This window comes from Allobosea sp. P5_A5 (genome assembly GCF_056400625.1).
Genome location: NZ_JBFUKY010000003.1, coordinates 280900 through 391931, shown reverse-complemented (window position 1 = coordinate 391931; position 111032 = coordinate 280900). Strand labels below are relative to the sequence as shown.

At 66.1% G+C, this 111032-nt stretch carries 105 protein-coding genes, 1 tRNA gene and 1 pseudogene (2 of these 107 only partly in view); 44 read left to right on the top strand and 63 right to left on the bottom strand.

Going from position 1 to position 111032, the window contains the following annotated elements; genetic code table 11:
• Together dxs and AC1DR6_RS08710 are read left to right on the top strand one after the other, a co-directional pair.
• Nucleotides 1–1603: the 3' portion of a 1-deoxy-D-xylulose-5-phosphate synthase gene (gene dxs, locus AC1DR6_RS08715; RefSeq protein WP_476828798.1), read on the top strand. It extends 308 nt beyond the left edge of the window; only the last 1603 of its 1911 coding nucleotides appear in the window; its start codon lies off the left edge, out of view; it ends in the stop codon at nucleotides 1601–1603.
• A gap of 10 nt (nucleotides 1604–1613) precedes the next feature.
• On the top strand, nucleotides 1614–2339 hold the full coding sequence (locus tag AC1DR6_RS08710; protein WP_476828797.1) for a TlyA family RNA methyltransferase: 726 nt from the start codon (nucleotides 1614–1616) through the stop codon (nucleotides 2337–2339).
• Here AC1DR6_RS08710 and AC1DR6_RS08705 read toward each other — a convergent pair.
• Nucleotides 2336–2842 carry a hypothetical protein gene (locus AC1DR6_RS08705; protein WP_476828796.1) on the bottom strand — a complete coding sequence of 169 codons (507 nt, stop codon included), beginning with the start codon at nucleotides 2840–2842 and terminating at the stop codon, nucleotides 2336–2338. The two genes, AC1DR6_RS08710 and AC1DR6_RS08705, sit on opposite strands and share 4 nt — an antisense overlap.
• A gap of 87 nt (nucleotides 2843–2929) precedes the next feature.
• Here AC1DR6_RS08705 and AC1DR6_RS08700 point away from each other — a divergent pair, with 87 nt between their 5' ends.
• Entirely contained in the window at nucleotides 2930–3697 is a 768-nt protein-coding gene (locus AC1DR6_RS08700; protein WP_476828795.1) for an SOS response-associated peptidase, read from the top strand.
• A gap of 52 nt (nucleotides 3698–3749) precedes the next feature.
• Nucleotides 3750–5348 (top strand): gamma-glutamyltransferase family protein, encoded by a 1599-nt coding sequence (locus AC1DR6_RS08695; RefSeq protein WP_476828794.1) that lies wholly within the window; start codon nucleotides 3750–3752, stop codon nucleotides 5346–5348.
• Between the two features lie 113 nt (nucleotides 5349–5461).
• On the opposite strand, the gene AC1DR6_RS08690 is transcribed toward AC1DR6_RS08695, so the two are convergent.
• The 5 genes from AC1DR6_RS08690 to AC1DR6_RS08670 all read right to left on the bottom strand — a co-directional run bounded on the left by AC1DR6_RS08690 (nucleotide 5462) and on the right by AC1DR6_RS08670 (nucleotide 11516).
• Complete coding sequence (locus tag AC1DR6_RS08690; protein ID WP_476828793.1) at nucleotides 5462–6238, bottom strand: ABC transporter permease; 777 nt, start codon at nucleotides 6236–6238, stop codon at nucleotides 5462–5464.
• A 151-nt stretch (nucleotides 6239–6389) separates the two neighbouring features.
• On the bottom strand, nucleotides 6390–7115 hold the full coding sequence (locus tag AC1DR6_RS08685; protein ID WP_476829000.1) for an ABC transporter ATP-binding protein: 726 nt from the start codon (nucleotides 7113–7115) through the stop codon (nucleotides 6390–6392).
• A 215-nt stretch (nucleotides 7116–7330) separates the two neighbouring features.
• The gene (locus tag AC1DR6_RS08680) at nucleotides 7331–8398 is read right to left on the bottom strand and encodes an ABC transporter substrate-binding protein (protein ID WP_476828792.1); all 1068 of its coding nucleotides are present in this window, start codon (nucleotides 8396–8398) and stop codon (nucleotides 7331–7333) included.
• A gap of 239 nt (nucleotides 8399–8637) precedes the next feature.
• Entirely contained in the window at nucleotides 8638–10050 is a 1413-nt protein-coding gene (locus AC1DR6_RS08675) for an FAD-binding oxidoreductase (RefSeq protein ID WP_476828791.1), read from the bottom strand.
• Between the two features lie 176 nt (nucleotides 10051–10226).
• The gene (locus tag AC1DR6_RS08670) at nucleotides 10227–11516 is read right to left on the bottom strand and encodes a class I SAM-dependent RNA methyltransferase (protein ID WP_476828790.1); all 1290 of its coding nucleotides are present in this window, start codon (nucleotides 11514–11516) and stop codon (nucleotides 10227–10229) included.
• Nucleotides 11517–11605: 89 nt separating this feature from the next.
• On the opposite strand from AC1DR6_RS08670, the gene AC1DR6_RS08665 reads away from it, so the two are divergent.
• Complete coding sequence (locus AC1DR6_RS08665) at nucleotides 11606–12652, top strand: cysteine synthase A (protein ID WP_476828789.1); 1047 nt, start codon at nucleotides 11606–11608, stop codon at nucleotides 12650–12652.
• A gap of 3 nt (nucleotides 12653–12655) precedes the next feature.
• On the opposite strand, the gene AC1DR6_RS08660 is transcribed toward AC1DR6_RS08665, so the two are convergent.
• The 4 genes from AC1DR6_RS08660 to AC1DR6_RS08645 form a co-directional block, all read right to left on the bottom strand.
• A complete protein-coding gene (locus tag AC1DR6_RS08660; protein WP_476828788.1) occupies nucleotides 12656–14434 on the bottom strand; it encodes an SLC13 family permease in 1779 nt (592 codons plus the stop codon).
• 42 nt (nucleotides 14435–14476) lie between these two features.
• Nucleotides 14477–15466: a magnesium transporter CorA family protein gene (locus tag AC1DR6_RS08655; RefSeq protein ID WP_476828787.1), complete on the bottom strand. Its 990-nt coding sequence runs from the start codon at nucleotides 15464–15466 to the stop codon at nucleotides 14477–14479.
• 207 nt (nucleotides 15467–15673) lie between these two features.
• A complete protein-coding gene (locus AC1DR6_RS08650) occupies nucleotides 15674–16534 on the bottom strand; it encodes an SDR family oxidoreductase (protein WP_476828786.1) in 861 nt (286 codons plus the stop codon).
• Entirely contained in the window at nucleotides 16518–17399 is an 882-nt protein-coding gene (locus tag AC1DR6_RS08645) for an SDR family NAD(P)-dependent oxidoreductase (RefSeq protein WP_476828999.1), read from the bottom strand. The genes AC1DR6_RS08650 and AC1DR6_RS08645 overlap by 17 nt, the downstream gene beginning before the upstream one ends.
• Before the next feature lie 272 nt (nucleotides 17400–17671).
• Between AC1DR6_RS08645 and AC1DR6_RS08640 the strand changes: the two genes are divergently transcribed.
• Nucleotides 17672–18454 (top strand): class I SAM-dependent methyltransferase, encoded by a 783-nt coding sequence (locus AC1DR6_RS08640; RefSeq protein WP_476828785.1) that lies wholly within the window; start codon nucleotides 17672–17674, stop codon nucleotides 18452–18454.
• A gap of 20 nt (nucleotides 18455–18474) precedes the next feature.
• Here the strand turns inward: AC1DR6_RS08640 and AC1DR6_RS08635 are convergent, their stop codons facing one another.
• Nucleotides 18475–20250 (bottom strand): acyl-CoA dehydrogenase, encoded by a 1776-nt coding sequence (locus tag AC1DR6_RS08635; protein ID WP_476828784.1) that lies wholly within the window; start codon nucleotides 20248–20250, stop codon nucleotides 18475–18477.
• A 184-nt stretch (nucleotides 20251–20434) separates the two neighbouring features.
• Between AC1DR6_RS08635 and AC1DR6_RS08630 the strand changes: the two genes are divergently transcribed.
• Nucleotides 20435–21394, top strand: a complete 960-nt coding sequence (locus AC1DR6_RS08630; RefSeq protein ID WP_476828783.1) for an L-threonylcarbamoyladenylate synthase — start codon at nucleotides 20435–20437, stop codon at nucleotides 21392–21394.
• 63 nt (nucleotides 21395–21457) lie between these two features.
• Nucleotides 21458–22363: a LysR family transcriptional regulator gene (locus AC1DR6_RS08625; RefSeq protein ID WP_476828782.1), complete on the top strand. Its 906-nt coding sequence runs from the start codon at nucleotides 21458–21460 to the stop codon at nucleotides 22361–22363.
• Nucleotides 22364–22378: 15 nt separating this feature from the next.
• Here the strand turns inward: AC1DR6_RS08625 and AC1DR6_RS08620 are convergent, their stop codons facing one another.
• The gene (locus AC1DR6_RS08620) at nucleotides 22379–23620 is read right to left on the bottom strand and encodes an MFS transporter (RefSeq protein WP_476828781.1); all 1242 of its coding nucleotides are present in this window, start codon (nucleotides 23618–23620) and stop codon (nucleotides 22379–22381) included.
• Nucleotides 23621–23843: 223 nt separating this feature from the next.
• Between AC1DR6_RS08620 and AC1DR6_RS08615 the strand changes: the two genes are divergently transcribed.
• Nucleotides 23844–25142 (top strand): cell wall hydrolase, encoded by a 1299-nt coding sequence (locus tag AC1DR6_RS08615; RefSeq protein ID WP_476828780.1) that lies wholly within the window; start codon nucleotides 23844–23846, stop codon nucleotides 25140–25142.
• Between the two features lie 179 nt (nucleotides 25143–25321).
• Complete coding sequence (locus tag AC1DR6_RS08610) at nucleotides 25322–25912, top strand: hypothetical protein (protein ID WP_476828779.1); 591 nt, start codon at nucleotides 25322–25324, stop codon at nucleotides 25910–25912.
• Between the two features lie 157 nt (nucleotides 25913–26069).
• Here the strand turns inward: AC1DR6_RS08610 and AC1DR6_RS08605 are convergent, their stop codons facing one another.
• The 4 genes from AC1DR6_RS08605 to AC1DR6_RS08590 form a co-directional block, all read right to left on the bottom strand.
• The gene (locus AC1DR6_RS08605; protein WP_476828778.1) at nucleotides 26070–26336 is read right to left on the bottom strand and encodes a hypothetical protein; all 267 of its coding nucleotides are present in this window, start codon (nucleotides 26334–26336) and stop codon (nucleotides 26070–26072) included.
• 7 nt (nucleotides 26337–26343) lie between these two features.
• Nucleotides 26344–26613, bottom strand: a complete 270-nt coding sequence (gene infA, locus AC1DR6_RS08600) for a translation initiation factor IF-1 (protein WP_476828777.1) — start codon at nucleotides 26611–26613, stop codon at nucleotides 26344–26346.
• Nucleotides 26614–26683: 70 nt separating this feature from the next.
• Nucleotides 26684–28186 carry a DEAD/DEAH box helicase gene (locus AC1DR6_RS08595; protein WP_476828776.1) on the bottom strand — a complete coding sequence of 501 codons (1503 nt, stop codon included), beginning with the start codon at nucleotides 28184–28186 and terminating at the stop codon, nucleotides 26684–26686.
• Nucleotides 28187–28360: 174 nt separating this feature from the next.
• Nucleotides 28361–28570, bottom strand: coding sequence for a cold-shock protein (locus tag AC1DR6_RS08590; RefSeq protein WP_476828775.1), 210 nt, complete (start codon nucleotides 28568–28570; stop codon nucleotides 28361–28363).
• A gap of 353 nt (nucleotides 28571–28923) precedes the next feature.
• Here AC1DR6_RS08590 and AC1DR6_RS08585 point away from each other — a divergent pair, with 353 nt between their 5' ends.
• Nucleotides 28924–29169, top strand: a complete 246-nt coding sequence (locus AC1DR6_RS08585) for a type II toxin-antitoxin system Phd/YefM family antitoxin (RefSeq protein ID WP_476828774.1) — start codon at nucleotides 28924–28926, stop codon at nucleotides 29167–29169.
• Nucleotides 29166–29552, top strand: coding sequence for a type II toxin-antitoxin system VapC family toxin (locus tag AC1DR6_RS08580; RefSeq protein ID WP_476828773.1), 387 nt, complete (start codon nucleotides 29166–29168; stop codon nucleotides 29550–29552). Before AC1DR6_RS08585 ends, AC1DR6_RS08580 begins: the two co-directional genes overlap by 4 nt.
• A 20-nt stretch (nucleotides 29553–29572) precedes the next feature.
• Here the strand turns inward: AC1DR6_RS08580 and ppdK are convergent, their stop codons facing one another.
• Both ppdK and AC1DR6_RS08570 read right to left on the bottom strand, forming a co-directional pair.
• A complete protein-coding gene (gene ppdK, locus AC1DR6_RS08575) occupies nucleotides 29573–32257 on the bottom strand; it encodes a pyruvate, phosphate dikinase (protein WP_476828772.1) in 2685 nt (894 codons plus the stop codon).
• 177 nt (nucleotides 32258–32434) lie between these two features.
• On the bottom strand, nucleotides 32435–32929 hold the full coding sequence (locus AC1DR6_RS08570; protein ID WP_476828771.1) for a YcgN family cysteine cluster protein: 495 nt from the start codon (nucleotides 32927–32929) through the stop codon (nucleotides 32435–32437).
• Nucleotides 32930–33167: 238 nt separating this feature from the next.
• Between AC1DR6_RS08570 and AC1DR6_RS08565 the strand changes: the two genes are divergently transcribed.
• The 3 genes from AC1DR6_RS08565 (at nucleotide 33168) to AC1DR6_RS08555 (ending at nucleotide 36656) form a co-directional block, all read left to right on the top strand.
• Nucleotides 33168–35384 carry a transglycosylase domain-containing protein gene (locus tag AC1DR6_RS08565; RefSeq protein ID WP_476828770.1) on the top strand — a complete coding sequence of 739 codons (2217 nt, stop codon included), beginning with the start codon at nucleotides 33168–33170 and terminating at the stop codon, nucleotides 35382–35384.
• A 70-nt stretch (nucleotides 35385–35454) separates the two neighbouring features.
• Nucleotides 35455–36030 carry a DUF1214 domain-containing protein gene (locus AC1DR6_RS08560; protein ID WP_476828769.1) on the top strand — a complete coding sequence of 192 codons (576 nt, stop codon included), beginning with the start codon at nucleotides 35455–35457 and terminating at the stop codon, nucleotides 36028–36030.
• A gap of 5 nt (nucleotides 36031–36035) precedes the next feature.
• Nucleotides 36036–36656 (top strand): DUF1254 domain-containing protein, encoded by a 621-nt coding sequence (locus tag AC1DR6_RS08555; protein WP_476828768.1) that lies wholly within the window; start codon nucleotides 36036–36038, stop codon nucleotides 36654–36656.
• Between the two features lie 4 nt (nucleotides 36657–36660).
• Here AC1DR6_RS08555 and AC1DR6_RS08550 read toward each other — a convergent pair whose 3' ends face one another.
• Nucleotides 36661–37497, bottom strand: coding sequence for a hypothetical protein (locus tag AC1DR6_RS08550; protein ID WP_476828767.1), 837 nt, complete (start codon nucleotides 37495–37497; stop codon nucleotides 36661–36663).
• Nucleotides 37494–37703, bottom strand: a complete 210-nt coding sequence (locus AC1DR6_RS08545) for a hypothetical protein (protein WP_476828766.1) — start codon at nucleotides 37701–37703, stop codon at nucleotides 37494–37496. The genes AC1DR6_RS08550 and AC1DR6_RS08545 overlap by 4 nt, the downstream gene beginning before the upstream one ends.
• Nucleotides 37704–37876: 173 nt before the next feature.
• Here AC1DR6_RS08545 and AC1DR6_RS08540 point away from each other — a divergent pair, with 173 nt between their 5' ends.
• Entirely contained in the window at nucleotides 37877–39010 is a 1134-nt protein-coding gene (locus AC1DR6_RS08540) for a DUF2336 domain-containing protein (protein WP_476828765.1), read from the top strand.
• 14 nt (nucleotides 39011–39024) lie between these two features.
• Here AC1DR6_RS08540 and AC1DR6_RS08535 read toward each other — a convergent pair whose 3' ends face one another.
• The 3 genes from AC1DR6_RS08535 to AC1DR6_RS08525 are packed head-to-tail and all read right to left on the bottom strand — an operon-like array spanning nucleotide 39025 to nucleotide 41776.
• The gene (locus AC1DR6_RS08535; RefSeq protein WP_476828764.1) at nucleotides 39025–39360 is read right to left on the bottom strand and encodes a DUF1491 family protein; all 336 of its coding nucleotides are present in this window, start codon (nucleotides 39358–39360) and stop codon (nucleotides 39025–39027) included.
• A gap of 13 nt (nucleotides 39361–39373) precedes the next feature.
• A complete protein-coding gene (locus tag AC1DR6_RS08530) occupies nucleotides 39374–39955 on the bottom strand; it encodes a hypothetical protein (RefSeq protein WP_476828763.1) in 582 nt (193 codons plus the stop codon).
• Nucleotides 39956–39970: 15 nt separating this feature from the next.
• Nucleotides 39971–41776: a sensor histidine kinase gene (locus tag AC1DR6_RS08525; RefSeq protein ID WP_476828762.1), complete on the bottom strand. Its 1806-nt coding sequence runs from the start codon at nucleotides 41774–41776 to the stop codon at nucleotides 39971–39973.
• A gap of 327 nt (nucleotides 41777–42103) precedes the next feature.
• Between AC1DR6_RS08525 and AC1DR6_RS08520 the strand changes: the two genes are divergently transcribed.
• Both AC1DR6_RS08520 and AC1DR6_RS08515 read left to right on the top strand, forming a co-directional pair.
• A complete protein-coding gene (locus AC1DR6_RS08520; RefSeq protein WP_476828761.1) occupies nucleotides 42104–42367 on the top strand; it encodes a hypothetical protein in 264 nt (87 codons plus the stop codon).
• 87 nt (nucleotides 42368–42454) lie between these two features.
• The gene (locus AC1DR6_RS08515; protein WP_476828760.1) at nucleotides 42455–42880 is read left to right on the top strand and encodes a SufE family protein; all 426 of its coding nucleotides are present in this window, start codon (nucleotides 42455–42457) and stop codon (nucleotides 42878–42880) included.
• 20 nt (nucleotides 42881–42900) lie between these two features.
• On the opposite strand, the gene AC1DR6_RS08510 is transcribed toward AC1DR6_RS08515, so the two are convergent.
• From AC1DR6_RS08510 to AC1DR6_RS08500, 3 genes are all read right to left on the bottom strand, one after another.
• Entirely contained in the window at nucleotides 42901–43674 is a 774-nt protein-coding gene (locus AC1DR6_RS08510; RefSeq protein WP_476828759.1) for a DUF6456 domain-containing protein, read from the bottom strand.
• Complete coding sequence (locus tag AC1DR6_RS08505) at nucleotides 43671–44036, bottom strand: helix-turn-helix domain-containing protein (RefSeq protein ID WP_476828758.1); 366 nt, start codon at nucleotides 44034–44036, stop codon at nucleotides 43671–43673. Before AC1DR6_RS08505 ends, AC1DR6_RS08510 begins: the two co-directional genes overlap by 4 nt.
• 202 nt (nucleotides 44037–44238) lie before the next feature.
• The gene (locus AC1DR6_RS08500) at nucleotides 44239–44655 is read right to left on the bottom strand and encodes a Ros/MucR family transcriptional regulator (protein WP_476828757.1); all 417 of its coding nucleotides are present in this window, start codon (nucleotides 44653–44655) and stop codon (nucleotides 44239–44241) included.
• A 329-nt stretch (nucleotides 44656–44984) separates the two neighbouring features.
• On the opposite strand from AC1DR6_RS08500, the gene AC1DR6_RS08495 reads away from it, so the two are divergent.
• Entirely contained in the window at nucleotides 44985–47150 is a 2166-nt protein-coding gene (locus AC1DR6_RS08495) for a S9 family peptidase (protein ID WP_476828756.1), read from the top strand.
• Here AC1DR6_RS08495 and AC1DR6_RS08490 read toward each other — a convergent pair whose 3' ends face one another.
• Entirely contained in the window at nucleotides 47151–48596 is a 1446-nt protein-coding gene (locus AC1DR6_RS08490; protein WP_476828755.1) for a hypothetical protein, read from the bottom strand.
• 258 nt (nucleotides 48597–48854) lie between these two features.
• Between AC1DR6_RS08490 and AC1DR6_RS08485 the strand changes: the two genes are divergently transcribed.
• Nucleotides 48855–49454, top strand: coding sequence for a superoxide dismutase (locus tag AC1DR6_RS08485; protein ID WP_476828754.1), 600 nt, complete (start codon nucleotides 48855–48857; stop codon nucleotides 49452–49454).
• Nucleotides 49455–49525: 71 nt separating this feature from the next.
• On the opposite strand, the gene AC1DR6_RS08480 is transcribed toward AC1DR6_RS08485, so the two are convergent.
• Nucleotides 49526–51211: a methyl-accepting chemotaxis protein gene (locus AC1DR6_RS08480; protein WP_476828753.1), complete on the bottom strand. Its 1686-nt coding sequence runs from the start codon at nucleotides 51209–51211 to the stop codon at nucleotides 49526–49528.
• A gap of 143 nt (nucleotides 51212–51354) precedes the next feature.
• Entirely contained in the window at nucleotides 51355–52218 is an 864-nt protein-coding gene (locus AC1DR6_RS08475; protein ID WP_476828752.1) for a ChbG/HpnK family deacetylase, read from the bottom strand.
• Between the two features lie 133 nt (nucleotides 52219–52351).
• Here AC1DR6_RS08475 and AC1DR6_RS08470 point away from each other — a divergent pair, with 133 nt between their 5' ends.
• Entirely contained in the window at nucleotides 52352–53383 is a 1032-nt protein-coding gene (locus AC1DR6_RS08470) for a glycosyltransferase family 2 protein (RefSeq protein ID WP_476828751.1), read from the top strand.
• A 6-nt stretch (nucleotides 53384–53389) separates the two neighbouring features.
• A complete protein-coding gene (gene murJ / locus AC1DR6_RS08465; protein WP_476828750.1) occupies nucleotides 53390–54916 on the top strand; it encodes a murein biosynthesis integral membrane protein MurJ in 1527 nt (508 codons plus the stop codon).
• Nucleotides 54917–55022: 106 nt separating this feature from the next.
• Here murJ and AC1DR6_RS08460 read toward each other — a convergent pair whose 3' ends face one another.
• The 4 genes from AC1DR6_RS08460 to AC1DR6_RS08445 all read right to left on the bottom strand — a co-directional run bounded on the left by AC1DR6_RS08460 (nucleotide 55023) and on the right by AC1DR6_RS08445 (nucleotide 58094).
• Nucleotides 55023–56000: an NAD(P)H-dependent flavin oxidoreductase gene (locus AC1DR6_RS08460; RefSeq protein WP_476828749.1), complete on the bottom strand. Its 978-nt coding sequence runs from the start codon at nucleotides 55998–56000 to the stop codon at nucleotides 55023–55025.
• 6 nt (nucleotides 56001–56006) lie between these two features.
• Nucleotides 56007–56879, bottom strand: coding sequence for a branched-chain amino acid aminotransferase (locus tag AC1DR6_RS08455; protein ID WP_476828748.1), 873 nt, complete (start codon nucleotides 56877–56879; stop codon nucleotides 56007–56009).
• A 182-nt stretch (nucleotides 56880–57061) separates the two neighbouring features.
• Nucleotides 57062–57379: an AzlD family protein gene (locus AC1DR6_RS08450; protein ID WP_476828747.1), complete on the bottom strand. Its 318-nt coding sequence runs from the start codon at nucleotides 57377–57379 to the stop codon at nucleotides 57062–57064.
• Nucleotides 57366–58094 carry an AzlC family ABC transporter permease gene (locus tag AC1DR6_RS08445; protein ID WP_476828746.1) on the bottom strand — a complete coding sequence of 243 codons (729 nt, stop codon included), beginning with the start codon at nucleotides 58092–58094 and terminating at the stop codon, nucleotides 57366–57368. Before AC1DR6_RS08445 ends, AC1DR6_RS08450 begins: the two co-directional genes overlap by 14 nt.
• A 172-nt stretch (nucleotides 58095–58266) precedes the next feature.
• On the opposite strand from AC1DR6_RS08445, the gene AC1DR6_RS08440 reads away from it, so the two are divergent.
• On the top strand, nucleotides 58267–58875 hold the full coding sequence (locus tag AC1DR6_RS08440; protein WP_476828745.1) for a 4'-phosphopantetheinyl transferase family protein: 609 nt from the start codon (nucleotides 58267–58269) through the stop codon (nucleotides 58873–58875).
• A gap of 11 nt (nucleotides 58876–58886) precedes the next feature.
• On the opposite strand, the gene AC1DR6_RS08435 is transcribed toward AC1DR6_RS08440, so the two are convergent.
• The 7 genes from AC1DR6_RS08435 to pheS form a co-directional block, all read right to left on the bottom strand.
• On the bottom strand, nucleotides 58887–59621 hold the full coding sequence (locus AC1DR6_RS08435) for a TerC family protein (RefSeq protein ID WP_476828744.1): 735 nt from the start codon (nucleotides 59619–59621) through the stop codon (nucleotides 58887–58889).
• An 18-nt stretch (nucleotides 59622–59639) separates the two neighbouring features.
• Complete coding sequence (locus AC1DR6_RS08430) at nucleotides 59640–60344, bottom strand: TerC family protein (protein WP_476828743.1); 705 nt, start codon at nucleotides 60342–60344, stop codon at nucleotides 59640–59642.
• 92 nt (nucleotides 60345–60436) lie between these two features.
• Nucleotides 60437–61513: a tartrate dehydrogenase gene (locus AC1DR6_RS08425; RefSeq protein WP_476828742.1), complete on the bottom strand. Its 1077-nt coding sequence runs from the start codon at nucleotides 61511–61513 to the stop codon at nucleotides 60437–60439.
• Nucleotides 61510–62421: an alpha/beta fold hydrolase gene (locus AC1DR6_RS08420; RefSeq protein ID WP_476828741.1), complete on the bottom strand. Its 912-nt coding sequence runs from the start codon at nucleotides 62419–62421 to the stop codon at nucleotides 61510–61512. The genes AC1DR6_RS08425 and AC1DR6_RS08420 overlap by 4 nt, the downstream gene beginning before the upstream one ends.
• A gap of 245 nt (nucleotides 62422–62666) precedes the next feature.
• A complete protein-coding gene (gene pheT / locus AC1DR6_RS08415) occupies nucleotides 62667–65090 on the bottom strand; it encodes a phenylalanine--tRNA ligase subunit beta (protein WP_476828740.1) in 2424 nt (807 codons plus the stop codon).
• Nucleotides 65091–65112: 22 nt separating this feature from the next.
• A complete protein-coding gene (locus AC1DR6_RS08410; RefSeq protein WP_476828739.1) occupies nucleotides 65113–66288 on the bottom strand; it encodes a ceramide glucosyltransferase in 1176 nt (391 codons plus the stop codon).
• 28 nt (nucleotides 66289–66316) lie between these two features.
• Complete coding sequence (gene pheS / locus AC1DR6_RS08405; protein WP_476828738.1) at nucleotides 66317–67399, bottom strand: phenylalanine--tRNA ligase subunit alpha; 1083 nt, start codon at nucleotides 67397–67399, stop codon at nucleotides 66317–66319.
• A 194-nt stretch (nucleotides 67400–67593) separates the two neighbouring features.
• On the opposite strand from pheS, the gene AC1DR6_RS08400 reads away from it, so the two are divergent.
• Nucleotides 67594–68355 carry an LOG family protein gene (locus AC1DR6_RS08400; protein WP_476828737.1) on the top strand — a complete coding sequence of 254 codons (762 nt, stop codon included), beginning with the start codon at nucleotides 67594–67596 and terminating at the stop codon, nucleotides 68353–68355.
• A gap of 170 nt (nucleotides 68356–68525) precedes the next feature.
• Here AC1DR6_RS08400 and rplT read toward each other — a convergent pair whose 3' ends face one another.
• Nucleotides 68526–68900: a 50S ribosomal protein L20 gene (gene rplT, locus AC1DR6_RS08395; RefSeq protein ID WP_476828736.1), complete on the bottom strand. Its 375-nt coding sequence runs from the start codon at nucleotides 68898–68900 to the stop codon at nucleotides 68526–68528.
• A 28-nt stretch (nucleotides 68901–68928) separates the two neighbouring features.
• Nucleotides 68929–69129 (bottom strand): 50S ribosomal protein L35, encoded by a 201-nt coding sequence (gene rpmI / locus AC1DR6_RS08390; protein WP_476828735.1) that lies wholly within the window; start codon nucleotides 69127–69129, stop codon nucleotides 68929–68931.
• A gap of 331 nt (nucleotides 69130–69460) precedes the next feature.
• Here rpmI and AC1DR6_RS08385 point away from each other — a divergent pair, with 331 nt between their 5' ends.
• Nucleotides 69461–70486 carry an amino acid ABC transporter substrate-binding protein gene (locus tag AC1DR6_RS08385; RefSeq protein ID WP_476828734.1) on the top strand — a complete coding sequence of 342 codons (1026 nt, stop codon included), beginning with the start codon at nucleotides 69461–69463 and terminating at the stop codon, nucleotides 70484–70486.
• 170 nt (nucleotides 70487–70656) lie between these two features.
• Here the strand turns inward: AC1DR6_RS08385 and infC are convergent, their stop codons facing one another.
• Together infC and AC1DR6_RS08375 are read right to left on the bottom strand one after the other, a co-directional pair.
• Nucleotides 70657–71199 carry a translation initiation factor IF-3 gene (gene infC, locus AC1DR6_RS08380; protein WP_476828998.1) on the bottom strand — a complete coding sequence of 181 codons (543 nt, stop codon included), beginning with the start codon at nucleotides 71197–71199 and terminating at the stop codon, nucleotides 70657–70659.
• Nucleotides 71200–71333: 134 nt separating this feature from the next.
• The gene (locus AC1DR6_RS08375; protein ID WP_476828733.1) at nucleotides 71334–72551 is read right to left on the bottom strand and encodes a glycosyltransferase family 4 protein; all 1218 of its coding nucleotides are present in this window, start codon (nucleotides 72549–72551) and stop codon (nucleotides 71334–71336) included.
• A 198-nt stretch (nucleotides 72552–72749) separates the two neighbouring features.
• On the opposite strand from AC1DR6_RS08375, the gene AC1DR6_RS08370 reads away from it, so the two are divergent.
• Nucleotides 72750–73433 carry an alpha/beta hydrolase gene (locus AC1DR6_RS08370; RefSeq protein ID WP_476828732.1) on the top strand — a complete coding sequence of 228 codons (684 nt, stop codon included), beginning with the start codon at nucleotides 72750–72752 and terminating at the stop codon, nucleotides 73431–73433.
• 9 nt (nucleotides 73434–73442) lie between these two features.
• Here AC1DR6_RS08370 and AC1DR6_RS08365 read toward each other — a convergent pair whose 3' ends face one another.
• The 5 genes from AC1DR6_RS08365 to AC1DR6_RS08345 form a co-directional block, all read right to left on the bottom strand.
• Nucleotides 73443–73709: a BQ00720 family protein gene (locus tag AC1DR6_RS08365; protein ID WP_476828731.1), complete on the bottom strand. Its 267-nt coding sequence runs from the start codon at nucleotides 73707–73709 to the stop codon at nucleotides 73443–73445.
• Between the two features lie 109 nt (nucleotides 73710–73818).
• Entirely contained in the window at nucleotides 73819–74247 is a 429-nt protein-coding gene (locus AC1DR6_RS08360; protein ID WP_476828997.1) for an Hsp20 family protein, read from the bottom strand.
• A gap of 186 nt (nucleotides 74248–74433) precedes the next feature.
• Nucleotides 74434–74510: transfer RNA gene (locus AC1DR6_RS08355), tRNA-His, on the bottom strand.
• A gap of 133 nt (nucleotides 74511–74643) precedes the next feature.
• Nucleotides 74644–75552 carry a phasin family protein gene (locus AC1DR6_RS08350; protein WP_476828730.1) on the bottom strand — a complete coding sequence of 303 codons (909 nt, stop codon included), beginning with the start codon at nucleotides 75550–75552 and terminating at the stop codon, nucleotides 74644–74646.
• A gap of 120 nt (nucleotides 75553–75672) precedes the next feature.
• Nucleotides 75673–76071 (bottom strand): phasin, encoded by a 399-nt coding sequence (locus AC1DR6_RS08345; RefSeq protein ID WP_476828729.1) that lies wholly within the window; start codon nucleotides 76069–76071, stop codon nucleotides 75673–75675.
• 212 nt (nucleotides 76072–76283) lie between these two features.
• Between AC1DR6_RS08345 and AC1DR6_RS08340 the strand changes: the two genes are divergently transcribed.
• From AC1DR6_RS08340 to AC1DR6_RS08330, 3 genes are all read left to right on the top strand, one after another.
• On the top strand, nucleotides 76284–79337 hold the full coding sequence (locus tag AC1DR6_RS08340) for a sensor histidine kinase (RefSeq protein ID WP_476828728.1): 3054 nt from the start codon (nucleotides 76284–76286) through the stop codon (nucleotides 79335–79337).
• A gap of 122 nt (nucleotides 79338–79459) precedes the next feature.
• Nucleotides 79460–80626 (top strand): hypothetical protein, encoded by a 1167-nt coding sequence (locus AC1DR6_RS08335; RefSeq protein WP_476828727.1) that lies wholly within the window; start codon nucleotides 79460–79462, stop codon nucleotides 80624–80626.
• Nucleotides 80626–81177 carry a GGDEF domain-containing protein gene (locus AC1DR6_RS08330; protein WP_476828726.1) on the top strand — a complete coding sequence of 184 codons (552 nt, stop codon included), beginning with the start codon at nucleotides 80626–80628 and terminating at the stop codon, nucleotides 81175–81177. Before AC1DR6_RS08335 ends, AC1DR6_RS08330 begins: the two co-directional genes overlap by 1 nt.
• 10 nt (nucleotides 81178–81187) lie before the next feature.
• On the opposite strand, the gene mgtE is transcribed toward AC1DR6_RS08330, so the two are convergent.
• Nucleotides 81188–82555 carry a magnesium transporter gene (gene mgtE / locus AC1DR6_RS08325; protein ID WP_476828725.1) on the bottom strand — a complete coding sequence of 456 codons (1368 nt, stop codon included), beginning with the start codon at nucleotides 82553–82555 and terminating at the stop codon, nucleotides 81188–81190.
• A 326-nt stretch (nucleotides 82556–82881) separates the two neighbouring features.
• Here mgtE and AC1DR6_RS08320 point away from each other — a divergent pair, with 326 nt between their 5' ends.
• The 7 genes from AC1DR6_RS08320 (at nucleotide 82882) to AC1DR6_RS08290 (ending at nucleotide 89568) form a co-directional block, all read left to right on the top strand.
• Nucleotides 82882–83544 (top strand): glutathione S-transferase family protein, encoded by a 663-nt coding sequence (locus AC1DR6_RS08320; protein WP_476828724.1) that lies wholly within the window; start codon nucleotides 82882–82884, stop codon nucleotides 83542–83544.
• 242 nt (nucleotides 83545–83786) lie between these two features.
• Nucleotides 83787–84710 (top strand): DMT family transporter, encoded by a 924-nt coding sequence (locus tag AC1DR6_RS08315; protein WP_476828723.1) that lies wholly within the window; start codon nucleotides 83787–83789, stop codon nucleotides 84708–84710.
• Between the two features lie 130 nt (nucleotides 84711–84840).
• Nucleotides 84841–85827: a LysR family transcriptional regulator gene (locus tag AC1DR6_RS08310; protein WP_476828722.1), complete on the top strand. Its 987-nt coding sequence runs from the start codon at nucleotides 84841–84843 to the stop codon at nucleotides 85825–85827.
• Nucleotides 85827–86345 carry a tripartite tricarboxylate transporter TctB family protein gene (locus tag AC1DR6_RS08305; RefSeq protein ID WP_476828721.1) on the top strand — a complete coding sequence of 173 codons (519 nt, stop codon included), beginning with the start codon at nucleotides 85827–85829 and terminating at the stop codon, nucleotides 86343–86345. Before AC1DR6_RS08310 ends, AC1DR6_RS08305 begins: the two co-directional genes overlap by 1 nt.
• A 6-nt stretch (nucleotides 86346–86351) precedes the next feature.
• Nucleotides 86352–87851, top strand: coding sequence for a tripartite tricarboxylate transporter permease (locus AC1DR6_RS08300; RefSeq protein ID WP_476828720.1), 1500 nt, complete (start codon nucleotides 86352–86354; stop codon nucleotides 87849–87851).
• A gap of 67 nt (nucleotides 87852–87918) precedes the next feature.
• Entirely contained in the window at nucleotides 87919–88893 is a 975-nt protein-coding gene (locus tag AC1DR6_RS08295) for a tripartite tricarboxylate transporter substrate-binding protein (protein ID WP_476828719.1), read from the top strand.
• Between the two features lie 243 nt (nucleotides 88894–89136).
• Nucleotides 89137–89568, top strand: a complete 432-nt coding sequence (locus AC1DR6_RS08290; protein ID WP_476828718.1) for a DUF1236 domain-containing protein — start codon at nucleotides 89137–89139, stop codon at nucleotides 89566–89568.
• 94 nt (nucleotides 89569–89662) lie between these two features.
• Here AC1DR6_RS08290 and upp read toward each other — a convergent pair whose 3' ends face one another.
• The 8 genes and pseudogenes from upp to AC1DR6_RS08250 all read right to left on the bottom strand — a co-directional run bounded on the left by upp (nucleotide 89663) and on the right by AC1DR6_RS08250 (nucleotide 98259).
• Entirely contained in the window at nucleotides 89663–90304 is a 642-nt protein-coding gene (upp, locus tag AC1DR6_RS08285) for a uracil phosphoribosyltransferase (RefSeq protein ID WP_476828717.1), read from the bottom strand.
• Nucleotides 90305–90440: 136 nt separating this feature from the next.
• Nucleotides 90441–91658, bottom strand: coding sequence for a URC4/urg3 family protein (locus AC1DR6_RS08280; protein ID WP_476828716.1), 1218 nt, complete (start codon nucleotides 91656–91658; stop codon nucleotides 90441–90443).
• An 8-nt stretch (nucleotides 91659–91666) separates the two neighbouring features.
• Nucleotides 91667–92929 carry a GTP cyclohydrolase II gene (locus AC1DR6_RS08275; protein WP_476828715.1) on the bottom strand — a complete coding sequence of 421 codons (1263 nt, stop codon included), beginning with the start codon at nucleotides 92927–92929 and terminating at the stop codon, nucleotides 91667–91669.
• Between the two features lie 147 nt (nucleotides 92930–93076).
• The gene (locus AC1DR6_RS08270) at nucleotides 93077–93238 is read right to left on the bottom strand and encodes a Thivi_2564 family membrane protein (RefSeq protein WP_476828714.1); all 162 of its coding nucleotides are present in this window, start codon (nucleotides 93236–93238) and stop codon (nucleotides 93077–93079) included.
• Nucleotides 93239–93590: 352 nt separating this feature from the next.
• Nucleotides 93591–93953 carry a DALR anticodon-binding domain-containing protein gene (locus AC1DR6_RS08265; RefSeq protein ID WP_476828996.1) on the bottom strand — a complete coding sequence of 121 codons (363 nt, stop codon included), beginning with the start codon at nucleotides 93951–93953 and terminating at the stop codon, nucleotides 93591–93593.
• A 261-nt stretch (nucleotides 93954–94214) separates the two neighbouring features.
• A pseudogene (gene glyS, locus AC1DR6_RS08260) lies at nucleotides 94215–96089 on the bottom strand (glycine--tRNA ligase subunit beta); the annotation flags it as partial.
• A complete protein-coding gene (locus AC1DR6_RS08255; RefSeq protein WP_476828713.1) occupies nucleotides 96089–97255 on the bottom strand; it encodes a Fic family protein in 1167 nt (388 codons plus the stop codon). The gene AC1DR6_RS08255 and the pseudogene glyS, both read right to left, overlap by 1 nt.
• Nucleotides 97256–97341: 86 nt before the next feature.
• The gene (locus AC1DR6_RS08250; protein WP_476828995.1) at nucleotides 97342–98259 is read right to left on the bottom strand and encodes a glycine--tRNA ligase subunit alpha; all 918 of its coding nucleotides are present in this window, start codon (nucleotides 98257–98259) and stop codon (nucleotides 97342–97344) included.
• Nucleotides 98260–98572: 313 nt separating this feature from the next.
• On the opposite strand from AC1DR6_RS08250, the gene AC1DR6_RS08245 reads away from it, so the two are divergent.
• Nucleotides 98573–98854 carry a hypothetical protein gene (locus AC1DR6_RS08245; protein ID WP_476828712.1) on the top strand — a complete coding sequence of 94 codons (282 nt, stop codon included), beginning with the start codon at nucleotides 98573–98575 and terminating at the stop codon, nucleotides 98852–98854.
• A 145-nt stretch (nucleotides 98855–98999) separates the two neighbouring features.
• Nucleotides 99000–99287, top strand: coding sequence for a hypothetical protein (locus tag AC1DR6_RS08240; protein ID WP_476828711.1), 288 nt, complete (start codon nucleotides 99000–99002; stop codon nucleotides 99285–99287).
• On the opposite strand, the gene AC1DR6_RS08235 is transcribed toward AC1DR6_RS08240, so the two are convergent.
• Both AC1DR6_RS08235 and AC1DR6_RS08230 read right to left on the bottom strand, forming a co-directional pair.
• Entirely contained in the window at nucleotides 99278–100060 is a 783-nt protein-coding gene (locus AC1DR6_RS08235) for a tRNA1(Val) (adenine(37)-N6)-methyltransferase (RefSeq protein WP_476828710.1), read from the bottom strand. The genes AC1DR6_RS08240 and AC1DR6_RS08235 overlap by 10 nt on opposite strands.
• Nucleotides 100053–100277 (bottom strand): putative signal transducing protein, encoded by a 225-nt coding sequence (locus AC1DR6_RS08230; protein ID WP_476828709.1) that lies wholly within the window; start codon nucleotides 100275–100277, stop codon nucleotides 100053–100055. The genes AC1DR6_RS08235 and AC1DR6_RS08230 overlap by 8 nt, the downstream gene beginning before the upstream one ends.
• A gap of 222 nt (nucleotides 100278–100499) precedes the next feature.
• On the opposite strand from AC1DR6_RS08230, the gene AC1DR6_RS08225 reads away from it, so the two are divergent.
• Complete coding sequence (locus AC1DR6_RS08225) at nucleotides 100500–101516, top strand: polyprenyl synthetase family protein (RefSeq protein WP_476828708.1); 1017 nt, start codon at nucleotides 100500–100502, stop codon at nucleotides 101514–101516.
• A 98-nt stretch (nucleotides 101517–101614) separates the two neighbouring features.
• Nucleotides 101615–102925 (top strand): tricarballylate/proton symporter TcuC, encoded by a 1311-nt coding sequence (gene tcuC / locus AC1DR6_RS08220; protein WP_476828707.1) that lies wholly within the window; start codon nucleotides 101615–101617, stop codon nucleotides 102923–102925.
• Here tcuC and AC1DR6_RS08215 read toward each other — a convergent pair.
• The 3 genes from AC1DR6_RS08215 to AC1DR6_RS08205 form a co-directional block, all read right to left on the bottom strand.
• On the bottom strand, nucleotides 102903–103823 hold the full coding sequence (locus AC1DR6_RS08215) for a 4-(cytidine 5'-diphospho)-2-C-methyl-D-erythritol kinase (RefSeq protein ID WP_476828706.1): 921 nt from the start codon (nucleotides 103821–103823) through the stop codon (nucleotides 102903–102905). The two genes, tcuC and AC1DR6_RS08215, sit on opposite strands and share 23 nt — an antisense overlap.
• Before the next feature lie 14 nt (nucleotides 103824–103837).
• Nucleotides 103838–105691: a tetratricopeptide repeat protein gene (locus AC1DR6_RS08210; protein ID WP_476828705.1), complete on the bottom strand. Its 1854-nt coding sequence runs from the start codon at nucleotides 105689–105691 to the stop codon at nucleotides 103838–103840.
• A gap of 474 nt (nucleotides 105692–106165) precedes the next feature.
• A complete protein-coding gene (locus AC1DR6_RS08205) occupies nucleotides 106166–107806 on the bottom strand; it encodes an electron transfer flavoprotein-ubiquinone oxidoreductase (RefSeq protein ID WP_476828994.1) in 1641 nt (546 codons plus the stop codon).
• 209 nt (nucleotides 107807–108015) lie between these two features.
• Between AC1DR6_RS08205 and AC1DR6_RS08200 the strand changes: the two genes are divergently transcribed.
• The 4 genes from AC1DR6_RS08200 to AC1DR6_RS08185 all read left to right on the top strand — a co-directional run.
• Nucleotides 108016–108840 (top strand): uracil-DNA glycosylase, encoded by an 825-nt coding sequence (locus AC1DR6_RS08200; protein WP_476828704.1) that lies wholly within the window; start codon nucleotides 108016–108018, stop codon nucleotides 108838–108840.
• Nucleotides 108841–109013: 173 nt separating this feature from the next.
• Nucleotides 109014–109901 carry a KPN_02809 family neutral zinc metallopeptidase gene (gene ypfJ / locus AC1DR6_RS08195; protein ID WP_476828703.1) on the top strand — a complete coding sequence of 296 codons (888 nt, stop codon included), beginning with the start codon at nucleotides 109014–109016 and terminating at the stop codon, nucleotides 109899–109901.
• A 101-nt stretch (nucleotides 109902–110002) separates the two neighbouring features.
• Nucleotides 110003–110425, top strand: a complete 423-nt coding sequence (locus AC1DR6_RS08190; RefSeq protein ID WP_476828702.1) for a tripartite tricarboxylate transporter TctB family protein — start codon at nucleotides 110003–110005, stop codon at nucleotides 110423–110425.
• Nucleotides 110425–111032, top strand: the 5' portion of a protein-coding gene (locus AC1DR6_RS08185) for a tripartite tricarboxylate transporter permease (protein ID WP_476828701.1). The gene runs 910 nt beyond the window's last position; the window shows 608 of its 1518 coding nt (coding positions 1–608); it begins with the start codon at nucleotides 110425–110427; the stop codon falls past the right edge of the window. The genes AC1DR6_RS08190 and AC1DR6_RS08185 overlap by 1 nt, the downstream gene beginning before the upstream one ends.

Here is a 111032-nt window from a genome sequence, read left to right as displayed (position 1 = left end):
CGGCTTCACCAAACGCTCCGAGAGCGCCTACGACCCGTTCGGCGCCGCCCATTCCTCGACCTCGATTTCGGCCGGGCTCGGCATGGCCGTGGGGCGCGATCTCGCGGGACGCAAGAACAATGTCGTCGCCGTGATCGGCGACGGCGCAATGTCGGCCGGCATGGCCTATGAGGCGATGAACAATGCCGGCGCGCTCGGCTCGCGCCTCATCGTCATCCTCAACGACAACGACATGTCGATCGCCCCGCCGGTGGGCGCGATGTCGGCCTATCTGGCGCGTCTGGTCTCCGGCCGGACCTATCGCTCGCTGCGTGAGGTCGCCAAGCAACTCGCCGAGAAGCTGCCGCGCTTCTTCCACGACAAGGCCAAGCGCACGGAGGAGTACGCTCGCGGTTTCTGGACCGGCGGAACGATGTTCGAGGAGCTGGGCTTCTACTATGTCGGGCCGATCGACGGACATAACCTCGACCATCTGCTGCCGGTGCTGCGCAATGTCCGCGATGCCGGAAACGGGCCGATCCTCGTCCATGTCGTAACGCAGAAGGGCAAGGGCTACGGCCCGGCCGAAGCCAGCGCCGACAAATATCACGGCGTGGTCAAGTTCGACCCTGTCACGGGCCTGCAGGCGAAAACTCCCGCTAATGCGCCGAGCTATACCGGCGTCTTCGCCAATGCGCTCATCAGGCAAGCGCGGGAGGACGACAGGATCGTCGCGGTCACCGCCGCGATGCCGTCGGGCACCGGGCTCGATGCCTTCGGGAAGGAATTCCCCGAGCGCACCTACGATGTCGGCATCGCCGAGCAGCATGCGGTAACCTTCGCGGCCGGGCTCGCGACCGAGGGCTACAAACCCTTCGTCGCGATCTATTCGACCTTCATGCAGCGCGCCTACGACCAGATCGTCCATGACGTGGCCTTGCAAAAGCTGCCCGTGCGCTTCGCGCTCGACCGGGCGGGCCTCGTCGGGGCGGACGGCGCCACCCATGCCGGCTCCTTCGACGTGGCCTACCTCGCCTGCCTGCCCGACATGGTGGTGATGGCGGCCTCCGACGAGGCGGAGCTGACCCATATGGTCGCGACCGCAGCGGCCTATGACGATGGCCCGATCGCCTTCCGCTATCCTCGTGGGGAGGGCGTCGGCGTCGAGATTCCCGATGTTGGCGTGCCCCTGGAAATCGGCAAAGGTCGCATCATGCGCCAGGGCACGAATATTGCCCTGCTGTCGCTCGGCACGCGGCTGGCGGAAGCGCTGAAGGCGGCGGATCTGCTGGCGCAGCGCGGCCTCTCGACCACCGTCGCGGATGCGCGCTTCGCCAAGCCCCTGGACGAGGCGATGATCCTGAAGCTGGCGCGCGAGCATGAGATCCTGGTGACGATCGAGGAAGGCTCCATCGGCGGGTTCGGCAGCCATGTGCTGCATCTGCTCGCGGAGAACGGGGCGCTCGATGCCGGCTTGAAGGTGCGCGCGCTGACCCTGCCGGACGTCTATCAGGACCACGACAAGCCTGACGCGATGTATGCCGCTGCGGGCCTCGATGCCGCCGGGATCGTCGCCGCCGTCGAGAAGGCTCTCGGCACCCCCGCCGTGATCAAGCGCGCCTGAGCCGGCTGCCGTGAAAAGCCGGGCCGATCAGTTGCTGGTCGAGCGCGGCTTCTTCGAGAGCCGGGCGCGGGCGCAGGCGGCCATCGCCGCCGGGCTCGTCAGCGCGAACGGCAGCCCGGTGCGCAAAGCATCCGAGATGGTCGCGGGCGATGCGACGCTCAGCGCGCAGGCGCCGCATCCTTATGTGTCACGCGGCGGGGTGAAGCTTGCAGGAGCGCTTGACGCTTTCGGCTTCGATCCCGCCGGGCTGCTCTGCCTTGATGTCGGCTCCTCCACCGGCGGCTTCACCGATCTTCTGCTGAAGCGTGGCGCGGACCACGTCGTCGCGGTCGATGTCGGCCGCGACCAGCTTCACGCCTCGCTGCGCGCCGATCCACGCGTCACCAGTCTGGAAGGGCAGGACATTCGGACACTGGCTGCGGCCACACTGCCGGGACAGCCTGCGCTGGCGGCGATCGATGTCAGCTTCATCTCGCTCAAGCTGGTTCTGCCTGCCGTTGCCGCCCTTCTCGCGCCGCAGGCCGGCATCGCAGCGCTGATCAAGCCGCAATTCGAAGCCGGCCGCGCCGCGCTCAAGAAAGGGATCGTCCGCGACGAGGCCGTGCAGGCCGAAACATGCCAGACGATCGTCGCGCTGCTGCGCGAACTCGGTTTCCGGGTCGAGGGGCCGGCCCCCTCGCCCATCGAAGGTGGCGACGGCAACCGCGAATTTCTGGTCGGGGCCCGGCGGAGCTAAGAGAAGCGCGCCATCACGGCGTCGACCTCGGCCTGCAGCGAGCGATCCTCTAAGGTCATCAGATCGACCGCGCCATTGGCGTTGATGAACTGGGTCGAACGGCCGATGAGCCTTCGCAGAGCCTCGCTCGCCACCTCGGTGATGACCGGCAGCTCCGGCGGCGCGGGCTGCTCGTCCAGCAGGGCCGTCATGGTGCGAATCAGCCGGGTCATCGCCGCGCAGGTGTCCTCGAAAGCCCGGCGGCGCTTCGCCCCGATGCCGTCATAAGCGGCGATGGCGCCAGAGGCGCAGCGCAGGTCCGAAGCCAGAAAATGCTCACGATATCCGACGCTGCTCCAGCCGCGCAGGTCGTCGATGACGGTTTCATCGATCGAAGCGATCTCGATCAGCATCAGGGCTTCGTTGAAACGGTTGAGAAAATCCGTCGAGAGCCGAGGCGCAGCGGGCCCGTCTCTCCATTCGGAAGGCTTTTCGGCCTGCGCTGTCGCCGCGGAGATCGTCATCGATTGCCCTAAACCGGGGGCGACTATGTTGGGCCAACCGCAAACAAAGTATTGATCTTTGCGCTATCTCTCGACCTAACCGACGCTATGTGCGGGCGCTACGCGATCACTCTTCCGCCAGCGGCGATGCGCGAGGCTTTCGGCTATCGCGAACAGCCTAATTTTCCGCCACGCTACAACATCGCGCCGACCCAGCCGGTGCCGGTCGTTCTGCCCAAAGATGGCGGCCTGCGCTTCCTGCTGATGCGCTGGGGCTTCATTCCCGGCTGGGTCAAGGACCTCCGGGATTTTCCGCTCGTCATCAACATTCGAACCGAAAGCGCGGCGGACAAGCCCTCGTTCCGCCATGCCCTGACACGGCGGCGCTGCCTGCTGCCGGCGGACGGCTTTTACGAATGGCGCCGCAGCGGCACGGGTCGCACGGCGCAGATCGAGCCTTTCCTGTTCCGCCGACCCGACCGGGCCTTTTTCGCCTTTGCCGCCTTGTGGGAGACTTGGCATTCGCCGGATGGTTCGGAGATCGACACGGTCGCGATGATGACCGGCCCGGCCAACGGAACGATGGCCGGGGTCCACCATCGCTGCCCGGTGATCCTCGATCCGCGCGACTATCCGGCCTGGCTCGACCCGGCCACGACGGCGCAGCAGGTGCAGGGCCTGCTGAGGCCACCACCGGACGAGCTCCTCGAGGCCGTCGCGATCGGCCCTGCCGTGAACAAGGTCGCGAATGACGGCCCGCACGTGCAAGAGGCTCTCGGGCCCCTCCCGTCTCTCGAAGGGCACGGGGAGCCGGCTCGCCATGCGCGCAAGGCGGCCCGGCCACCCGCCGATGACGGCCAAGGGAGCCTGTTCTAGCGGCGGAAACATGCTCTGATCGTCTTTGCCCGCGAGATAAGGATCCAAGCGCATGCATGGCCGCCGCCCCACCATGACCTCCCGGCACGGCATGGTCGCCGCAGCCCATCCCTTGGCGGCGCAAGCTGGCGCGAAGCTGCTGGCGCAGGGCGCAAATGCCTTCGATGCGGCCGCGGCGACCGCTGCCGCGCTCAACGTCGTCGAGCCCTTCATGTCGGGGCTTGCGGGCATGGGCTTCGCGACCTGCTGGATCGCGGCCGAAAAACGCGTGCGCGTGCTCGATTTCGTGCCGCCGATCCCTGGAAGCTTCCCGGCCGAGCGGTTCAGCCAGCGCGCCGATCTCGATCGTGGGCCGCTTTCGGTCGCCTCGCCCGGAAACCTCGCCGGCTGGTGCGAACTGGTGAAGACATATGGCCGCAAGAGCCTGCCCGAGATTTTCGCACCGGCGATCGCGCTGGCGGGGGACGGCTTCGCGCTGGCCGAATTCGGCGCCGAGGAGTTCGCCGAGCATGGACCGGCCGTGCAGGCGCGATCGGCCCTGGAACCGTCCTGGACCGCGAATTATGCGCCGGGCGGCACGATTCCGGGTTTCGGCGCGGTCCTCGTCCAAGGCGATCTCGCACGCACCCTTTCCGAGATCGCAGAGCACGGGCCGGATCATTTCTATCGCGGGCCGCTGGGCGAGCGGGTGGTGACGCATCTGCAGGCGCTGGGCGGGACGCTGACCATGGCCGACCTCGCGGCGGTGAGGACGGTCTGGCGCGAGCCGCTGGCGATGCCTTATCGCGGGCTGCAAGTGCATGTCCCGCCGCCGCCCTGCGAGGGCTTCCAGTTCCTGCTGACGCTGGCGGTTCTCGATGGGATCGACCTCGGCGCGCTGGTCAAGGACGGGCCGGACCATCTCGACCTCGTCTATCGCGCCATCCGGCTCGCGGCGGGCGAGCGCATCGCGCGCAACAATCCAAACCCGGAGGTACTGGCGCAGATGCTTTCGCCGGCTTCGGTCGAGCGCCTGCGGGCTCGCCTCCTGGCCGGCACCCCGATCAGCGGGCCGACCGAGCAATGGACCCCGCAGGCCGGCGAAGATCCGGCCCATACGACCTCGTTCTCGATCGCCGATCGCGAGGGTAACCTGATCTGCATCACGCAGAGCCTGGGCAGCCCCTTCGGTAGCGGCGTCGTGGTGCCGGGGACGGGGCTGTGCCTCAACAACTTCCTCTACTGGGCCGATGTGCAGGCCGGCAGCCCGAACCGAGCCAGGCCGGGCGACGCGCTGGCGATGTGCATGTCGCCCTCGATTTCGACCCGCGAGGGCGCGCCCGTGCTCGCGCTGGGGACGCCGGGCAGCTACGGCATCATGCAGACGCAGGCGCAGGCCATGGTCCAGCACCTGGCATTCGGCTTGCCCTTGCAGGAGGCGATCGAGGCGCCGCGCGCGCGGCTCTGGGACGGGCGCCTCGTCGAGATCGAGAATCGGATCGCGCCGGAGACGATCGCCGAGCTGCAGCGGCGCGGGCATGATGCGCAGGCGTTCGACGTGGGCTGGACGATGCGCTGTGGCGGGATGCAGGCCGTGGCCGTCGATCCCGCGACCGGGGTGTTTACAGGCGCGGCCGACCCTCGCCGCGACGGCTATGTCGCGACGCCCTAGCCGTCATTGCGAGCGAAGCGAAGCAATCCAGAGGGACTTGGTCGAGCGGTTCCGCCCTGCCGCTCCTGGATTGCTTCGTCGCTTCGCTCCTCGCAATGACGGTGAGAACGGGATCAGCCCACCAGTTCGCCGCGAAAGGCCCAGCGTGTCATACGCCGCTCGACCAGCGCGCAGAGCGCGTAGAGGCCGATGCCCATGATCGCAATCGAGAACAGCCCGGCGAACGTGGTGGCGGTGTCGTTGCGAGCGCCGGCCGAGAGCATTAGGAAGCCGATGCCGCGATTGCCGCCGACCGTCTCCGACAGCACCGAGCCGATGAAGGCCAGCGTCACCGCAACCTTCAGGCTGGCAAACAGATAGGGCATCGCGCGGGGCACCCCGACCTTGGTCAGGATTTCCCATTGGCTGGCGCCAAGCGAGCGCATCACATCGCGCATCTCGGGCTCGATCGTCGCCAGCCCCGTGGCAACGTTCACAACGATAGGGAAAAACGAGATGACGAAGGCGGTGATGACCGCCGGCAGCGCACCGACGCCGAGCCAGATCATCAGGATCGGCACGATCGCCACCTTCGGGATCGCGTTGAAGGCGATCAGCAACGGATACAAGCCTGCATAGATGAAGGGCGAAGCGCCGATCGCCAGCCCGAGCATCAGGCCGAAGCCGATCGCCATGGCGAAGCCGATCATGGTCGTCCACAGCGTCTCCAGGCAGAACCGCAGCAGGATGTCCCAGCGCTGGATCATCACCTCGACGATCCGGCTCGGGCGCGGAGCCAGGATCTCCGGCACGTCGAAGACGATGCAGGCGATCTCCCAAAGCAGCAGCAGCGCGGCGGCTGCGAGCCAGGGCATGGCGACAAGCAGGATGCGCTTCTGCGTGTCGGTCATGAGCGCAGGCCCGTAGCCATCGTCATTGCGAGCAAAGCGAAGCAATCCAGGAGGACTGGTTGAAGCTGTTCAGGCAAGTCCCCCTGGATTGCTTCGTCGCTGCGCTCCTCGCAATGACGGTGCGGGATGCATTTCTCGCTCGACCGCAGCATCACGCATGCTCCAGATGAATGCGCTCGCGCAGCTCGTGAACGATGTCGACGAAGGCGGGATCGAAGGTCGTCTCCAGCGTGCGCGGACGCGGCAGGTCGATCTTGCGGGCCATCACGATCTTTCCTGGCCGGCGGCTCATCACATAGACGGTGTCGGCGAGATAGACGGCCTCGCGCAGATCATGCGTGACCAGCACGGCGGTGAAGCGCCGCTCCAGCCAGAGCTGCTGCATGACGCTCCAGAGCTCCTCGCGGGTGAAGGCATCGAGCGCGCCGAAAGGCTCGTCCAGCATCAGGATTTCGGGCTCGTGAATGAGCGCCCTGCACAGGCTGGAGCGCTGCTGCATCCCGCCGGACAGCTGCCACGGATATTTCGAGCCGAAGCCGGCAAGGCCGACCGACGCCAGCAGCGCCTCGACACGGGCGACGTATTCGGCCTTGTTGGCGCGGAAGCGGCGCTTGTGCGGCTCGACCACTTCGAGCGGCAGCAGGATGTTGTCGAGCGTGGTGCGCCAGGGCATCAGGGTCGGCGCCTGGAAGGCCATGCCGACACCCCGGATCGGGCGTTTCACGGTCTGGCCATGGACCCAGACCTCGCCGCCAGTCGGCGGCAGCAGCCCGGTGACGAGCTTCATCAGGGTGGACTTGCCACAGCCGGAGGGGCCGACGACCGCGACGAACTCGCCCTTGACGATGGAGAGCGTCGCATCCTCCAGCGCGACCATGCGTGAGGTGCCCGCGCCATAGGCGAGGCTGACGTTGCGCAGTTCGACGAGCGGCGGTTCGGCCGGCTTTCGCGAGCCCTCATCCTGAGGAGCAAGCGCAGCTTGCGTCTCGAAGGATGTTCCAGATGTCACGAGAGCCTCCTGAAGCATCCTTCGAGACGCCGCTCCTGACGGAACGGCTCCTCAGGATGAGGGCTGAGGATGGAATGCCCGCCTTAGGGCGCGACCATCCGTTCCGCTTTGGGCGGCAGGAATTTGCCTGAGAAGACCTTGTCGGGCTCCGGGGCGGAGGGCAGACCGAACGCCTCGGCGACATCCTTGACCGAGCGGGCGAAGCGGGCGGGGTCGACGTCGCCCATGCCGTTTTCCTTCACATAAGGCGTCAGCACGTTCATCTTCAGCGACATGTCGAGGCGCTCGGCCTCCAGCTTCTCGTCGATCAGCGGGTCGCGTTTCTTAGCCGCCGCGATGCCGAGCGCAGGGTTGGCGGCGACCTCTTTCCAGGCCTTGGCAGTGGCGCGCAGGAAGCCGGTCACGACCTCCGGCTTCGCGGCGAGCGCCGGCGAGACGATGATGCCGTTGCCGTACACGTCCATCTTGAAGTCGGAGTAGTTGAAGGAGACGACGTCCTCCGCCTTCACGCCGCGGGCTTTCAGATCGAGAATCGACGAGAAATAGTGCCCGGAGATGAAATCGACCGTGCCCTGCACCAGCGATTGCTCGCGGAGCTGCGGCGTGAGGTTCACGAAAGAGACGGTCGAGGCGTCGAGCCCGACCTTCTTGGCGAAAGCCGGAAACAGCCGGTAGGACGCATCGAAGACCGGGGCGCCGAGCTTCTTGCCGGCGAGATCGGCAGGCTTCGTGATTCCGCTCTTCTTCAAGGCATGCACGCCGAAGGGCGGAAAATCATAGGCCATGAAGACGCAGAGCACCTCCTTGCCGGGGTTCTTGACGTTGTATTCGATCAGCGAATTCACATCGGCGAAGCCGAGGTCGTAGGCGCCTGTCGCGACGCGCTGGACCGCACCCGCCGAGCCCTGGCCGGGGTCCATCGTCACGTCCAGCCCCTCGGCCTTGTAGTAGCCCTTGTCGAGGGCGACCAGGAACGGCGAGGTCGGGCCCTGGAAGACCCAATCAAGCGTGAATTTCAGTGAGGTCTGGGCGGCAGCCGGAAAGGAGGTTGCGAGCATCGTCCCAAACGTCAGCGCCGCCATGACACGGCGCGTCAGGCCCCTGCCCCGCCCGCTCGAAAAGCCCGCTACGCCCCGCGCAACACTCGTCATCGCCGCCATCCCCGTTCTCGGTTGCCGGGAACGCTAGAAGCGGGTCCGGAACCGGTCAATCGGGCGCAGCCGCTGTCCTGCCAGTTTTTTGGGCAACAGCACGCATAGAGCGGTCGCGGATCGCGTGAGATGCCGGCGGTCCAGCGAAGAGCTGCTTTTAGGGCATCGCATCGCTGGACCGTCGGCCGACACCTCACCCTGCCCTCTCCTTACAGGAGAGGGTTCTCGTGTTTCCGAACTTACTGGAATGGTACCACCGCGCCGGGGTTCATGATCCCCTGCGGATCAAGCGCGCGCTTGATGGTGCGCATCAGGTCGAGTTCGACCGGGTCCTTGACGCCGGGAAGCAGGTCGCGCTTGAGCCGGCCGATGCCATGCTCGGCCGAGATCGAGCCGTGGAGGTCCGCGACGATGCCGTGGACCGCCTCGTTCATCGCGCTCCAGCCGGCGAGGAAGGTCGCCTTGTCGGCGCCGATGGGCTGACTGATGTTGAAGTGAATGTTGCCGTCTCCGAGATGGCCGAAGGGTACCGGCCGGCAGCCCGGCACCATCGCCTCTACGACCGAAATGGCGCGGGCGAGGAATTCCGGCGTCGCATGCACAGGCACCGAGATGTCGTGCTTGATCGAGCCGCCCTCATAGGTCTGCACCTCGGACATCATCTCGCGCAGCTTCCAGAAATCGGCGCGCTGGGCCAGCGAGCCGGCGAGCGCCGCGTCGGTGACGATGCCCTTTTCCAAGGCGTCACCGAGAAAGGTCTCGACATGCTCGTCAAGCCCCGCCGCCTGCTGGGACGAGACCTCCATCAGCACATACCAGGGCGACGGCTCGGAGAGCGGATCTCGCGCGCCCGAGGCATGGCGCAGGACGAAATCCAGGCCGATGCGCGGCATCAGCTCGAAGGTGGTGAGCGTGCCGCCGGCGCCGGCCTTGGCGGCATTCAGCAGGTTGAGGGCGGCCTGCGGGTCCGGCACCGCCAGAAAGGCGGTGGCGCGCACAGCCGGCAACGGGAAGAGCTTCAGCACGGCAGCGGTCACGATGCCGAGCGTGCCTTCGGCGCCGATGAAAAGATCCTTGAGATCGTAGCCGGTGTTGTCCTTGCGGAGCTGGCGCAAGCCGTTCCAGACGCGCCCGTCCGGCAGCACGACCTCCAGGCCCAGGCAAAGCTCGCGGGCATTGCCATAGGCCAGCACCGCCGTGCCGCCAGCATTGGTCGAGAGGTTGCCGCCGATGGTGCAGGAGCCTTCGGAGGCCAGCGAAAGCGGGAAGAGACGGCCCGCGTCCTCGGCCGCGTCCTGCGCGCGCTTCAACGTGACGCCGGCCTCGACGATCATCGTGTCGCCGTCGGTATCGACCGCGCGGATCGCGTCGAGGCGCTGCAGCGACAGCACGATCTCCTGGCCCTCGGCGATCGGGATCTGCCCGCCGACGAGGCCGGTATTGCCGCCTTGCGGCACGAGCTTCGTGCCGGTCTCAGCCGCGAGCTTCACCAGTTCGGCGACTTCCGCCGTCGAGCCGGGGCGGACGATCGCCTGCGCCTTGCCGCGGAAGAGATCGCGCCACTCCTTGAGGTAGGGCACCATGGCGTCGGCATCGGTCACGACGTTCTTTTCGCCGACGATGGCGGCCATGCGATCGAGAATTGCGCTCATCCTGAAGTCCCTGCCCTCACAAGCCGTCCGAACTTTTCAGCCCTCATCCTGAGGAGCGCTCCCCCAGGAGCGCGTCTCGAAGGATGCTCCAGGTGGTTCCGGAGCGCCCTGAAGCATCCTTCGAGACGCCGCTTCACGGCTCCTCAGGATGAGGGCTGGAGAGGTTCGAATCGGCGTTAGCTCTTCCTCGCCCGCCGGAACACGCCGACAAGCTCGACATGGGCGGAATAGCGGAACTGATCGACCGGCGTCACGCCTTCCAGCGCATAACCGCCCGCAATCAACGTCGCGGCGTCGCGGGCGAAGCTGCCGACATCGCAGGACACATAGATGACGTGCCCAACCTTGGAAGCGGCCAACCGCCTCACCTGCGCCTCGGCACCGGCACGGGGCGGGTCGAGCACCACGGCGTCGAAGCCGTTCAGCTCGTGCTCCAGCAGCGGACGGCGGAAGAGGTCGCGCGTCTCGGTGGCGATGGGCTTGAGGCCCGGCGTGGCGCCGAAGCCCCGTGCCAGCGCCGCCGTCGCGGCCTTGTCGCTTTCGACCGCGAGCACCTGCATGCGCTCGGCGATGCGGAAGCTGAACGGGCCGCAACCGGCAAACAGATCGGCAGCGCGCTTGCCCTTGGGCAGCGCTGCCACCACCAGCCCGGCCAGGATCTCCTCACCCAGCGCCGTCGCCTGCAGGAAGCCGCCGGAGGGTGGAGCGACCAGCGCCCTGCCCATGGGCTGCGCGGGCGCGCGGCGTTCGACGATATTTTCGCCGTGGTCGGCAAGGCGGGCGAGATCGAGCCGCTCCGCCAGCACGGTCAGCGCGAGCCTCGCCTTGTCGCCGAGCGGGCCATGGCCGCGCAGATCGACATCGAGGCCTGCTTCCGAGGCGGTAATCTGGATATCGAGCGGCTTGCCGGCAGCGCCGAGGCGGTTCGCCAGCATCTGCGCGACGGCCGGCGCGCGCGCCAGGCCGGGAGCCAGAACCGGACAAGCCTCGACCTCGATCAAATCATGGCTGCGCGCGGCCATGAAGCCGACGATCATCGCCTCGCCCTCGAGGCGGGCATGGAAAGTGACACGACGGCGGCCCGCGCCATGGGCATCGATGAGCTCGGCTACCGGCACCTCGATGCCGGCGCGGCCAAGCGCGGTGACGACCTGCTGACGCTTCCATTCACGGTAGAGCCCCGGCGCCATGTGCTGCGCCGCGCAGCCGCCGCAGCGGGTAAACAACGGGCAGATCGCGGCAACGCGCGATTCGGAGGGCGCGAGGATCTCGACGGGGTGCCCGCGCTCGCCATCGACCACGGTGCGGACGGTCTCGCCCGGCAGCGTGAAAGGCACGAAGACCGAGCCGGCGGGCGTCTGAGCGATGCCGTCACCGCGCTGGCCGAGCCGGTCGATCACCAGGGTTTCGTTCATGGCGAGCCGGGGAGCGGTTGCTTCCAGCTTCTGCGGCTTTGCGACGGGCATGTTGGAACTCGGGGCACAGGCGGCCCGCTCAGGGTGACCTTGGCGAGGCTTTCGCCTATCAGGTCAGGGACGAATTGGGAAATCCGGCCATGACCATCCGTAACGGCGTCATCGAAGCGATCGGCCATACGCCGCTGATCAAGCTGAAGCGGGCCTCCGAGGCCACCGGCTGCACCATCCTCGGCAAGGCCGAATTCATGAACCCCGGCCAGTCGGTGAAGGATCGGGCCGCGCTCGCCATCATCCGCGATGCCGAAGCCAAGGGACTGCTGAAGCCCGGCGGCGTCATCGTCGAGGGCACGGCGGGGAATACCGGCATCGGGCTGGCGCTGGTCGGCAATGCGCTGGGCTATCGCTGCGTGATCGTGATCCCGAATACGCAAAGTCAGGAGAAGAAGGACATGCTGCGGCTGGCCGGCGCGACGCTGGTCGAGGTCCCGCCGGCGCCCTACGCCAATCCGAACAATTACGTGAAGGTCTCGGGCCGGCTTGCCGAGGCTCTGGCGAAGACCGAGCCGAACGGCGCGATCTGGGCCAACCAGTTCGACAACACGGCCAACCGCCAAGGGCATATCGAGACCACAGGCCCGGAAATCTGGGAGCAGACGGATGGCAAGGTCGACGGCTTCATCTGCGCGGTCGGCTCGGGCGGGACGCTCGCCGGCGTCGCCATGGCGCTGAAGGCGCGCAAGCCCGGCGTGACGATAGGGCTGGCCGATCCGATGGGTGCGGCGCTGTATTCCTTCTACACCGACGGCGTCCTGAAATCGGAGGGATCGTCGATCACCGAGGGCATCGGCCAGGGCCGCATCACGGCCAATCTCGAAGGTCTCACCGTCGATGCCGCCTTCCAGATTCCCGATGCTGAAGCAGTGCAGATCGTCTTCGACCTGCTCGAGCATGAGGGCCTCTGCCTTGGCGGCTCCTCCGGCATCAACGTCGCGGGCGCGATCCGGCTGGGCCGCCAGATGGGGCCTGGCCACACCATCGTGACGGTGCTGTGCGATTACGGCACGCGCTATCAGTCGAAGCTGTTCAACCCGGAATTCCTGCGCTCGAAAGACCTGCCGGTGCCGGACTGGCTGGAGCGGGACGGCTCGGCGCTGAGCCAGGTCGTCACGCAGGTCATGACCTGACGCTCAGCGCAGCGGCCAAATCAGCAGGATCATCGGCACGGCCACCAGCAGCACGATGAGGGAAAGCGGGGCGCCCAGGCGCGAATAATCGCTGAAGCGATAGCCGCCCGGCCCCATCACCAGTGTGTTGCACTGGTGGCCGATGGGCGTCAGGAAATCGCTCGCGGCGCCCAGCGCCACCGCCATCAGGAAAGCGTCGGGGTTATAGCCAAGGTTGGTGGCGAAGCCCGCCCCGATCGGCGCCATGACGAGCACAGTCGCGGCGTTGTTGAGGAAGGGCGTGACGGCCATCGCCGCAGCCATGATCAACGCGACGGAGGCCCAGCCCGGCAGCCCTGCCCCGACCTGCGCCAGCCACGCGGCGAAGACATCGGTCGCACCGGTGGAACGAAGCGTATCGCTGACGGGAATCAACGCTGCCAGCATCAGCAGGATCGGTGCATCGATGCTGGAATAAGCCTCCCGCAGCGGCACGCAGCGGAAGGTGATGAGCGCGACCGCGGCGGCGAAGAACACCAGCGGCACCGGCGCGAGCCCAGCGGCCAGCGTCACGACCGCCGCCAGGACGATGGCGACCGTGACCAGCGCGCGGCGCGTCGATCCCAGCGAGACCGCGCGCTCGGCCAGCGGCAGCAGGGCGAGTTCGCCAAGCTTCTCCGGCAGGAGCTTCTCGTCGCCCTGGATCGCGACGATGTCGCCGGCGCGGATGCGAATGTCGCGCAGGCGCTGCGAAAACCGTTCCCCAGACCGGCTGATCGCGATGAGATTGACGCCGAAGCGGGCGTGCAGGCCAAGGTCGCCGGCTGATTGGCCGATCAGGACCGAATTGGGCCCGACGATCGCCTCGCTGACGAGATCAGGGTCGAAAGCGTCGTTCTTCTGGGTGGGACGACGCGAGCCATCCAGCTCGAGCCCACCCTCCGCAATGACGCGCTCCAGAACATCGGCCTCGCCGCGCAGGAGCAGCGTGTCGCTCGGGCTCAATATCGCATCCGGCAGCGGGGCCCTGAGCCGGCGCTTGTCGCGCAGGATGGCGACGATCTCGACATCTCCCCCGCCAAGCGCCTTCAGATCGGCAACGGTCTTGCCGGCCAGCGCGGAATTCGCGCCGAGATCGGCTTCGGTGATGTAGTCCTTGATCTCGATTGCCTGATCCAGCGAGACCGCGCCCTTGCGATCCTTCGGCAGCAGCCGATAGCCGATCGCCAGGAAGGCGCAGCCTGCGACGGCGACGACGATTCCGACGGGCGTGAAATCGAACATCGAGAAAGGCCTGCCGATAAGCTCGGCTCGCACGCGGGCGACGATCACGTTCGGCGAGGTGCCCACGAGCGTCGCGACACCGCCCAGCAGCGAGGCGAACGCCATCGGCATCAGGAAGACCGAGGGCGACTTTCCGCCCTTGCGGGCAAGCTGATAGGCGATCGGCAGCATCATCGCCAATGCACCGATGTTCTTGATGATCGCCGACATCACGGCGACGATAACGACCAAAAGCCCGACCTGCATCTGCGTCGAAGCGCCCTCGACGGACAGCTTCCCGACCAGCCGCTCGATAACGCGCGAGCGGGCCACCGCCGCGCTGAGGACCAGCGCACTGCCGACGATGATGACGATGTCGTCCGAGAACCCCGAAAATGCGTTCTTCATCGGAACGATGCCGAGCACCACGCCTGCCAGCAGCGCGATCATGGCGACGATGTCGTAACGGAGGCGTCCCCAGAGGAACGCCGCCATCATCGCCAGCACGAGCGAGACGGAGAGTATCTGAGGCGTCGTCATGTCAGGCGAACAACTTTCCGGGCGACGAAAACGCCGTGCCGATCAGAGCCACTTCTTCCAGCGGAAGAACATGTAGGGAAGCACCGCGAAGACGACCATCGACGCCAGCGCCATGGGGTATCCCCACCGCCAGTCCAACTCGGGCATGACCTTGAAGTTCATGCCGTAGATCGAGGCGATCAGCGTCGGCGGCATCAGCGCGACGGAGACGACCGAGAACAGCTTGATGATCTTGTTCTGCTCGATCGAGACCAGGCCCAGCGTGGCGTCGAGCATGAACTGCAGCTTGTTGGAGAGGAACGTGGCGTGTTCCTCGATCGCCTGCACGTCGCGCACCGTCGAGCGCCACTCCGCCGCGAAGGCGGCCTGCGCCTTCTTCGGCCGGGTATAGTTCGCCGAGAGGAACAGCAGCACGCGCTCGATCGAGACCATGCTCTCGCGCACGTTGGAGATGATGTGTTCGTGCTGGCCGATATGCTGGATCACGACCTGATAGGCGCCGCCCTGCTCCACATCCTTCGCCCGGCCGGCGAAGATGCGGCGCGACGCCATGTCGATCTTGTCGCCGACGGCGCGCAGCACTTCCGCGGCCCGGTCGACGATGGCCTCGATCAGCCCGTCGAGAACCGCCTCAGGCTGGCCGCCGCAGCCGCCGGGCTTGGTCGAGCGATTGAGGAAGATATTGAACGCGCCCGGCTCGTCATAGCGAACCGTCACCAGCAGCTTCTCCGTCAGAATAAAGGTGATGTCGGCGAGCTTGGGGACGATCGTGTCCGACTGGCAGATGACGCGCACGGTCATGTAATGCGCGGCGTTCTCGGTATAGATGATCTCGGACGGCTCAAGATCGTGCATTTCCTCCCGCGTCGGGATCGAAATGCCGAGATGGGCTTCCAGGGCCTTATCCTCGTCCGGCGTCGGATTGAGGAGATCGATCCAGATCGCGTCGTCAGGGAAGGCCTTGCCGGTTTCAGGCTGCGCGGGGCGCAGCTTGTCGCCCGTATCCGGGCAGATGCGATGGATCGTCAGCATAGGTCGAATCTCGCTGCGCCGCGGACAGAGCAGCGCAGGAGAACGGTTCGAGGCGGGATGTCAAACCGGGCGATATGCGGTGACATACGGCTCCTCCGTCATGGCGCGATGCGAAGCGACGAGCCCCTTTAAGACGCGGCGGCGCAGGATGTTCCGTGGCTTTTGCCGCAACGCTCCCGATGACGGGCGCTCGCATCGAGCGAGAGGTCAGACTCCGCCCAGCACGCCCTCAGGCGGCTTGGAATCCGCCGGCACGAAGAAATCCGGCATCAGCGGCACGGAAGGGTCGACGCGATAAGCCGTGAAGTCCTTGACCCCCTCACCGGCCATGAAGCTGTCGTCGATCAGGAACTGGCCGGAGAACTCGCGCGAGGGCTTGCCGAAGATCATGTGCGCGGCGTCGGCGATCATCTCCGGCGTGCGGCTGGCCTGGACCATCTTGTCGCCGCCGAGCAGATTCTGGACGGCTGCCGTGGCGATCGTGGTGCGCGGCCAGAGCGCGTTGACCGCGATGCCCTTGGGCGCCAGCTCGCCGGCAAGGCCGAGCACGCAGAGGCTCATGCCATATTTTGCGATCGAATAGGCCAGATGCGGCGCGAACCAGCGCATCGACATGTCGAGCGGCGGCGAGAGCATCAGAATGTGCGGGTTCTCCGCCTTTTCGAGATGGGGAATCGCGTATTTCGAGACCATGAAGGTGCCGCGCGTGTTGATCTGGTGCATCAGATCAAACCGCTTCATGTCGGTCGTCTGGGTGTTGCTGAGCTGGATGGCGCTGGCATTGTTCACGACGATATCGATGCCGCCGAAGGTCTCGGCCGTCCTGGCGATCGCCTCGGCCACGCTCTGCTCGTCGCGGACATCGACCATCAGCGGCAGGCATTGGCCGCCGGCGGCCTCGATCTCGGCGGCTGCGGTATGGATCGTGCCGGGCAGCTTGGGATGCGGCTCGGCCGTCTTCGCGGCGATGGTGATGTTGGCGCCGTCCTTCGCGGCACGAAGTGCGATGGCAAGGCCGATACCGCGCGACCCACCGGTGATGAAGAGCGTCTTACCCTTGAGCGACATCGTCGCCTCCCTCTGATGCTGAAATCGCGTAGCGGCCCGGCTGCGTGCCGTCCCGGTCGGTGAAGCCGTAGGCGCGAGCCAGATCGGCGACATGGAGCACCCGTCCGGCATGGCGTGCCACCTCCGGATCGGCAACCAGCGCCGCGACGGCACGGCCGGCATAAAGCGGCGTCTCGGTCGTATTTGCCGCCAGCCCCGCGTCACGCACGCGCTCCGTCAGGACATGGCCGGGAGACAGGCCGAGCGCGGTCACGCCGAAGGGTTCGAGTTCCTGCGCCATCGCGAAAGTCAGACGGTTCATCGCCGTTTTGGCGAGATCGTAGAAGACGTCCCCGAGATAGCCGCCGGCCGTGTCGAAGCTGACCGTGACGATCAGGCCGGCGCGCATCTGGACCATCGCCGGCGCGACGGCCCGCGCCAGCAAGAGCTGGGCATAGACGCCGGCCTCGAAGCTCTCGCCCAACCGTGCCACCGGCCGGCGCCAGAATGGGGTGCCGTAACCGGATCCGTCGGGATAGCGCTCGCCGTCATAACCCTCATTGCCGCCCCAGACGGCATCGACGACGCAGTCGAGCCGGCCGAAGCGGCGCAGCGCCCAGGAGACAAGGCCGTCGACCTCACGCTCGCTGGTGTGGTCGCAGCGATAGGGATGTCCGTTGCCGCCGGCCGCCTCGACCTCGCGGGCCGTGTCCTCGAAGGTCTCGGAGCGCTGGTCGGTGCGCGGGCCCGCCTCGCTGGAGCGGCCTGTAACGATCACGGTCGCGCCGGCCGCGCCGAGCGCCTTGGCGATGCCGCGCCCCAGCCCGCGCGAGGCGCCGGCGACAAGGCAGATGCGGTTTGAGAGATTTGGCGCGGTCGGGGTCATCCCGATGTCACCGGCCAAGGAAAAACTTTCTTCACCTGCGCGCCGTCATCCCGGACAAGCCGCGCCAGCGGCGCCGATCCGGGATCCATGCCTGAGCTTTGATCGGCAATGCTCCGGAATGGATCCCGGGTCTGCGCTGAGTTTATCCTTGGGCCGATCGAAGATCGGACCCGAGGGCTCCGCCCGGGATGGCTCGCGCTTTTCCGACAATGGACTGGCCACGGCCGACAGCCTTCCCTATACCGCCCCTCCCCTTGCGATGGAGCCAACCCATGGACAGTGCCGCCGCTTGCTGGGAGGCCAATGCCGAAACATGGACGCGCCATGCGCGCGCCGGCTACGATCTCTATCGCGACGCGCTGAACACGCCGGCGTTTTTCGCGGCCCTGCCGCCGATCGCGGGGCTTAGCGGCCTCGATGTCGGCTGCGGCGAGGGTGGCAACACCCGCAAGCTCGCCGAGGCCGGGGCGCGGATGACCGCGATCGATGTGGCGCCGACCTTCATCCGCCATGCCAAAGAAGCGGAAGCGGCGCGTCCGCTCGGCATCGTCTATCGCGAAGCGGACGGCACCGCCCTGCCCTTTGCCGAGGCGAGCTTCGACTTCGCGACCGCCTTCATGTCGCTGATGGACATGCCGTTTCAGGACAAGGCGCTGAGCGAGGCCGCGCGCGTGCTGAAGCCCGGCGGCTTCCTGCAATTCTCGATCCTGCATCCCTGCTTCGTGCCGCCCTATCGCAAGGTTCTGCGCGACGAGGCCGGGGCCGTCCGCGCCATCGAGGTCGGGCGCTATTTCGACGGTGTCGACGGCGAGATCGAGACCTGGCGCTTCGGCGCCGCACCGGCTCACGTCAAGGCCGACGTCGCGCCGTTCAGGGTGCCGCGTTTCCATCGCACGCTGAGCGAATGGGTCGCGATGATCGTCGCGACGGGCCTGACCATCGAACATATGGGAGAGCCGCGTGTCGATGCGGCGCTGGCCGAGGCCGAGCCTTATCTGGCCGATACGCGCATCGCGCCGCTTTTCCTGCATGTGCGGGCGCGCAAGGCGGGCTGACGCTCCCGACGACGGAGCGGTCACGCCGCGAAGACCGCAGCCGCGTCGGCAATCGCACCGGCCCCTTCCGTCACCGCTAGCTCGAGCGAAGACGCTTCCGTGGCGACGCACTCGGCATAAAACCGGGCCGTGGCGAGGTCGGCGGCGTTGTCGGCCTCGCCGCGCGTCCCGAGCGCCTTCTTCGCCAGCCCGGTCCCGCCCTGGGCCAGCGCGAAAAGCTTCAGATAGGGTGTCGCCCCTGCCAGCGCGTCGACAGGTTTGCCGCCGACTGCACTGAGCATCCATTCGGTCGCCCGCTCCAGCGCATCGACGGCCGCGCCGAGACGAACGGCCGCTTGGCCAAAACCCGGCGTGTTGGCGCGCTCGACTTCGGCGACGATCGCGCGCATCTCACCGATCAGGGCCTGGACGGTGCTTCCGCCCGACAAAGAGAGCTTGCGGGTGACGAGGTCGATCGCCTGAATGCCGTTGGTGCCCTCATAGATCGCGGCGATGCGGGCATCGCGCAGGTGCTGGGCCGCGCCGGTCTCCTCGACGAAGCCCATCCCGCCATGGATCTGGATGCCGGTCGAGGCGACCTCGATGCCGATATCGGTGGCATAAGCCTTGGCGATCGGGGTGAGGATCGCGGCGCGCTCGCCCGCAGCCTTGCGGCGGCCCGCGTCCGTTTCGCGGTGGGAGCGGTCGAGCTCGGCGGCGAGCCGGTAGGAGATCGCGCGCGCTCCTTGAGTTTTGGCGCGCATATCCATCAGCATACGGCGCACATCGGGGTGCACGATGATCGGGCTCATCGGGGCTCCCTTGGGAGCATCGAGCGCGACGCCCTGCCGGCGCTCCTGCGCGAAGGCCAGAGCCTGCTGATAAGCGCGCTCGGCAATGGCGACGCCCTGCAGCGCCACGTTGAGCCGGGCGTTGTTCATCATCGTGAACATGCAGGCGAGGCCGCGATTCTCCTCGCCGATCAACCAGCCGATCGCACCACCCTGATCGCCGAAGGCCATGGAGCAGGTCGGCGAGGCATGGATGCCGAGCTTGTGCTCGATGCCGGAGCAGCGCAGATCGTTATGCTGCCCAAGCGAACCATCCGCATTCACCAGATATTTCGGCACAAGAAACAGCGAGATGCCGCGCGTGCCGGCAGGCGCATCGGGCAGGCGCGCCAGCACCAGATGCACGATGTTATCAGTCAGGTCATGTTCGCCATAGGTGATGTAGATCTTCTGGCCGGTGATGCGGTAGGTGCCGTCCGGCTGGCGTTCGGCCTTCGAGCGCAGCGCGTTGAGGTCGGAGCCGGCCTGCGGCTCGGTCAGGTTCATCGTGCCCATCCATTCGCCGGAGACGAGCTTGGCAAGATAAGTCTGCTTGAGGTGGTCCGAGCCATGGGCATGGATCGCCTCGATGGCGCCGACCGTCAGCAGCGGGCCGAGCGCGAAGGCGAAAGCCGCCGAGTTCCACATTTCGATGCAGGCCGATTGCAGCAGCGTCGGCAGGCCTTGCCCGCCATAGGCTTCCGGGCCCGGCAGCGCGTTCCAGCCGGCCTGCGCCCAGGCGGTGTAGGCTTCCTTCCAGCCCGGCGGGGTCGTCACCGCGCCGTCCTGCAGCCGAGAGCCATGGATATCCCCGACGCGGTTGAGCGGTGCGACGATGTCGGCTGCGAATTTCGCCGCCTCGTCCAGCACGGCCTCGGTCACGCCGCCGTCCAGCTCGGGCATCAGGCCATCGGCCGCCAAGGCGTCGAGGCCGGCGACATGGCGCATCGTCGCCAGCATGTCCGAGACCGGGGCCCGATAGGTCATGGTCGTCTCCCTTGCGGCCGCGATGCGCTCGCATGAGCGTCCAGCGCCTGATTTTGCCGTTGCCGCGATGGTAGCGAGGAACTATCCCCTTCGCCATGCGGGCGAGCGCAGCCTTCTTGCCCGGGCTGCATCGGCATTAGTTTATATATAAACGATCCATGGTCAATCGCGCTTGAACGCCTCCTTGCCTCGCCTGACGAAGTCGCTCGCACCCGACGAAGCCGGCATCACCGAGGCGGCCGCGATCCTGCGCGCCGGGGGGCTCGTCGCGCTGCCGACCGAGACCGTCTATGGGCTCGCGGCCGATGCGACGTCCGGCACGGCCGTGGCAGGCATCTATGCGGCCAAGGACCGGCCGAGCTTCAATCCGCTGATCTCGCATCTGCCCGACCTCGATGCCGCCTGCCTGCAAGGCGTGTTCGACTCCGATGCACTCAAGCTGGCACGAGCCTTCTGGCCGGGACCGCTGACGCTCGTCGTGCCCGCGACGCCCGGTTGCACGGTGAGCGAACTGGCGCGGGCGGGCCTCGCCTCGGTCGCGCTCCGCGTGCCCGCCCATCCCGTAGCGCAGGCTGTTCTTCGCGCGGTGGGGCGACCGATCGCGGCTCCCTCCGCCAATCGCTCAGGCCGAATCTCCGCCACCAGCGCCGCACATGTGTTCGCGGATCTGGACGGGCGGATCGATGCGGTTCTGGACGCGGGGCCGACCGAGGTCGGCGTCGAATCGACCATCATTGCCTGCCTCGATGCCGGACCCACCTTGCTGCGGCCGGGCGGCGTGCCGCGCGAGGCGATCGAGCGCGTCCTCGGCCGTGAGCTGGGGCTTGCGGGCGATGCGGGGCACGCCCCGATCTCGCCGGGGTTGCTGGCCTCGCATTACGCGCCAGCGGCACGCGTCAGGCTCGACGCCGAAGGTCCAGGCGAAGGTGAGGCCTGGCTCGGCTTCGGCCCCGGCGAGGCTCAAGCCGGCGCGCTGAACCTCAGCCCTGCCGCTGATCTTCGCGAGGCGGCGGCTAATCTCTTCGGTCATCTACGCCGGCTCGACGAGACCGGCAGGGAGACGATCGCGGTGGCGCGCATCCCGGCGTCCGGCCTGGGCGAGGCGATCAACGACCGGTTAAGGCGGGCCGCGGCGCCGCGCTAGAACAGGCTTTTCTTGCACGTTTGCAAGATTTCGGCTTGCGTGGCGGCGGAGGATGCCGCGCCGATGAATTCAAAACTTGCCTGGGACGATTTTAGGCTGGTCAAGGCCATCGCCGATCATGACGGGCTGACAGGCGCCGCCGGGGCGCTGGCCGTCAATCATTCCACCGTCTTCCGCCGGCTCGGGCAGATCGAGGAGATCGTCGGCATGCCGCTCTTCGAGCGGCGCAAGACCGGCTATGTCGCGACCGTTGCCGGGGCCGAGATGGCGGCGCTGGCCGGGCGCATGGACGAGGACGTCACCGCCTTTTCGCGGAAGCTCGCGGGGCGCGACGTCGCGCCGGCCGGCGAATTGCGGATCACCACGACCGACACGCTGCATCTCAATGTACTGATGCCGATCTTCGCAGCGTTCCGCCGTGAGCACCCGGCGATCCGGCTCGATGTCGTCATCGGAAACCAGGCGCTCAACCTTTCCAAGCGCGACGCCGACGTCGCGATCCGCGCCAGCGACACACCGGGCGAGACGCTGGTCGGGCGACGCGTGGCAACGCTGGCCTGGGCGATCTACGGACGCAAGGAGGACATGCTCGACGAGGCGGAGAAAGCCGACCCCACGGCGCTTTACCAACGCGACTGGGTGGCGCTCGGCGACCAGCTCTCGCATGTAAAGGCAGCCCGCTTCGTCCGCGAGCATGTCGCGCCGGAGCGGATCGCGCTGAAAAGTTCAGCCGTTCTGGGGCTGACCGAAGCAGTGGAACAAGGGCTCGGCATCGGCCCCGTGCCCTGCTTCATCGCCGACCGGCGGCCCCGGCTCGCGCGGCTCGCCGGCCCCAACCCCGATTTCGCGACGGGCTTGTGGGTGTTGACCCATCCCGACATCCGCCATGTGCCGCGCGTGCGCGCCTTCATGGATTTCTGCAGCAACGAGCTGGTGCGGCTCAGGCCGTTGTTCGAAGGGACGGACTAGGCGGCTCAGGCCCGCTCAGGCCGGTTGTGCCGCCGGCCTGTCCACCGGGCGCTCGACGATGGGCAGGTTGATCAACGCCGAGGCGATACCGAGCGCCACCGACAGCCACCAGACGAACTGATAATTGCCCATCCACTCGTAGAATATCCCGCCGAGCAGAACGCCGAGGAAACCGCCGACCTGATGCGAGAAGAAGGCGAAGCCGTAGAGCATCGCCATGTATTTCGTGCCGAACATCAGCATGACGAGCGAGGAGGTCGGCGGCACGGTCGAGAGCCAGAACAGGCCGATGACGACGCCGAAGCTGATGGCAGTCGTGGGACTCGGCGGCAGCATGATGAAGGCGGCGATGGCGACCGCACGGCCGAGATAAATCCAGGCCAGCAGATGGCGCTTCGGCATCCGCGTCGAGAGCCACCCCGAGGAGAGCGAGCCGACGGCGTTGGCCAGCCCGATCACGGCAAGCGTCCAGCCGCCGACCCAGGCCGGCAGGCCAGCATCCTTAAGATAGGCCGGCATGTGAACGGTGATGAAGGCAAGCTGGAAGCCGCAGGTGAAGAAGCCGAGCACCAGCAAGACGTAGGAGCGATGGCGCAGCGCCTCGCTCAAGGCCTGCCTGATCGTCTGGTTCGGCAGATTGGCGGCAGACGCCATCGCCGCAGCGCCGGTCTTGCGGGTCGCCAGCATGATCGAAATCGGCAGGATCGGCAGCAGCGTGATCGCGAAGACGATGAGCGCCTGCTGCCAGCCGAGCGTGTCGATCAGGATATTGCCGATCGGCGGAAACAGGAACTGGCCGAACGAGCCCGCCGCCGTGCCTGCGCCGAAGGCCATCGGCCGCCACTGTTCGGGCAGCAACTTGCCGAAAGCCGCGAGCACGAGGTTGAAGGAACAGGCCGAGAGGCCGAAGCCGATCAGGACGCCCGCGCCGAGATTCAGCTGCAGCGGTGTGGTCGCATAGGCCATGACCACAAGCCCGGCGGCATAGAGCACAGCGCCGACACAGAGCACGCGGGTGGTGCCGTACCGGTCGGCGATCGCGCCGGCAAACGGCGCCCCCAAGCCCCAGAGCAGGTTCTGGATCGCCAGCGCCAGGCCGAAGATGTCGCGCCCCCAATGGAACTGCAGCGTCATCGGGATCTGGAACAGGCCGGCGCTGGCGCGGGGGCCGAAGCTGATCAAGGCGACCAGGCAACCCGCCGCGACGATGATCTCCGGTGCGTAGCCGCGCGCCGGGCGGGCTGGAGTGGCGGACATGGCGGGGCTCCGAGGGGCGCAAAGTGTGGCTACACGCTAGTTGCCTCGCGCCCCCCTCGCCAGCGCGTTTTCGTGAAACGGAACATCACGGAGCGAGATGAGCCACCGCGAAACAGGTCGCGTTAACCGCTGCTCAACCATACCCGGGGATAACGGAGAGACGAAAGGGCGCTGCTTCGCGCGACGCCTTTCCTTTTTGTGGTGCCGCGACGGATCTGTCGTTTTGAGTCATTTGCGTCCCCAAAGATACAAGCGCGGCAAGCCGCGGCTCGGGCTGAAATGGGCCGCCGTCACCACGGCGCCCTGGGCCCTGGCCGTGGGAATGCTGGTCTCCTTCACCGCGTCTGCCGGCCAGAATTTCGGTCCCGGCGGCCTGCCGTCGACAGCCATAGGCCGAGCGGCGCCCGGCCCGGCTTCGGACCTGGCGGAAGGGCCTTCGATGCTGGTCGCGGCCAGCGCCTTTCGCCTGCCCGGCCTTGCGCTGAGCTCGGCCATCATCCGCACCCGCCTGTCCTTCGAAGACCCCGAACGGCGGATCGTCGTCGACCCCCGCCAGCCGCGCGAGGATATGAAGCGCGTCGTCGAAGGCTTCCCGCAGGTCGACCGCAGCGCCAAGGGCGACATGCTGCCAAGCTTGAGGCCGGGCCTTTCCGGCCACCCTTCCGTCGAGCTCGAGCAGGTCGTCTTCGGGGACACGCAGCCCAAGCTGATCTCAGGCGGCTTCCTGCTGGACGCGGCGCGCGGGAGCGACATGGACGGACCGGCCACCGGGTTCGAGCCCCTGCCGGTCGACGAAGGCCTGACCGACCCGGCACTCTCCGATTCCTCGCCGGTTTCGCCCAAGCCGAAGATCATCTCCGCCCGACAGGCCGAACTGCATCTGGAAAGCATCGACGGGTCTTCGCCGCTGGTGCCGACGCCCGCGCAACGCGGCTCCTCGACGCCAAGCTCGCGGATCGCCATGGCGGAAACGACGCCCGCGGCCTTTTCCGGCCATGTCGCGCGTCCCGGCGAAGGCCTCATCTCGCTCGTCTCGGCGCCGGCGACGCGGGATCTGCGCCTGGCCCTGCCGGGCGAGCGGCAGATCTATACCGGGCTGATCGCCCCGCAGGACATGGCGCGCGAGCAGCGCTGCCTGGCCGAAGCGGTATATTTCGAAGCGCGTTCGGAATCGGCCGAGGGTCAGGCCGCCGTCGCGCAGGTGGTGCTGAACCGGGCCAAGAGCGGTCTCTATCCCAGCAGCATCTGCGGCGTCGTCTACCAGAACTCGAACCGGTACCTCTCCTGCCAGTTCACCTTTACCTGCGAAGGCAAGTCGCTGCGCATCACCGAACCGGCCCCGTGGCGCGATGCCGTGAAAATCGCGCGCGAGGTCTTCGAAGGCACGACCTACCTTGCGGAGGTCGGCGCCTCGACGCATTACCACGCGCGATATGTGCGTCCGGGCTGGGCGAAGCGTCTCAAGAAGATGGATACCATCGGCCAGCACGTGTTCTATCAGCTCAAGCCAGGGCAAACCTGATCGCTCGAATACAAGCGATATCATTGACTTGTCGGAAAGGCGGGTAAATCCCGCTTTGGCGGCGGACTTGGTTAATTTTACCTTGTTTTAGCGTTTACCTTGCGTTCATCACTTCGAACGGGCTTTTTGACCTCAACGAAACGGCGCGTGACGCCGGACACGACAGGTCAAGGCTCACCATGCTGCGCTCGCCTTCTTCTCGGTTTATCGCCGCCTCGGCCTTCACGGCCGCCATCCTCGTCGGAGCAGGTTCGGCACAGGCCGGCGGCTGCCGCGGCTCGGCCTGCTACAACCTCGTCAACTCGCCTCCGGTCTACGGCACGATCGATGAAACCGTGCAGGTTCGCCCCGGGCAGACGCAGCATCGGGTCATCCCCGCCGAATACGAGACGGTGACGGAGACCGTGCTGGTCGCCCCCGAGCGTCGCATCCCGCATTATCGCACGGCGGTCTACGAGACCGTGACGGAGAAGGTGCAGATCTCCGGCGCCTCGCGCCAATGGCAGGTCAGCCGCGATGCCTATGGCAACATGGTGGGATGCTGGGTCGAGGTTCCCGCGCAGTATGGCTATCAGAGCCGCCGCGTCGAGGTGGCACCGGCCAGCGTCGATTACGAGACCGTCCCGGCCGTCTATGGCCAGCGTCCCCGCAAGGTGATGGTGCGCCCGACCGAGGTGGTGCGAGAGGAGATTCCCGCAGCCTACGAGACACGGCAGCGCCAGGTGCTGGTCAGCCCCGGTTCGCAATACTGGTCCCGCGCGCGGTACTGAGCCCGAGACCAAAGGATTTATGTAGACCCTTTATCCACGGAAACGACCACTTTGCCCCGGCCTCGCGCCGGGGCTTTTTTATGGGCGCCTGTCGGCCGATGTCCCTGCACGTTCCATACATTGCGACAGCGCGAGTCGTAGCTCGACGACCGCGCGCTCAGAGATAATGTTCGCCGAGCAGGAACACGCCGACGCCCAGGACGAAGGCGAGGAAGCGAGCAGGCATGCCGACCAGCGCGCCAGGCGCGCGGCCGACAGCGTAGCCCACGACGAGCTCGGTCAATCCCAGCGCGAAAAGCACGATGACGAAGGGCGGGAAGGCGCCATCGCGCGCGACAAACCCCGACCTGGAGGCCCACGCGACGACAGCTCCAAGCACGGCGCCCAGTGCGACGAAAAGCAGCTCGCTGCGCGTCAGCCGCATCGTCGCCTCAGCGGCGACGGAAGTTCTGGCGCGGCGGGCCGCCCGGAGCGGGGCCGGCGGTCTTCTGGCGGAAGTTGATCCGGCCGCGATCGAGGTCGTAGGGCGACATCTCGACGACGACGCGGTCACCCGCGATCGTGCGAATACGGTTCTTCTTCATCTTGCCGGCTGCGTAGGCCAGAATAATGTGCTCGTTGTCGAGCTGGACCCGGTAATTGCCGTCCGGCAGCACTTCGACCACCGTGCCGTCGAATTCCAGCAGTTCTTCTTTCGCCATCTGTCGTCCTTCGTAAGCCCTGGGGCGCTGAGGGCGGGCTCAAGCCCGCCCCGTTCTGGCTGCTCGCGCGTCAGCGCGCGCGCCGCCGGGCGCCGATGGGGCTCGGTTGCTGTGTTCTTTGCTGCAAGAACGCGACGCCGCCAAGTCCTTCTTTCGCGGACGAGGCGTCTTTTCGCGGCTGCTGCTGCTCGCTGCGCGGGGCGCGCTCCTGCTGGCGGGGCCGCTCTGAGCGCTGCTCCTGCCGGGGAGCGCCCGCAGGCTGGCTGCGGGAACTGCCCTGCTCGGGACGCTGATCCTGCTCGGCACGACGAGGCTGCTGGGGACGACCACCCTGCGGGCGACCCTGGCCTTGCGGACGACCCTGGCCCTGCGGGCGAGCCTGCTGCTGGCCACGACCACCGCCGCGCTGGTTCTGCGGCGGCTTCTTCGGGGTGCGGCCATCCCAATACGGCACCTCGCCGATCGGCGTCGGCGTGACACCGGTCAGCTTCTCGATAGCGGCGAGATCGCCACGTTCCTCGGGCGTGCAGAACGCAATCGCGATGCCGGTCGCACCCGCGCGGGCGGTCCGACCGATGCGGTGGACATAGCTTTCCGGCACGTTCGGCAGGTCGTAATTCACGACATGGCTGATACCGTCGACATCGATGCCGCGAGCCGCGATGTCGGTCGCGACGAGGATGCGAAGCGAGCCGTCGCGGAAGGCGCCGAGCGCCCGTTCGCGCTGACCCTGGCTCTTGTTGCCATGGATCGCGGCCGCATCGATGCCCGACTGCTCGAGATGGCGCACGACCTTGTCCGCGCCATGCTTGGTGCGGGTGAAGACGATGGCACGCTCGAGTTCCGGCACGCTGAGCGTGCGCGTCAGGAGCGAGGGCTTGTTGCCGGGCTCGGTGAAGACGACGCGCTGGTCGATCTTCTCGGCGGTGGTGGCGACAGGCGTCACCGCGACCTCGACCGGATCCTTCAGATAGGCCGAGGCGATATCTCGGATCGGCTTCGGCATCGTCGCGGAGAACAGAAGCGTCTGGCGCTCCTTGGGAATCAGAGTCGAGATGCGGCGCAGCGCATGGATGAAGCCAAGGTCAAGCATCTGGTCGGCCTCGTCGAGGACGAGGAACTCGATCTCGCGCAGCGAGACGGCGCGCTGGTCGACAAGGTCGAGCAGGCGGCCGGGCGTGGCGACGAGGATGTCGATCTTCTCGCCGAGCGCCCGGATCTGCTTGCCGACAGGCACGCCGCCGAAGATCACGGTCGACTTAATCGTCGTGAACTGAGCGTAGGCACGTACAGAGGCTTCGATCTGCGCGGCGAGTTCACGCGTTGGCGAGAGCACCAACACGCGCACCGCACGCGGGGACGGCCGCTTGGGCTCGGCCAACAGCTTGTGCAGCATCGGCAGCGTAAAGGCAGCGGTCTTGCCGGTGCCGGTCTGGGCGGCGCCGAGCAGGTCGCGGCCCTTGAGGATATGGGGAATGGCCTGCGCCTGGATCGGCGTAGGGGTCTCATAACCTTCGGCCGCGAGCGCCTTGAGAAGGGGCTCGGCGAGACCGAGATCGGTAAATTTGGTCAAGGAAAATCTTTCCGGGCGCCGGAATGCCAGGGGCGCATGTGGAATTCGGCGCGCCGCAGCCTCGCATCAGGCCTGATATCTAGAAATTGGACCCGCCGGCGGACCGCTAGCCACAGCGCCGGAGGGCTTGTCGTCATCGCTGGCGGCCGAGGCCTGCCAGCGTATTGAGGCGCCTTAGGCGACGGCGAGGTTGCCGGCCGAGGTCTTGCCGGTCTTGCGGTCGGCGACCATCTCGAACGAGACGACCTGACCTTCCTGAAGCTCGCGCAGACCAGCGCGCTCGACGGCGCTGATGTGAACGAACACGTCCTGGCCGCCGTCCTCAGGGGTGATGAAGCCGTAGCCCTTGGTGGAGTTGAACCACTTCACAGTGCCCTTGTTCATAGGGATATTCCTTACGTTTCAGATCCGCGTATCAATGAAGACATGGCGCGACGCGCGGACGCCTCACCATGGCCTTGTAGCGATGTGTGGTGGATCTGATTCGTGACCGCGCCAGCCCTAAGGTCGCACGGAGGAGTGGCCAGAACCCGGCCGCATGTCGTCTTACGAGGGGGTGGATAGCACGAAAAATACTGCGCGTCCAGCAGGGAGCACGCCAGTCCGAAATGGACCGCGTTCGGGTCTGAAATGCCGGAGAACCGCTTGGACTCGCTGCCGCACCCGTCGATGCAAAGCCTTGCCTCAGAAGCACTCTGATAAACTAGACTAAATGAACTAAGTTCAGCGAGGCTGTGATGGACGTCGTCAACATTCACGAAGCGAAGACGCATTTGTCTCGCCTTGTCGAACGCGCCGCCATAGGAGACGGCTTCATCATCGCGAAGGCTGGCAAGGCGATGGTCAAGGTTGTCCCGATCGATGCGCCGGAGCGAAGCGAGAGGCGCCGGATCGGCTTTCTAAGCGGGGCTTTCGACGTGCCCGACGACTTTGATCGCATGGGCGGAGACGAGATCGCACGTCTTTTCGGCAGCGATTTATGAAGCTGCTGATCGATACGCATGTGCTGCTTTGGCTCGCCCTCGGTTCAAGCAAGCTTTCGCCGCCGGCGCGCGCCGTGATGGAAGACGCCGGCAACACCCTCGTCTTCAGCGCGGCCAGCCTATGGGAGATCGCGATCAAGAGAGGTCTCGATCGTGACGACTTCAAGGTCGATCCGCGTCTGTTGCGCAGGGGACTGCTCGATAACGGCTATGAGGAGCTGGCCATCGACAGCCGGCACACGATTGCAGCGCTCGATCTGCCCCCTTTGCATAAGGATCCGTTCGATCGGATCCTTGTTGCGCAGGCCCTGGTCGAGGGGATGACGTTGGCGACGGCCGATGAGGCCGTCGCCGGGTACCCCGGCAGTATCCTCAGAATCTGAGCGCCGAGCGCTCCTTCGCCTCAGCCATCCTTCGGCTTGATCGCGCCCAAGGCCGCCTGCGCTGCCGCCAGCCGCGCGATCGGCACGCGGAAGGGCGAGCAGGAGACGTAATCCAGCCCGACGCTTTCGCAGAAGCCGATCGAGGCCGGATCCCCGCCATGCTCGCCGCAGATGCCGAGCTTGATGTCAGGCCTGGTCTTGCGGCCGCGCTCGGCCGCAAGCTTCACGAGTTCGCCGACGCCATCCTGGTCGATGGTGACGAAGGGATCGGCCTCCAGCAGGCCCTTGGCGGTGTAGGAGCCGAGGAAGGAGGCGGCGTCGTCCCGGCTGATGCCGAGCGCGGTTTGCGTCAAATCATTGGTGCCGAAGGAGAAGAACTCGGCGCTTTCGGCGATGTCGCCGGCGCGCAGAGCCGCGCGCGGCAGTTCGATCATGGTGCCGACCTGATACTCGATCGTCGTGCCGCTTTCTTCCATCACCGCCTTCGCCATCGCGTCGATGCGGGCCTTGACGAGGTCTAGTTCAGGCTTGCCCATCACCAGCGGCACCATCACCTCCGGGATCACGGGCTTGCCGGTCTCCTTGGCGGCAATCACGGCCGCCTCGAAGATGGCGCGCGCTTGCATCTCGGCGATCTCGGGGAAGGCGACGGCCAAGCGGCAGCCACGGAAGCCCAGCATCGGGTTGAATTCGTGCAGTTCGGTGGCGCGGTGCTTCAGCGCCTCCGGCGTCACGCCGAGAGCGCCGGCAACCTTGGCGATCTCTTCGTCGCCATGCGGCAGGAATTCGTGCAGCGGCGGATCGAGCAGGCGGATCGTGACCGGCAGCCCGCTCATGATGGTGAAAAGCTGGACGAAATCCTGGCGCTGCATCGGCAGCAGCTTGGCCAGCGCGGTCCGCCTGCCCTTGTCGTCATGGGCGAGGATCATCTCGCGCATCGACTGGATGCGGCTTTCGTCGAAGAACATGTGTTCGGTGCGGCACAGGCCGATGCCCTCGGCGCCGAATTCGCGCGCGGTCCTGGCGTCGTCCGGCGTCTCGGCGTTGGCGCGGACCTTGAGGCGGCGAACCTTGTCGGCCCAGCCCATCAGCGTCGAGAACTCACCCGAGAGTTCCGGCTTCTGCATCTTGATCTCGCCAAGCAGAACCTGGCCACTGCCGCCGTCGACGGTGATGAAGTCGCCGGCTTTCAGCGTCGTGTTGCCGACGGTGAGCGTGGCCTTGGCATAGTCGACGCGGATCTGGCCGGCACCGGAAACGCAGGGCTTGCCCATGCCCCGCGCCACGACCGCAGCGTGAGAGGTCATGCCGCCGCGCGTGGTCAGGATGCCTTCGGCTGCGTGCATGCCGTGGATGTCTTCGGGCGAGGTCTCGACGCGGACGAGGATGACCTTGCGGTTGGCCTTCTTGGCGGCCTCGGCGTCGTCCGAATTGAAGACGATCTCGCCTGCGGCCGCGCCGGGCGACGCCGGCAGGCCGGTGGTGAGCACGCGGCGCTCTGCCTTGGGATCGATCATCGGGTGCAGCAGCTGATCGAGTGCGGAGGGCTCGACGCGGCCGACCGCTTCCTCCTGCGTGATCAAGCCTTCGCTTGCGAGATCGACCGCGATCCTGAGCGCGGCCTTGGCGGTGCGCTTGCCGGACCGGGTCTGCAGCATCCAGAGCTTGCCCTCCTGGATGGTGAATTCCATGTCCTGCATGTCGCGGTAATGCTTCTCGAGGATGCCGTAGATGCGGACGAGTTCCGCATAGGCCTCCGGCATCGCCAGCTCCATCGAGGGCTTGTCGGAACCAGCCTCCGTCTTGGCCTTCTCTGTGATGTCCTGCGGCGTGCGAATGCCGGCAACGACGTCCTCGCCCTGGGCGTTGATCAGGAACTCGCCATAGAGCGCATTCTCGCCGGTCGAGGGATTACGCGTGAAGGCGACGCCGGTGGCGGAAGTCTCGCCCATATTGCCGAAGACCATCGACTGGACGTTGACGGCCGTGCCCCAGGACGCCGGGATCGCGTTCAGCTCGCGATACTTGATCGCGCGCGCATTCATCCATGATGAGAAGACGGCGCCGATCGCACCCGAGAGCTGCGCCTCCGGATCCTGCGGGAAGTCCGAGCCGAGCTGTTTTTTGACGATCTCCTTGTACTTGCCGACCAGGACCTTCCAGTCCGGCGCCGTGAGATCGGTATCGAGGTGAAGGCCCTTGCGCTCCTTGTAGTCCTCCAGCGCCTCCTCGAAGGAGCCGTGGTCGAGATCGAGCACGACGTTGGAATACATGGTGATGAAGCGGCGGTAGCTGTCCCAGGCGAAGCGTTCGTCGCCCGAGGCTTTCGCGACGGCCTCGACCGTCTCGTCGTTGAGGCCGAGGTTGAGGACGGTGTCCATCATGCCCGGCATCGAGGCCCGAGCGCCCGAGCGCACCGAAACGAGCAGCGGGTTGGCGGGGTCGCCGAAGGTCTTGCCCGTCAGCTTCGCCATGCCGGCGAGCGCCGCCTTCATCTGCCCGTCGAGATCGTCCGGTAACTGCTTGCCGTGGTCGTAATAATAGGTGCAGACCTCGGTCGTGATGGTGAAGCCGGGGGGCACGGGCAGGCCGAGATTGCTCATTTCGGCAAGGTTCGCGCCCTTGCCGCCGAGCAGGTTCTTCATGCTCGCCTCACCTTCGGCCTTGCCGTCGCCGAAGGTGTAGACCCACTTCCCACCAGCCATCACTTCAACCCCATGGTTTGCAGCCGGACGCAGCAACGTCGCGGCGATGCGAAAGTTTCGTGTGCGTGCCGTCGGCACCCTGGCGGGCTTGGCAGCGGGACAGGCCGGTCATGCCCAAAAGCGCCTGAACAATCAATGAGCGTGCCAACGCGACGTCCGCGGCGGGAAGGGCTTCGCCTACCGCGACGTCCCGCGCGCGCCTCGCGGCCAGCGCAGCGGCCAGGCGACGATGCGTTCGGCGGCCTCCTCCTCCGGCAGTTCGTCTTCATTGGCGAAGACGCGGCCGCGTACTGAGACCCCGGCCGCAACCACCGTCTCGGGGTCCCCGGACACCAGCGGATGCCACCAGGGCAGATCCTTGCCTTCGGCAACGAGGCGGTAGCCACAGGTCGGCGGCAGCCAGGGCAGCGTGCGCACCTCCTCCGGCGTCAGCGTGACGCAATCGGGCACCACCTGCGAGCGATTGGGATAGTCGCGGCAGCGGCAGGACCCCGCGTCGAACAGCCGGCAGCCGACATCGGTGGCATAGATGCGGCCGCTGTCCTCGTCCTCCAGCTTGACGAGGCAGCATCGGCCACAGCCGTCGCAGAGGGATTCCCACTGCGTGCGGTCCATCGCTTCCAGCGCCGTGTAGCGCCAGAACGGCTCCGATCCTGCGGGCTTGTCGGTCATGGCCGCCTTATGCGCCTGCTGACGCAGGGAGGAAAGAGCGCAGACACACTCTGTCTCAGAGCGGAACATCAGATGCGGCCTGGATTCTGCTGAACGAAAGCAATTCGTTTCAACCCTGCTCTTACCCGGGACGGAAGCGCGATTATGTGTTCGTGGCCGGGCGCTGATCGGTTGCCAGAAAGGTGAGCGCGCGGCACGACTAAGGCGGCGCCTTTCAAGCGGAAAGCCCAGGACGGCGATGGAATTCAGGAAGGCCGGCTGGAGAACGCGGTTAAGGCGCGGTGCGCTCGCCGCGGACTCATGGCTCGATGCCGGCCTGTGGGGGCTGGCCCGACGCGGCGGCGAGTTTTACGAGCGTCTGCGCAGCCAGACCGACCGGCTGACCGTCACCGGCGGCAAGCGGCTCGCTGCGGAATTCGCGAGCGAAGGGCTGAACATCGGCATCGTCGCGAGCCTGTTCGTGCTGATGCTGGCCTTGCCCGCCTTTCGCATCGGCAATGAGGATGCGCTGAAAAGCCAGGTTCTCGCCGTCACTTTCCTCGATCGCTACGGCAACGCGATCGGTCATCGCGGCGCGCGTCACGACGACTCTCTCAAGCTCGAGGACATGCCCGATCATCTGCTGAAGGCGGTGCTCGCGGTGGAGGACCGACGCTTCTACGAGCATTTCGGCATCGACATCATCGGCACGTTTCGGGCGGTGGCGGTCAATGCGCGGGCGTCCGGCGTCGTGCAGGGCGGTTCGTCGCTGACGCAGCAGCTCGCCAAGAACCTGTTCCTGACCAATGAGCGTTCGCTCGACCGCAAGATCAAGGAAGCGTTCCTCGCGCTCTGGCTGGAATACCGGCTGAGCAAGAACGAGATCCTGAAGCTCTATCTCGACCGCGCCTATATGGGCGGCGGCACCTTCGGCGTCGCGGCAGCGGCGGAGTATTATTTCGGAAAGTCGGTAAAGGACGTCTCGCTGGCGGAGGCGGCGATGCTGGCCGGCCTGTTCAAGGCGCCGACGAAATACGCCCCGCACGTCAATCTGCCAGCCGCACGCGCCCGCGCCATCGACGTGCTGAACGTCATGGTCGATGCCGGTTTCATGACAGCGGGACAGATCGACAGCGCCAAGCGCAACCCGGCGACGCCGGTCGACCGCAAGCGCGACGCGAGCCCGGATTACTACCTCGACTGGGCTTTCGACCAGGTCAAGGAGCTGGCCGAGGCGGGCAAGCTCGGCGCCGACCGCGTGCTCACGGTCAAGACGCCGCATGACGGCGCAATCCAGCAGCGCGCGGACGAAGTCATCGAGCAGGTGCTGCGCCAGCATGGGCCGACCTATCGCGTGAAGCAGGCCGCGACCGTGGTGCTCGACCCCGACGGAGCGGTGCGCGCCATCGTCGGCGGGCGCGACTATGGCGCAAGCCAGTTCAACCGTGCGACGGCGAGCCAGCGCCAGCCGGGCTCGTCCTTCAAGCCCTATGTCTATGCGGCGGCGCTGTCAGCCGGGCTCTACCGCCCCAACACCATCGTGACCGACCGCCCGGTCTGCATCGGCAACTGGTGCCCCAACAATTACGGTCGTTCCTATGGCGGTTCGATGCCGCTCTATGTCGCGCTGGCGAAGTCGATCAATACGATCCCGGTGCAGATGTCGATCGCCATCGGCAAGGCCGCGGGCGAGACCCATGAGGCGCGCGCCGCCCTGCTCGGCCGCAAGAAGATCGTCGCGACGGCACGCGCGATGGGGCTGACGACGCCGCTGACCGACACGGTTTCGCTGCCGATCGGCGCGGCCGAGGTGACCGTGATCGACCAGGCGGCGGGCTATGCCGTCTTCGCCAATGGCGGGCGCCGCGCCAAGCCCTATGCCGCGATAGATATCCTGAATTCGCAGGGCGAGCTGATCTACAACCACAACCGCGACGAGCCCGAGCCGCAGCAGGTGCTAAGCACGCAGGTGGTGCAGGACATGAACTTCATGCTGTCCAAGGTGCCGACGGAGGGCACCGGCAAGCGCGCCGCGCTCGATGGCGTGGTCGGCGCCGGCAAAAGCGGCACCACCAACGGCTACAAGGACGCCTGGTATGTCGGGTTCACCGGCAATCTCGTCGAGGCGGTCTGGTTCGGCAATGACGATTCGGCCGAGACCGCCAGTCTGACCGGCGGGTCGCTGCCGGCGATGACCTTCAAGGAGATCATGCAGTTCGCCCATCAGGGCCTCGAGCTGAAGCCGATCCCGGGCGTGCCGATCGACCCCAAGGCGGCCAATGTCGCCAAGGCCGGCGCTGCTCCGGATCCGATGGCGGGAAGCGCTGCGGGCGCCGGCCATATGCCGCGCCAATCCTTCGAGGCGCTCTCGGCGGTGGGTTCGCTGTTCAAGTCGGTCGAGCCCTCGCGGGCCGCGAGCCGGTCGATCCAGGTCGGAATCCGCGAGATCAGCGGCAACGAGACCAGGCTTCGCTGACGGTTGACGGCGCCGGGCCGCGCGGTTCAACTCGGCCCGCTGCCGAAGCAGCGCGACGCGGAAGGCAAGCGTGCGAATTCTCGATCTCGCCTACATTCTCGGGCTCGGCCTCGGGCTCGGCCTTGCTTCGGCGCATTGGGCGGTTTCGGCGCGGCCGGTCATCGGCCGGGTCGAGGCGGGACCCTGGCAGGCCTGGCCCGCCAGCGGCGGCGCCAGCATCGACCCCTATATGCGCGCCTATCTCGCGCGGGGCGTTCGCCTGCCGCTGGGAGCCGGCGAAGGCGTCGAACTCATCGCTGAGCGGAGCGACGATGGCGAGCTGCTGGACGGCCGCTGCCGCTACGCCGTGACGGGCACCACACCGCCGACGCGTGGCTGGACCCTGACCGCGACCGGGGTCGACGGCGCGCCCTTCAAGCTGCCGCTGGAGCGCGTGGGATTTTCGGATGGCGACATCGTGCGCGGTGAGGATGGGCAGGTCGCGATGGCCCTGGCTTCAACGCCCCAGGCCGGCAATTGGCTGCCTTTGCCGTCCGCAGGCCGCTTCCAGCTGCGATTGCGGCTCTACGATACGCCGATATCGAGTCAGACCGGCGAGACGAGGGCAGCCAACCTGCCCCGTATCGGCCGGATCGACTGCCGGTGAGCGTCATGAGCGAAACGGAACGCGCCCCGGTGCGGCGTCGCGCACGCGGCCGGGGCGCCACATTGCGTGCCGGCGCGACGCGCCTGGCGATGACGACGCTCGCCGGGCTCGTGCTGGCCGGCATCGTCCATATCGTGACGGTACTGCTCATCCCAGTTTTGTCGCAGCGCGACGCGGCCCATGCCTATCGTCAGCTCGGAGCCGGCGGCCACGCCGATCTCGTGCCGGTCACGCAAGGCAGCGGCCTGCCGATGGTCCGCGAAGCCGATCCGGACGCGGTCACCGCCGTCTGCAGCTACGATTTGTCGAGCGGCCCGCTTCGGCTCGTCGCGCGCACGGGGACGCTACCGCTCGGTATCACCCTGCACCGGCGCACCGGCGGCGTGCTCTACGCCATCACCGATCGGGCGGCGATTCGCGGCGTGCTTGAATTCGTAGTGCTGACCGGGGCCCAATATGACGAGCGGGTCGCAAACGACGAGGAAGGCGACACCAGCCGCGAACTCCGGGTGGTGTCGGATAGCGAGCAGGGCCTGATCGTGGTGCGGGTTCTGGCCAAGCGTCCGTCGGATCGGCCCGATGCGGAGGCGCTCGCCACGGGCGTCCAATGCGGCGCGGCGAACTGAGGCCTCAGTCCTTGTAGACCGCCGGACGCTTCGCGCCCCCGTTTTGGCCTTGCGTGCCCTGCCCTCGCCCGCTCTCGCCGTAGAACACGTCGTTGAGCGGCATCTTGCAGAGCGGTCCGGCCTCCGCCTCCAGCGCCATGATGCTCCGCTCCGCGCGGATAGCATCGCGTGACGGCATCTCCACGACGAGGTTCGCAAGGGCGTAGCGATAGCTGCGGATGCGGAAGTCGATGCGCTCGCAGACCCAGAGGATCAGACCTTCGTTCTCGACGACCCTCGCAAGGGCCGGATCGCGCTTCTCCGGCGCCACTTCCGGCGAGGCCTCGGCCGTCCGCATCCGCACCCTGTCCATGCTCACGACACGCATGGCGTTGGCGCGGAACGGGCCGATCAGCAGCCGGTCGGCGTTGCTGTCCTCCGCCAAGCGGTTATAGCGCGAGGCCTGCGAGGCGAAAGAGCCGGAGGTCAGGGCACGGAAATAATCGGAGCTGTCGCCCGACTGCATCGGCACCGGCAAGATCCGGGTGTGGATGAGGTTCGAGATTTCGCTCTGGAAAACGCTGTGCGGGCTCGCCGGCATGATGAGGCGCCAGGCCCGGTCCCGCAGTTGGTCCTCGTCGTCCGTGAAGCGGAAATAGGAAGCCGCCTCGCCACGGGATGTCGCGGCCGCGAAGCCCGCTTCCGGCAGGACGATCTGCGACCAGATCGTCGGCCTCGGCCGGCCAAGGTCGCCATCGATCGCGTTGCAGGCGCTTAGCATCGCCGCGAGCAGCAGCGACGCCGCAAGATTGCGCGCGCGCAGACGCGGGCGCCGTGCCGGTTCGGCGCTACCGCGTGTCACGCGGGCAGCCTGGCCTTCCGGCGGTTGGCGGTTTTGGGTGCAGCGGCCCGTCGGGCGGGCCGGGAGACCGCGTCGCGCGGCTGCGGCTCGTCCGCCCGCTCGTAGCGAACGCCGGTGAAGAACAGGATGTCCGCCGTTCCGCCCGACAGAGGGCCGGTCGGAAGTCGCGGGCGCCGATGCGGCGCGAGAGGGATGACGTCAGCCATGTAGCGCCTCCTTGTCCAGCGCCTGAAGTCGCGGTGCCGAGAGCGAAGCGGTGCAAGGCAGCACCCACCCGCAGCTCTCGATCTCATCAGGCGCCGACATGGTTAACGTGGTCTTAAAACCTCGGGGATAAATCAGAGGGAACCGTCGCATTCGCTGATTATTCGAGCTTCGCATGACAACGCCCGCCGCCAAGGAACTCGCCGATCTCGCCCGGCTCGCCCGGGAAGGCGGGCTGGATCTCAGCCAGGTCTCGCTGCGCGTCACCGCCGACCTGCTGCTCGCCGCGCCACGGCCCAGGCCGGAAGATCTCGCGGCCTTCGCGGACATGGCGCTCGCCGTGATGCCGACGGTGGACGAGGCGACTGCGCTGATCCTGGCCCGCAAGCTCGCCGGCTGGCGCCACGCCCCGCCCGCCGTCCTCGCAGCGCTCAAGCAACGCGGGGGCGAGGTGCTCGCGGCGCTGCTGGGTCATGGCCTGCCGGTCGACGCAGCCGAAATCGAGCATCTCGCGCAGAGCGGCGCGCCCGATATCCTCGTCGCGCTCGCCAGCCGCAAAGACCTGACCGCCGCCGCCAGCGTCATGCTGGTCGAACATGATATCGCGGTTGTCGATCTCGCTTTGATCGGCAACGCCGAAGCGCCGCTCCCGCGTGCGGCGTCCGATCTTCTGATCGCACGCGCCCGCCGTCGCCCGTCCTATCAGGCCGGGCTACTGGCGCGCACGGATCTCTCCAATCTCGAACTGGCCCCGCTATTCTTGCGTGCTGCACCCGAGCGGCGCCTCGCCATCCTCGATTCGATCGGCGCTTACGAAGCCCTGCATCCGGCGGAGCGGGCGACCGCGCTCACCGCCGGCAGCTTCGCCGACTGGCTGACGCTGGCGAGCGACGACCCGTCCTCGGCCTTTGCCTCCCTGTCGGCCGCGCTCGGCGGGGGGCCGAGCCTGGCCAAGACCATGCTGGAAGATCACAGCCGCGAGCTGGCCGCGCTCGCCCTGATCGGCGCGGACGTGCGGGTGGAGGAGGCGACGCGCTTCCTGATCCGTCTCGGTGACGAGGCCGCGCATTCGGTCGAGCGCATTTTCGCGCTTGTCGCGCTGATGCGGGCGATCCGCCCCGCCATCGCCAGGCGGCTCGCGCTGCTGATCGCGGGCGAGGCCCCGGCTCAGCCCCAGCGTCGCGGCCAGCACCAGCCCGCGATGGACCCCAGCGGCGCGGCCCACCGAACCGGCGCTGTCAGCCCCGAGAGCCAGCCCGCCATGTCGGAGGTGCTCTCCAGGATCGGGCCACGCCGCGAGCGCAGCTGAACCTGTGCGACGCGCTATTCGGAGGCGAGATCCAGGCGCGGATCGCCGGCCCGGTTCTCGATCTCGACAAGCCAGAGATCGCTGTCGAAGCGCAGTTCGCGCTCGACCCTGTCCTCGACCTCGAGCGGGTCGGAATCGAGCAGCATCTGGAAGCGGCGCAGTCCGTCATCGGCCGCCAGCGTCTGCGGCGCGGGGCCATAGAGCGCCGCAGTACGATCGAGCCGATCGAGCTTGACGAAGATCGCCCCGGCTTCGGCCGCCCCCCGGCGGCGCAAAACCGCGACGAGTCCGTCCACAGCCGCCTGCCTGAGCCAGGCCGAAACCCAGAATTCGCTGGTGAGGCGCGCCATGCGCGGCCGCCTCTCAGTTCGTCGCGCCGGGACGTTTGGAACGGGCTCCGACCTCGGCGGGCGGACGCAGATCGCCACCATTGAGCAGATCCGCGATCGGGTCCCGCGCCGCCGCGGGGCGCTGTGCGGCCGGCGCCGCAGCCGGGGCAGGTGCACGCGCCACAGCCGCGACGGCGGCCGGCGGACGCGGCGCCGCGTCGCGCTGCGTCTGGGAGAGGTTGCTCGGGCGTGTCGGCGGCAAGGCCGGCAGGCTCGGCTGAGCCTCAAGCGACGCTGCAGGCGCTTCGACGGCAGCAGCGGGCGTGTCGGTGCGGCGCATGGGAGCAGCGGCGCGGGAAGGCTCGGCCGCCGGCGCATACGTCACCATCGGATGGGGGTGACGCGCCTTCTGGAACATCAACGCGTTGGTGACGATCGCGACTGACGCGATGCCGAATCCGAGGAAAATCAGCGCGCGGCCGGGGCGTTGCGCGGCCGAGCGCAGCACGCGCGCGATCCACGGCGTCGACGGGCGCCGCGCCGCCTGTTGCGGGCGCCGGACCGGGGCGGAAAGGGAAGCGCCGGTGCGGGCGCGGGCAGCCATGGTTGCGGACATTGGTTCGGCTCGTCTTCAGGCGGTCAAACGGAAAGGTTGCTTGGTGTCGAGAGCCCGGCGCGGGGCGCGGGCAAAGGTGACGATCCGGGTGGGCTGCTCGGACACGCCGGCAGGCTGCACAAGAGGCAGACGCACGCAGACGCGTGTGCCGGCGCCGATCGCGCTTTCGATCGAGAGCTGGCCGCCATGCAATCCGACCAGCCCGCGCACGACCGAGAGGCCAAGCCCCGTGCCCTCATGCGAGCGATCATAGGCGCTCTTGGCCTGGAAGAAGGGGTCGCCCAGACGGGGCAGATCGGCAGGCGAAATGCCGATGCCGGTATCGGAGACCGATAGATCGATGGCAGCGCCGTCCCGCACGACAGCCAGGACGACACGGCCTCCCGGGGGAGTGAACTTGATGGCATTGGACAGTAGATTGAGCACGACCTGCTTGAGGGCGCGACGGTCCCCCTGGATCAGCGGCAAGCCGGGTCCGACGATCTTCTCTAGCATCACCGCGCTGCTCTGGGCGCGAAGCGCCATCAACGCGCAGCAATCCTTGGCCATGGCCGAGAGATCCAACGGCTCGGGTTCGATCGTCATGGCGCCGCTCTCGATCTTCGAGATATCGAGCAGCGTGTTGACGACATCGAGCAGGTGATGGCCCGAGGCGTGGATGATGCCGGCATATTCGGCGCGCCGGTCCGCATCGAGCCGGCCGGCCTCCTCGCCGCTCAGCATTTCCGAGAAACCTATGATGGCGTTGAGCGGCGTGCGCAGTTCGTGGCTCACGGTCGCAAGAAACCGGTTCTTGACGTCGTTGGCCTTGATCGCTTCGGCGTGGCCGCGCTCACGCTCAGCCTCTCCGATGCGTCGGGCGGTGACGTCGCGCATCACGCAGACGACCGTCGGGCCATGCCGGGAAGCCATGTCCTCGATGCGATAGGCCTGCATTTCCAGCCACAAAGAGACCGGGTGGCGCGCGCGCCCCTCCTCGCCAGCCGGGACAAACAGGGTGCGGAAGCAGGTGGTGACGCCGCCCTCGTTATGGGCCGCGTCGCTCAGCGCCTTGAGGAACACCGGGCGGTCGGCAATGTGGACGCGTTCGAACAAACCCCTGCCGAGCAGCTCGGATGGTTCGGCCCCCGCCAGCGTGCGTGCCGCCGCATTGGCGAAGACGACGGCACCGCTGACATCATGCCATGTCACCAGCTCGCCGAGATGATCAAGCAGCACGCGGGTGCGCTCGTCCGCGGGGCTGGGCTCACCCGCCTCGCCTTGGCGCCGCAAGACGAGCGCGACGGCGATCAAGGCTTGGACGACACCCGCGACGATCACCAACGGCATGGCCTCGCGGCCGAGACCCACGACAGGCAAGAGCCCGGCCTGATCCCCGACGACGACAGCCAGCAGGGCCACAAGGGCTGCGATGCCGGCGCGCCAGACGAATTTGCGCGAGCCGTAGCCGGCCGCTTCGATCGGGACGATGGCCAGTCCCGCCAGAAGCGGCGACGCCGCACCGCCCGTGGCGAGCGCCACCGCCGCGACGACGAGCGACAGAGCTGCGGCCGAGATCAGGTGGGCGATATCGAGCCTCGCGGTTCGAGACAGCAGGAAGACCGCGAGCAGAGGCAGGCTGGCCGCGACGATCAGCGCGATATCGAAGACTCCGGGCGTGCCGCGCCAGGCCAGATAGGCGGGCGTGAGCGCGAGTGCCCCACCGCCGACGAGAAGCCGCGACAGGATGAAGCGCTGGTGGCGCAGCCTTTCGCGGACATCGCCGCGCACCGATGCATGCACCAGTGCCGCCGCCTGTGTCCTGAGTTCAGTGAGAGCCATTACCAACGCAACGCCTGACTTCTACGGGCCGGACGCCCGCTTGCAGGCATTTCGCCAGCGGGGGTTTAAGCCGGGCTTAAAGGCGATGGCGACCCGGCCCTCGATTCAAACCCGATACGGAGGATTTAAGTCTGATTTTCCAGATGTTTGCGCTGATCTCATGGCGTCTCGAAGCGCCGTTAAGGATGTTCGCGGCAGGGTGAACGGAAGCCTAAGACGACCGGCGGCATTCGTCGCAAATTTGAGCGTCCGAAATCACGCGATTTTTCCGGGTCTCACGTCAAGGTCGCGGTCGCGGCCGGGCTCGGCTGCTGCTGGAGTCGACCCATGGCCCGTTTGCTGCGCAAGCTTGCGATCATCGGATTCATCGCGATGAATTCACCCCTGCTCGCGGGAAAACCGGACGGGGCCGACGAACCCGCCGCGATCGACACGATCGTCGCAGCGATGCAGCCGCCACTGCGCGCCGCCGCAGGTCATCTGAGCGCCTCGCGCGAGGCCGCGCAGATTCTCGCGGGGCTGGATCCGGAGATGCGCGAGCGCGTTCTCGGCGCCGCGACAAATGCAGCGGCACGACCCGCCCATCGCTGAAAAGCCCGGCCTGCGCTTGACGCCGGCTTGCGCGCTGCGGAAAGACAGCACGGCGCCGGCCCCTGCACCGCGCCGACAAGGCGGACCATGACCACGCAACTCGACGAGATCGTCGCGAATTTCGACCTGCTCGACGAGTGGGACGATCGCTACCGCTATCTGATCGAACTCGGCAAGGGTCTCGAACCCCTGCCCGAGGAAGCCCATAGCGAGGTCAACAAGGTGCGTGGCTGTGCCAGCCAGGTCTGGCTCGACATGCATGCCGAAGGTGGGCCGGGCCCGCAGACGAAGCTGCATTTCCGCGGCGACAGCGACGCGCATATCGTGCGCGGGCTAGTGGCTCTGGCCCTGGCGATCTTCTCCAACCGATCGGCTTCCGACATTCTGACCACCGATGCCTTCGCGATCTACGAGAAGCTCGGGCTCGCCGCGCATCTGACGCCGCAACGCTCCAACGGGGTGCGCGCGATGATCGACCGCATCAAGGCGGACGCCCGCGCCACCGCGGGCTGAACCGACCAGCCGGGGACCATCTAGGCTTTCGGCATGATGACCGGGCGGGCACCATGCTCGCGCCATGAGGACATGGCCGGCGCCCTCGCCTTGCGGTCGAGGCCATAATGGCTCGCCAGTGCGGCCAGCGCGACGCGCAGCACCACCTTGGCGGAACGGGCAGGCCAGCCGCGCTCGCGCTCGACGAGATCGAGCCCCTTCAGAAAACCGCAGACATCGATGGCGAGGCCCGAGAGCTCTGGACCGAGCTTGTCGCAGGCCTGACGGACGCGCTGGCGGGCGGCGATGGCTGAATCCGACGCGCCGCCGTGATCGCGCGGCCCGGCGCCCTTCTCCTGCGGCGTCAAAGCGGCATCCCAGTTCATTGTCGTGCGCGGCAGCATCTGGGCACGTGTCAGATCCGCCCTGAAGCGTTCGCCGGCCGCGAATTCGTTCGCGCTGATCTGTGGCTGACCGTCCTTGCCGGGGCGCCGGTGCAGCCAGAGCAACGGGCTTTCCCGATCGTTATGGCTAGGCGCGGCGGCATCGGGCCGACGCGTCCGATCGGCTTCTGGGGGCGCTTGCGGAAGCAGGCGTGCTGCCTTGCCCTCCCCGCTCCAAGCCAGGAGCCCCCGGCCGATCAAGGCTTCGGCGGCCGAGGCGGCTACATAGCCGGCGCCCAGGCTCCCGCCGCCACTCTCGCGGTAGAGCGCGATGCGGCCGCACTCCAACGGCGACACCATAGCATAGCTGCCGGGCTCGGAGAGATGGCGCAGCATGCGCTGCTGGTCCCGTTCGGTCGCGTAGCCGCTCATCGGTGGTCCTCCATGGATCGATGGGTACTGGCCATCAGCGCGATGAGCCCGGCCTCCAGCGCGTCCAGCCCGAATTCGCGAGCCGGGTCGTCGCGGCTGTCCTCGACGATGGCGCAGGCGTGGCGCACCGTGGTGCGATCGCGCCCGAAGCAGATGCCGACGCGCGTCAGCGTCATGCCGAAGGCGACGTGGGTGAGATACATTGCCGTGCGGCGCGCTTCGGCGACGGCGAGCCTGCCGCGCCGCGACGCACGCAGCCGCCGTGTCGGCACATGCCTCAGCACAGCGACAGCGGCTTCCGCGAGACGCGCCGAGGCCGCCTCCTGCAATCTCCTGTCAAACTCCGGCACCGCTATGTTCATGATACGTTCCATTGAAGTGCCCAGTTCGATCTTCGGCCGGCGGCTGGTGAAATAGGCTTATATTCCTATTAACGTTTTGACAAGCGATTTTTGGCAGCGGTCCCGGCAAACCACCCGAACAGATGCGCAAACGAAAAAAGCCGCCGGAAACCGGCGGCTTTTCAGCGATTTCGAGCTGCGAGCCCTTGCGGCTCGCGAGCGCTCAGCGACGCTTGCGGCGCTGCTGGCCCAGGCCCATCTTCTTCGCAAGCTGCGAGCGAGCCTCGGCATAGTTCGGAGCGACCATCGGATAGTCGGGCGGCAAGCCCCACTTCTCGCGATATTGCTCCGGCGACATGTTGTATTGCGTGCGCAGATGGCGCTTCAGCGACTTGAACTTCTTGCCGTCTTCCAAGCAGATCAGGTAATCGGCCGTGATCGACTTCTTGACCGGGATCGCAGGCTTGGGCGCCTCGATGGGGGCAATTGGCGCAGCGCCACCGACAACCCGACTGAGCGCGGAATGAATCTCAGCGATCAACGCCGGCAATTCGGCAGCCGGAACTGAATTATTGGAGACGTAAGCGGACACGATATCCGCAGTCAATTCGATGAAATCCGACCCTTCGGCATCGGCCATTGCAGATATCCCCTCGTCGCTATCGCCAGCCGTCTTGCCGGCCGCCATTTCCTTTTAGCCATCCGCTCGACGATCCTTGCCGGCGGCGTATAAGCAACACGACGGCAGAATCATCCGAATGATCAGGCTAAAACTGCTGTAATCGATACTTTACACTGGCGCAAGAGAACTTCCAGTATCAATGATTTTTCATTTGCCCACTATTTCACCTCGCAACTTTGAGGCGATTTCCTTGTTTTTAAAGATCAGAATCGAGCACCCTTTGCTAGACTTGCCAGGAGGTTGACCGGGCCCTACCTCTCTCGCGCGCCCTTCGCCGGAGAGATGTCATGCCTGCAAACCAGACTACCGGCACCCAGCCAAAGACGTCTCGGATGAAGGGCCGGTCGATGCCGCCCGTCGCAGCGATCAAGACTGTGGAAACCACGGTTCACGGCATCCAGCTCAGCGATGACTATGGCTGGCTGCGGGCCGACAACTGGAAAGACGTCCTGCGCGATCCGGACGTGCTCCCGGCCGAGATCCGACACCATCTCGAAGCGGAGAACAGCTATTGCGGCACTCAGATGGCTTCGACGAAAGCGTTGCAGCGCGAGCTCGTCAAGGAGATGCGCGGTCGGATCAAAGAAGATGATTCCAGCGTACCGCAGCCGGACGGCGCCTATCTGTACTATTCGCGCTACCGCAAAGGCGGAGAACATCCGTTGATCTGCCGGCGTCTGCAGCGCTCGCAAAGCCGCACCGGCAAAGCCCGCGAACAGATCATGCTCGACGCCGACGCACTCGCCGACGGCAAGGATTTCTTCGATCTCGGTGATGTCGCCCACAGTCGCGACCACATGCTGCTCGGCTGGAGCGCCGACGAGGCGGGCTCCGAACTCTACACGATCCGCGTGCGCGACCTGACGAGCGGAAGCGATCTCGCCGACATCGTCACCGACACGACGGGCGACATCGTCTGGGCAAACGATTCGCGTTCGTTCTTTTATGTCGCGGTCGATGCCGACCATCGGCCCTCGCAGGTCAAGCGTCATCGGCTCGGCACGCCTGCCGCGAGCGATGCGGTGCTGCACGACGAGGCCGATGCCGGGATGTTCGTCGATATCGACGAGACCCAGTCCGGGCGCTTCCTGCTGATCTCGATCGACGATCATGAGACCTCGGAAATCAGGCTCGTCGATCTCGACGACCCCGATGCGGGTCCCCGTATCGTCGCGGCGCGCCAGCCCGGCCGGCAATACGAGGTCGAGCATCATGGCGAGGACCTGCTGATCCTGACCAATGCCGGCGATGCCGAAGATTTCAAGATCGTCACCACACCGATGGCGACCCCGGAGTCGGAGCAGTGGCGCGATCTCGTGCCGCACAAGCCCGGCCGGCTCATCCTCGATCACCTTTGCCTGAAGGGTCGGCTGATCCGGCTGGAGCGCGAAGACGGGTTGCCGCGCATCGTCATCCGCGAGCTGGCGGACGGAGCCGAGCGCAGCATCGCCTTCGAGGAAGAGGCCTATGGGCTGGGCATCGATGCCGGCTATGAGTTCGACACCGATACGCTGCGCTTCATCTATGCCTCGCTGGCGCGCCCCGCCGAGACCTACGACTATGACCTGGCCACCGCTGAGCGGACGTTGCTGAAGCGGCAGGAGGTGCCGTCGGGCCATGATCCGGAAGCCTACAAGGTGAGGCGTATCTTCGCGACGGCCAAGGACGGGGAGCAGGTCCCGGTCTCGATCCTGCACCGGGCCGACCTGCCGCTCGACGGGAGCGCGCCCTGCCTGCTTTACGGCTATGGCTCCTACGGCTCGGCGATGTCGGCTTCGTTCCGCACGCGCTTGCTCAGCCTCGTCGATCGCGGCTTCGTCTACGCGATCGCGCATGTGCGCGGCGGCACCGAAAAGGGCAGGCGTTGGTATCTCGACGGCAAGCGCGAGAAGAAGCGCAACACCTTCACCGATTTCATCGCTGCCGCGGAAGCGCTCTCGAACGCTGGCTTCACCGCGCGAGGCAAGATCATCGCGGAAGGAGGCAGCGCCGGCGGCATGCTGATGGGCGCCGTCGCCAACATGGCACCGGAGCTTTTCGCCGGCATCGTCGCCGAAGTACCCTTCGTCGACGTGCTCAACACGATCCTCGACGACACCCTGCCGCTGACACCGCCGGAATGGCCTGAATGGGGCGATCCGATCCGCGATCGCCAGGCTTTCGAGACGATCCGAAGCTATTCGCCCTACGACAACGTCTCCGCGCAGAGCTATCCCCCGATCCTCGCAATGGCCGGCCTGACGGACCCGCGCGTGACCTATTGGGAACCTGCCAAGTGGGTCGCGCGCTTACGCGCCACGATGACGGGCGGAGGGCCGGTGTTGCTTCACACCAACATGGACGCCGGACATGGCGGCTCGGCCGGCCGGTTCGATTCTTTGAAGGAAACCGCGCTGGCCTATGCCTTCGCCATCAAGGCGACTGGCGAAGGCTGGCCTGCGACCGGCGACTGATCAGACCCCGAGCCGGCTCTTCTCGCTGACGAGATAGACCTTGAGTTCGTCCATCGAGGCGAAGCTGTACTCGCCATCGGGGGTGCGGGCGCGGATCGACCCGTCGGCGAAAATGGTGAAATGGGCGTCGCCGACCTGATAGGCGCCGACGATCCCCTCATTGGAGCTGGCGGGTTCTTCCGGCGCGTCGGCAACCGGTTCCTGCTGGACTTCGGCGGGCTCCTGCTCCGGCTCCTCGAATACAGCCGCGTGCTCGGGCTGCTGCGGGATCGCCTCGCGCGCGCCCTGGTCGATATGCTGTTCGTAGAATGTCGGGGTGGCAGCACGAGGCGGCCAGGACGGCTGGGTTTCGGTTGGAACCGGTTCGATCACCGGCTCCTCCGGCCCAAACGAGGGCTCGCGACGGCCGGATATCGGCGACAGCCAGTCTTCGCGGATCGCGAATGGCTCAGAGGCGCTATCTTCGGCCGGCTCGCCGGCATGCGAGACGCCGCCGAGCTGGCTCGTCAGGCTGTCGCGCAATGCGCTGAACTCATCGACCTCGGCTTCGGGCTGCGGCTGGCGACGCTCGGTCCCGAGCAGCGTCTCCAGCTCCGGTTCCGGCTCGGGTGACAGCGCCACGGCTGCATCCCATTCATCCGCAATCGTATCGTCGTCGGCCGGCCAAGACGGAACCGATGTCGGCTCAACGTCGAGGACGTAGCCCCGCGCCGATTCGTCGGCGACGCGGACATCGTCATAGGAGAAGCCGGTTGCGACCGGCTTCTCCTCGGCGAAGTCGCTCTTCGCCAGCGCCTCGTCCTGGCTCAGCGGCTGCACCATGGCCGCGACGATTTCGACCGGCTCGGCGCTTTCGGTCGCGTCGGCATTTTCGGTCGGATCCTGGGCCTCGGTACCGGACTCGAACAGGTCCGCAACCGGTTTTTCGACCCCGGGTTCATGCTGCGCGGGAGGCTCGTCCTCCGAAGAGGGCTCGGCCGACAGGCGCTCCGCGACGAGCGAACCGAACAGGTCCCGCTCGGCGGTTTCCGGCGTCTTTTCCGGATCGTCCGATCGCGACGCCGCCATGGTGACGGCGCCGGCTCCCAAGGCTGCGGCACCGGCACCGAGCCCCAGACCAAGGCTCGGATGTCCGACCGCGGCGACAGGGGGCGGAATGACGGCGACCGGCTCGGCCAAGGGAATTGCGCCGTCGGGACGGCCGTATTCCGCTGCCTGGGCGAACTCGCGGCGCATCACCTTCAGCTCACGCAGCACCCAGGCCAGGGACAGCATGATGAGGCCTGCGCTTGCCGCCACGGCGCCGATGATGACCTGGGTAAAGCCGCGCTCGAGCACGAGATAGGGCCAGCCCTCGTAGATCGCGAACAGGCCGCCACCGAAGAGCCCGAGGCCCAGAACCGTGAAAATCGCTATCAACTCGGCACCCTCGGCATGTCCCGTCATCCGCCTCGCACGCGGCAGGGCACGCTCCATCTTCTAACGTATTGAATAAGAGACAGTTTCCATTTCAGCAGCTCAGGGCGGGAAATCTGGCCTCAATGCGGCGGGCTGTCGAGAGGATATTAGCTTTCGCCGTCTCGGCGGTTGTCGAGCCGGCCGCTTGCGCTTAACTATCGAACTGAACGGCAGGGCCTCACCGCCCCGTCTTCGCGACACAGCCATTCAAAACTCTAAGCATTTCATAGCCCTAGGAGCGGCACCATGTCCTTTACGCTTCCCGATCTCCCTTATGCTCACGATGCTCTCCAGCCCTTCATGTCGAAGGAGACGCTCGAGTACCATCACGACAAGCACCACCTTGCCTATGTCAACAACGGCAACAACGCGATCAAGGGCACGGAATTCGAGGGCAAGTCGCTCGAGGAGATCGTGAAGGGGTCCTACGGCAAGAACCCGGCGGTCTTCAACAATGCCGGCCAGCACTACAACCACCTGCATTTCTGGAAGTGGATGAAGCCGAATGGCGGCGGCTCCATCCCGGGCGAGCTGGAAAAGGCGATCGTCGAGTCTTTCGGCTCGGTCGACAAGTTCAAGGAAGATTTCGTCGCGGCCGGCGTCGGCCAGTTTGGTTCGGGCTGGGCCTGGCTCGAGGTCAAGGGCGGCAAGATCGCCATCAGCAAGACCCCGAACGGCGAGAACCCGCTTGTGCACGGCGCCACGCCGATCCTCGGCGTCGACGTCTGGGAGCACTCCTACTACATCGACTACCGCAATCGCCGTCCCGATTACCTCAAGGCCTTCCTCGACAGCCTGGTGAACTGGGACTACGTCGCGGAGCTTTATAACGGCGCCAAGGCCTAAGCCTGACGGCTCTATCGCTTAAGACCGGAACGGGGCCCCAGAGGCCCCGTTTTTCTTGGGGATTGGATGGTTCAGGCTGCGACGCTGCGCAGGAACTGGTCCACGGTCGAGTCGAGGCGGTGCGCCTGGGTCGCGACTTCGCCGGCCGCGCTGCGCACCTGTTCGGCCGAGCGCCCGGTTTCCTCGACGCTGTCGGCCAGCACGCTGAGATCGCTCGACACCGACAGCGCGGACGAGCTTGCCATCGCAACGCCGCTGGCGATTTCGCCGGTGGCGATCGCCTGTTGCTCGATCGAGGTCGCGACGGAGTTGGCAAAGGTCTCGATCGCATTCATGCGTTCGGCGATGTTGTGGATCGCACCGACGACCTGGCCGGTCGCGCCCTGAATGGCTGCGACCTGGGCGACGATCCTGTCGGTCGCGTCCGCCGTCTGGGACGCGAGCGACTTCACCTCGGCTGCGACGACCGCAAAGCCGCGCCCGGCCTCGCCGGCGCGCGCCGCCTCGATCGTGGCGTTCAAAGCCAGCAGATTGGTCTGGGCGGCGATGTCGCGGATCAGATTGACGACCTCGCCGATGGCGCGGGCGGTCTCGTCGAGTTCCTGCACGGAGCCTGCGGTGTCGCGCGAGGCGGAGGCCGCCTCGACGATCTCGGTGCGGACGCGTCGCACCTGGAACTCGACCTCGCGGATAGCGGCGCCCATCTCTTCTGCGGCCTGGGCCGCGCTCTCGACGTTGCCGCTGGCGCCATGGGCGTTGTCGGCGGCGCGCGCTGCTCGCTGTGAGGCTTCGGCGGCGACGCGGGCCAACCCGTCCGAGGCTTCGCGCATGCGCTCGGCATTGCTCTTGAAGGTCTCCAGCGCCAGGCCGACCTCGTTGCGAAACAGGGTGATCGCGCCATCGACGCCCTGTTGGCGCGCGAGACGCTCGGTCTCGGTGACGTGCTGGCGTTCCTCGAGCGCCGCGCGCTCCGCAAGACGGATCTTCAGCACGCCCAGCGCACGCGCAATCGCACCGATCTCGTCGCCGCGATTCAGTGCATCGAGCTGCGTGTTGAGGTCTCCGTCGGAAATGCGCACGATCGCGTTGGTCATGCCGCGCAACGGCCTCATCGTCCGCGAAAGCGAGAACCAGAGCAACGGCCCGAGCACGATCAGAATCGCGAAGCCCAGCCCGACGATCACGAACTGCTCCCAGGCTGCGCGCGCAATCAGCCGGGTCTTGTCGAACCGCACTGCGACATAGCCGATCTGCCTGGTCGCGACGCGCACCGCGACGAGCCTGGTCAGGTAGACGTCGTCCTCAACATCGGCCGAGCCGCGCGCCGCCATCGCAGCCCATGGGTCCTGGCCGAGGACCTTCGTCAGCCATCGCCCCGTCAGCGACAGGCGAGCCTCCTCGCTGCGGCCGGACGAGGCGAGTGACGTCATGTCGTCGCCGACAATCGCGGCGTCGAAATCAGGATCGCGCCGCAAGGATTCGAGGATGGAGCCCAAAGTGATGCTGTCACGAGCCAGAATTAGCGTCGGAGCGGCATTGGCGACCATCAGCGCCAGCGCCGTCGCCTTCTGGTCAAGGTCCTGACGCGTGCGGCTATCATTGTAGCGAGAGACGGCGAAGACGACGATGATGATCGCGATGGCGACGATCGTGACCGCAGCGGCGGCGATCTGCCGGCTGAGCGACGTCGTCCTCGCAATAGCGGGCTGCGCCCCGCCCGCCTGGGCCGCCGAAACCGGCTGCTTGAACCAATTCATCGCCCGGACAATCCCCATAGGCGCGCTCCGTCGCCATGACGGTACGCCCTTCCCCGTCGGATAGTCTGGTACGGGAGTAAATAAATCGCTTGCGGTGCAAAACCTCTCGCACTCTATGCGAGCAGGTCTTAGCCGAGGGGGTCTTAGTCGAGCGGGTTTTGGCCGAGCGGGTCTTGGGCGAGCAAATCCTTGAAACGACGTAGCGGCAACTCCGCAGGCGCTCGGAATGCGGCGATGGCGGCGTGTTCGACGGGCCGCGTTGCGATGACGGGATCGAGCGTGGCGAGCTCGTCGTCGATGAAGCCGGGATGGCACATCACGAGATGCGCCGGCCCCGGCCGGATGATGAAACGATCGAGATCGGCCGCGAAGTCACGCTGCGGATCGAATGGCGCAACGCCTGAAAAGCCGCGATTGACGCGGATTTCTCGACGCAGAGCGGCGCTGCGAAAACCTGTCGCGAGCCCGGCGATCACCATCGCCTTGCCCACCGCGACGCCGCGCGCCTGAATTGCGGCGAGGCGATCCGCGGGGTCGCGGACATAGATCTGGCCTGCCCGATAGCGCCGCGCCAGCAGGTCCAGCACTGCATAACGAACGCCGGGCAGAGCATGGACATGCTGATGACCGTCGACGAAATCGGGGGGCCGCCCCAGCACATCTTCGAAAGCGTCGAGCTGGCGAGAAAGCTCGGTCGATATTTCCTCGCGTACGGTCGCGGACATTATCGCTGCCCGCACGACAGGGCCGAGTGCCGGAAATTCGCCTCCGGGCGCAAGTCGCGGCATCGCGCCGAGCGGAGCGGCGCAGGTGAGGTTGAAATGCAGGCCGAGATCGGCCCGATCGGCGAAGGGCGCGAGTTCGCCCGCCAGCCCGCGCCAATGCGGCCGGTTCGTCATCGCGCCCGTCGCGCTCAGTTTGCCCAGGCCGAGCAGCGTAAGGATCGATCGACTGACGCCCTCCGTGAGCGCGAAATCGTCGGCGCAAAGGACAAACCCGCTTGCCATCGCCTCGACGCTCCCATGTAGTCATCCGCTCAGCCGAACCGCGCTATACCGCATCGGGCTTGTCGCTGCGCAAGCTTTCGGTTTTGAGTGCGTCCCGCACCCGCCTTCCCGGCGCGGTCTCGAAAGGTCTTTCGTGTCGGACACCACGTCCCCCGCGCCCCCGCGCGCGCCGCGCGCTTCTCGCTGGCCGGAGCTGTCCGTCGTCGTGCCCGTGCACAACGAGGCGGCCAACATCGGTCCGCTGATCGAGCGGCTGAAGGCCGTGCTGACCAGCGCAGTCTCTTCCTGGGAGATCGTTTTCGTCGATGACGGCAGCCGCGACCAGACGCTCTCCGTCATCCGGGAGATGAACAAGGCTGATCCGCGCATCAGCGCCGTCTCGTTCAGCCGCAATTTCGGCAAGGAGATCGCGATCGCCGCCGGGCTGGACCATGCCTTCGGCGACGCGGTCGTCATCATGGATGCCGACCTCCAGCACCCGCCGGAAGTGATCCCCGCCTTCATCGAAAAATGGCGCGAGGGCTATCTCAACATCTACGCCCAACGCACCGACCGGGCCGGCGAAACCGCGCTCAAGCGTAATTTCGCCAAGGCGTTCTACCGGATTTTCGGCCGCTTCGGCGAAACCGAGCTGCCGGAGGGCGCGGGCGATTTCCGCCTGCTCGACCGCAAGGCGGTCGATGCGTTGCGGGCCTTGCCGGAGCGGGCGCGCTTCTCCAAGGGGCTCTACGCCTGGGTGGGTTTTCGCTCGACCGGCGTGCCGTTCGAGGTTGCGGAGCGCGTGCATGGCGAATCGAAGTTCCGCTATGGCCGGCTGTTCTCCTTCGCTTTCGACGGGCTATCGTCTTTTTCCACGATCCCGCTCAAGGTCGCGACCTGGAGCGGCGCCGTCATCGCTTTCGTCGCGACGCTGACGGCGCTCTACTTTCTGATCCGCACCATGTTCTACGGCACGGATCTGCCGGGCTTCCCGTCGCTGATCGTCTCGATCATGTTCTTCTCCGGCATCCAGCTCGTTTCGCTGGGCATGATCGGCGAATATGTCGGGCGCATCTTCGCCGAGGTGAAGCGTCGGCCGCTTTATCTCATCGGCGAACGCGTCGGCTTCGAGGCCCGTACCGTCGACCATCCGCGCGGCGACGCCCTGCCGCCGGTCATCCGGTAAGCCTCCATGCTCAGAAACATCCTGTCGGTCGGCGGCTATACGCTGCTTTCGCGCCTGACCGGCTTCGCACGCGACATCATGCTGGCGGCCGTACTCGGCGCTGGCGCGACGATGGACGCATTTTCCGTCGCGCTGCGCCTGCCCAACCATTTCCGCGCGATCTTCGGCGAAGGCGCTTTCAACCAGGCCTATGTGCCGGCCTATGCGCACATTGCCGAAAAGGACGGCCCGCAGCCGGCCCGCCTGTTCGCCGACCGGCTCTTCACCGTGCTCTTCCTCGTCCAGATCGTGCTGCTGGCGCTGGCGTTGCCGTTGATGCCCTGGCTGGTGAAGCTGCTGGCGCCGGGCCTGACCGAGGACCCGGCGGTCTATGGGCTGGCGGTCTCGCTGACGCGCATCACCTTTCCCTATCTGCTGTTCGTCACCATGGTGACCTTTCTGGGCGCGACACTGAATGCGGTCGACCGTTTCGCGGCGTTCGCGGCGGCGCCGATCCTGCTCAATGTCGGAATGATGGCGGCGCTCTCGGTCTCGTTCCTGTTTCCGAGCGCAGCTTACGCCGCCGCCTGGGGTGTCTCAGTCTCGGGGCTGGCGCAATGGCTGCTTTTGTATGTGGCGGCGCGGCGGGCACGCGTGTCGAGCAGTCTCGTCCGCCCACGTCGGGATGCCGGCGTGCGCCGCTTCCTGAAGGCTTTCGGGCCGGCCGTGATCGGTTCGGCCGGCGTGCAGATCGCCATCTTCGCTGATACGATCATCGCCTCGCTGCTGCCGCGCGGCGCCTATTCGGCACTGTACTACGCTGAGCGACTTTATCAGCTGCCGATCGGGCTGATTGGCATCGCGGTCGGCACGGTCGCGCTCTCCGCGATGAGCCGGTCGATCGCGCGGGGGGACGAAGCTGCCGCCAATCGCGCGCAGAACCGCGCCATCGCGATCGCTTTCGTAGCAAGCGCGCCCTTCGTCGCCGCCTTCCTGGCCGTTCCTGATCTCATCGTGGCGGGGCTGTTCCAGCGCGGCGCCTTCGATGCACCGGCGAGCGCGGCATCCGGGACCGTGCTCTTCGCCTACGCGCTGGGCCTGCCGGCGATCGTGATGATGCGTTCGCAAATCTCGGCCTTCCAGGCGCGCGGCGATACCACGACGCCGATGCTGGTGTCGCTCGGTGCCATCGCCTGCAACCTCGCGCTCAAGCTGCTGCTCTGGCGCGACTGGGGCGCGCCGGGGCTGGCGCTGGCGACGGCGGCGGGGGCCTGGATCAACCTGACGACGCTGTTCGTACTCGGGCTGAAGAAGGGCTGGACCACGCCGGATCGGCGCCTGCCGGGGTATTTCGCGATCGTGGGATTCGCTGCAGCCGTGGCGGGTCTGTTCGCGTGGTGGTTTGCGCCGCTGGCGCTTCAGTTCACGACAAGATCACCCTTCCAGCCGCTTTTGATAGGCGTTCTGCTGCTGTCGGGGCTGGCGGCGGCGATTTACGCCGTGCTGGCAGGAGTAGGTCTCAAGGTGACCGGATTGCTGCGGCTGTTGCGATGACCCCGTCATTCTCGGGCTTGACCCGAGAATCTCAGGACAGCGGGTCTACAGCGCCTCACGCGGCATAAGATGCTCGGGTCAAGCCCGAGCATGACGGCGGGCTCGGCTAAACGATAAACCGCCCTGCCCTGCCCAGCAGCGCCGCCGCCTCCTGCACCATCCGCTCGACGATGTCGCCGGCCGAGGGGATGTCCGCAATAAGCCCCGCCGCCTCGCCGAAGATCGCTGCGGCCTTGGCAATATCGCCTGCCACGAAAGCTTCGCGATAGGCTGGTGCCTCGGTCTCGATTGCGGCGGTCAGGTCCCGGTCGCGACCGGCCCACTTTTCCGTGAACGCGTTGGCGGCAACGCGGATGTCGAAGGGTTTCGGCCAGTCGAGCCGGCGCGCGATGTCGGGCAGCGAAGAGCGCACGGTCTGGTCGCCGGTCGCAGCGATGGCCGCCGCATGATGGCGCTCGTGCACCAGCGCCTCGCGGCTGGCCCAGAAGCGTGTGCCGACCAACACGCCATCGGCGCCGAGCATCAGCGCGGCAGCAAGGCCGCGCCCATCGGCAATGCCGCCAGCGGCGAGCAATAACGTCTCGGGGCTTTCGCGGGCCAACAAATCCGCGACCTCGGGAACGAAAGGAAACGTCCCCCGTCGATGGCCATGGCCGCCGGCCTCGGCGCCCTGCGCGACGATGATCGCGGCGCCCGCCTCCAGGCCCTGCCGAACGTGGTTGAGCGATTGGCACTGGCAGATCAGCGGCACGCCGGCTGTCGCGATCTCGGCTGCAAAGGGGCGCGGATCGCCGAAAGACAGCATCAGCGCCGCAGGCTCATGCGCCAGCGCCCGCGTCAGCAAGTCCGGCTGCCTGGCCATCGACCAAGTGATGAAGCCACAGCCGACCTGGCTGTTGCCGGCAGCAATGAATTGCGGCTCGAGCCAGGCGGCGTCGCCATATCCACCGCCGATGAGCCCGAGGCCCCCCGCACGCGTCACGGCGGCAGCGAGCGCCCCGCCGCCCGCCAGCGCCATCGGCGCCGACAGGATGGGGTGAGCGAGACCAAGTCGATGCGTCAGCCGCGTGGCGAGCTTGGCCAAGGCGGCTCAGGCGGCCTTGGGCTTCGAATGCGCGAAATCCATGTAGAGTTCGCGGGCCTTGCGGAACATCGGGCCGGGCTGGAGCGTGCGGTCGTCGATGCGGATGACCGGCATGCATTTCGAGTAGTTGCCGGAGATGAAGATCTCGTCGGCCGTCTCAAAATCATCATAGCGCAGGCTGCATTCCTCGACGAGAACGCCGCTGTCGCGCAGCAGGCCGATGACGCGCTGGCGCGTGATGCCGTTCAGGAAGGTCCCGTTCGGCACCGGCGTCTTCACCACGCCGTCCTTGGCGAGGAAGACGTTCGAGGTCGCGGTCTCCGCGACATGGCCGAGCATGTCGAGCACCAATGCGTTGTCGAAGCCGGCGGCCTTGGCCGCCTTCAGCACGCGGGCATTGTTGGGATAGAGGCAGCCGGCCTTGGCGTCGGTCGGAGCGGTCTCGAAGGTTGGGCGGCGGAAGATGCCCTTCGTCACCGAGAAGCCGTTGCTCGGTTGCGGCATCGGCGCCTCGAACAGGCAGAGCGCGAACTGCGTCGAGCCGGGGTCGGGCATGATGGTCGAGGGGCCGTCAGCCTCGGCCCAGTACATCGGCTTGACGTAGAGCGCCGTGCCCGGCGCGAACTTCTTCACGCCCTCGAAGGCCTTTCCTATGATGAACTCCTCGGTCACCGTGGCTTCGAGCCCGAGCGCAATCGCCGAGCGGTTCACCCGCGCCGCATGCCGCTCGATATCCGGCGCGACGCCATCGAAATAGCGCCCGCCGTCGAACACCGAGGAGGCCTGCCAGAGCGCGTGGCTGCGCGGGCCGACGAGGCCGGGATTGCCCTCGTGCCAGGCTCCATCGAACCAGGTCCAGGTTTGGGAATACCATGCCATCGAGAGGCTCCGTTTTAGTCAGTTCTTCTGACCTGCACCGTCCTCCCATGGGTCATTCCCGTCAACACGCGACGGTGCATGGCGTGATGACGGGATGTGATGGGAGCGATCGGAAGCAGTGATCTGTCCCGCGGTCGCCTGTCGTCCTGGCGTGGAAGGGTGCCGCAATCCGCGCCCGATCGCTAAAAGCCGAACGCTCTCAGCGCCGAGATCACGGACATGCCTGTCACGAGGGCAACAAGTTCGCTGCGGCTCAGGATCATGCTAACGATCGCGGCCAGCAGCGCAATGCCCGCTGCAAGGCCAAGCCGCTCGATCAGCGGCAGCACGGTGGCCGCGACGATGGAGCCAGGCAGGGCAGCAAGGCCACGCCGGACATGCGGCGTCAACGGGATGATGCTCATCAAGGCCACGCCGGCGATCCGGCAGAGATAGGTCGCGAGTGCCATCGCGGCGATCGCGATATAGGCGCCCCAAGGGCCGGGATCAGGCAGCGTCATCGCGGAACGCTCCCGTCAGAGCCCCGGCCACCGAGCCGGTGATGATGAAGACATAGCCGTCCACGAACTTCGCCGTCAGCAGCGCCACCAGTCCGGCGACGACCCACGGCACGGCAGCACGACGCCCGCGCCACATCGGCACGATCATCGCCGCAAAGAAGATCGGCATGACGAGATCGATGCCGTATCGGCGCGGATCGGAAACCAGAGCGCCCAGCAGATGGCCGGGGATGGTGGCCGCGACCCAGACCACCCAGAGCGCGAGGCCGGCGCCAACCAATACGCCAAGATCGCGTCCGCCTTCGTCGTGGTAGCGGGTGCCGATGAGCCAATTGGCATCGGTGTAGAAGAACAGGTGGAAGGCGTTGAGCCGCTTTGGATATTGCGCGAACCAGGGCTGAAGCGCCGCACCCTGCAGGATCATGCGGGCATTGACGGTCGCCGTTACGACGGTCAGCCCCGCGATAGCGCCCCAGGTCCATTCCGGCCGCCACAGCTCCATCGCGACAAGCTGCGAGACGCCGCCATAGACCAGCCCGCTCATCAGAAGGGTCTCGAGCAGAGTCATGCCCTTGGCGGCGGCGGCCGCGCCGAAGGCGACGGCAAAAACCACGATGCCCGGCAGCAGCACGGAGACCTTGCGGATACCGAGCCGCATGCCGTCGCGGCTGACCGACGCGGGCGCGGGCCTGGAATGTTCTGGAGCGTGCGGCATCATTTCTCCTGAAACCGATGCGCAATTCCGTCAACACGTCCCAGCACTGCCGGCGCATGAGCCGCGCGCAGAGCGAGCGTCTTCGTCTGGGCTCTGCCGCCGCACCCTCTGCCGATCGACTGCGCTGCATTGACGGTTCATTCCGGCGCCCAAGCGCGCTAGCATCGGACGGATGCAGTGGTCCGATCACCCTGAGCAGATCGCGCCCGGCCTTCCCGCCATCTGGCTCGTGCGGACGATGGCCTCGCCTCAAAACCTCACCGAGCGTTCCACATTGCGGCGGGGGACTGCCCGTCAGGTGATCGCGCGGCAATTGGGACAGCCGGAGCGGGAGATCGAGATCGCCCATCTCTCCACCGGGCGCCCGGTGTTGGCGGGACAGATACGGCCGGGCCTGCATCTTTCGCTGGCGACACGAGCCGGCGTCGTCGCCGTCGCCTTGGCGGAGGCGCCGATCGGGGTCGATATCGAGCTGATCGCAACCGGGAATGATCTCGCGCTCGCGGTCCTGCATCCGCTGGAGCGGCAGGCGGTAGAGGCGATGGAGCCGGCCAGACAGCCCCAAGGCTTTGCGCTGATCTGGTCGGCCAAGGAGGCCTATGTGAAGGCGCTCGGCACGGGTTTCAACCGCGCGCCAGAGAGCTTTGCGGTCAGGCTGCTGCCGGGCGATCGATTCGCGGTCGAGGATCCCGTGCGCCATACGGAGGCGCGCGGCCAGACCCTCCTGATCGAAAACCGCGGCCGGATCGCGCTGGCCACTGCCGCGATCGTTCTGGACTGAGCGCTCGGCCTTTAGCCGGCCGCACGCCTCTTCTTGAGCAGGTAGGCCACGAGAACGACCAGTGCGGCGCCGATCGCGGCCGCACCGTAATGCGGCAGGTCGGCCGGGCCGACGCCGAGCGGGTTGGTCTCGACGGGGATTGGCTTCACCCATGTCGGCCAGTGCGCCTGCAGCCAGCCGACCACGGCGACATCGCCCAGAATCATTTCGGCCGCGATCCAGCCCAGCAGCGCGGCGCCGATCCAGACCAATAGCGGGAAGCGCTCGATGATCGAGGTCAGGAACTGCGCCCCCATGATGATCAGCGGGATCGAGAGCAGCAGGCCGAAGATGAAGAGTTCGGCATGGCCGCGTGCGGCGGCAGCGATGGCGATGACGTTGTCGAGGCTCATCACCGCATCGGCGATCGCGATGGTGCGCACCGCCTTCCACAGGCTGGTGCTGGCTTCGATATCGGCATGGGATTCATCCTCGCCGACCGCGAGCTTGATCGCGATCCAGAACAGCAGGACGCCGCCGATCACCTTCAGGAAGGGCACGCCGAGCAGATAGGTGACCACCAGCGCGAAGATGATGCGCAGACCCACGGCTGCGCTGGCCCCGAGCCAGATGCCGATTTTCCGGCGGTCCTCCGGCAGGGACCGGCAGGCCAGCGCGATCACCACCGCATTGTCGCCCGAGAGCAGCAGGTCGATCCAGATGATCTGGAGCAGCGAGACCCAGAAGGTGGAGGAGGAGAAATCCATCTGTCGATCAGTGCCTTTTCAGTGAGCCGGGTCGGGCCGGCGCGACTTGATGAGGTAGCCGAGGCCGATGACCAGCAGGGCGCCCAGCGCGGCCGCCGGATACTCGAGCTTGTGCAGCAGTTCCGCGCCGAAGCGGCCGATCAGCCAAGGATCGGAATCGAACATTTCACCCGCGACCCAGCCGAGCAGCGCCGCACCCGCCCAGACCAGAATCGGAAAGCGGGTCAGCAGATTGGTGATCAGCGAGGCACCGAGGACGATCAGAGGGATTGAGATGACGAGGCCCGCGATCAGCAGCGGCATGGAATCACGTGCGACGCCGGCAATCGCCAGCACGTTGTCGAGGCTCATGACGATGTCGGCGATGGCGACGGTCTGCACGGCCTTCCAGAGCTTGCTGTTGGCGGCGATCGAACCCTCGTCGGCGTCTCCGTCCTCGACCAGCAGCTTCACCGCGATCCAGATCAGCAGGCCGGCGCCAACGATGCGCAGGAACGGCATGGCGAGAAGGGAGGCGATGACCACCGTGAAGACGATCCGCAGGACGACCGCGACTGCGGCGCCAAGCGCGATGCCTTTGGTGCGCTGCGCCGGCGCCAGCGCGCGGCAGGCCAGCGCGATCACCACGGCATTGTCGCCCGAGAGGACGATGTTGAGCAGGATGATCTCGGCAAGCTTGCCCCAAATCAGCGGGTCGCTCAGCGAAAACGACGTCCAATCCATCACTTCAAACCTTCAGGTTATTTTGCCGTCTTTGCGAAGAGCGAAGCGACGGCTCCGCCTCCTCGCAACGACGGTTGTCATCGTCGAACGTCCTAAAGCGCTTCGGCGACCGCCTTGCCGGCAGCCTCCGTCCCCAATGTCCCGCCGAGGTCGCGGGTCCGGGTGCGGGCGTCGGCCAGCGCCCGCTCGATCGCGGCTTCGATGCCCTTGGCCGCGTCATGCTCGCCGAGATGGTCGAGCATCATCGCACCCGACCAGATCATGCCGACGGGGTTGGCGATGCCCTGCCCTGCGATATCGGGCGCCGAGCCGTGGACCGGCTCGAACAGCGAGGGGAATTCGCCGGTCGGATTGATGTTCCCGGACGGGGCGATGCCGATCGTGCCGGTACAGGCCGGGCCGAGATCGGAGAGGATGTCGCCGAACAGGTTCGAGGCGACGACCACGTCGAACCGGTCGGGATTGAGCACGAAATGCGCGGTCAGAATGTCGATATGGTACTGATCGACGGCGATATCGGGATAGTTTTTCTCCATCTCCTTCACCCGTTCGTCCCAATAGGGCATCGTGATCGAGATGCCGTTGGATTTGGTGGCGGAGGTCAGCTTTTTACGGGGGCGGCGCTGGGCCAGCTCGAAAGCGTATTTCAGCACGCGATCGACGCCGACGCGGCTCATCACGGTTTCCTGGATGACGATTTCGCGCTCGGTGCCGGCATACATCCGCCCGCCGACCGAGGAATATTCTCCCTCGGTATTCTCGCGCACGACGAAGAAGTCGATGTCGCCGGGCTTGCGCCCGACCAGCGGGCCGGGCACGCCCGGCATCAACCGCACGGGGCGCAGGTTGACGTATTGGTCGAATTCGCGCCGGAACAGCAGCAGCGAACCCCAGAGCGAAATGTGGTCCGGCACCTGTTGAGGCATGCCGACCGCGCCGAAATAGATCGCGTCATGGCCGCCGATCTGCTCCTTCCAATCGTCCGGCAGCATTTTGCCGTGCTTGGCGTAATAGTCGCAGGAGGAGAAATCGAAGCTGTCGAGCCTGAGTTCGAAGCCGAAACGCTTCGATGCGGCTTCGAGGACGCGCAGGCCTTCGGGCATAACTTCCTTGCCGATGCCGTCGCCCGCGATCACGGCGATGCGATAGACTCGGTTGGTGCGGCTCATGATGCGGCTCCGAAGAACGTCGCGAATTCCTGCGCCACCTGATCGGGCAGTTCTTCCGCGAGATAATGCCCGCCCGGCAGAGCGTGGCCGCGCACATCCTGCGCACGCTCGCGCCACAGGGCCAGCGGGTCGAAACATTTGCCGACGATGCCATGGTCGCCCCAGAGCGCCAGCAGTGGCTGCGTGAGCTTGCGACCGCCATCCTCGTCGTCATGGCGGATGTCGATGGTCGCGGCGGCGCGGTAATCCTCGCAGGAGGCATGGATCGCTGCGGGATCAGCAAAGCAGCGCAGATAAGCTTCGAGCGCCTCGGGGGCGAAGGGGGTCAGACCAGCGGAGCCCTCGCCGCATTTCTTGCGCCAGTAATATTCAGGGTCGGCGCCGATCATGCGCTCGGGAAACGGGGCCGGCTGGATCAGGAAGAACCAGTGCCAATAGGCGCGCGCGAAGGCGTCGGTGGTGCCGGCATACATCTCCCGCGTCGGGGCGATGTCGAGCGTGGCCAGCTTGAGGACGCGCCCGGCATGGTCCAGCGCCAGGCGATGAGCGACGCGGGCGCCGCGATCATGCGCCCCGACGAGGAAGCGATCGTAGCCGAGCGCGGTCATCACCTCGGCCATGTCCTTTGCCATCGCGCGTTTCGAATACGGTGCGTGGTTGGCATCGGTCGCCGGCTTCTCGCTGTCGCCATAACCGCGCAGATCGGCGCAGACGAGGGTAAAGCGATCCTTCAACCGCTCGGCGACCTTGTGCCAGAGCACATGGGTCTGGGGGTAGCCATGGAGCAGCAGCAGCGGCGGCCCCTCCCCGCCGGTACGGACGCGGATGCGCTCGCCCGATGTCTGCACATCGAGCAGGCGGAAGCCGGGAAAGAGGCTGTCGGCGACGGGGATATCTGTGAGAGTCATGTGAAAGGATTTCTGCAATAATCGGATGCGGATAGCGCGAAAGCGCGGCGAGTTCTGCCGCGGATTATTACATAATCCTGATCAATGGTGGGACATCGGCGATAGCTCGATGTCCGCGCCCCTTCTCGTCATTGCGAGAAGGCAAAGCCGACGAAGCAATCCAGGGGGGCGTAGAGTTCTGCCGTTTCTGGATTGCTTCGCTGCGCTCGCAATGACGCTCAGGAGGGCACGCCYAGGCGATGCCCTCAGCCCCGCAAAGCGGCGCCGTAACGCTTGGCCATCTCGGCGACGATCTTGGCGCTGACGGCTTCGATCTCGGTGTCGGTCAGCGTTTTCTCGGTCGGCTGCAAGGTGACAGCGAGCGCAACCGACTTCTTCCCGGCATCGACGCCCTGGCCTTCGTAGATGTCGAAGACGCTGGCGCCCGCGACCAAAGCCCGGTCGACATTCTGAGCGCTCTTCATCATGTCGCCGGCCGCCACCGCCTTGTCGACAATGAAGGCGAAGTCGCGGCTCACCGGCTGGAAATCCGAGAGACAGAGCTTGGCCTTGACCTTGGTCGGCTTGGATTTCGGCAAAGGCAGCGCATCGAGATGGATCTCGAACGCGACCAGCGGACCCTTGACGTCAAGTGCCCGTAGGATGCGCGGATGCACCTCGCCGAAGGCGCCGATCACGCCCTTCGGCCCGAAGCGCAACGTGGCCGAGCGGCCGGGATGAGCCCAGGCCGGGCCTTCCGGAACGATCTGCAGGCCGCCGACCGGCACGCCGAGACCGGCGAGCAGCGCCAGCGCATCCGCCTTTGCATCGAAGACATCGACGGGCTTGGCCGCGCCGTCCCAGTGCCGGCCCTGCCCTGCCAGATGCGCCGTTCCCCTGCGCACGGCCGTCGCAGCGATCAACTGCCCCTCCGGCTCGTCGCTGAGGAAGATCTGGCCGACCTCGAACAGAGCAACATCCGGATAGCCGCGATCGGCATTGCTCTGCGCCGCGCGGATCAGGCCCGGCAGCAGCGAGGGCCGCATGTCGGAGAGATCGGCCGCAATCGGGTTGGCCAATGCGAGCTCGGGCGAACCGCCGCCAAAGAGCTTGGCCTGATCATGCGAAATGAAGGACCAGGTTACGCCCTCGACGAGGCCGCGCGCGGCAAGCGTGCGCTTGGCCAGCCGCGTGCGCTTCTGCAGCACGGTCAGCACCGGCTTGACGACCTCGCCCTTGATGCGCAGCAGCGGCGTCGAGACGACGCGGTCGAGCCCCGCGATGCGGACGATCTCCTCGACCAGATCGGCCTTGCCGCCGACATCGCCGCGCCAGGACGGGGGCGCCACGTTCACGCTGTCGCCAGCGCCCGAAACCTGGAAGCCGAGCGAGGTCAGCGCCTGCTGCATCTCGGCCTGCGGCAGATCGAGCCCGGTCAGACGCTTGACCTCCGACCAGGGAAAATCGATCGCGCCAGGGCTATCGGGAATCTCGCCGGCGAAGGCGATCTCGGACGCCTCACCGCCGCAGAGCTGAAGCACCATCGTGGTGGCCAGTTCGAGGCCGGGCCGTGTGAATTCGGGATCGATGCCGCGCTCGAAGCGATACCGCGCATCCGAATTGATGCCAAGCGCGCGGCCCGATCGGGCGACGTTGAGCGGGTCCCACAAGGCGCTCTCGATCAGCACGTCGGTGGTGGTCTCGTCGCAGCCCGACGCCTCCCCGCCCATGATCCCGGCGAGCGATTCGACGCCATGCTCGTCGGCGATGACGATCTGTTCGTCGGTGAGCGTGTATGTCTTGCCGTCGAGCGCGAGGATGGTTTCACCTGCCTTGGCGCGGCGCACCGTCAGATCGCCCTTAACCTTGGCGGCGTCGAAGACGTGGAGCGGCCGGTTGCGGTCGAGCGTCATGAAATTGGTGATGTCGACCAGCGCGTTGATCGGGCGCAGGCCCACCGCGCGCAGGCGCGCCTGCAGCCACTCCGGCGACGGGGCGTTCTTGACGCCTCTGACGAGACGCAGCGCGAAGGCCGGGCAGAGCTTGCGGTCGTCCTCGGCGAGATCGAGCTTCACCGCGACCGGGCAGGGAAACGTACCCTGAACCGGCCGAATCTCGGCGGATTTGAGCTTGCCGATCCCGGCGGCGGCGAGATCGCGCGCGATCCCGGCGATGCCGAGCGCATCGGCGCGGTTCGGCGTCACCGCAATCTCGATCACCGCGTCGTCCAGCCCGGCATAGGTCGCATAGGGTTGGCCGACCGGCGCATCGTCGGGCAGATCGATGATGCCCTCATGATCCTCCGAGGTCATCAGCTCGGCGGCGGAGCATAGCATTCCGTTGGATTCGACGCCGCGAATGACGCCCTTGCCGAGCGTGATGTCCTTGCCGGGAATGTAGGTGCCGGGCGGGGAGAAGACGCTCTTCATGCCGGTGCGGGCGTTGGGCGCGCCGCAGACCACCTGCACGGGTTCGCCCGCGCCGGTATCGACCATGCAGACGCGCAGGCGGTCGGCATTGGGGTGCTGCTTCGCCTCGATAACATAGGCAATGGTGAAGGCCGACAGCGCCTTGGCCTTGTCCTCGATCGCCTCGACCTCAAGGCCGACGCGCGTCAGGGCGTCAGTGATCTCCGTGACGGAGGCGTCGGTATCGAGGTGCTCTTTGAGCCAGGAAATCGTGAACTTCATCGCGTCTTGAACAGGCTCTGGGTCAGTCGGAAATCTTGGCGGTCGTCAGACCGGGAACGACGTCGTTCAGCCGGTTGTCGCCATCGGTGCAGATCTTCATGGCGTTGCCGCGCCAGCTGACCTCGCCGCCGATGAAGGCATAGGCCCAGATGCCGGGAAAGGCGATGTCGCGCACCAGCATGGCTGCCAATGAGCGCCAGTTCAGATACCAGCCGACACCGCGCGAAAGAATGATGTCCCCGGCATACCAGATCGCCAGCGCCAGCAAAGGCGCCAGCCAATGCGGCAGTCCAAGCGCGGGCGCGCCGAAATAGGCCAGCACGGCCGGCAGCAACGGCGCTGCAATGATCTCGAGCATGAAGAACGGCAGGAATGTCACCCGCCGCAGCCGGGCCCAGCGGAACTGCCGCTGGACGGCGTCAGCGAGGCGACGCGGCCCGAGCGGCTGCTCGAAGGGCTGGCCCACGAGGTGGACATGCTTGCCGGCAGCACGAACCAGCTTGGTCGAGGCCGCGTCCTCGGCGATCTCCGCTCCCAGAACGGCGATGCCGCCATTGGCATCGAGGAAGGGCTTGTTCCAGAGCATCGACTTGCCCTGCGCGAAACCCAAGCCCAGCGCTTCGCCGACATATTGCCAGCGCGCCTGAAAGGCATTGAGGAAGGCGCATTCGACCTCGGCGCCGAAGCTTTGCGGGTGCGAGCCGGCAGGCGTCGAGCAGACGAGGCCGGTATCGGGCCGCCAGGCCGCGAGCATGCGCTGGATATAATCCGTCGGCATCAACACGTTTGAATCGGCGAGGATGACCCAATCGGTCGTCGCCTCCTCCCAGCCGCGCACGCAATTGTTGAGCTTCGGGTTGGCGCTGACCGGCACGTCACCGATGATCAGGCGGGCCTTGTCGGCGCCGTAGATGCCGATGAGTTCATTGATCAACGGGATGATCGGGTCATGCGCGTCGGCGACGCTGAAGATCGTCGTGTGCGCAGGATAATCCAGTTCGAGCCCCGAGATCGCGGTCTCGCGGCTGAAGGCCTCGATGCCGCGCACGGGCCTGACGATGGTGACGGGCGGCAGCTGGTCGAGCAGCGCCGAGCGCTGCAGCGGCCGACGCAGCCGCCAGAGCGCGATCGCTTGGCTTGCCAGGTTGACCGCGACCAGCAGCACGGCAAAGGACGCAGCCCAGCCCGCTGACGTCACTGCGCACTCTCCTGCCGGACCGGCACCGTCATGAGGAGAGACCGCCGGTCAGCGTCGGCAGGTCGAGCGGGCGGAAGCCGTAATGCGCGAGCCAGCGGACATCCGCCTCGAAGAAGGGGCGCAGATCCGGCATGCCGTATTTCAGCATGGCAATGCGATCGATGCCCATGCCCCAGGCGAAGCCCTGGTAGATTTCCGGGTCGAGCCCGCAATTGCGCAGCACATTGGGATGGACCATGCCGCAGCCAAGGATTTCCAGCCAATCCTCACCTTCGCCGAAGCGGATTTCGCCGCCCTTGCGCGAGCACTGGATGTCGACTTCCATCGAAGGCTCGGTGAAGGGGAAGAAGGACGGGCGGAAGCGCATCTTCACGTCGTCGATCTCGAAGAACGACTTGCAGAACTCTTCCAACACCCATTTCAGATGGCCGAGATGGGCACCCTTATCAATCACCAGCCCCTCGACCTGATGGAACATCGGGGTATGGGTCTGGTCGGAATCGTTGCGGTAGGTCCGGCCCGGGCAGATCACACGGATCGGCGGCTCCTGCACCAGCATGGTGCGGACCTGCACCGGCGAGGTGTGGGTGCGCAGCAGCTTGCGCTCGCCATTGGCATCGGGCGCGAAAAAGAAGGTGTCGTGCATTTCGCGGGCGGGGTGGCCGAGCGGGAAGTTCAGCTTGGTGAAGTTCAGGTCATCGGTCTCGACATCGGGACCCTCGGCGATGGCGAAGCCCATATCACCGAAGATCGCGGTAATCTCGTCGATGACCTGGCTGATCGGATGAATGCGGCCGCGCGATTCTGGACCGTCCTGAACCGGCAGAGAGATATCGACGCGCTCGGACGCCAGCCGCGCCTCCAGCGCCGCTTCGCCCAGCGCCTCCTTGCGGGCCGCGATCGCAGCCTGAACCCGGTCGCGCAGGCCGTTGATCTGCGGCCCCTTCTCCTTGCGCTCGTCCGGCGTCATTGCGCCCAGCGTCTTCAGCAGGCCCGAGATCGAGCCCGTTTTGCCAAGCGCGGCGATGCGGACGTTCTCGACGGCGGCCTCTTCGGCCGCAGCGTCGATCGCGGCGAGAACGTCGCGTTCCAGGGTGGCGATATCGGTCATGACAAGGTCGCAAGCGTTTGAAGGCGTCGGAACCGGCGCGTTCTAGCGGGAACGACGGGGTTATGCCAGAGCGAAGCGTCATTCGAGCCCTCATCCTGAGGAGCAGGCTTTGCCTGCGTCTCCGGAAACGCTCCTCAAGATGAGGGCTCGACGATCAAATGTATCCGCAGCGACGGAACTCGGGGAATTGCACCATGGCCGACAACACCGCCCAGAAAGAATCGCCGTCCTACCGGCTGGCCGCGAGCGACCCGGACTTCCTGCTCGGGGACTCCACGCGTGGCGCCCGCTTCATGCTGGAATACCAGAAGGCGGAGGACAGCCTGCGGGCGCGGGGCGTCGTTTCGACCGTCGTCGTCTTCGGCTCGGCGCGGGTGCGGGAGGGCGATCCGCGCTACGAGGCCGCCCGACAATTCGCCCACATCGCGTCGGTTCGCGGCGGCGCGCTGCGTGACGGCGAGGCCGGGCGCTACCACGTCATCGCCACCGGCGGCGGGCCGGGCATCATGGAAGCTGCCAATCGCGGCGCGACGGAAGCTGGCGCCATTTCGATCGGCTTCAACATCACCTTGCCGCACGAGCAGGAGCCCAACGCCTGGTCGACGCCGGACCTGACCTTCCTGTTCCACTATTTCGCGATGCGGAAGATGCATCTGGCGATGCGCGCGGCCGCGCTCGTCGTCTTTCCAGGCGGCTTCGGCACGCTCGACGAACTCTTCGAGATCATCACGCTGGTGCAGACCGGCAAGATGGCGCCGGTGCCGATCGTGCTGTTCGATTCGGCCTATTGGAAGGGGCTGCTGAACCTCGACACGATGGCCGCCGCAGGCTTCATCCGACCCGACGATCTGAAGCTGTTCGCTTATGCCGATACGCCAGATGGGGCTTACGATCTGATCGTAGCGGGCGCCGGCGAAGGCTGGAATCCGCAGAAGAACGGCAGCGTGCAGACGTAGCCATTTGTCTCGTCGTCATGGTCGGGCTTGTCCCGACCATCCACGTCTTCGCTGGTCGGAGGTCGCGTTCAAGACGTGGATGCTCGCCACAAGGGCGAGCATGACGGCGGAGCCCAAACAAAAAGGCCGGCGTTTCCGCCGGCCTTTTTCAAATCAATTCGGTAAACCGCTCAGGCAGCCTTGGCTTCGGTGCCGAGCGCGATCTTGACCGACTCGACCACTGCCGTGAACGACGCGACATCGTCGATCGCCATGGCCGACAAGGTCTTGCGGTCCAGCTCGATGCCGGCCTTGATCAGGCCGCCGATGAAGACCGAATAGGTCAGGCCGTGCTCACGCACCGCAGCGTTCAGACGCTGGATCCAAAGCGCGCGGAAGGTGCGCTTCTTGTTCTTCCGATCGCGGTAGGCATATTGCATCGACCGATCGACAGCCGCCTTGGCGGCGCGGATCGTATTCTTGCGACGGCCGTAAAAGCCCTTCGCAGCCTTGAAAACTTTTTTATGCTTGGCGTGGGACGTTACGCCCCGTTTCACGCGAGCCATGTGATGATCTCCGGTGTGTCAGGCGGCGTCAGCCGTTGGGAAGGAAATACTTCTTCACGTTGGCCGCATCGCCCTCGAACAGGGTCGTCGTGCCGCGGTGATTGCGGAGCTGCTTGTTGGTCCGCTTGATCATCCCATGACGCTTGCCGGCCTGGGCGTAGAGCACCTTGCCGGTACCGGTGATCTTGAACCGCTTTTTAGCGGCCGATTTGGTCTTCATCTTGGGCATTTCGGCTCCTATCGGTCATAGGCCAGCGCGCCTTGCGGCGACTTCGGCCAGTTCTTGCTTTCAGGAAGCAAAGATCGATCGCCACGGCAGCCCTTTAGCCGGGCGATCGAAGGACGCGCGTATCGCAGAAAAACCGGCTGCTGGCAAGCGAAAGCGGCAGGCTGGGCAAGCGAAAGGTCAGGTCCGGCAGCACCGATGCCAGGCCCTTGACGCCCGGTCGCCGAAGCGCTTGACGGCGATGCCGATATTTCGTCGGCTCATAGACGACCCTTCATATACCCGTCACATCCTCGCATCATCAGCCATCGGCCTCGCGCATCCGGAGATCGCCATGAAACGCTTCCTGCTCAGCCTGACGGCGGGCCTTGTCCTGACGGCCGCTGCCGCCAGCCCCACGCTCGCCCAATCCACCCTCGACAAGATCAAGGCACGGGGCCAGATCATCTGCGGCACCAGTGAGGGCGTCCCGGGGTTCTCCCTGCAGGACAAGAACGGCATCTGGAAGGGCTTTGACACCGATGTCTGCCGGGCGCTGGCCGCCGCGATCTTCAACGATCCCGACAAGGCGAGTTATCTCTCGCTGTCGAGCAAGAATCGCCTCGTCTCCTTGCAGGCCGGCGAGATCGACGTGCTGGCGCGCACGACGACCTGGTCTCTGGGCCGCGACATCGGTCAGGGCGTCAGCTTCACGGCGGTCAATTATTACGACGGCCAGGGCTTCATCGTCCGCAAGAAGCTCGGCGTGAAGACGGTCAAGGACCTCAACGGCGCCTCCGTCTGCGTCGCGCAGGGCACCACGACCGAACTCAACCTCGCCGATTACGGCCGCACCAACGGCATCAAGTTCGAGACGGTCGCCTTCGGCACGCTGGAAGATACGGTCCAGGCCTATGAGGCCGGTCGCTGCGATGCCTATACGACCGACCTCTCCTCGCTCGCGGGCACGCGCGGCCGGCTGAAGGATCCGGAAGAGCACATCCTGCTTTCGGAGGTGATCTCCAAGGAGCCGCTCGGCCCCTGGGTCCGCAAGAGCGACCCGGCCTGGTTCGACCTCGTGCGCTGGACCGTCATCGCCACGATCAACGCCGAGGAGCTGGGCGTGACCCAGGCCAATGTCGAGGACATGGCCAAGACCTCGCAGAACCCGGAAGTGCGTCGCCTGCTCGGTGCGGAGGGCAAGTTCGGCGAACAGCTCGGCCTGACCAATGACTGGGTCGTGCGCATCATCAAGGCTGTCGGCAACTACGGCGAGAGCTTCGAGCGCCATTTCGGCGAGAAGAGCAGCAACCCGCTGCCGCGCGGGGTCAACAAGCTGTGGACGCAGGGCGGCCTGCAATACGGCCCGCCGATCCGCTGACAAAGGCCCGTCATTCTCGGGCGAAGCATCAGCTTCGACCCGAGAATCTCAGGACGAGAAAGCGCCTCAGCCTCTTGCGGCCAGAGATGCTCGGGTCGAGCCCAAGCATGTCGCCCTCAAACAAAAAAGCGCGCCCCGGGGCGCGCTTTTCAACAGGCAAAAACGGCAGGTCAGCGCGGAGCGAGGACCATCACCATCTGGCGGCCTTCGAGCTGCCAGTCGCTTTCGACCTTGGCGACTTCGGTGGTATCGACCTTGACTCGTTCGAGCACCTTCACGCCGAGATCCTGGTGGGCCATTTCGCGGCCTCGGAAGCGCAGGGTGACCTTCACCTTGTCGCCCTCCTCGAAGAAGCCGTGCATGGCCTTCATCTTCACGTCGTAATCGTGCGTGTCGATACCGGGCCGGAGCTTGATCTCCTTGATTTCGATGGTGCGCTGCTTCTTGCGCGCCTCGGCCGACTTCTTCTGCTCGAGGAAGCGGAAACGGCCATAATCGAGAATCTTGCAGACGGGCGGCTCAGAGTTCGGGGCGATCTCGACGAGGTCGAGACCGGCATCCTCGGCGAGCTTCAGCGCATCGAAGAACGAAACCACGCCACGGTTGGCGCCGGTGTCGTCGATGAGCTGAACGTCGCGAACGCCGCGAATCTCGCGGTTCGAACGGGGACCTTCCTTAACCGGGGTCGGGGCTGCGCGGTACGGACGACGAATGGGGACTTCTCCTGAATTTGGCGCGGCTCGCGCCGATGGTTGAGACACATTGCACAAAGATAGGCGTTGTCAATGCATGACGCCAGTGCGGCAGCCCCGCAAATGCAGGCGGTCGCACGGATGCCACAGCGTGTTCAGCGTTCCAGCAGGGCGCAATAGACGTCGAGCGTCTGCAGCACCATCGCCTCCAGCGAGAAGTGCCGCTCGACATGGGTTCGCGCCCGGCGCGCGAGGGCGTCGCGGGCGGAGGGGCGGAGCGCCAGCGCCTCGCCAAGGCCGGCCGCGAGCGCGGCCGCATCGGCCGGTGGAACGCGCCAGCCGGTGCGTTCGCCGGGCGAGACCTGCGGCGGCGCCAGAACCGTTTCCGGGACCGCTCCGAGATCGGATACGACGACCGGCGTGCCCATCGCCTGCGCCTCCACCGCGACCCGGCCAAAAGCCTCCGGATCGGTCGACGGCACCGCCACGACCGCGGCCGAAAGCATCGCGGCCGGCATGTCGGTGCAGTGGCCGACACGGCGCACGCGCCCTTCGAGCCCTGCCTTGGCGATCAACCCGTCCAGTTCCTTGACGTAGCCGTCGCGCCCCTGGGCATCGCCGGCCAGAATGAACGCGGTTTCAGTATCGCCGCCGTCACGCATGATGCGGGCGGCCTCGATCAGCACGCGCTGGCCTTTCCAGCCGGTCAACCGGCCCGGCAGCAGCACGATGCGTTGATGGTTTTCGACGCCCCAGGCCTTGCGCAGCGTCTGCACGCGTTCGGCCGTGACGGCCGATGGCGCGAAGGCGGAAAAATTGGTGCCGCGATTGACGACCCGCACCCGGTCGCCCGCGACGGGATGCTTCGCCCGGATGAGGCCAGCCGTATAAAGCGAGTTGGCGATGACGACGTCGCCGCGCGCCATGACCGAGTTGTAGAGCGTCTTTACGGCCGAACGGCTGTTATAGGAGCCGTGATAGGTCGTCACGAACGGCAGTTTCAGGATGCGCGCCGCAGCCAGCGCCACCCAGGCCGGCGCCCGCGAGCGCGCATGGATCAGGTCCACAGCCTCTTCGCGGCAGAGCTCGACCAGCTTGCGCACGTTCAGCGCCATCGCGACCGGGTTCTTGGACGCAGCCGGAAACGGCAACCAGACTCCGCCCTTGGCCTGCAGCTCGGCCACGAGCCGGCCGCCCTCGGTCGCAACCAGGGCCCGCGCGCCGACCTCGGTCAGGCCACGCGCGATATCGACAGCCGTGCGCTCGGCTCCGCCCGCCTCCAGCTCGGGAATGACCTGAAGGATGGTGCGCCCCGCGAGCGGATGCGTCTCGGTCGACGGCAGCGAAAGATGGGCACCCGGCTTGAAATTCATGCTCTCGATGATCTGGACTTCTGTTCGTTGGGGCGACTATGCCCGTCTCCGGACCGCGCCGCAGCCCCGAATTGCGGCCTGCATCCGATTCGCCACAGGAGATTTGCCTTGGAGCGCCAGCCCCCGCAATGGCTCGATGTCGGCGAAGGCCCATCCAGGCGCCTCGCCTTCCTGCATCAGCCGGGCAGCGGCGCACCTGTGGTCTGGCTCGGCGGCTTCCGCTCCGATATGCGTGCGACCAAGGCCGAGGCCCTGGCCGAGTGGGCCAACACCAACGACCGGGCCTTTCTGCGCTTCGATTATGGCGGCCATGGCGAAAGCGATGGACGCTTCGCCGACTTCACCCTCTCGGACTGGTTGGCAGATGCGCTCGCCGCCGTCGAACGCCTGTGCGAGCGTCCGCCGATCCTGGTCGGTTCCTCCATGGGCGGCTGGATCGCGCTGCTGGCAGCGCGGCGTCTTGCCGGAACATCACATCAGCCGGCAGGGCTGGTCCTGATCGCGCCGGCCGTCGACTTCACCGAAGAGTTGATGTGGGCGCAAATGCCGGACGCTGTACGCAACGCGATCCTGACAGACGGCGTTTGGCAGCGCGCCTCCGCGTACTCGCCGGAACCGACGCCAATCACGCGGGCCCTCATTGAGGACGGACGCCGGCATCTGCTGTTCGGAGGTGAGATCAAGGCGGGCTGCCCCGTGCATGTTCTGCAAGGGATGGCAGACCCCGACGTGCCTTGGCGACAAGCCGTGAAGCTCGTCGAGCATCTGAGCGGTGACCCCGTCGTTCTGACGCTGATCAAAGACGGCGATCACCGTCTTTCCGCGCCCGCCGACCTGGCACGGCTCGTCGTTGCGGTCGCAGGAATAACGACCGCAGCCTGAGCCCAGCGCTCAGTGAACGCTGACCATCTTGAGATCGTGCTCCCAAGCATTGGCCGTCGCGGCCTCGCGGGTGTCGGTCACGAGAATCGGCGCGCCGTCCGCCGAAAGCAGCGTGTAGAGATGCAGGCCGGATTCGATCTTGGGAGCCTGCGGGAAAAGCCGCATCAACTCGTCCGAGGTCATCGGCTTGACGTAGGCCACCTCTCCGGTCCCAAGCGCCGCGAATTCGGCGGGGGTCAGCGGGTCGGCCTGGGTGATCATCATATCCTGTTTCATCGCGCCCTCCTTCTGAGCAGTGCGAATGCGGTTCGATACTGCGCCTTCAAAGATGAACAGATGCGTAAACCGCTCCGCACCCTTCAAAACGGGGCCGCCTGCGGCCCATCTAGTCACGGCTCACGATATCGATACGCCGGATGAGCCTTTCCGGTTCCGGCCTGACGAGATCGATCGCCAGAAGGCCGTTCGATAAATCCGCCCCCATCACCTGCATACCGTCAGCCAGCAGGAAGCTGCGCTGGAACTGGCGGGCTGCGATGCCGCGGTGGAGAAACTGCCGATTCTTGTCGTCGCCCTGGCGACCACGCACGGTAAGTTGGTTTTCCTCAAGGGTGATCTCGAGCTGCTCGCGGGCGAAACCTGCCACTGCCAGCGTAATCCGAAGCCGATCGGGCTCATCGTCCGACCGAGGCATCCGCTCGATATTATACGGCGGATAACCTTCGCTCGCGCCTTTGGTGACCCTGTCGAGGGCCCTCTCGATATCGTCGAAGCCGAGCAGGAACGGGTGAGACAAACTGGGCGTACGCGTCATTCCCCGAGCCTTTGCCGAAGCCCCCGAAAGGCGCTTCATCGACCATCGGAACCCGCTATGAGCAGCATTCCGCAGGCAGAAGGCAAACCCTTCCGCTTGGATCAGATATGGCGAAGCGGTGTTCGGGGTTCAAGAGCCGCCACCGGGAGGCGGTCTCATCGGACATCGTCGGGCATGTCCGAGAAATGGTACAACCACCCCGGCTCGAACGGGGGACCTCTAGATCCACAATCTAGCGCTCTAACCAACTGAGCTATGGCTGCCCATAAGGCGCATGGAACCCGGCCCGTTCGGGCGGTGTCCAGCGGCGCGGAACCTAGAGCCGGCGGCGCCCTTTTGCAACTGCGGAATTCGCATCGGCACACAGAAATGCGTCATGCGCCCCGAAGACCTGGTTCAGTCCTTTTTCAGCGCGGTGTTGGCGATCCGCGCGAGTTCCTTGAGATGCTCGGCATAGGATTCGTAGCTGCGGCGAACCGCCTTGGCTTGAAGCGTGATCGCCTCCGAGGCCGTGTCGCTGCGTGCGAGCTGTTCGGCATCGCCCACCGTCGCCTTGAACTCGGCACAGGCGTGCTCGACCATCTTGGCTTGAAGGGCCCCAAAGGCGCGGGCCATCGTCATCGCCTGACCCATCACCGTCTCGCTTGTCAGCACGGCGACCTCCGGCAAGCGCGGCGGCGGCACTTGTCCGAGCGAGGCCGGCTTTGGCTCGGGCGTGGCCGGGGTTGGCTCGGGCGCGGTCGACGGCTTGGGCGAGGCCTGAGGCTTCGCCGCCGCCGGCGCGGCATCCGGCTTGGCGGCTTCGACGGTCGCCGTGACGACGGCCGCAGCCGTCTTTGCGGTCGCGACAGCGGCTTCACCGAGGGCGGCGGGGATTTCGGCGACGCGAGCCGGCGGAGCGAGCGGCGGTGACGCAACAGGCTTGGGCGCGGCTGGAACCGGGGGCTTGGCCGCGCGGGCAGTTTCGCGTGGCGGCGCCGGTTTCGTCTGCGTCTTGGCGGGTGACTTCGCCGAGACGGGCGCCTTCGTCGAGGCGGATTTCGGCCCAGCCTTGGCGGTCGTTGCGGGGCGCGAGCGCGGCGATTGCGTCTTGGCGCGGCCGTCTGCTTTGGTCGCCGCGGCCTGAGCCGTCGCCGGCTTCGAGGCGCGTTTCGCCGCGACGCGGCTGGTCGTCGCATTGGCGGGGGGCGCCGGGGGCTTGGCCGCCTCGGCCATCGGCTTGCGGTCCGCAGCGGCGAGCGCTTTCACCGGCGTCAGGCTGATGGGCGCCTTCGAAGTGGTTCGTGTCGGCGGCAGTTTGGCCATCGCATCGCTCCTGAACTTTGAAACGGATGACGGCCGGACCAAGCCCGGCCGCGAGCCTCAGGGACAGGCAACCAGGCCCTGAACATGCGAGCGCCGCCCGGAGGCGGCGCGGCAGCAGTATCAGCGGGCCTTGTTGACCGTCTTGCTGACGGTGTCGGCAGCCTTGGTCGCAGCATCCTGAGCCGCGCTGCCCATGTCCTTCAGCTGCGTCTGCAGCGAGGACATCTGGGTTTTGAGGAACTCGGACTGATGCTGCATGACCTCGGTCAGGTCCTTCGACTTCACCATCTTCTGCGCGAGATCGAACGCCGCCGCGACGTTGTTCTCGGCATAGGCGATCGCCTTGCGGGTCGCGTCATGGGTGCTGAGGCGGGCTGTTTCCGCCGAGCCATGGGCGCTTTCCACAGCCTTCTGCGCCGCGTTCATGAAGCCGTCGAACGCCTTGCGGGCCTGGTCGACACTGCGCTCGGCAAAGTCACGCATCTCGGTCGGCACTTCGTAGGGGATCTTCGGGTCCATGGTGTCCTCCTTTGCAAGCCTGCTTTTATTGTGCACTGCAATATCATTGTTGCATTGCAGTGACAACCGCGTGACGGAAGCGGCTGCTGCGATGTTAACGCTATTTCGATGCGAAGCGGGAGAGCCATCTTTGGTTCGATGGATTCTCTCGCATTTGGCGTCTATTAAGGGTCTGTTATCCATAACGTTGCGGATCGAACGAGCGCACAGGCATGAGCGAAGCCGGACAGGACTGGGCGCGGTGGGGCGCGGCGGCGGAAGAGGATCCGGCGCTGAGAGCCTGTGCGGCCGGCGGGGCGCTGCTGCTGTGGAACGCGGCAACCGAGCAAGTCGGCTACGCCAATGCCGCCGGTGAAGCGTTGCTCGGCGGAGCTGTGGCACAGGCGACACTGCCGGTTCCGACAATTCGCCGCCTGAATTTGCTCGCTCAAGGTGCGGCGTCGAATATGGGCCTGCGCCTGGAGCGGCTGAGATTAACACCAAGCTTTTCCGCACTGGCGCTGACCTGCGGCTGCAAGCTCGTGACCGCCCCGGAGGCGGACAACATTCTCGCGATCGCCGTATCGGCGGCCGAGTTGCGGCGGCTGGGCATCCGCGTTCCCGCATCGGCGCCGATCGCGGCGCCGATGCCGAAGGCAGAGCCCGTATCGCAGATCCCGGCGGTAGAGCCCGCCTCCGCCCGACCTGCAACGCTGCGGTTTCTGTGGCAGAGCGATGCCGAGGGCCGTTTGATCAAGCTCTCCGAAACAATTGCGATGCTCACCGGCCCCGACGCCGCAGCGGGCCTGCCAGGCCAGCGCTGGAGCGACCTGATCGGCAGCGCCATCCTCGACAAGGACGGCGGTCTCGCCGACCGGCTGGAGACAGCCGCGACCTGGAGCGGGCATACGGTTTTGTGGCGGACGTCGACGCCCGGCGAAGCCGTCCCCGTCGAATTGTCCGGTGCGCCGGTCTTTGGCCCCGACCGGCAGCTCGCCGGGTTTCGAGGCTTCGGATTGGCGAGGCTGAGCGAAAGCACGCATCTGCCGCTGGTGGACAAGGTGCCGAGCGAGCCGGAGGCCGACGCGGAGACGCTTGCCGGTGTCGCGGTGCCTGCGCCGGAAGCGGCGACGGAAACGGTCGCCGAGGAGACCGCGCCCATTGCCGTGAACGACGACGAAGCGAACGTTCGAGCCGTCGAGCAGCCTATGCGTTCGGCCGACGCCCCGGCGAGCAATGCCGTCCAGACGCCGGAAGAGCCCGAATTGACCGTCGCCGGATCGGCGCAGAGGCACGAGGACGGCAGCGAATCGGCTGACGAGAATGCCGCCGATCCCGCTGAAGAAACCGTCTCGGACGAGGCGGAAGCAGCGGCCGAGGCCGAGGACAACACAGAACCCGATATCCCGGCTGCGCAGCCGGTGTCGTTTCGACCCCCGGATTCCGACGAGCCGGACGAGCCCTTGTCCGTGCCGGGCAACATCGTCTCGCTTCGCAACGGGCAGCTCGCCATGCGCCCGGTGCTGGAACCCTCCAAGACCAATCTCAGCTCGGCCGAACGCAATGCCTTCCGCGAGATCGCAAAGGCGCTCGGCGCCCGCCTCGCCGACGATGGCGTGGCGTCCGAACCGCGGCTGCCGCCGGTCGCCCCGCTGCGGGTGAAGGAGCGCGAGGCCAGAGACGCCGAGACCAGGGACGCGGAAGCAGCTAAAGCAGCCGTTGCCCCCTCCCCCGCGCCGACGCGTCAGCGCAACGCCCATGCCGACCTGCTCGACCGGCTGCCTATCGCGGTACTGGTCAATCGCAGTGAGGAGGCGCTCTACGCCAACCGCACCCTCCTCGACCTGCTCGATTACGCCGATCTCGACGATCTGAAATCGGCCGGCGGGGTCAGCCGGCTGATCAAGGACGCGGCGCGCAGCGGCGGTGGCGCGATGACGCTGATCGACCGGCTGAACCACCTCGTCCGCGTCGAAGCGGCGCTCTCCAGCATCGACTGGCAGGACGAGCCCGCGACCCTGATGGCGTTCCGCCATCCGGATGGCGGCGGCGAAGTGCCCGTCCTCACGCCGGAAGAAGCAGAAGAAGCCGAGCTCGCCGCCGAGTTCGAGGCGGAGGAGGCCGAATCCACCGCGCGGGTGCAGGCGTTGAAGCTCGACGCGGAAGTGCGCGACGATCGCATCGCCGAACTCACCGCGATGCTCGATACCGCGACCGACGGCGTCGTCACGGTCGATGACCGTGGTCGCATCCTTTCGCTCAACCGCGCGGCCGAGGCGCTGTTCGGCTACGACCAGCGAGAGGTCACCGGCGAGCTTCTGACCCTGCTTTTCGCTAATGAGAGCCATGCGCCCGCCCTGGATTATCTCGAAGGGCTCAAGGGCGGCGGTGTCGCCTCGGTGCTGAACGACGGTCGCGAGGTGTTCGGCCGGGTGCGCCAAGGCGGGAAGATCCCGTTGTTCATGACCATGGGCCAGATCGCGCATGGCACGGAACAGCGCTTTTGCGCCGTGCTGCGCGACATCACCGCATGGAAGAAGACGGAGGGCGAGCTGGTCGACGCCCGCAAGGCGGCCGAACTGGCAAGCGCGCAGAAATCGGACGTGTTGGCCAAGATCAGCCATGAGATCAGGACACCGCTCAACGCCATCATCGGTTTTGCGGAGGTGATGGCCGAGGAGCGCTTCGGGCCGATCGGCAACGAGCGCTACAAGGAATATCTGCGCGATATCCACCAATCCGGCGGCTACGTGATCAGCCTGGTCAACGATCTGCTCGACCTCGCCAAGATCGAAGCCGGCAAGCTCGACCTCGACTTCGTCAGCGTCAACCTGAACGAGATCGCCCTGTCGACGGTCGCGTTGCTGCAGCCGGAGGCGCAGAGGGGACGGGTTGTCCTACGCTCGGGCCTGTCCCCGAAGCTGCCGCCAGTCGTCGCCGACGAGCGCTCGATCAAGCAGATCGCGATCAACCTGCTTTCGAATGCGGTGAAGTTCACCGATGCGGGCGGACAGGTCATCATCTCGACGGCGCTCGGCGACCAGGGCGAGGCGATCCTGCGCGTGCGCGACACCGGCATCGGCATGGACGACGCCGAGCTGAAACTCGCGCTCGAACCCTTCCGCCAAGTGCCGACGACGCGCCGTTCGGGCGGAACCGGCCTCGGCCTGCCCCTCACGAAGGCGCTCGTGGAGGCGAACCGCGCCGCGATGTCGATCACGTCAGTCAAGAAAGAGGGCACGCTGGTCGAGATCACGTTCCCGCCGCAAAGAGTGCTAGCGAGCTGAGGATTGGCCGGGCTCTTCAAGCCCCGCTGCCGCAATTTTGCCTCAATGAACAGAGCTTAAGCGCAAGCTTGCCCTAAGGGCAGGCTCGCCACGGGCGACGCGCAGCCTCCGAGCCCGTCTTCATGTCTTCATCTGGCCTGCGCGGCCCGGCGCTCAACCGGTATTTCGGGGGCGCGGTCGCCGTCATCCTGCTGTGCTCGCTGGGCCTCGGGGCCAACGTCCTCACCGGCTACTATCGAATTTACGAGAACAGCGCGGTCGGGCTGCAAAGACTGTTGGCGTTTCGGACCGTCCTCGACGCCGCGCGCTCCGTCTCCAGCGAGCGAGGCCCGACCAATGCGGCACTGGGCCGTTCCTCGGTCGGGGATGCAGCCAGAGCCGGCAGACTCGCGATTGCCCGACAGGCGACGGACGCCGCGATCGCGGCCATCGATGCTCACTCCGTGCCCTCGGACGCGGTTGCGGCGCTGAAGGACCAGCTTTCTCGCGCGCGTGGCGATGCCGACCGCGTGCTGAATCGGCCATCTCCGGAGCGCGATCCGGCCGAGGTCGAGGGCCTCGTCAACGCGATGTTCGCCGCCTACGACCTGACGCAGCCGCTGATCGACGCCGCGACGAATGCGGCGATCACGAAAGGGGCCAATCTGATGGGGCGAGCCGTCACGGCTCGCATGCTCGGCGAGATGCGCGATCAATCAGGGCGCCTGGGCTCCTACATCGTCATCGCCATCGCCCAGGGCCATCCGATGACGGTCGAGCAGGGTCTCGCCTTCGCCACCACGCAGGGGCGGGTGTTCCAACTGTGGCAGCTCATCCAGCAGCAGGTCGCGATCGGCGGCTCCGCCGAAGTGATGGAGGCGCGCCGCGACACCGCTCGCATCTTCATGCAGGACGGGCTGCAATTGATCGCGGCGACGCACGACAGGATCGCGCAGGGCGCGAAAGACCTGACCACAGCGGGCTTCACGCAGGCCATCGTCCCAAACTTCAAGCCGATCGAGCAACTCCGGGACGTTTATCTTGACATGACGGTCGAGGAATTGCGGCAGCGGCGCGCCACAGCCGAACAGGCGCTGGCCTTCGCCTCGGTCGGGATCCTGCTCACGCTTGCGCTGGAACTGGTGCTGCTTCTGGCGAGCCAGCGCCTATTCTTCCGGCCGCTGCTGCAGGCCCGCGATGAAGTCGTGCGCCTGGCAGAGGGCCGGCTGGAGCGCGCCGTGGCTCGCCCTCTGCTCCGTGGCGAGATGCGCAGCCTGTTCGATTCGTTGGCCACCTGCGCGACAGGCTGATGGAGCGCGATCGCCTCGACGCCGAACGGACCCGGCTGGAGCACCAGCTGAAGCATCAGGCGGACACCGATGGGCTGACCGGCGTGCTCAACCGCGGCGCCCTGGAGCGGCTGCTGCCGGAGCTGACGAACGTCACCGGCACCATCGGGTTGATCCTGCTCGATCTCGACCGCTTCAAGAGCGTCAACGATCGCTATGGGCACACGGCAGGCGATACCGTCTTGCGCAGCACCGCGCGGCGGCTGAGCGCGGCCCTGCGCGACGGGGATGTGCTCGCCCGATTCGGCGGCGAGGAGTTCGCCGTCGTGCTCGTGGGTAAGTCCGCCGAGACCGTGGCCGCCATTGCGACCCGGTTGCGTCAGGTCATCGAGTGCGAGCCTTTCAGCCTGCCCAACCTGGCACTCATAGTGCTGACGGCCAGCCTTGGCACCGCGATGGCGACGTCGCGTCCCGGCCTGTGGCCCGATCTGCTGACGCTGGCCGACGAGGCGCTTTACAAGGCCAAGAGGCAGGGGCGCAATCGCGTCGTCGCCAGCGGCGACGACGCCTGAGGCGACGCTGCTACAGCAGCGTGCCGTGGAGGATGACCGCCGCCACGCCGAAATAGATGACGAGGCCGGTGACGTCGACCAGCGTCGCCACCAGCGGGGCCGAAGCGCTGGCAGGATCGAACCCCAGCCGCTTCAGCGCGAAGGGCAGCATCGAGCCCATCATCGAGCCGAAGGTGACGATGCCGATCAAGGCGCCGCCGACCGTCGCGGCAACCAGCATCCAATGCTCGCCATAGTCGTAAAAGCCGACCCATTGCCAGACCGCGATGCGCGCGACGCCGATGACGCCGAGAATCGAGCCCAGAACCAAACCCGACGGCAGCTCCCGCAGGATGACCCGCCACCAATCCTTCAGGCTGATCTCGCGCAGCGCCAGCGCCCGGATGATCAGGGAGGTGGCCTGCGAGCCGGAATTGCCGCCCGAGCTCATGATCAGCGGAATGAACAGGGTCAGGACGATCGCTTTCTCCAGCTCGGTCTGGAAGAATTGCATCGCCGAGGCCGTCAGCATCTCGCCCAGCAGCAGGATGGAGAGCCAGCCGGCGCGTTTGCGGATCATCCGCGCGAAGCCGATCTCGTTATAGGGCTCGTCGAGCGCTTCCAGGCCACCGAGCTTCTGCACGTCCTCGGTGGTCTCGGCGATCATCGCGTCGATCACGTCGTCGAAGGTGACGATGCCGATGACGTGATTGGAGGGATCGACGACCGGGACCGCGAGCAAATTGTACTTGGTGATGAGGCGCGCGACCTCCTCGCGGTCGGTCTCGGGCGTAACGCAGATCGGCTTGTGCTCGAAACCGGCGGAGGTGACGGGCGCAGCGGGATCGGCGCTGATCAGACGGCGCAGCGAGGCCGAGCGGACGAGCTTCTGCGTCAGCGGATCGAGCACATAGATCGCATAGACCGTCTCGCGCGAGCGCTCGACATGGCGGATATGGTCCAGCGTCTGCTGCACGGTCCAGCTCGACGGCACGCTGACGAACTCGGTCGTCATGATCGAGCCGGCGCTGTGCTCCGGATAGGCGGAAAGCCGCTCCAGCTCGGAATGGGTCTTGCGGTCGATCAGCGCGCCGATGCGAGCGCGGAACGGCTCCTCCAGCTCCTCGAACACATCGGCCGCGCGGTCGGCCGACATCGCCTGCAGGAAAGCGGCGGCGCGCGCCTCCGGCAGCAGCGAGAGGATGTCATGCGCGTCGGCCAGCTCGGGCTGGTCGAGCACCTCGACGGCACGCTCGAAAGGCAACTCCTGCAGGATCGCGGCGACGGCCGGATTGTCCTGCTCGTTCAGCGTCTCGACGATGTCGGCGACGTGTTCCTGCGCGAGCGTCTTCGCCAGCGTGACCGAGAGCAGGTCAGGGGCAAGGGTGGTATCGGTCATGGCTCTTATCCTTGCGAGCGGCCGTCCAGAGGCCGGTCGCAAGGCTGAGCCGGATCCCCGGATCAGCCGCGCAAGGCGGCAGCAGACGGCTTCGACTGTCGACTGGGACTGTCGGTGGGCATCGGGGTTTGTTGTCCTGTGAAAGCCGGCCGCACGGGCCGGCGAGGCAGCCAATGCACCCGGCCTCGCGTTGCGTCAAACAGTTTTTTCGGCGGTGCGAAACGTAGTGCCGCGCTTGGTCGCGGCCGGTCCGCCCGGTTATGGTGCGCGGATGGAATCGGCCCGCCAGAGGCCCGATTCTGCCGCTCCGACGCAGGACCGCATCGATGACCCTGACGATCTATGGTTGCTATCGCTCGCGCGCGACGCGCGTCATCTGGCTCGCCGAGGAACTCGGCCTGCCCTTCGAGCATGTGCCGGTGGTCCAAGCCTACCGGCTCGCCGATCCCCAGGCCGCGAACGCTCCGCTGCACACCCGCAGCGCCGAATTCCTGAAGGTCAACCCGAACGGTCACATCCCCAGCATCGACGATGACGGCTTCAAGCTGCACGAGTCGCTGGCGATCAATATCTATCTCGCCCGCAAGCATGGCGGGCCGCTGGCGCCGAAGGATGCGCAGGAGGAGGGCTTGGCGATCATGTGGTCGCTCTGGGCAGTGACCGAGTGCGAGACCCATGCGCTCAACCTTCTGCAACATCTCGTCGCTTACGCGCCGGAGAAGCGAAAGCCGGAGGTCGCCGAAGCCTCCCGAGCCGCGCTGAAAACGCCTTTCGCCGTATTCGATCGGGCGCTGGCCGAGGGCAAGGGCTATGTCATGGGTGAGCGTTTCACCGTGGCCGACATCAACGTGGCCGAGGTGATCCGCTATGCCAAGCCGGCGGCAGAGCTGTTCGAAGCCTCACCGCATGTGGCGGCCTGGGTCGAAACCTGCCAGTCGCGTCCGGCGTTCCAGAAGATGTGGCAGACGCGCGAAGCCGAGCCGGCCTGACACCGGTCACGTCGAGGCAGGAAACGGGTGGGAGCGGGCTCGAGGCGCAGTTAGTCCAGCCCACAAGCCCTCGTCCTGAGGAGCCATTCCACGGGAATGGCGTCTCGAAGGATGATTCAGGAATCTCCGGAAACATCTGGGGCATCCTTCGAGACGCCGCTTGCGCGGCTCCTCAGGATGAGGGCTGAGGGATATCCGCAAGGGCATCCCTGATCTCCTCTCCTATTCATCCGAGCCGCACCATGACCGACACCGCATCTCGCCCCGCCGCCATGGATGCGAGCGACTGGCTGCTCCTCCTGGTGCTTTCGCTGCTCTGGGGCGCCGCTTTCTTCTTCGGAAAGGTCGCGGTCGGGCAGTGGCCACCGCTCGCCGTGGTGTTCGCCCGCGTCGGGCTCGCGGCGATCGCCTTGCTCCTTGTCGTCAGGCTGTCGGGCCTGTCGATGCGCGTCGGCCCACGGCTTTGGCTCGGCTTCTTCGGCATGGGGTTGCTCAACAATCTCATCCCTTTCGGGCTGATCCTGTGGGGCCAGACGCAGATCGCCAGCGGTCTGGCCTCGATCCTCAACGCGACGACGCCGCTGTTCGGCGTCGTGGTGGCGCATGTCTTCGGCGGCGAAAAGGCCGGCGGCTTGAAACTGGCCGGTGTCGCGGCCGGCATTGCCGGCGTCGCCATGCTGATGGGGCCCGATGCCCTCGGCGGCGTGAACGGGGCCTTGCTCCCGCAACTGGCTTGCCTGGGCGCCGCCCTGTCCTATGGCTTCGCGGCGCTTTACGGCCGTCGCTTCCGAGCGCTGCCGCCACTTGTGACCGCGACCGGGCAGGTCACGGCGACGACGGTCATGACGGTCCCGCTTGTGCTGGCCTTTGCCCCGCTTTGGTCGCTGCCGATGCCGAGCCTGCCCACCGGGCTGTCGCTCGTCGGCCTCGCGCTGCTGTCGACCGCGCTGGCCTATGCGATTTTCTTTCGCATCATGCGGCGTGCCGGCGGGACGAATGTGATGCTCGTCACCTTCCTGATCCCGGTCAGTGCGATCCTGCTGGGTTCGCTCGTTCTGGGCGAGACGCTGCAGCCGCGCCACTTCGTCGGCATGGCCGCGATCGCGCTCGGACTGGCGCTGATCGACGGGCGACTTTTCCGGCGCGCCGGCACTGTGCCTGCGTGATTGTTGCCGCCGGCGGATTATTGTCGAAGGATTATGAATTCCTGTAGTGTCGACTAAGCGGCCGGACTCGTTCACGGCTCGACGACTGAGATATCGCGAGCAAGCGATACTGGGGGAACAGGGGACGGCTATGGATGTGCGGCAACTGCGATGCTTCATCGCGGTGGCGGAGGAGCTGCATTTCGGCCGCGCCGCGGAGCGGCTGAGCATTGCGCCGCCTGCCCTCTCCCGCCAGATCAGCGCGCTCGAGGACGAGCTCGGCGTCAATCTCCTCACCCGCACGACCCGTCAGGTGGCGCTGACCCGCGCCGGGCTGATCATGCTCGAAGAAGCCAAAGGCATCCTCGTCAAGATGGAGCAGGCCTCGCGCGCCGTCCGCGAGGCGTCGTTGGCCTCCGGCAAGGTGCTGCGCGTCGGCGCGATCGACGCGGCGTCATCGAGCTTCGTGCCAGAAGCGCTGATGGCGTTCCGCCAGCGCTTTCCCGGCACCGAGATCAAGTTCGTCGAGGCGATGACCACCGCGCTCGTCCAAATGCTGGAGGCCGGCAAGCTCGACCTCGCGCTTGTCCGCCCGCCGCGAAAGCCGACCGATTGCGCCTTCGAGATCCTGCGGGTCGAGCGGCCCATCGTCGTGTTGAACGAGAACCATCCGCTGGCCGCGCGCGAGCACGTGACGATGCTCGATCTCGTCGGCGAGCCTTTCGTCGTGCCCTCCAAGCGCGCGCGGCCTTACGCCTATGATCTCGTGATGTCCTATTTCGAGAGCGTCGGCACGGTGCCGAACGTCACCATCGAGGCGACCGAGAAGCCCGCGATGATGTCGGCGGTCGCCGCCGGCCTGGGCATGGCGCTGGCGCCGGACTGGGTGTCGCGGCTGAGCTTCCCGGGCGTGACGATGCGACGGCTGCGCGGCGCGCGGCTCGACCCGCCGCCGCCGGGCGCGCTGATCGGCGTCGCCTGGCGCCCGCAGCAGAAGCTGCCGCCGCGCGACGATTTCCTCGCCATCCTGCGCGAGAGCGTGACCCTGATCGAGGAGCGTCACGTCCTGCCTTACGCCCAATCCGCAGAACCGCCGCGACAGGCGGACCGACACGACGCGCTAGCCGGAGGAGCCTGATGAGCCTCAACCAGATCGAACGCGCCCGAGGTTTGCGCGTCCGCTCGACGCAGGACCTCGCCGGAGGCCTGTTCATGATCGCGCTGGCGCTCGGCGCCTATGTCTTCACCTGGGACCTGTCAGCCGGGACATTGCGGCAGATAGGCCCGGGCATGCTGCCGAAAGCCTTCGCCGCGATCTGCGGCGCGCTCGGTCTGCTGCTGGCGTTCTCATCGTTGCGGTATCAGGGCGAGGCGCTTTCCGGCTGGTCGTGGAAGGGCGTGTTCTTCGTGCTCGGCGGCGCCTGTCTGTTCGCGCTGACGATCCGGGGGTTCAGCCTCGGTCCCGTCGAGATGCCGGCGCTGGGGCTGCTCGTCTCCGGCCCGCTGCTGATCCTCTATTCGGGGCTCGCCGCCGACGATCTCGATTTGAAGCAGTTGGTGATCTTCGCGGTGGCGATGTCGGCGGCCTGCATCGGCCTGTTCAAATATGCGCTGAACCTGCCGATCCCGCTGGCGCCCTGGCTTCTGGGGATCTGAGCCAAGATGGATATGTTCTCCAATCTCTCGCTCGGCTTCGGCGTCGCGCTGTCGCTGCAGAACCTCGCTCTTTGCTTCGTCGGCTGCTTCGTCGGCACGCTGATCGGCGTGCTGCCGGGCGTGGGGCCGATCGCGACGATCTCGATCCTGCTGCCGATCACCTTCGGGCTCGACCCGACCGGCGCGCTGATCATGCTCGCCGGCATCTATTACGGCGCGCAATATGGCGGTTCAACCACGGCGATCCTGGTGAATATTCCGGGTGAAGCGACGGCGGTCGTGACCGCGCTCGATGGCCACCAGATGGCCAGGCAGGGCCGCGCCGGCGTCGCGCTGGGCACCGCCGCCATCGGCTCCTTCGTCGCCGGCTGCGTTGCGACGCTCATTATCGCCGCGCTCGGCGCCCCGCTGACCAAGATGGCGCTGCTGTTTGGACCCGCCGAATATTTCGCGCTGATGGTGATGGGACTGTGCTTCGCCGTGGTGCTGGCGCGCGGCTCGATCCTCAAGGCCTTCTGCATGATCATGCTCGGCCTGCTGCTCTCGACCATCGGCACCGATCTGGAAACGGGTCAGGAGCGGCTGACCTTCGGGATCGCCTCGCTGTCTGACGGCGTCGACTTCTCGGTGCTCGCGATGGGCGTCTTCGGTTTCGCCGAGGTGATGCGTAATCTCGAGGCGCCGGAGGCGCGCGATGTCGTTCGCAGCAAGATCGGCCGCCTGCTGCCGAGCTGGGACGACATCAAGCAATCGACAGCGCCTGTGCTGCGCGGCACTTTTATCGGCGGCATTCTCGGGATTCTGCCCGGCAATGGCGCGGTGCTCGGGCCGTTCGCGAGCTATACGATCGAGAAGAAGCTCGCCAAGGACCCCTCCCGCTTCGGCAAGGGCGCGATCGAGGGTGTCGCGGGGCCTGAATCGGCCAACAACGCCGGCGCGCAGACCGCCTTCATCCCGCTGCTGACGTTGGGCATCCCGCCCAACGCCGTGATGGCGCTGATGGTCGGCGCGATGACCATCCACGGCATCATCCCCGGCCCGCAGGTGATGACCCGCAACCCGGAGCTGTTCTGGGGCATGATCGCTTCGATGTGGATCGGTAATCTGATGCTGCTGATCATCAACCTGCCGCTTGTCGGCGTCTGGGTGAAGCTGCTGCAGGTGCCCTATCGCCTGATGTTCCCGGCAATCCTGATCTTCTGCTGCATCGGCATCTACTCGGTGAACAACCAGCCGACGGACGTCGCCTTCACCGCGCTGTTCGGCCTGTTCGGCTATCTGCTGATCAAGCTCGGTTTCGAGCCCGCGCCGATGCTGCTTGGCTTCGTGCTCGGCAAGCTGATGGAGGAGAAGCTGCGGCAGGCGCTGATCATCTCGCGCGGCTCGTTCATGACCTTCGTCGAGCGGCCGATCTCGGCCGGGCTTCTGGTCGTGGCGGTGATCGTGCTGGTGATCGCGCTGCTGCCCTCGATCTCGCGCAAACGCGACGAGGTCTTCACCGAATGACGGGGTTGCGGCCGGCGGCCGCCTCGTCCCAGGCTTATCGCCATATAACAATCAGGGAGAAATGCGCATGAAGAAACTGGTTCTCGGCCTCGCAGCCGCGGCGACACTCGCCCTCGCGGGGGGCGCACAAGCGCAGGGTTATCCGACGAAGCCCATCACCATGATCGTGCCCTTCGCGGCCGGCGGCCCGACCGACATCATCGCGCGCATCGTCGCCGACAACATGTCGAAGACGCTCGGCCAGCAGATCGTCATCGAAAACGTTGCAGGTGCCGGCGGCACCACCGGCATCGCCCGCGCGATCACCGCCGCGCCTGACGGCTACACCATCGCGATGGGCCATCTCGGCACCTTCTCGGCAGCGCCCGCGACCTATCCGGGCCTGAAATATGACCCGATCAACGGCATGCAGACGATTGGGCTGGCCGGCGGCACGCCGATCCTGATCGTCGCGCGCAAGACCTTCGAGCCGAAGGACCTCAAGGCGTTCGTCAGCTATGTGAAGGACAACAAAGACAAGGTGAACGAGGCCCATGCCGGCGTCGGTTCCGTCTCCTGGACGACCTGCACGCTGTTGAAGGGCGTTCTCGGCACGCCGAAGATCAACTCGGTCGCCTATCGCGGCACAGGTCCGGCGCTGAACGACCTCGTCTCGGGCCAAGTCGATTTCATGTGCGACCAGATCGTCTCGGTCGCCGAGCAGGTGCGCGCCAACACGATCAAGGCCTATGCCGTCGCCTCCGCCGAGCGTTCGCCGGCCCTGCCCGACGTGCCCACGACCAAGGAAGCCGGCCTGCCGGAGTTCCAGATCGAGGCTTGGAACGGCATCGCCGGGCCGAAGGACATGTCGAAAGAGGCGGTGGACAAGCTGGTGGACGCGCTGAACAAGGCCCTGAACGACGAGGGCACCAAGAAGCGCCTGCTCGATCTCGGCACCGTGCTGCCGACAGCCGAAGAGCGTACGCCCGCGGGTTTTGCCGCCCTCATCAAGCGGGATGCGGATAGGCTGACCCCGGCTCTCTCGGCCGCATCGAAGCAGTAAGCGCGCTAGAGTCCGGATAAATAGATGCGGCGGGCCGCAAGGCCCGCCGCATCTATTTAGACAGCTAGGACACTTGCGCCGCCGGAAGCGTTGCTCAAGCTGCCGACCAGACAAAACCCGAAAACCGCTCCGCTTTGAATCCAGTCTTTCGTTCCGTTAACATCTCGTGAGTGTCCGTTACGGAACCGTTTGCCCAAAGCGCAGTTATCCTCGCCGAAGTCCACTTCGAGAGGAGAGACCATCATGATCAAGAAGATTGCTATCATCGCGGCCCTGACCCTGGCCCCCGCGGTTGCCTTCGCGCAGAACCAGCCGTCTGGCGGCGCCGTGGGCGGCGCGACCAGCGGCGCAGCGACGGGTGCCATCGGCGGCGCGGTTGTCGGCGGCCCGGTCGGTGCTGTGGTCGGCGGCGTTGGCGGCGCGGTTGTCGGCGCGATCGTCGGCGACGCGGCTCAGCCTAAGTTCCGAACCTATGTGGTCGAGCAGCGCGTTCCGTCCTACACCTATGCGGACCCGGTCGCGGTCGGCACGGTGCTTCCGGAACAGGGCGTCGTCTATCACACGCTGCCGCCGGACTACGGCCCGAGCGCCTCGAATTATCGCTATACGGTTGTCAACGACCGCACCGTGATCGTCGAACCGCAGTCGCGCCGGATCGTCCAGATCATTCAGTGATCCAGCTTCGCATCGGTTTAGGCGGCACCTGAACCGGTCGGAAAGCCCGCTCCGCAAGGAGCGGGCTTTTTTGCGTCAGGACCTCCGGCCGCGCTCAGCGGGTCCCGAACATCCGGTCGCCGGCATCGCCCAGGCCCGGCACGATGTAGCCGTGCTCGTTCAGCTTTTCGTCGATCGCCGCGGTCCAGATTCGCACGTCGGGATGAGCGCCACGTAACCGAGCGATGCCCTCAGGCGCGGCGAGCAGGCAGACGAAGCGTAAATCCTTGGCACCACGCTCCTTCAAGCGCTCGACCGCGGCTACGGCAGAGTTGGCGGTGGCCAGCATCGGGTCCATCACCACGATCATGCGATCCGCGATATCGGACGGCGCCTTGAAATAATATTCCACCGCCTGAAGCGTGTTCGGATCACGATAGAGCCCGATATGGGCGACGCGCGCAGCCGGCACCAATTCCAGCATGCCATCGAGGAAGCCGACGCCCGCGCGAAGGATCGGCGCGAAAACGAGCTTCTTGCCGGCGATGACCGGCTGCATCGAGCTCATCAGCGGCGTCTCGATCTCGACCAGCTGGGTCGGCAGATCACGCGTCACCTCATAGCAGAGCAGCATGCCGATCTCGTTCAGCAGCTGGCGGAAGCTCTTCGTCGAGCGGTCCTTTTCCCGCATCAACGTCAGCTTGTGCTGCACGAGGGGATGATCGACGACGGTCACGCCGTCCCGTTGCGTGGTCATACAGTGGTCCCCTCTTGTCTCTTCAGCGTCTTTGGGCCGTCATTGCGAGGAGCGTCAGCGACGAAGCAATCCAGAGGGGCGTAGAGCGCTGGCCCTCTGGATTGCTTCGCGTCGCTCGCAATGACGGCATTACTGTCTAGAATACCGTGCCGTCGCTGACGATGGTAAGCGGCGGCCCGCCATCCACACGCTTTTCGCGGGCAATGCGCCGTCCGGCGGCCCAGGTGCCGCCTTCGAGCACCTTGGCGAGCGGCAACTCGTCGCGTGTGCGGCCGAGCCGTTCACGGACCAGCGTGCCGATCTCGTCGAGCAGCGCGACCGTCAATGCCCGCCACTCGACGACCAGAGGCGAGGCGACCTCGTGCGGCTTAACCCGATCGGCCTCGTCCTTTAGCGCGATCACGCCGATGTCGAGGAAAAGCCCGCCATTGCGATATTCGGGAAGGCCGGTCAGGTCGTCGATATCGACGACCGAGATTCCGGCCCATTGCAGCGGTTCGATCAGCGAATAGGTCAACCATTGCGAGAGCTTGTGAAACGGCACCAACCCCTCGGTGGCATCGCCGGGTGCGATCAGCGGGTGCCGCCAGGTATCGCCGAGCGGAATGCCGGCGGCGCTGAGCCGCGACGGCCAGATGCCGCCGAACGTGCCCAGAACCTCGCCCAACATAAAACCCGCGCGCACCGTACCGGTTTCGGCCACTCCAGCGAACCGATCGAACAGATCGCCGGGCCGGCTCATGCCATGCCGCTCCAGTTCCTCGCCCACCCGGTTCAGCAGCGCCGCACGGCCATCCAGCGCCAGCAGCGGATTGTCGTCTCCAGCCTGGAAGCCGGTTGCAAGCGCCGCCGCATCGAGCCGCTTGAGCGCGCTTGCGTCGGCTCGCAGCGGATCGGCCGGGTCCGCCGAAAACAGCCCGCTCTCGAACATATCGAGCGAGGCCAGAGCCAGCCCCTCCGACCGGCCGATCTCCTGGCCCGTGGCGGGATCGCGATAACGCCATCGCGGTCCCGCGCCGGCATCCAGCAGCACGCTGACGATGGCGAGGTCGTAAGCCGCACGCCCGCGAGCGCCCGCATCCGCGAAGCCCGCCGCCTGGTCCAGGCGCTTCCAGCGATCCTCGCCGGCCAGCATGAAATGGCGCCAGCGTGCATGGAAGGGGATGTCGAGCGTCGGGTAGTTCGCGCGAATGGTGTCGAGCACATAATCGGCGCAGGCCTTGAGCCGCTCCGGATGCACGGTGAAATGCAGCAGCCGTCCGTCGAGGCCCAGCTTCAGCATTTCATGGGCGCGCGCACGGACGGCGGCAGGCTTCAACAGGGCGCGGACCGCCTCGGGATTCCGGTCAGGCATCGGCTCGCTCAGAACTTGTCGAGGTCGCGGCCGACCGTGGCCTTGAGGGCGTTGTCGCCGGGCGTTCCATCCGGCGAATAATAGCCCGCCGCCTTCTTGGCCTCGATCTCGACCGAGGCATCGGGCGGGATCAGCTCCGGCGGGATCGCGACACGCTCGCCGATCGTGATGCCGCTCTCGACCATGGCATCGTATTTCATGTTCGACATCGACATCAGGCGGTCGATATGCGTCACGCCCAGCCAATGCAGCACATCCGGCATCAATTGCTGGAAGCGCGCGTCCTGAACGCCGGCGACGCATTCGGTTCGCTCGAAATAGGTCGCGGCGGAATCCCCGCCCTCCTGCCGCTTGCGCGCATTGTAGACGAGGAACTTCGTGACTTCGCCGAGCGCGCGCCCCTCCTTGCGGTTGTAGACGACGAGCCCGACGCCGCCGCTCTGCGCCTCGCGGACGCATTCCTCGATGCCATGCGTCAAATAGGGCCTGCAGGTGCAGATGTCAGAGCCGAACACGTCCGAGCCGTTGCACTCGTCATGAACGCGGCAGGCGATGCGCCTGCGGGGATCGGACAGGGCCGAGACCTCGCCCATGACATAGGCGGTGATCGAACCAATCGGGGGCAGGAAGACCTTCAGATCCGGCCGGGTGACCAGCTCGGGATACATGCCGCCGGTCTGCTCGAAGAGCGTGCGGCGCAGCTCGTTCTCGCTCGTGGCGAAACGTTCGGCGATGCCCGGTAGGTGCCAGACCGGATCGACCGCGATCTTGGTCACAGAGATATCGCCCGAAGCGTGCAGGATATTCCCATCGGCCGCGAGGCGGTGCGCGCCCATTGCCGCCAGGATTTCGGGCAGGTTGAGCCGCGCCTTGGTCACCGCGATGGACGGGCGGATGTCGACGCCCTCGGCGATCAGCTGGCTGAAATCCTGTGCGACGCTATGGCCGAACGGGTCGAGTGAGACGATTTTGTTCGGGTCGGCCCATTGCGGCTGCGGCGGAATGTCCGAGGTCGGATGCGTATTGGTGAGGTCCGGCCGCTGCGAGGGGTTCATGGCACGCGCGGAGATCGCAAGCGCGCGATAGACCGAATAGGACCCGCCATGGGCGCCGATGACGTTGCGGTCGGCCGGATTGGTGGTCGAGGCGATGATCGGGCCGCGTTCGGTGGCGGTGGCCGCGCCCCATCGCACGGGAAAGCGCGTGATCGCGCTGCCGGGTTCGGGATGGGAGGTCAGCCTGATATGGCCCGTGCGGTTCGGCGCGTTCATCGCGACTGCCCCTGCGATCGAAAGACGTGACGGACAAGACTTGCCCAGCAATAGCAAAGGGCCCCGGGACGATTTCGTCCGGGGCCCTTTGGACCTCACAAAGTCTGAACCAGCGCGGGCGCGCCGTCAATCGAGGCCCAACGCGGCTCAGAAAACGGCGAGATAGCGCAGCAGGGAGATGATGCCGATCACGATGACGATGATCTGGACGATGTTCTTGATCTGCGCGTCGAGCGGCAGCATGCGCACGAGATAAAGCACAAGGCCGATGACGAGAACGGTGATCAGCAGGGAAATCAGGATGCTCATTTGAGAAACTCCGTATATCGGCCGAAGAACCGGCCCCCCGAAGCTGCCGCGACGATGCATTCGCAGCGGTTCAGCCCCGCCGACAGAACGTCGCAGGGCGGAAATAGGTTCCGTTGCGGGATTTGCCGGCGAAACGCTGGGACGAGCGGACGGTGTTTTCCGTCATGGTCGGGCTTGTCCCGGCCATCCACGTCTTTCTTCGGCGAGTGCGGTGTTCAAGACGTGGATGCTCGCCACAAGGGCGAGCATGACGACAAGGGCGTCATTCTCGGGCTTGACCCGAGAATCTCAGGACCAGAAGGCGCTGGTTTCGGAGATGCTTGAGCCTAACCTGGTCATGACGACACGGGCCTTACCCTGCGATCCTGTCGAAATCGGCCACAGCCCGCGTCGCCTGACGCAGCTGGTTCAGCAGTTTCAGCCGGTTGGCCCGTTGGGCCGGATTGGGATCGTTGACCGTGACCTCATTAAAGAAGGCATCGACGGCCGGGCGCAGCTCGGCCAGCGCGGCCATGGCGCCTTCGTAATCCTCGGCGGCGACAGCCGTTTCGGCCTTCGGCGTGGCCTGCGCCAGCGCGACGGCGAGCGCCTTTTCCTCGATCAGTCCGGCATCGGCGATGAGCTGGAGGTCGGGTTGGCCGGCGAAAGCGCCCTCCCCGTCCTTCTTCTCCTCGGCGCGCAGGATGTTGGCGGCGCGCTTGTAGCCCGCGAGCAGATTTTTGCCGTCCTCGGTTTCGAGGAAGCGGCCGAGTGCGGCGACGCGGCGGGTAATGAGAAGCAGGTCGTCGGAACCGCCGGCGCGCGCTTGCCCTTCTCCCCTTGCGGGAGAAGGTGTCTGCGCAGCAGACAGATGAGGGGTCGCACCGCCCTCGCCGGTTTGCTTTTCGGAGCCGCCTTCGCCGGGAACGTCGCGAGACCCCTCATCCGTCAGCGCTGACGCGCTGCCACCTTCTCCCGCAAGGGGAGAAGGTGAGCCTGCAAGAACCGCATCGACGAGATCGTGCCGTGCGCCCTGATCGCGGAGCATGACTTTGAGGCGGTCGTGGAAGAAGGAGAGGAGGTCGCTCAACATGCGCTCCATTGCCGTCAAGAACCCGCCCGCAGACCCCTCCGGAGTAGTTATGTGCTTAACTAATTGCCCGAACAAATGTTTGTGGCTTGGGCTTACATACCCAGCATCAGCAATAGACCGATGCTTTTGATTAAACTTCGTAATTTCAGCCGTTCTTTTATGACCCAGATAGTTTTCGCCTGCGGTTTGTAAAACCCTCACGACTGGCAAGCGGCTGCTATTCTCAACCACCAACCGGATCACCCCCAGCGCCGCCCTTCGCAGCGCATAGGGGTCCTTGCTCCCGGTCGGCTTCTCGTCGATGGCCCAAAAACCCACCAGCGTGTCGAGCTTGTCGGCCAGCGCCACGGCCACCGAAACCGGATCGGTCGGCACGCGGTCGGAGGGACCGAGCGGCTTGTAGTGTTCTTCGATCGCGGCTGCGACGCTCGCATCCTCGCCCTGCAGCTCGGCGTATTTCCGGCCCATCAGGCCCTGCAATTCCGGGAACTCGCCGACCATCTCGGTCGGCAGGTCGGCCTTGGCGAGCTTGGCGGCGCGCTCCGCCTTGGCGGGATCGGCACCAACGATCGGTGCCAGTTCCCGCGCCAGCGCGGCGATGCGCTGGACACGTTCGCCTTGCGTGCCGAGCTTGGCGTGGAAGACGACGCCGAGCTTGTCGAGCTTGGCCATGCGCTGGTCGAGCGGCTTGGCGAGATCAAGCCCAAGCTTCTGCGCGCTATCCTTCAAGGTATCGAGATCGGGTAGCGCGCCGCGATCGGTCTGCCAGAAATAAGCCGCGTCGGAGAGGCGCGCCCGCACGACGCGCTCATTGCCGGCCGTGATCGCCTGCCCGCCATCGCTCGCCAGCAGGTTCGAGGTCAGCAGGAAGCGGTTGGCGATAGCGCCCGTTGTGGGGTCGCGCAGCACGAAGCATTTCTGGTTGGCGCGGATCGTGGCGCGGATCGCTTCGCCGGGAATGTCGAGGAAGCGCTCCTCGAAGGCCCCCATCAGCACGACCGGCCACTCGACCAGCCCCGCCACCTCCTCCAGCAGTCCCTCATCCTCGACGAGGTCGAGCCCTTGGGCGAAGGCGAGGTTGCGGGCGTCTGTGAGGATGATCTCCTTGCGCCGGTCGGCATCGAGCACGACCTTCGCCTTCTCCAGCGACGACACGTAGTCGTCGAGGCGCTTCACCGTGATCGCACCCGGCGCATGGAAGCGGTGGCCATAGGTGATATTGCCGGAGACGATGCCGTCGACCTCGAAGGGAACGATCTCGGTGTCCTCGGTCTCGGCGCCGAAGGTGCAGAGGATCGAATGCAGCGGGCGCACCCAGCGCAGGCTTGCGCCGGCCGCAGAGGCCTTGCCCCAGCGCATCGACTTCGGCCACGGGAACGCGCGGATAATCGCTGGCACGATCGCGGCGATCGCGGCGATGGTTTCCTGGCCGGGCTTCTCGATGATCGCGACGTAAGAGTCGCCCTTCTTCGGGTCGCTGACGATGGTCGCCTGATCGAGCGACGACAGGCCCGCCGCCTTCAGGAAGCCGTGAACCGCAGCCTCTGGCGCACCGACGCGCGGGCCTTTGCGCTCCTCGCGCACATCGCTGCCGCGCACGGGCAGGCCCGCGACATGCAAAGCCAGGCGGCGCGGCGTGACGAAGGCCCTGGCGCCCTCATAGACGAGCCCGCGCTCGACCAGCGCATCGGTGACGAGCTTCTTCAGGTCCTCGCCGGCCTTGCGCTGCATGCGCGCCGGGATTTCCTCGGAGAAGAGTTCGAGCAGGAGATCGGGCATTAGTCGTTCAAGCTCTTGTTGATCACGTCGCGGATCTCGCGAGCGATAAAATATTTCGGATTGGACAAGTCTTCGATTTCGAACAGGATACCCACTGAAACGAGCGCCTCGATATTTAATTGCGCCGAGCGATACTGGACCCCGAGCAGACTCGCGACAGCAGGGATCGTCACGATCTGGACCCTAAAAAGATGGTCGATGATCGCAAGCAGATTGGAGGAGCGTCCCGCGCCCGTCGCGCGGCTGCGATAGTCCTTCTGCAAGGCCAGCAACGCATCCGCCGCGGCGATCGCGCTCTTGCAGGCATCCGAAACGACGTCGAGAAAAAACGCGATCCAGTCTACCCATGCCCCCCTCTGCGAAACGGCGAACATGCGGTCGATATACTCGTCCTTACGATGTTCAAGGCTGGGGCTGAGATACAGGATCGGCTCGCGGAGGACGCCACGAACGAAGAGATGGAGCGGAATGAGCATGCGCCCGACACGGCCGTTTCCGTCCGCGAAGGGATGGATCGTCTCGAACTGGTAATGGATCAGCGCGGCATCGACGAGATCGGGAATGCCGGCGCGATCCTCCCGATGGATGTAGGTCTCGAGCTCTCCTAGGCAGGCCAACGCGTCGGCAGGCGGCGGCGGAACGAAGCGGGCGGCCTCGATCTCGCGCGCGCCGATAAAGTTTTGATAGGCCTTGAACTCTCCCGGCAAGGCCGACGAGCCTCGATGGCGCCTCACGCCCTGCAGGAGCGTGCGATGAGCGTTGCGCAAGGTGCGCAGTGAAAGCGGCAATGAGTCGAGGCTTTCGATGGCCCCCGACAAAGCGCGGCGGTAATTGACGACTTCGCGGGCATCGCTGGCGGGCGCTGCTTCAGGCCCGCCGGCATCCACGAGCAGAAGTTCGTCGAGGGTCGTGTAGGTGCCTTCCATGCTCGATGAGGTCAGCGCCTCGCGGGCCTGGAGCGGCCGGATCAGCAGAAGCGGATCGGTCAGCGTACGCCCAATGCCATTCAATTCGCCCAGAAGTTGAGCTGTCGTCGCGAGCTTGTCGGCTAGAGGGCCAAGATCGAGATCGGGCGGCGGCAGGGAATGGGGCACGAACGCCCATTGCGAACGATCCGTCGGCACCAGCCGCCCGCTTGGCGTTCCCGCAAAGTCATCCTTTTGCATTTGGTGCAATCGCTCGGATCGAGATTATCACAAACAGGCGGTTTGTTATAATCCTCCTGCTGCGAATTGACAGAGAGTATAATCGCTCATGCCGCTCCCCCACCGGCGGTCTTCAGCCAGGCGGCGCCGCAGGCCTTGGCGAGTTCGCGCACGCGCAGGATGTAGCTCTGCCGCTCGGTGACCGAAATCACGCCGCGAGCGTCGAGCAGATTGAAGATGTGGCTTGCCTTGATGCACTGGTCATAGGCCGGCAGCGACATCAGATGCTGCGGGCCGTTTCCGCCGGCTGCGACCTCGCCGGCGGCGAGCAGCGCCTTGCACTCAGCCTCCGCATCGGTGAAGTGCCGGAACAGAGTCTCGGTGTTGGCGTGCTCGAAATTATGCCGCGAGTATTCCTGCTCGGCCTGCAGGAAGACGTCGCCGTAGGAAATGCGGTCCTCGCCCTCGAGGCCGTTGAAGTTGAGGTCGTAGACGTTTTCGACGCCCTGGACATACATGGCGAGGCGCTCGAGCCCGTAGGTCAGCTCCCCGGCCACAGGCGCGCATTCGACGCCGGCCACCTGCTGGAAATAGGTGAATTGGCTGACTTCCATGCCATCGCACCAGCACTCCCAGCCGAGGCCCCAGGCGCCCAGCGTCGGGCTTTCCCAATCGTCCTCGACGAAGCGTACGTCATGCAAGGCGAGATCGACCCCGATCGCGCGCAGCGAGTCGAGATAGAGTTGCTGCAGATCCGGCGGCGAGGGCTTCAGGATGACCTGGAATTGGTAATAATGCTGCAGGCGGTTGGGGTTTTCGCCGTAGCGGCCGTCTTTCGGGCGGCGCGAAGGCTGGACATAAGCGGCTTTCCAATGCTTCGGCCCAAGCGCGCGCAAGGTCGTCGCCGGGTGGAAGGTGCCGGCGCCGACCTCCATGTCGTAGGGCTGCAGCACCACGCAACCTCGCTCGGCCCAGAAGCGCTGCAACCTCAGCAGCAGCGCCTGAAAGGAGCGGGTCGGATCCATCGCCGCTGAGGCGGGGGCCAAGGACTGCGCAGACAAGGACTGCACGGGCGTGGGCTGAGCGAGGGCGGACAAGGGCAAAAAGCCTTCCGAAAACGCAGGAGGGGATGGGCGCGTGATTAAGGGTTCGGGCCGGACATGGTCAAGCAGCGCCGCACCGATGGCTCGCCGAGCCTTTTGGCAGACCATGGGACGGACCGTGATGAAGCCGGGATGAACGGCACGGTTTCGTCGCGTTCAGCTTGGCGGGTCTATCGATCGAGGCGGGGACGATCACGCTCGGCAGGGATGCCGCTGTTCAAGGATGGAGGACAAGATGATTCGTTCGTTGGTTCTGGGCTTTGCCGTCGCGGCAAGCCTCGGAGGCACGGCACTGACGGCCGCGCCCGCTACGGCCGCCCCGCTCGGTATGGCAAGCGCGCCCCTTGCCCAGGCCGGACAGGGCCTGCTGCAGGATGCCCAATATTATTACGGGCGCCCGCATTATTATCGCCCACGGCCTTATTATCGCGCCTATCGTCCGCGTTGCTGGTGGGCTGATCGGCGGGTCTGGAACGGCTGGCGCTGGGTCGTCCGCCCGGTGCGTGTCTGCCTCTAGGCCATGGGGCCCCGCTCGGCGAGGTCTCGATGAAGGGATCCTGAACGGCGCGGTTTTGCGCCGTTCAGATTCGGTAAGGTAGAACATGTTTCACAAACGGCGTTCGATCCGGCAACACTGCCGGCGCCAGTTCACGGAGGATCCGATGTTCCGGACAACGCTTCTCGCCCTCGCCGCGGCCGGCGGCCTCGCCGTGGCCGCCTCTCCCGCTTCCGCATCGCCTTTGGCGCGGGACGCATTCGTCGGCTCGCTTGTCGAAGGCGCCATCGCCCAGCAGGCGCAGTTTTTCTACGGGCCGCCGCCCCCGCCCTATTACGGTCCGCGACCCTATTACGGTCCGCGCCCGTATTATCGCAGGCCGTATTACGCTCGCCCCTACTACGCGCCCCCGCCGCCCCCGCCGCCGCGCTTCTACGGCCCGCGTTACTGGTAAGCAGGCAGGCGCTCCCGGCCGCGATGCACCGCATCGCTCAAGGGCGTCAGCCGACCGTCGGAGCCATTGATCACGAAAGCCGGCAGCAAAACTGCCGGCTTTCTGCTGTTGAGGACGGCAGTGACGATGACGCGGATGGCCGGCTTGTCGGCAAAGGCGTGAACCGGGCGAATCGCAAGCGCGCCGAATCCCGTCGCAAGCGCTTCGAGCAACGCCGGCAGCGCCTCGCTGCGGTGGATCATGGCGAGGTGGCCTCCAGGCGTCAGCAGGCGCCGGGCCGCTTTCAGCCAGACGTCCAGACCGCTTTCCACGACATGGGCGGCCGCGCGATTCGGCACTGGCGAGCGGCGCGTCTCAGCCGGTGGGTAGAATGGCGGGTTCATCGCGACGGCAGTAAAGCTTGCCGGCGCCAGTCCGAGCTTCGCCAGTTCTGCAGCCGGGGCGGCGATATCCGCGACGACAGCCGCAACGCGATCCGACAGTCCGTTAGCGGCGGCGTTCTGAGCCGCAAGCGCCGCCAGATCGGCATCGCGTTCAAGGAGGGTCACGTCGATGTCGGGCTGGGCCAGAGCGACGGCGAGGCCCACGGTCCCGACACCAGCGCCGACGTCGATCAGCCGGCCGCTACGCAGGTCCGGCAGGGCCGCCGCGAGCAGGACCGCATCGCTTCCGGCCCGATGGCCCTTGCGCGGCTGCCTCAGGAGCAGACGGCCGTCGAGCAAGCGGTCGGTCACGATCTCGCCGAGGGGCGAAGGCGCAACCGCATCATTCATCGCGCAATTCGCCGCCATAGCCGGCCTCGGTCAGCAGAGCGCGTGCTCGCCTGCGGTCCTGCTCCCGCACCAACAGGCGGCGCGGGAAGGCGCCGATCATACCCTCCAGCGCGCTCATATGCTGGTCTGCGACCATGCAATCGAGGCCGGCGGAGTCCAGCAGCGCTTCGATGGCGCCGAGCAGGATGAGATCATTGGTGCGAACGAGTTCGTGCATGGCGCCATGGAGCCGAAGCGGTTGGCTTTGCGCAAGAGGCAGCGACCTCCTCGCCCGCATCGCTCATGAGAGAGCCATGTTCCGCTTTTCGGGCCGATCGTCCGCCTGCGGCGATGCCGCGCAGCCTGGGTCCTGCGACTTTGCAGGGGCTGGCGTCCCGTGCGACGGTTGTGGCATGGCTCTGAGGCGCCCTGCGGCGCGGAGCTTGGCCGGAGTCGTCCAGTGGGTGTCGTCGTATCGTTCGAGGAGCGCGAGAAAGGCCAGCCCGGCATAGAGCCGCTGGTCGCGCTGACCCGCGAGGACATGGAGCGCGTCAACGCGATGATCCTGTCGCGAACCGGCTCCGAAGTGACGATGATCCCGGAGGTGGCGAACCACCTGATCTCGTCGGGCGGCAAACGGCTGCGGCCGATGCTGACCCTGGCGATGGCCAATCTCTGCGACTATCGCGGCGAGGGTCACGTCAAGCTCGCGGCCTCGGTCGAGTTCATGCATACCGCGACGTTGCTGCACGACGATGTCGTCGATCAGAGCGACATGCGCCGGGGCAAGCTCGCCGCCCGCATGCTCTGGGGCAACGAGGCCAGCGTGCTGGTGGGCGATTTCCTGCTCGGCCAGGCGTTCCGGATGATGGTCGAGGTCGGCTCCTTGCGGGCGCTCGATATCCTGTCCACGGCGGCGGCGGTGATCGCCGAGGGCGAGGTGCTGCAGCTCTCCGTCGCCAAGAACACCGAGACGACTGAGGACGAATACCTTTCCGTCATCCGTGGCAAGACGGCCGAGCTTTTTGGAGCCGCCTGCGAGGTCGGACCGGTGATCGCCGCTTCGTCCAAGGCGAACGAGGCCGCGTGCCGCAGCTACGGGCTCAATCTCGGCATCGCCTTCCAGCTCGTCGACGATGCGCTGGATTATGGCGGCGTCGCCGCCAAGCTCGGCAAGAATACCGGCGACGATTTCCGCGAGGGCAAGATCACGCTCCCGGTCGTGCTCTCCTTCCGCCGCGGCACGGACGAGGAGCGCGCGTTCTGGAAGCGCACGCTTCAGGACGGGACGATCGAGGACGGGGATCTGGCGCAGGCGCAAGCAATGATGCGCAAGCATGAAGCGCTGGAGGACACCATCGACCGCGCCAAGCATTACGCCAAGATGGCGAAAGACGCGCTCGGCCTGTTCCCGGCCTCGCCGATGAAGCAGGCGCTCAACGACGCCGTCGATTTCTGCATCGCCCGGGCGCATTGATTCCAAACGCGGTCGATAGTCGCAAAGCAGCGCTTCCCTCCGGCCGCGTGGCGGCCTAGCGTTCCGTACGGGCAGCCGCCCTGCTTCGGAGCCTCGCCATGCCGGCATCATCGCAGCGCCAGTCGCAAACCTGGTCGGTCGTTCGCGTTTCGAGCGGCAATTTCCTCGAAATGTACGACTTTTTCGTCTTCGGCTATTACGCTGCGGCGATCGGCAAGGCGTTCTTTCCGTCCGGCAGCGAATTCGCCCAGCTGATGGCGGCGTTCATGACCTTTGGCGCCGGCTTCCTGATGCGGCCGCTCGGCGCCATCGTGCTGGGCACCTATATCGATCATCACGGCCGCCGCGCCGGCCTGCTGCTGACGCTGGTGCTGATGGCCTTCGGCACGCTCACCATCGCACTGGCCCCCACCTATGCGGCCATCGGTATTCTGGCCCCGATCATCGTGGTGATCGGCCGGTTGGTGCAGGGCTTCTCGGCCGGCGTCGAGCTCGGCGGCGTCTCGGTCTATCTTTCGGAGATCGCGACGCCCGGCAACAAGGGGTTCTATGTGAGCTGGCAGTCGGGCAGCCAGCAGGTCGCGGTGATCTTCGTCGCCCTGCTCGGCGTCTGGTTGGCGACCGTGCTCCCGCCGGACGCCTTGAGCGACTGGGGCTGGCGCATTCCCTTCCTCGTCGGCTGCCTGATCGTGCCGCTGATCTTTCTGCTGCGCCGCTCGATGCAGGAAACCGAGGAGTTCGCCGCGCGCAAGCGCAGTGCGAACCATCCCACCCCCGCCCAAATCCTGCGCTCGCTCGTCGCGCATTGGCAGACGGTGCTGACCGGCATGCTGCTGGTGACGATGACGACCGTGTCGTTCTATTTCATCACCGCCTACACGCCGACCTTTGGCAAGGAGGTGTTGAAGCTGACCAGCATCGACAGCCTGCTGGTGACGCTCTGCGTCGGCATTTCCAACCTGTTCTGGTTGCCGGTGATGGGCGCGCTTTCGGACCGTGTCGGACGCAAGCCGCTGCTGCTGATCTTCACGACCCTGCTCTTCGTCAGCGCCTATCCAACCCTGTCCTGGCTGGTCTCCAGCCCATCCTTCTCGCATCTGCTGATGGTCGAGCTTTGGCTCTCCTTCATCTATGCCAGCTACAATGGCGCGATGGTCGTGGCGCTGACCGAGATCATCCCGGTCGAGCTGCGCACGACCGGCTTCTCGGTGGCCTATAGCCTCGCAACGGCGCTGTTCGGCGGCTTCACGCCGGCCGTCAGCACCTATTTGATCGAAGCGACAGGCAATCGCGCCGTGGCGGGGGTGTGGCTGATGTTCGCCGCCGCCTGCGGCTTCGTCGCGACGCTGCTGGCCTATCGGCGCCACCGCGAGGCCGATGGCAGCCTCAGCCCAACACCGTCGACCTGACCCACCAGCCCGGCTGTTCGCGCGCCAGAATTCTGGTGGCGGCAGCGCTGGTGGCGCCATCGTCGAAAAGCGCGAAACAGGTGGCTCCGGAGCCGGACATGCGGGCAAGGCGGCAGCCGGGCAGCTTTTCCAGCCGACCCAGCACCGCGCCGATCACAGGCGCGACCCGCCGGGCCGGCGCCTCTAAATCGTTCCGCGAGCGCGCCAATTCGCAGTGAAGGGCCGGGACGGTCGTGGGCCAGGCTTCGAGCCGATCCTGGTGCCTGTCCCGGCTTTCGCCTGCCGCCAGAGCCAGCGATTTGAACACCGCGACGGTTTCGACCGGCACGCCTGGATTGACCAGCAGCGCCGGTAAGGACGGCAATCGCAAGACGGGCCCGAGCCTGTCGCCGATGCCGGTCATGAGGCGAGCGCGAGAGTCGAGGCAGACCGGCACATCGGCGCCGATGCCGGCGGCGATCTCTTGCAAGCTGTCGATGGCACTGGGCAGCCTGTTGAGGCGCGCCAGAAGACGCAAGGCAGCAGCCGCATCGGCCGAGCCGCCGCCGATGCCGGAAGCGACGGGCAGTTTTTTGCTCAGGTGAAAAGCCCCGGCCCGTGTGCCGGGAAATGTTCTCAGGAAGACGCGCGCGGCGCGCAGAACGAGATTGTCATCACCCACGCCAAGCCCTGCTGCGTAGGGACCGGCGATCGTCAGGCCGAGCGTTGCCGCCGGGTTCAGCGCGAGCTTGTCGCCGATGCCGGCGAAGGCGACGAGGCTATCGAGCTCATGATAACCGTCGGCGCGACGGCCGATCACGCGCAGGTCGAGATTGACCTTGGCGCGCGCGATCGTCGTCAGCTCCGCACGGCCTCCGGCCGCGCCCGTGCTTTCAGGGTTCCGCCCGGATGCCGTCATGACGACCGGTTGATTCAGCCGCCGTCCTTCTTGGGCTCTTCGGGCTTGGGCTGCTCTTCGGGCTTGGACTGCTCTTCGGACTTGAGCTGTTCCTGGGGCTTGAGTTGTTCTTGGGCCTTGGGCTGCTCGCCAGCATCGGCGGATGGCGGTTCGTCCATGCCGCGCTCGATCTTGCGCTGAATCTTGACCAGATCTTCGGGCTCGGGATTGAGGTCGCGGGCGTAGTTCCACTGGAACTTCGCCTCGAGCTTGCGCCCGACACGCCAATAGGCATCGCCGAGATGGTCGTTGATGACGGCATCGGAGGGCCGCTGCTCCATCGCGCGCTCGATCTCGCGGGCGGCATCGTCGTAGCGGCCGAGGCGGTAATAGGCCCACCCAAGGGAATCGATGATGTAGCCGTCACGCGGCCGCAACTCGACGGCGCGCCGCAGCATATCGAGCCCTTCGTCGAGCTTCAGATGCTTGTCGACCAGCGAATAGCCGAGATAGTYCAGCACCAAAGCCCGCTCGCGGCCGAGCGGCTCGGGCAGCAGTTCCAGCGCCTTGCGCAGATCGGCCTCGGCATCGGCCCAGCGGTCTGTGCGCTCGCGTGCGATGCCGCGGAAATAGAACAGGTCCCAATTGGCGCGGCCCGGCGAGCTGAGCTTCTCGATCGCCTTGTCATAGGTCTCGGAGGCCTTCGCGAATTCCTTGCGCGAGCGATAGATGTTGCCGAGCGCAGCCAGCGCATCGACATCGTCAGGGCGATCAGTGACGACCTTGTCGAGATGCTTGACGGCCTCGTCATGCTTGCCGAGGTTTTCGAGCGCGAGGCCGGCCTGAACTTCGGCATTGGGCCGCAGCGGCGAATTCATCGGCATCTTGTCGTAGACGGCGACGGCGTCTTCAGGCTGGCGCGAGCGCTCCAGAATATCGCCCAGCGTCAGGATGGCGAGGTCGTGGCTCGGGTCGAGGAAGATCGCCATGCGCAGATACAGCAGCGCGGCAGCCTCGTCGCCCTGACGGTTGCCGGCGCTGGCGAGCCCATACAGCACCTCGGCCGCACCCTGCTGAGGCGTCGAGATCTGGCGCGGCGGCGCCTCCTTCCTGCCGACGAGGGCCATGCCCTCGCGGATGACGGGATGGTTCGGCAGCAGACGGTCGAAATCGGCATAGGTCGCGGCGGCCCCGGCGAAATCGCCCTGACGCGCCTCGAAACGCGCCCAGAGATCGACGAGGCGCAACGTCGTCTTCTCGGCGTCGTAGGCCGCCTTCAGACGCGTCTCGGCCTCGGCCTTGCGGCCGGCGGCGTCGAGGATCAGGCCGGCATGGTAGTCCCGGAAGAGATTATACGAGGGTTCGCCCTTCAGCCGCTCCAGCGTCTCGACGGCGCGGCGCGGATTGTTCGAGCCGAGATAGGACCAGGCCGATAGCAAAGTCGCGGTGATGTCTGCAGCCCGGCCGCGTCCGCCGCGCTGCAGATGGTTGCGCGCGGTGGCGTAGCTCTTCTGCTTGATGGCACGCACGCCGACGACCAGCTGAGCAAGCCCGTTGCTGGGGTCGATCCGAATCAGGCGGTCGGCGGCCCGGAACGCGTCCGGCATCGAGCCATCGGCCAGAAAAGCGACGAAGGCACGCTCCAGCAGATCGTTGTTCTGCGGGTCTTCCTTCACCGCCTCGCGCAGGTAGATCGAGGCTGCGCCGAGGTCCCGCCCGGCACCGGCGACGATGGCGGCCAGATAGTTGCCTTCGAGACTGTCGCCAGGCTCGAGCGATTCGGCGGCACGCGGGGTTGCACCCTGCGCAGCCGCCGCAACCGGGAAACTGAGAATCAGCGAAAGAGCGGCAGCCGTGCCGGAGGCACGCAGCTTCGTCAAAAACGTCACGTTTGCCATTCTCCCTCGGTCCGCCGCTCGATCGTCGCGGTGGCAAAGCCAATTTATCGGACCGTGACCGTTCGCGTAGGCCGGCAAGATGGCGCTTTCCGGGCGGGCCGGCAAGCAGGGGGCCCGACGAATGCCGCGGTTTCGTAGCGGCAAGGCAACACTCCCGAAAATGCCGACGGCAATGCGGGCACCTCCCCGAAAAACAGGCAGCAAAGCCCCCTGCGGCACATCTAGTCTGGCGACGCCTGCTGCAGCGGCAGGCGCATCATTTTCGGGGGTCATCCAATGAAGAAGATCGTTCTGAGCGTCGCCACCGTCGCTCTTCTCGCCGGCTTTGCCGCCGGTTGCGCCAAAATCGAAGAGAAGCCGGTTGCAAAGATCGTCCGCAAGGGCTGATCACACTTTCGAAAAGCAAAGGGCGCGCCTCGCGGCGCGCCCTTTGCTTTCTTTCTCCAGGAAGCGGAACGCGTCCGATCACATATTCGCGTAGCCGGGCCCGCCCGCCCCTTCCGGCACCGTCCAGGTGATGTTCTGGGCCGGGTCTTTGATGTCGCAGGTCTTGCAGTGCACGCAGTTCTGCGCGTTGATCACGAAACGCGGATCGCTCTTCGTCTCGGCGTTCGCATAGACGACCTCGTAAACACCGGCCGGGCAATAAAGCCGCGCCGGTTCGCCATAGAGCGGGAGGTTCTGCGCGATCGGAATCGAGGGATCGGCGAGCTTGAGATGTGCCGGCTGATCCTCCTCGTGATTGGTCGAGGAGAGAAAGACCGAGGAGAGCTTGTCGAAGGTCAGCTTCCCGTCCGGCTTCGGGTAGACCAGCGTCTTGACCTCGTCGATTTTCTTCAGCGTCGCGAAATCGGGCTTGCCGTGTTTGAGCGTGCCAAAGGGCGACCAGCCGAAGAGCTGGTTCAGCCACATGTCGATGCCGCCCAGCCCGATGCCCAGCAGCGTGCCGAATTTCGACCAGAGCGGCTTGACGTTGCGGACGCGCTTCAGGTCGTGACCGATGGCGCTGTCGCGCCAACTGGTCTCGATCTCGACGACCTCGTCATGGGCGCGTCCCGCCTGCAGGGTCGGTACCAGCTTCTCGGCTGCCAGCATCCCGGAAAGGACCGCGTTGTGGCTGCCCTTGATGCGCGGCACGTTGACGAAGCCGGCCGCGCAGCCGATCAGCGCGCCGCCCGGGAAGGTGAGTTTCGGAACAGACTGCCAGCCGCCCTCGGTGATCGCGCGCGAGCCGTATTCGATGCGTTTGCCGCCCTCGAAGGTGTCGCGGATCAGAGGGTGGGTCTTGAAGCGCTGGAATTCATCGAAGGGCGAGAGCGTCGGGTTCTCATAGTTCAGGTGAACCACGAAGCCGACCGCGACCAGATGGTCGTCGAAATGGTAGAGGAAGGAGCCGCCGCCAGTCCCATTGTCCAGTGGCCAGCCGAAGGAGTGCTGGACGCGGCCCTTGTGGAATTTGTCAGGCTTGACCTGCCAGATCTCCTTGAGGCCGATGCCGTATTTCTGCGGCTCGCGACCCTCGTCGAGACCGAACTTGCGAATGGCGATCTTCGACAGAGAGCCGCGCGCGCCCTCGCCGAGCAACGTGTAGCGGCCGCGCAACTCCATCCCGCGCGTGAAGCGCTCGGAAACCGTGCCGTCCTTGGCGATGCCCATATCGCCGGTCGCGATGCCGGCAACCGAACCGTCGTCGTTATAAAGAAGCTCGGCGGCGGCGAAGCCGGGATAGATCTCGACGCCCAGCGCCTCGGCACGCGCCGCCAGGAATTTCGTCACCAGCCCGAGCGAGCCGACGAAATTGCCGTGATTGTTCATCAGCGACGGCATGCCGAAATTCGGCAGGCGGATGCCGTTGGGTTCGGTCAGGAAGTAGAACACGTCCTCCTTGACCTGCGTGGTCAAAGGGCAGTCGGGCGCCTCGCGCCAGTCTGGCACCAGCTTGTCGAGCCCGCTGGGATCGATCACCGCGCCCGACAGGATATGCGCGCCGACCTCGGCGCCCTTCTCCACGACGACGACGGAGATGGATTCGTCGAGCTGCTTCAGCCGGATCGCGGCAGCCAGACCCGCCGGGCCGGCTCCTACGATGACCACGTCGTAGTCCATGCTCTCGCGCGGTTCGGCCTGCGCTTCCTTGAGATCCATCCCGTCCTCCACCTGCGGGCCCGCATCGCCCGCACAGTTCATATATGAACCATCCTGCTCCGACGTCAAAGGCCGGGATATTTCAGTCTGGAACCCCTCTATCCAAGCGGCCGCCTTATTTTGCAACCGCGCATGCTCGCGGAGCCGCCTTTGACGATGTACAAAGCGGCATGACCCTTTCCGGTGCCAGCGGCCGCGACGAATTCGATCCATACGAGCTCCTCGGCTGGTATGTCGAAGCCGGCGTCAGCGAGGCTCTCGACGACGAACCGCACGACCACTTCGCCGCAGCAACGCCGGTATCGCCACGCCGGACTCTGAGCGACGCCGTGCCCGCCTTGTTGCGTCCGGCGCAGCCCCGGCCGGTGCCGGCAGCCATCGCCGCGCCCGACGATGCGGCGCTGACGGCACGCGCCATGGCCCGCGAGGCGCGGACGCTGGACGAACTGCGCGAGGCGATGGCCAAGTTCGACGGCTGCGCGCTCAAGGCCGGCGCCAAGAACCTCGTCTTCGCCGATGGCAACCCTCAGGGCCGGGTGATGCTGGTGGGCGAGGCGCCGGGCGCCGACGAGGACCGACTCGGCCTGCCCTTCGTCGGGCGCTCCGGCCAACTGCTCGACCGAATGCTGGCGGCGATCGGGCTGACGCGCCAGAAGGACGTTTACATCGCCAATCTCCTGCCGTGGCGGCCGCCGGGCAACCGGACGCCGACACCGCAGGAGGTCGCGATCTGCCTGCCCTTCATCCAGCGGCAGATTGAACTCGCCGATCCCGAGATCCTGATCAGCGTCGGCGCGCCATCGGCGCAAGGCCTGCTCGGCATCAAGGGCATTCTGGCCTCGCGCGGGAAATGGGTCGAGTACGACACCGGCGTGAAGCGCATCCGGGCGATGGCGACGCTGCACCCGGCCTATCTGCTGCGCCAGCCGCTGCAGAAGCGCCTCGCCTGGCGCGATATGCGCACGCTGAAAGCGGCGCTGGAGGACATTGGATAGGGCTGGCGTCCTCAGCATAAGGGCTGAGCACGTTCCGGGGCAGGACAAGAGCTCATGCCGAAGCGGCTGCCTTCTTCCTGTTCCGGAACCGCCTCCCCTCCGGCACGTTCAGAGACCGCTTGAGTTCCGGGCGCCGCTTCGCGACAGTGCCGGGATCGTTTCGGGGGCCGACCATGCAGTGGCAAGACTATCGCCAGTCCGAGAATGTCGAGGATCGACGGGGTGACAGCGGAGGCGGCAGCTTCGGCGGCTTGCCCGGCGGCCGGGGCGGCCTTGGCATCGGCACCATGGTGGTTCTCGGTCTCGTCGGCTGGGCGCTCGGCATCGATCCGCGCATTCTGATCGGCGGTGCCGAGATGATCGGCGGCATCGGCGGGCGCGAGCAGACGCAGGAGACGCGGCGCTCGTCCGGGCCGCCGCAGGACGAGATGGGCCGCTTCGTTTCGGCCGTGCTGGCGCAAAACGAGGATGTCTGGAGCAAAATCCTGCCGCAGCAGGGCAATACTCGCTACCAGGCGCCGCAACTCGTGCTCTATTCGGGCGTGAACCGGTCCGGCTGCGGGACGGCGCAGTCCGCGATGGGGCCGTTCTACTGCCCCAACGACCGCAAGGTTTATCTCGACACCTCCTTTTTCCAGGAGATGCAGCGCAAGCTTGGCGGCGGCGGCGACTTCGCCAACGCGTATGTGATCGCCCATGAAATCGGCCACCACGTTCAGAACCTGCTCGGCATCCTGCCGAAAGCGAATCAGCTGAGAGAGCGTTCCTCGGAGCGAGACGCCAACGCGATCTCGGTGCGGATCGAATTGCAGGCCGATTGTTTCGCCGGTGTCTGGGGCCACAATGTCCAGGCGATGGGACGGCTCGAACAGGGCGATATCGACGAGGCAATGCGGACCGCAACAGCCATCGGCGACGACAAGCTGCAAAAGGCGGCGCAAGGCGTGGTCGTGCCCGATTCGTTCACGCACGGCTCTTCGGCCCAGCGCACGAAATGGTTCAATACCGGCTTCCAATCCGGTTCGTTGCAGGCCTGCGATACGTTCAAAAACGCCATCTGAGGCGTCGGGTCAGCCTTTGCACCGAGCCATTGTGCCTATTTGCGCAATTATCTTTTCCGCTTAACAATCCTCGGCAACAAACAACAGGGCCGGGACCGGGAATGCTCAACCAGAATGTCGCGCGCGGGGCCTTTCTGGCCGCCGTCGCGCTGTTTTTTGCTGGCACCGCGTTGCGCTATCCGATCGGGACCTTCGCCCATGCCGGGCCGGGCCTGTTCCCGCTGATGATCTGCGTGCCGCTGCTGCTCATCGCCGGCGCGATCATCGTGCAGGCGCGCTTCGCCGACCCGACCCCTCTGGAGTTCAACCCGCGCAACATCGCGCTGATCATGACCAGCCTCATCGGCTTCGTGATCGCGTCCGAATATGTGAACGTGACGCTCGGCATCATCGTGCTGGTGTTCGTGGCGGGCTTTGCCGCCAACACCTATTCCTGGGTGCGCAACGTCAAGATCGCCTTGGGGCTGATCGTCGTCGCCTTCGTCTTCCAGCGCTTCCTCGGCCTGAATCTGCGGCTGATCTGATGGAAATCCTCAACAACCTCGCTTTCGGCTTCGGCCATGCGCTGACGCCGGAAAACCTGCTCTATTGCGCCATCGGCTGCGTGGTCGGCACGCTGGTCGGGTTGTTGCCGGGGCTGGGGCCGCTGGCAACGATCAGCCTGCTGCTGCCGCTGACCTATTCGATCCCGACCGGCGGCGCGCTGATCATGCTCGCGGGCATCTATTACGGCGCGCAATATGGCGACAGCGTCAGCGCCATCACCATGAAGATCCCGCACGCGTCCAGCATCGTCGCCTGCATCGACGGCTACCAGATGACGCTGAAGGGAAAGACGGGGCTGGCGCTTTTCACCGCCGGCGTCTCCAGCTTCATCGGCGGCACGGTCGCTATCATTGTGCTGGCTTCGCTGGCTCCGACGCTTGGTGCGGTCGCGCTGAAGTTCGGGCCGACCGATTATTGCGCGCTGATGCTGTTCGGCTTCGTCTGCGTCAGCTTTGTCACCACCGGCAGTCTGCTCAACGGCATGGCGATGTGCCTGCTCGGCGTCCTGCTCGGTCAGGTCGGGACCGATCTCGAAACCGGCATGGAGCGCTTCACCATGGGGCTGCCCTCGCTGATCGACGGGGT

What these genes read in the sequence shown, in the direction of transcription:
- AC1DR6_RS08705 (WP_476828796.1), bottom strand. Translation starts at nt 2,842, where the DNA reads ATGACGATCTCCGCGGCGACAGCGCAGGCCGAAAAGCCTTCCGAATGG.
- AC1DR6_RS08700 (WP_476828795.1), top strand. Translation starts at nt 2,930, where the DNA reads ATGTGCGGGCGCTACGCGATCACTCTTCCGCCAGCGGCGATGCGCGAG.
- AC1DR6_RS08695 (WP_476828794.1), top strand. Translation starts at nt 3,750, where the DNA reads ATGCATGGCCGCCGCCCCACCATGACCTCCCGGCACGGCATGGTCGCC.
- AC1DR6_RS08690 (WP_476828793.1), bottom strand. Translation starts at nt 6,238, where the DNA reads ATGACCGACACGCAGAAGCGCATCCTGCTTGTCGCCATGCCCTGGCTC.
- AC1DR6_RS08685 (WP_476829000.1), bottom strand. Translation starts at nt 7,115, where the DNA reads ATGGTCGCGCTGGAGGATGCGACGCTCTCCATCGTCAAGGGCGAGTTC.
- AC1DR6_RS08680 (WP_476828792.1), bottom strand. Translation starts at nt 8,398, where the DNA reads ATGACGAGTGTTGCGCGGGGCGTAGCGGGCTTTTCGAGCGGGCGGGGC.
- AC1DR6_RS08675 (WP_476828791.1), bottom strand. Translation starts at nt 10,050, where the DNA reads ATGAGCGCAATTCTCGATCGCATGGCCGCCATCGTCGGCGAAAAGAAC.
- AC1DR6_RS08670 (WP_476828790.1), bottom strand. Translation starts at nt 11,516, where the DNA reads ATGCCCGTCGCAAAGCCGCAGAAGCTGGAAGCAACCGCTCCCCGGCTC.
- AC1DR6_RS08665 (WP_476828789.1), top strand. Translation starts at nt 11,606, where the DNA reads ATGACCATCCGTAACGGCGTCATCGAAGCGATCGGCCATACGCCGCTG.
- AC1DR6_RS08660 (WP_476828788.1), bottom strand. Translation starts at nt 14,434, where the DNA reads ATGACGACGCCTCAGATACTCTCCGTCTCGCTCGTGCTGGCGATGATG.
- AC1DR6_RS08655 (WP_476828787.1), bottom strand. Translation starts at nt 15,466, where the DNA reads ATGCTGACGATCCATCGCATCTGCCCGGATACGGGCGACAAGCTGCGC.
- AC1DR6_RS08650 (WP_476828786.1), bottom strand. Translation starts at nt 16,534, where the DNA reads ATGTCGCTCAAGGGTAAGACGCTCTTCATCACCGGTGGGTCGCGCGGT.
- AC1DR6_RS08645 (WP_476828999.1), bottom strand. Translation starts at nt 17,399, where the DNA reads ATGACCCCGACCGCGCCAAATCTCTCAAACCGCATCTGCCTTGTCGCC.
- AC1DR6_RS08640 (WP_476828785.1), top strand. Translation starts at nt 17,672, where the DNA reads ATGGACAGTGCCGCCGCTTGCTGGGAGGCCAATGCCGAAACATGGACG.
- AC1DR6_RS08635 (WP_476828784.1), bottom strand. Translation starts at nt 20,250, where the DNA reads ATGACCTATCGGGCCCCGGTCTCGGACATGCTGGCGACGATGCGCCAT.
- AC1DR6_RS08625 (WP_476828782.1), top strand. Translation starts at nt 21,458, where the DNA reads ATGAATTCAAAACTTGCCTGGGACGATTTTAGGCTGGTCAAGGCCATC.
- AC1DR6_RS08620 (WP_476828781.1), bottom strand. Translation starts at nt 23,620, where the DNA reads ATGTCCGCCACTCCAGCCCGCCCGGCGCGCGGCTACGCACCGGAGATC.
- AC1DR6_RS08610 (WP_476828779.1), top strand. Translation starts at nt 25,322, where the DNA reads ATGCTGCGCTCGCCTTCTTCTCGGTTTATCGCCGCCTCGGCCTTCACG.
- AC1DR6_RS08605 (WP_476828778.1), bottom strand. Translation starts at nt 26,336, where the DNA reads ATGCGGCTGACGCGCAGCGAGCTGCTTTTCGTCGCACTGGGCGCCGTG.
- infA (WP_476828777.1), bottom strand. Translation starts at nt 26,613, where the DNA reads ATGGCGAAAGAAGAACTGCTGGAATTCGACGGCACGGTGGTCGAAGTG.
- AC1DR6_RS08590 (WP_476828775.1), bottom strand. Translation starts at nt 28,570, where the DNA reads ATGAACAAGGGCACTGTGAAGTGGTTCAACTCCACCAAGGGCTACGGC.
- AC1DR6_RS08585 (WP_476828774.1), top strand. Translation starts at nt 28,924, where the DNA reads ATGGACGTCGTCAACATTCACGAAGCGAAGACGCATTTGTCTCGCCTT.
- AC1DR6_RS08580 (WP_476828773.1), top strand. Translation starts at nt 29,166, where the DNA reads ATGAAGCTGCTGATCGATACGCATGTGCTGCTTTGGCTCGCCCTCGGT.
- ppdK (WP_476828772.1), bottom strand. Translation starts at nt 32,257, where the DNA reads ATGGCTGGTGGGAAGTGGGTCTACACCTTCGGCGACGGCAAGGCCGAA.
- AC1DR6_RS08570 (WP_476828771.1), bottom strand. Translation starts at nt 32,929, where the DNA reads ATGACCGACAAGCCCGCAGGATCGGAGCCGTTCTGGCGCTACACGGCG.
- AC1DR6_RS08565 (WP_476828770.1), top strand. Translation starts at nt 33,168, where the DNA reads ATGGAATTCAGGAAGGCCGGCTGGAGAACGCGGTTAAGGCGCGGTGCG.
- AC1DR6_RS08555 (WP_476828768.1), top strand. Translation starts at nt 36,036, where the DNA reads ATGAGCGAAACGGAACGCGCCCCGGTGCGGCGTCGCGCACGCGGCCGG.
- AC1DR6_RS08545 (WP_476828766.1), bottom strand. Translation starts at nt 37,703, where the DNA reads ATGGCTGACGTCATCCCTCTCGCGCCGCATCGGCGCCCGCGACTTCCG.
- AC1DR6_RS08540 (WP_476828765.1), top strand. Translation starts at nt 37,877, where the DNA reads ATGACAACGCCCGCCGCCAAGGAACTCGCCGATCTCGCCCGGCTCGCC.
- AC1DR6_RS08535 (WP_476828764.1), bottom strand. Translation starts at nt 39,360, where the DNA reads ATGGCGCGCCTCACCAGCGAATTCTGGGTTTCGGCCTGGCTCAGGCAG.
- AC1DR6_RS08530 (WP_476828763.1), bottom strand. Translation starts at nt 39,955, where the DNA reads ATGTCCGCAACCATGGCTGCCCGCGCCCGCACCGGCGCTTCCCTTTCC.
- AC1DR6_RS08525 (WP_476828762.1), bottom strand. Translation starts at nt 41,776, where the DNA reads ATGGCTCTCACTGAACTCAGGACACAGGCGGCGGCACTGGTGCATGCA.
- AC1DR6_RS08520 (WP_476828761.1), top strand. Translation starts at nt 42,104, where the DNA reads ATGGCCCGTTTGCTGCGCAAGCTTGCGATCATCGGATTCATCGCGATG.
- AC1DR6_RS08515 (WP_476828760.1), top strand. Translation starts at nt 42,455, where the DNA reads ATGACCACGCAACTCGACGAGATCGTCGCGAATTTCGACCTGCTCGAC.
- AC1DR6_RS08510 (WP_476828759.1), bottom strand. Translation starts at nt 43,674, where the DNA reads ATGAGCGGCTACGCGACCGAACGGGACCAGCAGCGCATGCTGCGCCAT.
- AC1DR6_RS08505 (WP_476828758.1), bottom strand. Translation starts at nt 44,036, where the DNA reads ATGAACATAGCGGTGCCGGAGTTTGACAGGAGATTGCAGGAGGCGGCC.
- AC1DR6_RS08500 (WP_476828757.1), bottom strand. Translation starts at nt 44,655, where the DNA reads ATGGCCGATGCCGAAGGGTCGGATTTCATCGAATTGACTGCGGATATC.
- AC1DR6_RS08495 (WP_476828756.1), top strand. Translation starts at nt 44,985, where the DNA reads ATGCCTGCAAACCAGACTACCGGCACCCAGCCAAAGACGTCTCGGATG.
- AC1DR6_RS08490 (WP_476828755.1), bottom strand. Translation starts at nt 48,596, where the DNA reads ATGACGGGACATGCCGAGGGTGCCGAGTTGATAGCGATTTTCACGGTT.
- AC1DR6_RS08485 (WP_476828754.1), top strand. Translation starts at nt 48,855, where the DNA reads ATGTCCTTTACGCTTCCCGATCTCCCTTATGCTCACGATGCTCTCCAG.
- AC1DR6_RS08480 (WP_476828753.1), bottom strand. Translation starts at nt 51,211, where the DNA reads ATGAATTGGTTCAAGCAGCCGGTTTCGGCGGCCCAGGCGGGCGGGGCG.
- AC1DR6_RS08475 (WP_476828752.1), bottom strand. Translation starts at nt 52,218, where the DNA reads ATGGCAAGCGGGTTTGTCCTTTGCGCCGACGATTTCGCGCTCACGGAG.
- murJ (WP_476828750.1), top strand. Translation starts at nt 53,390, where the DNA reads ATGCTCAGAAACATCCTGTCGGTCGGCGGCTATACGCTGCTTTCGCGC.
- AC1DR6_RS08455 (WP_476828748.1), bottom strand. Translation starts at nt 56,879, where the DNA reads ATGGCATGGTATTCCCAAACCTGGACCTGGTTCGATGGAGCCTGGCAC.
- AC1DR6_RS08450 (WP_476828747.1), bottom strand. Translation starts at nt 57,379, where the DNA reads ATGACGCTGCCTGATCCCGGCCCTTGGGGCGCCTATATCGCGATCGCC.
- AC1DR6_RS08445 (WP_476828746.1), bottom strand. Translation starts at nt 58,094, where the DNA reads ATGCCGCACGCTCCAGAACATTCCAGGCCCGCGCCCGCGTCGGTCAGC.
- AC1DR6_RS08440 (WP_476828745.1), top strand. Translation starts at nt 58,267, where the DNA reads ATGCAGTGGTCCGATCACCCTGAGCAGATCGCGCCCGGCCTTCCCGCC.
- AC1DR6_RS08435 (WP_476828744.1), bottom strand. Translation starts at nt 59,621, where the DNA reads ATGGATTTCTCCTCCTCCACCTTCTGGGTCTCGCTGCTCCAGATCATC.
- AC1DR6_RS08430 (WP_476828743.1), bottom strand. Translation starts at nt 60,344, where the DNA reads ATGGATTGGACGTCGTTTTCGCTGAGCGACCCGCTGATTTGGGGCAAG.
- AC1DR6_RS08425 (WP_476828742.1), bottom strand. Translation starts at nt 61,513, where the DNA reads ATGAGCCGCACCAACCGAGTCTATCGCATCGCCGTGATCGCGGGCGAC.
- AC1DR6_RS08420 (WP_476828741.1), bottom strand. Translation starts at nt 62,421, where the DNA reads ATGACTCTCACAGATATCCCCGTCGCCGACAGCCTCTTTCCCGGCTTC.
- pheT (WP_476828740.1), bottom strand. Translation starts at nt 65,090, where the DNA reads ATGAAGTTCACGATTTCCTGGCTCAAAGAGCACCTCGATACCGACGCC.
- pheS (WP_476828738.1), bottom strand. Translation starts at nt 67,399, where the DNA reads ATGACCGATATCGCCACCCTGGAACGCGACGTTCTCGCCGCGATCGAC.
- AC1DR6_RS08400 (WP_476828737.1), top strand. Translation starts at nt 67,594, where the DNA reads ATGGCCGACAACACCGCCCAGAAAGAATCGCCGTCCTACCGGCTGGCC.
- rplT (WP_476828736.1), bottom strand. Translation starts at nt 68,900, where the DNA reads ATGGCTCGCGTGAAACGGGGCGTAACGTCCCACGCCAAGCATAAAAAA.
- rpmI (WP_476828735.1), bottom strand. Translation starts at nt 69,129, where the DNA reads ATGCCCAAGATGAAGACCAAATCGGCCGCTAAAAAGCGGTTCAAGATC.
- AC1DR6_RS08385 (WP_476828734.1), top strand. Translation starts at nt 69,461, where the DNA reads ATGAAACGCTTCCTGCTCAGCCTGACGGCGGGCCTTGTCCTGACGGCC.
- AC1DR6_RS08375 (WP_476828733.1), bottom strand. Translation starts at nt 72,551, where the DNA reads ATGAATTTCAAGCCGGGTGCCCATCTTTCGCTGCCGTCGACCGAGACG.
- AC1DR6_RS08365 (WP_476828731.1), bottom strand. Translation starts at nt 73,709, where the DNA reads ATGAAACAGGATATGATGATCACCCAGGCCGACCCGCTGACCCCCGCC.
- AC1DR6_RS08360 (WP_476828997.1), bottom strand. Translation starts at nt 74,247, where the DNA reads ATGACGCGTACGCCCAGTTTGTCTCACCCGTTCCTGCTCGGCTTCGAC.
- AC1DR6_RS08350 (WP_476828730.1), bottom strand. Translation starts at nt 75,552, where the DNA reads ATGGCCAAACTGCCGCCGACACGAACCACTTCGAAGGCGCCCATCAGC.
- AC1DR6_RS08345 (WP_476828729.1), bottom strand. Translation starts at nt 76,071, where the DNA reads ATGGACCCGAAGATCCCCTACGAAGTGCCGACCGAGATGCGTGACTTT.
- AC1DR6_RS08340 (WP_476828728.1), top strand. Translation starts at nt 76,284, where the DNA reads ATGAGCGAAGCCGGACAGGACTGGGCGCGGTGGGGCGCGGCGGCGGAA.
- AC1DR6_RS08335 (WP_476828727.1), top strand. Translation starts at nt 79,460, where the DNA reads ATGTCTTCATCTGGCCTGCGCGGCCCGGCGCTCAACCGGTATTTCGGG.
- AC1DR6_RS08330 (WP_476828726.1), top strand. Translation starts at nt 80,626, where the DNA reads ATGGAGCGCGATCGCCTCGACGCCGAACGGACCCGGCTGGAGCACCAG.
- mgtE (WP_476828725.1), bottom strand. Translation starts at nt 82,555, where the DNA reads ATGACCGATACCACCCTTGCCCCTGACCTGCTCTCGGTCACGCTGGCG.
- AC1DR6_RS08320 (WP_476828724.1), top strand. Translation starts at nt 82,882, where the DNA reads ATGACCCTGACGATCTATGGTTGCTATCGCTCGCGCGCGACGCGCGTC.
- AC1DR6_RS08315 (WP_476828723.1), top strand. Translation starts at nt 83,787, where the DNA reads ATGACCGACACCGCATCTCGCCCCGCCGCCATGGATGCGAGCGACTGG.
- AC1DR6_RS08310 (WP_476828722.1), top strand. Translation starts at nt 84,841, where the DNA reads ATGGATGTGCGGCAACTGCGATGCTTCATCGCGGTGGCGGAGGAGCTG.
- AC1DR6_RS08305 (WP_476828721.1), top strand. Translation starts at nt 85,827, where the DNA reads ATGAGCCTCAACCAGATCGAACGCGCCCGAGGTTTGCGCGTCCGCTCG.
- AC1DR6_RS08300 (WP_476828720.1), top strand. Translation starts at nt 86,352, where the DNA reads ATGGATATGTTCTCCAATCTCTCGCTCGGCTTCGGCGTCGCGCTGTCG.
- AC1DR6_RS08295 (WP_476828719.1), top strand. Translation starts at nt 87,919, where the DNA reads ATGAAGAAACTGGTTCTCGGCCTCGCAGCCGCGGCGACACTCGCCCTC.
- AC1DR6_RS08290 (WP_476828718.1), top strand. Translation starts at nt 89,137, where the DNA reads ATGATCAAGAAGATTGCTATCATCGCGGCCCTGACCCTGGCCCCCGCG.
- upp (WP_476828717.1), bottom strand. Translation starts at nt 90,304, where the DNA reads ATGACCACGCAACGGGACGGCGTGACCGTCGTCGATCATCCCCTCGTG.
- AC1DR6_RS08280 (WP_476828716.1), bottom strand. Translation starts at nt 91,658, where the DNA reads ATGCCTGACCGGAATCCCGAGGCGGTCCGCGCCCTGTTGAAGCCTGCC.
- AC1DR6_RS08275 (WP_476828715.1), bottom strand. Translation starts at nt 92,929, where the DNA reads ATGAACGCGCCGAACCGCACGGGCCATATCAGGCTGACCTCCCATCCC.
- AC1DR6_RS08270 (WP_476828714.1), bottom strand. Translation starts at nt 93,238, where the DNA reads ATGAGCATCCTGATTTCCCTGCTGATCACCGTTCTCGTCATCGGCCTT.
- AC1DR6_RS08255 (WP_476828713.1), bottom strand. Translation starts at nt 97,255, where the DNA reads ATGCAAAAGGATGACTTTGCGGGAACGCCAAGCGGGCGGCTGGTGCCG.
- AC1DR6_RS08250 (WP_476828995.1), bottom strand. Translation starts at nt 98,259, where the DNA reads ATGGATCCGACCCGCTCCTTTCAGGCGCTGCTGCTGAGGTTGCAGCGC.
- AC1DR6_RS08245 (WP_476828712.1), top strand. Translation starts at nt 98,573, where the DNA reads ATGATTCGTTCGTTGGTTCTGGGCTTTGCCGTCGCGGCAAGCCTCGGA.
- AC1DR6_RS08240 (WP_476828711.1), top strand. Translation starts at nt 99,000, where the DNA reads ATGTTCCGGACAACGCTTCTCGCCCTCGCCGCGGCCGGCGGCCTCGCC.
- AC1DR6_RS08235 (WP_476828710.1), bottom strand. Translation starts at nt 100,060, where the DNA reads ATGAATGATGCGGTTGCGCCTTCGCCCCTCGGCGAGATCGTGACCGAC.
- AC1DR6_RS08230 (WP_476828709.1), bottom strand. Translation starts at nt 100,277, where the DNA reads ATGCACGAACTCGTTCGCACCAATGATCTCATCCTGCTCGGCGCCATC.
- tcuC (WP_476828707.1), top strand. Translation starts at nt 101,615, where the DNA reads ATGCCGGCATCATCGCAGCGCCAGTCGCAAACCTGGTCGGTCGTTCGC.
- AC1DR6_RS08215 (WP_476828706.1), bottom strand. Translation starts at nt 103,823, where the DNA reads ATGACGGCATCCGGGCGGAACCCTGAAAGCACGGGCGCGGCCGGAGGC.
- AC1DR6_RS08205 (WP_476828994.1), bottom strand. Translation starts at nt 107,806, where the DNA reads ATGGACTACGACGTGGTCATCGTAGGAGCCGGCCCGGCGGGTCTGGCT.
- AC1DR6_RS08200 (WP_476828704.1), top strand. Translation starts at nt 108,016, where the DNA reads ATGACCCTTTCCGGTGCCAGCGGCCGCGACGAATTCGATCCATACGAG.
- ypfJ (WP_476828703.1), top strand. Translation starts at nt 109,014, where the DNA reads ATGCAGTGGCAAGACTATCGCCAGTCCGAGAATGTCGAGGATCGACGG.
- AC1DR6_RS08190 (WP_476828702.1), top strand. Translation starts at nt 110,003, where the DNA reads ATGCTCAACCAGAATGTCGCGCGCGGGGCCTTTCTGGCCGCCGTCGCG.